General features: G+C 71.3%; 106 protein-coding genes, 1 other RNA gene, 1 pseudogene and 1 riboswitch (1 of these 109 running past the window's edge). Of the genes and pseudogenes, 47 read left to right on the top strand and 61 right to left on the bottom strand.

Going from position 1 to position 110,492, the window contains the following annotated elements; all coding sequences use genetic code 11:
• From ACFUPX_RS12865 to ACFUPX_RS12850, 4 genes are all read right to left on the bottom strand, one after another.
• A protein-coding gene (locus ACFUPX_RS12865; protein WP_383320323.1) for a replication initiator crosses the window boundary here: on the bottom strand, nucleotides 1–471 show its beginning. The gene continues 897 nt to the left of window position 1, outside the view; the window shows 471 of its 1,368 coding nt (coding positions 1–471); the start codon lies at nucleotides 469–471; its stop codon lies off the left edge, out of view.
• 294 nt (nucleotides 472–765) lie between these two features.
• Nucleotides 766–963, bottom strand: coding sequence for a hypothetical protein (locus ACFUPX_RS12860; RefSeq protein WP_383320232.1), 198 nt, complete (start codon nucleotides 961–963; stop codon nucleotides 766–768).
• Entirely contained in the window at nucleotides 960–2,261 is a 1,302-nt protein-coding gene (locus tag ACFUPX_RS12855; RefSeq protein ID WP_383320230.1) for an FtsK/SpoIIIE domain-containing protein, read from the bottom strand. Before ACFUPX_RS12855 ends, ACFUPX_RS12860 begins: the two co-directional genes overlap by 4 nt.
• Nucleotides 2,261–2,626 (bottom strand): hypothetical protein, encoded by a 366-nt coding sequence (locus tag ACFUPX_RS12850; RefSeq protein WP_383320228.1) that lies wholly within the window; start codon nucleotides 2,624–2,626, stop codon nucleotides 2,261–2,263. The genes ACFUPX_RS12855 and ACFUPX_RS12850 overlap by 1 nt, the downstream gene beginning before the upstream one ends.
• 163 nt (nucleotides 2,627–2,789) lie before the next feature.
• Here ACFUPX_RS12850 and ACFUPX_RS12845 point away from each other — a divergent pair, with 163 nt between their 5' ends.
• Nucleotides 2,790–3,572 (top strand): GntR family transcriptional regulator, encoded by a 783-nt coding sequence (locus tag ACFUPX_RS12845; protein WP_383320226.1) that lies wholly within the window; start codon nucleotides 2,790–2,792, stop codon nucleotides 3,570–3,572.
• Between the two features lie 407 nt (nucleotides 3,573–3,979).
• On the opposite strand, the gene ACFUPX_RS12840 is transcribed toward ACFUPX_RS12845, so the two are convergent.
• Nucleotides 3,980–4,276: a hypothetical protein gene (locus ACFUPX_RS12840; RefSeq protein ID WP_383320224.1), complete on the bottom strand. Its 297-nt coding sequence runs from the start codon at nucleotides 4,274–4,276 to the stop codon at nucleotides 3,980–3,982.
• 172 nt (nucleotides 4,277–4,448) lie between these two features.
• Complete coding sequence (locus tag ACFUPX_RS12835; RefSeq protein ID WP_383320222.1) at nucleotides 4,449–5,030, bottom strand: ATP-binding protein; 582 nt, start codon at nucleotides 5,028–5,030, stop codon at nucleotides 4,449–4,451.
• A 216-nt stretch (nucleotides 5,031–5,246) separates the two neighbouring features.
• On the opposite strand from ACFUPX_RS12835, the gene ACFUPX_RS12830 reads away from it, so the two are divergent.
• A complete protein-coding gene (locus ACFUPX_RS12830) occupies nucleotides 5,247–6,554 on the top strand; it encodes a tetratricopeptide repeat protein (RefSeq protein ID WP_383320220.1) in 1,308 nt (435 codons plus the stop codon).
• A 317-nt stretch (nucleotides 6,555–6,871) separates the two neighbouring features.
• On the opposite strand, the gene ACFUPX_RS12825 is transcribed toward ACFUPX_RS12830, so the two are convergent.
• From ACFUPX_RS12825 to ACFUPX_RS12810, 4 genes are all read right to left on the bottom strand, one after another.
• A complete protein-coding gene (locus ACFUPX_RS12825; protein ID WP_383320218.1) occupies nucleotides 6,872–7,000 on the bottom strand; it encodes a hypothetical protein in 129 nt (42 codons plus the stop codon).
• 309 nt (nucleotides 7,001–7,309) lie between these two features.
• Entirely contained in the window at nucleotides 7,310–7,477 is a 168-nt protein-coding gene (locus ACFUPX_RS12820; RefSeq protein ID WP_383320216.1) for a hypothetical protein, read from the bottom strand.
• 43 nt (nucleotides 7,478–7,520) lie between these two features.
• Nucleotides 7,521–7,838 carry an antibiotic biosynthesis monooxygenase family protein gene (locus tag ACFUPX_RS12815; RefSeq protein WP_383320214.1) on the bottom strand — a complete coding sequence of 106 codons (318 nt, stop codon included), beginning with the start codon at nucleotides 7,836–7,838 and terminating at the stop codon, nucleotides 7,521–7,523.
• Nucleotides 7,839–7,892: 54 nt separating this feature from the next.
• A complete protein-coding gene (locus ACFUPX_RS12810) occupies nucleotides 7,893–8,039 on the bottom strand; it encodes an antibiotic biosynthesis monooxygenase family protein (protein ID WP_383320212.1) in 147 nt (48 codons plus the stop codon).
• 183 nt (nucleotides 8,040–8,222) lie between these two features.
• Between ACFUPX_RS12810 and ACFUPX_RS12805 the strand changes: the two genes are divergently transcribed.
• The gene (locus tag ACFUPX_RS12805) at nucleotides 8,223–8,615 is read left to right on the top strand and encodes a hypothetical protein (protein ID WP_383320210.1); all 393 of its coding nucleotides are present in this window, start codon (nucleotides 8,223–8,225) and stop codon (nucleotides 8,613–8,615) included.
• Nucleotides 8,616–8,651: 36 nt separating this feature from the next.
• On the opposite strand, the gene ACFUPX_RS12800 is transcribed toward ACFUPX_RS12805, so the two are convergent.
• Nucleotides 8,652–9,320 carry an O-methyltransferase gene (locus tag ACFUPX_RS12800; RefSeq protein ID WP_383320208.1) on the bottom strand — a complete coding sequence of 223 codons (669 nt, stop codon included), beginning with the start codon at nucleotides 9,318–9,320 and terminating at the stop codon, nucleotides 8,652–8,654.
• Nucleotides 9,321–9,453: 133 nt separating this feature from the next.
• Between ACFUPX_RS12800 and ACFUPX_RS12795 the strand changes: the two genes are divergently transcribed.
• Nucleotides 9,454–10,584, top strand: a complete 1,131-nt coding sequence (locus tag ACFUPX_RS12795; protein ID WP_383320206.1) for a serpin family protein — start codon at nucleotides 9,454–9,456, stop codon at nucleotides 10,582–10,584.
• 236 nt (nucleotides 10,585–10,820) lie between these two features.
• Here ACFUPX_RS12795 and proP read toward each other — a convergent pair whose 3' ends face one another.
• Nucleotides 10,821–12,293, bottom strand: a complete 1,473-nt coding sequence (gene proP / locus ACFUPX_RS12790; protein ID WP_383320204.1) for a glycine betaine/L-proline transporter ProP — start codon at nucleotides 12,291–12,293, stop codon at nucleotides 10,821–10,823.
• A 418-nt stretch (nucleotides 12,294–12,711) separates the two neighbouring features.
• On the opposite strand from proP, the gene ACFUPX_RS12785 reads away from it, so the two are divergent.
• Nucleotides 12,712–14,772 (top strand): bifunctional glycosyltransferase 87/phosphatase PAP2 family protein, encoded by a 2,061-nt coding sequence (locus ACFUPX_RS12785; protein ID WP_383320202.1) that lies wholly within the window; start codon nucleotides 12,712–12,714, stop codon nucleotides 14,770–14,772.
• On the opposite strand, the gene ACFUPX_RS12780 is transcribed toward ACFUPX_RS12785, so the two are convergent.
• Together ACFUPX_RS12780 and ACFUPX_RS12775 are read right to left on the bottom strand one after the other, a co-directional pair.
• Nucleotides 14,726–16,348 (bottom strand): hypothetical protein, encoded by a 1,623-nt coding sequence (locus ACFUPX_RS12780; RefSeq protein ID WP_383320200.1) that lies wholly within the window; start codon nucleotides 16,346–16,348, stop codon nucleotides 14,726–14,728. The two genes, ACFUPX_RS12785 and ACFUPX_RS12780, sit on opposite strands and share 47 nt — an antisense overlap.
• Nucleotides 16,349–16,509: 161 nt before the next feature.
• The gene (locus ACFUPX_RS12775; protein WP_383320198.1) at nucleotides 16,510–17,754 is read right to left on the bottom strand and encodes a cytochrome P450; all 1,245 of its coding nucleotides are present in this window, start codon (nucleotides 17,752–17,754) and stop codon (nucleotides 16,510–16,512) included.
• 295 nt (nucleotides 17,755–18,049) lie between these two features.
• Between ACFUPX_RS12775 and ACFUPX_RS12770 the strand changes: the two genes are divergently transcribed.
• Nucleotides 18,050–19,219: a steroid 3-ketoacyl-CoA thiolase gene (locus ACFUPX_RS12770; RefSeq protein ID WP_383320196.1), complete on the top strand. Its 1,170-nt coding sequence runs from the start codon at nucleotides 18,050–18,052 to the stop codon at nucleotides 19,217–19,219.
• A 106-nt stretch (nucleotides 19,220–19,325) separates the two neighbouring features.
• On the opposite strand, the gene ACFUPX_RS12765 is transcribed toward ACFUPX_RS12770, so the two are convergent.
• From ACFUPX_RS12765 to ACFUPX_RS12735, 7 genes are all read right to left on the bottom strand, one after another.
• Entirely contained in the window at nucleotides 19,326–19,781 is a 456-nt protein-coding gene (locus tag ACFUPX_RS12765; protein WP_383320195.1) for a transglycosylase SLT domain-containing protein, read from the bottom strand.
• 346 nt (nucleotides 19,782–20,127) lie between these two features.
• A complete protein-coding gene (locus tag ACFUPX_RS12760) occupies nucleotides 20,128–20,976 on the bottom strand; it encodes an ECF transporter S component (protein WP_383320193.1) in 849 nt (282 codons plus the stop codon).
• Nucleotides 20,973–22,652 (bottom strand): ABC transporter ATP-binding protein, encoded by a 1,680-nt coding sequence (locus tag ACFUPX_RS12755; RefSeq protein WP_383320191.1) that lies wholly within the window; start codon nucleotides 22,650–22,652, stop codon nucleotides 20,973–20,975. Before ACFUPX_RS12755 ends, ACFUPX_RS12760 begins: the two co-directional genes overlap by 4 nt.
• Nucleotides 22,649–23,830: an energy-coupling factor transporter transmembrane component T gene (locus ACFUPX_RS12750; protein ID WP_383320189.1), complete on the bottom strand. Its 1,182-nt coding sequence runs from the start codon at nucleotides 23,828–23,830 to the stop codon at nucleotides 22,649–22,651. The genes ACFUPX_RS12755 and ACFUPX_RS12750 overlap by 4 nt, the downstream gene beginning before the upstream one ends.
• 8 nt (nucleotides 23,831–23,838) lie before the next feature.
• Nucleotides 23,839–24,519: an SCO2322 family protein gene (locus tag ACFUPX_RS12745; protein WP_383320187.1), complete on the bottom strand. Its 681-nt coding sequence runs from the start codon at nucleotides 24,517–24,519 to the stop codon at nucleotides 23,839–23,841.
• On the bottom strand, nucleotides 24,516–25,733 hold the full coding sequence (locus tag ACFUPX_RS12740; protein WP_383320185.1) for a prenyltransferase/squalene oxidase repeat-containing protein: 1,218 nt from the start codon (nucleotides 25,731–25,733) through the stop codon (nucleotides 24,516–24,518). The genes ACFUPX_RS12745 and ACFUPX_RS12740 overlap by 4 nt, the downstream gene beginning before the upstream one ends.
• Before the next feature lie 148 nt (nucleotides 25,734–25,881).
• Nucleotides 25,882–25,954: riboswitch (cobalamin riboswitch) on the bottom strand.
• Between the two features lie 76 nt (nucleotides 25,955–26,030).
• On the bottom strand, nucleotides 26,031–27,080 hold the full coding sequence (locus tag ACFUPX_RS12735) for an MBL fold metallo-hydrolase (protein ID WP_383320183.1): 1,050 nt from the start codon (nucleotides 27,078–27,080) through the stop codon (nucleotides 26,031–26,033).
• 184 nt (nucleotides 27,081–27,264) lie between these two features.
• Between ACFUPX_RS12735 and ACFUPX_RS12730 the strand changes: the two genes are divergently transcribed.
• The 6 genes from ACFUPX_RS12730 (at nucleotide 27,265) to ACFUPX_RS12705 (ending at nucleotide 35,744) form a co-directional block, all read left to right on the top strand.
• Complete coding sequence (locus ACFUPX_RS12730) at nucleotides 27,265–28,731, top strand: aldehyde dehydrogenase (RefSeq protein ID WP_383320181.1); 1,467 nt, start codon at nucleotides 27,265–27,267, stop codon at nucleotides 28,729–28,731.
• Complete coding sequence (locus ACFUPX_RS12725) at nucleotides 28,731–28,964, top strand: ferredoxin (protein ID WP_383320179.1); 234 nt, start codon at nucleotides 28,731–28,733, stop codon at nucleotides 28,962–28,964. Before ACFUPX_RS12730 ends, ACFUPX_RS12725 begins: the two co-directional genes overlap by 1 nt.
• A gap of 205 nt (nucleotides 28,965–29,169) precedes the next feature.
• On the top strand, nucleotides 29,170–31,800 hold the full coding sequence (gene lanKC / locus ACFUPX_RS12720) for a class III lanthionine synthetase LanKC (RefSeq protein WP_383320177.1): 2,631 nt from the start codon (nucleotides 29,170–29,172) through the stop codon (nucleotides 31,798–31,800).
• Between the two features lie 44 nt (nucleotides 31,801–31,844).
• The gene (locus ACFUPX_RS12715) at nucleotides 31,845–31,973 is read left to right on the top strand and encodes a SapB/AmfS family lanthipeptide (protein WP_383320175.1); all 129 of its coding nucleotides are present in this window, start codon (nucleotides 31,845–31,847) and stop codon (nucleotides 31,971–31,973) included.
• 172 nt (nucleotides 31,974–32,145) lie between these two features.
• The gene (locus tag ACFUPX_RS12710) at nucleotides 32,146–33,873 is read left to right on the top strand and encodes an ABC transporter ATP-binding protein (RefSeq protein ID WP_383320173.1); all 1,728 of its coding nucleotides are present in this window, start codon (nucleotides 32,146–32,148) and stop codon (nucleotides 33,871–33,873) included.
• A gap of 131 nt (nucleotides 33,874–34,004) precedes the next feature.
• Nucleotides 34,005–35,744 carry an ATP-binding cassette domain-containing protein gene (locus ACFUPX_RS12705; protein ID WP_383320321.1) on the top strand — a complete coding sequence of 580 codons (1,740 nt, stop codon included), beginning with the start codon at nucleotides 34,005–34,007 and terminating at the stop codon, nucleotides 35,742–35,744.
• Here the strand turns inward: ACFUPX_RS12705 and ACFUPX_RS12700 are convergent.
• The gene (locus ACFUPX_RS12700) at nucleotides 35,721–36,329 is read right to left on the bottom strand and encodes a LuxR C-terminal-related transcriptional regulator (RefSeq protein ID WP_383320170.1); all 609 of its coding nucleotides are present in this window, start codon (nucleotides 36,327–36,329) and stop codon (nucleotides 35,721–35,723) included. The genes ACFUPX_RS12705 and ACFUPX_RS12700 overlap by 24 nt on opposite strands.
• A 210-nt stretch (nucleotides 36,330–36,539) precedes the next feature.
• Nucleotides 36,540–37,175: a TetR family transcriptional regulator gene (locus tag ACFUPX_RS12695; protein ID WP_383320168.1), complete on the bottom strand. Its 636-nt coding sequence runs from the start codon at nucleotides 37,173–37,175 to the stop codon at nucleotides 36,540–36,542.
• 261 nt (nucleotides 37,176–37,436) lie between these two features.
• Here ACFUPX_RS12695 and ACFUPX_RS12690 point away from each other — a divergent pair, with 261 nt between their 5' ends.
• Genes ACFUPX_RS12690 through ACFUPX_RS12680 form a run of 3 tightly spaced genes read left to right on the top strand, consistent with a single transcriptional unit; the run spans nucleotide 37,437 to nucleotide 40,638 of the window.
• Complete coding sequence (locus tag ACFUPX_RS12690; RefSeq protein WP_383320166.1) at nucleotides 37,437–38,807, top strand: glycosyltransferase family 4 protein; 1,371 nt, start codon at nucleotides 37,437–37,439, stop codon at nucleotides 38,805–38,807.
• Complete coding sequence (locus tag ACFUPX_RS12685) at nucleotides 38,807–39,550, top strand: class I SAM-dependent methyltransferase (protein ID WP_361827547.1); 744 nt, start codon at nucleotides 38,807–38,809, stop codon at nucleotides 39,548–39,550. Before ACFUPX_RS12690 ends, ACFUPX_RS12685 begins: the two co-directional genes overlap by 1 nt.
• Nucleotides 39,547–40,638 (top strand): prenyltransferase/squalene oxidase repeat-containing protein, encoded by a 1,092-nt coding sequence (locus ACFUPX_RS12680; protein ID WP_383320164.1) that lies wholly within the window; start codon nucleotides 39,547–39,549, stop codon nucleotides 40,636–40,638. The genes ACFUPX_RS12685 and ACFUPX_RS12680 overlap by 4 nt, the downstream gene beginning before the upstream one ends.
• Here the strand turns inward: ACFUPX_RS12680 and ACFUPX_RS12675 are convergent.
• Nucleotides 40,632–40,922, bottom strand: coding sequence for a hypothetical protein (locus tag ACFUPX_RS12675; RefSeq protein ID WP_361046070.1), 291 nt, complete (start codon nucleotides 40,920–40,922; stop codon nucleotides 40,632–40,634). The two genes, ACFUPX_RS12680 and ACFUPX_RS12675, sit on opposite strands and share 7 nt — an antisense overlap.
• A 114-nt stretch (nucleotides 40,923–41,036) precedes the next feature.
• Here ACFUPX_RS12675 and ACFUPX_RS12670 point away from each other — a divergent pair, with 114 nt between their 5' ends.
• Complete coding sequence (locus tag ACFUPX_RS12670) at nucleotides 41,037–41,582, top strand: hypothetical protein (protein ID WP_383320162.1); 546 nt, start codon at nucleotides 41,037–41,039, stop codon at nucleotides 41,580–41,582.
• A gap of 111 nt (nucleotides 41,583–41,693) precedes the next feature.
• On the opposite strand, the gene ACFUPX_RS12665 is transcribed toward ACFUPX_RS12670, so the two are convergent.
• The 8 genes from ACFUPX_RS12665 to ACFUPX_RS12630 all read right to left on the bottom strand — a co-directional run bounded on the left by ACFUPX_RS12665 (nucleotide 41,694) and on the right by ACFUPX_RS12630 (nucleotide 48,478).
• Nucleotides 41,694–42,704, bottom strand: a complete 1,011-nt coding sequence (locus tag ACFUPX_RS12665) for an LLM class F420-dependent oxidoreductase (protein ID WP_383320160.1) — start codon at nucleotides 42,702–42,704, stop codon at nucleotides 41,694–41,696.
• A gap of 118 nt (nucleotides 42,705–42,822) precedes the next feature.
• On the bottom strand, nucleotides 42,823–43,695 hold the full coding sequence (locus ACFUPX_RS12660) for a hypothetical protein (protein ID WP_383320158.1): 873 nt from the start codon (nucleotides 43,693–43,695) through the stop codon (nucleotides 42,823–42,825).
• Between the two features lie 635 nt (nucleotides 43,696–44,330).
• Nucleotides 44,331–44,873, bottom strand: coding sequence for a hypothetical protein (locus ACFUPX_RS12655; RefSeq protein WP_383320156.1), 543 nt, complete (start codon nucleotides 44,871–44,873; stop codon nucleotides 44,331–44,333).
• Between the two features lie 183 nt (nucleotides 44,874–45,056).
• A complete protein-coding gene (locus tag ACFUPX_RS12650; RefSeq protein ID WP_383320154.1) occupies nucleotides 45,057–45,683 on the bottom strand; it encodes a transposase family protein in 627 nt (208 codons plus the stop codon).
• A complete protein-coding gene (locus ACFUPX_RS12645) occupies nucleotides 45,656–45,898 on the bottom strand; it encodes a transposase family protein (RefSeq protein ID WP_383320319.1) in 243 nt (80 codons plus the stop codon). Before ACFUPX_RS12645 ends, ACFUPX_RS12650 begins: the two co-directional genes overlap by 28 nt.
• 192 nt (nucleotides 45,899–46,090) lie before the next feature.
• Nucleotides 46,091–46,582 (bottom strand): MarR family winged helix-turn-helix transcriptional regulator, encoded by a 492-nt coding sequence (locus ACFUPX_RS12640; protein WP_383320152.1) that lies wholly within the window; start codon nucleotides 46,580–46,582, stop codon nucleotides 46,091–46,093.
• A gap of 188 nt (nucleotides 46,583–46,770) precedes the next feature.
• A complete protein-coding gene (locus ACFUPX_RS12635) occupies nucleotides 46,771–47,784 on the bottom strand; it encodes an N-acetylmuramoyl-L-alanine amidase (RefSeq protein ID WP_383320150.1) in 1,014 nt (337 codons plus the stop codon).
• Nucleotides 47,785–47,806: 22 nt separating this feature from the next.
• Entirely contained in the window at nucleotides 47,807–48,478 is a 672-nt protein-coding gene (locus ACFUPX_RS12630) for a class I SAM-dependent methyltransferase (RefSeq protein ID WP_383320148.1), read from the bottom strand.
• Nucleotides 48,479–48,595: 117 nt separating this feature from the next.
• Between ACFUPX_RS12630 and ACFUPX_RS12625 the strand changes: the two genes are divergently transcribed.
• On the top strand, nucleotides 48,596–49,240 hold the full coding sequence (locus ACFUPX_RS12625) for a CatB-related O-acetyltransferase (protein ID WP_383320147.1): 645 nt from the start codon (nucleotides 48,596–48,598) through the stop codon (nucleotides 49,238–49,240).
• Nucleotides 49,241–49,313: 73 nt separating this feature from the next.
• Here ACFUPX_RS12625 and ACFUPX_RS12620 read toward each other — a convergent pair whose 3' ends face one another.
• Nucleotides 49,314–51,041, bottom strand: a complete 1,728-nt coding sequence (locus ACFUPX_RS12620; RefSeq protein ID WP_383320145.1) for an MFS transporter — start codon at nucleotides 51,039–51,041, stop codon at nucleotides 49,314–49,316.
• 273 nt (nucleotides 51,042–51,314) lie between these two features.
• Between ACFUPX_RS12620 and ACFUPX_RS12615 the strand changes: the two genes are divergently transcribed.
• The 3 genes from ACFUPX_RS12615 to ACFUPX_RS12605 all read left to right on the top strand — a co-directional run bounded on the left by ACFUPX_RS12615 (nucleotide 51,315) and on the right by ACFUPX_RS12605 (nucleotide 56,263).
• Nucleotides 51,315–53,498, top strand: coding sequence for an acyl-CoA dehydrogenase (locus ACFUPX_RS12615; protein WP_383320143.1), 2,184 nt, complete (start codon nucleotides 51,315–51,317; stop codon nucleotides 53,496–53,498).
• A 30-nt stretch (nucleotides 53,499–53,528) separates the two neighbouring features.
• Nucleotides 53,529–54,719 carry a lipid-transfer protein gene (locus ACFUPX_RS12610; protein ID WP_383320141.1) on the top strand — a complete coding sequence of 397 codons (1,191 nt, stop codon included), beginning with the start codon at nucleotides 53,529–53,531 and terminating at the stop codon, nucleotides 54,717–54,719.
• Nucleotides 54,720–54,826: 107 nt separating this feature from the next.
• Nucleotides 54,827–56,263 carry an MFS transporter gene (locus tag ACFUPX_RS12605; protein WP_383320139.1) on the top strand — a complete coding sequence of 479 codons (1,437 nt, stop codon included), beginning with the start codon at nucleotides 54,827–54,829 and terminating at the stop codon, nucleotides 56,261–56,263.
• A 61-nt stretch (nucleotides 56,264–56,324) separates the two neighbouring features.
• Here the strand turns inward: ACFUPX_RS12605 and ACFUPX_RS12600 are convergent, their stop codons facing one another.
• Both ACFUPX_RS12600 and ACFUPX_RS12595 read right to left on the bottom strand, forming a co-directional pair.
• Nucleotides 56,325–56,930 (bottom strand): response regulator, encoded by a 606-nt coding sequence (locus ACFUPX_RS12600; protein WP_383320137.1) that lies wholly within the window; start codon nucleotides 56,928–56,930, stop codon nucleotides 56,325–56,327.
• Complete coding sequence (locus ACFUPX_RS12595; protein ID WP_383320135.1) at nucleotides 56,927–58,273, bottom strand: sensor histidine kinase; 1,347 nt, start codon at nucleotides 58,271–58,273, stop codon at nucleotides 56,927–56,929. The genes ACFUPX_RS12600 and ACFUPX_RS12595 overlap by 4 nt, the downstream gene beginning before the upstream one ends.
• Nucleotides 58,274–58,540: 267 nt before the next feature.
• On the opposite strand from ACFUPX_RS12595, the gene ACFUPX_RS12590 reads away from it, so the two are divergent.
• The 3 genes from ACFUPX_RS12590 to ACFUPX_RS12580 are packed head-to-tail and all read left to right on the top strand — an operon-like array spanning nucleotide 58,541 to nucleotide 61,486.
• Complete coding sequence (locus tag ACFUPX_RS12590; protein WP_383320133.1) at nucleotides 58,541–59,395, top strand: MaoC/PaaZ C-terminal domain-containing protein; 855 nt, start codon at nucleotides 58,541–58,543, stop codon at nucleotides 59,393–59,395.
• 25 nt (nucleotides 59,396–59,420) lie between these two features.
• Nucleotides 59,421–60,497 (top strand): Zn-dependent alcohol dehydrogenase, encoded by a 1,077-nt coding sequence (locus ACFUPX_RS12585; protein ID WP_383320131.1) that lies wholly within the window; start codon nucleotides 59,421–59,423, stop codon nucleotides 60,495–60,497.
• A gap of 41 nt (nucleotides 60,498–60,538) precedes the next feature.
• The gene (locus ACFUPX_RS12580) at nucleotides 60,539–61,486 is read left to right on the top strand and encodes a 3-oxoacyl-ACP reductase (RefSeq protein ID WP_383320317.1); all 948 of its coding nucleotides are present in this window, start codon (nucleotides 60,539–60,541) and stop codon (nucleotides 61,484–61,486) included.
• A gap of 398 nt (nucleotides 61,487–61,884) precedes the next feature.
• On the opposite strand, the gene ACFUPX_RS12575 is transcribed toward ACFUPX_RS12580, so the two are convergent.
• Nucleotides 61,885–63,009 (bottom strand): hypothetical protein, encoded by a 1,125-nt coding sequence (locus ACFUPX_RS12575; protein WP_383320129.1) that lies wholly within the window; start codon nucleotides 63,007–63,009, stop codon nucleotides 61,885–61,887.
• Nucleotides 63,010–63,230: 221 nt separating this feature from the next.
• Between ACFUPX_RS12575 and ACFUPX_RS12570 the strand changes: the two genes are divergently transcribed.
• The 4 genes from ACFUPX_RS12570 (at nucleotide 63,231) to ACFUPX_RS12555 (ending at nucleotide 67,253) form a co-directional block, all read left to right on the top strand.
• Nucleotides 63,231–64,292 (top strand): ABC transporter substrate-binding protein, encoded by a 1,062-nt coding sequence (locus tag ACFUPX_RS12570; RefSeq protein ID WP_383320127.1) that lies wholly within the window; start codon nucleotides 63,231–63,233, stop codon nucleotides 64,290–64,292.
• A 94-nt stretch (nucleotides 64,293–64,386) separates the two neighbouring features.
• The gene (locus ACFUPX_RS12565; RefSeq protein WP_383320125.1) at nucleotides 64,387–65,238 is read left to right on the top strand and encodes a Nif3-like dinuclear metal center hexameric protein; all 852 of its coding nucleotides are present in this window, start codon (nucleotides 64,387–64,389) and stop codon (nucleotides 65,236–65,238) included.
• Nucleotides 65,235–65,978: a zinc ribbon domain-containing protein gene (locus ACFUPX_RS12560; RefSeq protein ID WP_383320315.1), complete on the top strand. Its 744-nt coding sequence runs from the start codon at nucleotides 65,235–65,237 to the stop codon at nucleotides 65,976–65,978. The genes ACFUPX_RS12565 and ACFUPX_RS12560 overlap by 4 nt, the downstream gene beginning before the upstream one ends.
• Nucleotides 65,979–65,990: 12 nt before the next feature.
• Nucleotides 65,991–67,253, top strand: coding sequence for a bifunctional RNase H/acid phosphatase (locus tag ACFUPX_RS12555; protein WP_383320123.1), 1,263 nt, complete (start codon nucleotides 65,991–65,993; stop codon nucleotides 67,251–67,253).
• Between the two features lie 152 nt (nucleotides 67,254–67,405).
• Here ACFUPX_RS12555 and eda read toward each other — a convergent pair whose 3' ends face one another.
• Together eda and yaaA are read right to left on the bottom strand one after the other, a co-directional pair.
• The gene (gene eda / locus ACFUPX_RS12550) at nucleotides 67,406–68,044 is read right to left on the bottom strand and encodes a bifunctional 4-hydroxy-2-oxoglutarate aldolase/2-dehydro-3-deoxy-phosphogluconate aldolase (RefSeq protein ID WP_383320121.1); all 639 of its coding nucleotides are present in this window, start codon (nucleotides 68,042–68,044) and stop codon (nucleotides 67,406–67,408) included.
• Nucleotides 68,045–68,117: 73 nt separating this feature from the next.
• On the bottom strand, nucleotides 68,118–68,924 hold the full coding sequence (yaaA, locus tag ACFUPX_RS12545) for a peroxide stress protein YaaA (protein WP_383320119.1): 807 nt from the start codon (nucleotides 68,922–68,924) through the stop codon (nucleotides 68,118–68,120).
• A gap of 561 nt (nucleotides 68,925–69,485) precedes the next feature.
• Here yaaA and ACFUPX_RS12540 point away from each other — a divergent pair.
• The gene (locus ACFUPX_RS12540; protein ID WP_383320117.1) at nucleotides 69,486–70,928 is read left to right on the top strand and encodes an RNB domain-containing ribonuclease; all 1,443 of its coding nucleotides are present in this window, start codon (nucleotides 69,486–69,488) and stop codon (nucleotides 70,926–70,928) included.
• On the opposite strand, the gene ACFUPX_RS12535 is transcribed toward ACFUPX_RS12540, so the two are convergent.
• Nucleotides 70,879–71,706 (bottom strand): hypothetical protein, encoded by an 828-nt coding sequence (locus ACFUPX_RS12535; protein ID WP_383320116.1) that lies wholly within the window; start codon nucleotides 71,704–71,706, stop codon nucleotides 70,879–70,881. The genes ACFUPX_RS12540 and ACFUPX_RS12535 overlap by 50 nt on opposite strands.
• Nucleotides 71,703–72,581 (bottom strand): MerR family transcriptional regulator, encoded by an 879-nt coding sequence (locus tag ACFUPX_RS12530; protein WP_383320314.1) that lies wholly within the window; start codon nucleotides 72,579–72,581, stop codon nucleotides 71,703–71,705. Before ACFUPX_RS12530 ends, ACFUPX_RS12535 begins: the two co-directional genes overlap by 4 nt.
• Before the next feature lie 216 nt (nucleotides 72,582–72,797).
• On the opposite strand from ACFUPX_RS12530, the gene ACFUPX_RS12525 reads away from it, so the two are divergent.
• The 5 genes and pseudogenes from ACFUPX_RS12525 to rnpB all read left to right on the top strand — a co-directional run bounded on the left by ACFUPX_RS12525 (nucleotide 72,798) and on the right by rnpB (nucleotide 76,143).
• The gene (locus tag ACFUPX_RS12525; protein ID WP_383320114.1) at nucleotides 72,798–73,265 is read left to right on the top strand and encodes a DUF4260 family protein; all 468 of its coding nucleotides are present in this window, start codon (nucleotides 72,798–72,800) and stop codon (nucleotides 73,263–73,265) included.
• A 22-nt stretch (nucleotides 73,266–73,287) separates the two neighbouring features.
• Nucleotides 73,288–73,848 carry a TetR/AcrR family transcriptional regulator gene (locus ACFUPX_RS12520; protein ID WP_383320312.1) on the top strand — a complete coding sequence of 187 codons (561 nt, stop codon included), beginning with the start codon at nucleotides 73,288–73,290 and terminating at the stop codon, nucleotides 73,846–73,848.
• 23 nt (nucleotides 73,849–73,871) lie between these two features.
• Nucleotides 73,872–74,822 carry an AraC family transcriptional regulator gene (locus tag ACFUPX_RS12515; RefSeq protein ID WP_383320112.1) on the top strand — a complete coding sequence of 317 codons (951 nt, stop codon included), beginning with the start codon at nucleotides 73,872–73,874 and terminating at the stop codon, nucleotides 74,820–74,822.
• Between the two features lie 10 nt (nucleotides 74,823–74,832).
• Nucleotides 74,833–75,612, top strand: a pseudogene (locus ACFUPX_RS12510) (DMT family transporter); the annotation flags it as partial.
• Between the two features lie 121 nt (nucleotides 75,613–75,733).
• Nucleotides 75,734–76,143, top strand: an RNA gene (gene rnpB / locus ACFUPX_RS12505) — RNase P RNA component class A.
• A gap of 28 nt (nucleotides 76,144–76,171) precedes the next feature.
• Here the strand turns inward: rnpB and ACFUPX_RS12500 are convergent.
• On the bottom strand, nucleotides 76,172–77,128 hold the full coding sequence (locus tag ACFUPX_RS12500; RefSeq protein WP_383320110.1) for a glutaminase: 957 nt from the start codon (nucleotides 77,126–77,128) through the stop codon (nucleotides 76,172–76,174).
• 336 nt (nucleotides 77,129–77,464) lie between these two features.
• Here ACFUPX_RS12500 and ACFUPX_RS12495 point away from each other — a divergent pair, with 336 nt between their 5' ends.
• Nucleotides 77,465–77,869 carry a hypothetical protein gene (locus tag ACFUPX_RS12495; protein WP_383320310.1) on the top strand — a complete coding sequence of 135 codons (405 nt, stop codon included), beginning with the start codon at nucleotides 77,465–77,467 and terminating at the stop codon, nucleotides 77,867–77,869.
• 105 nt (nucleotides 77,870–77,974) lie between these two features.
• Here ACFUPX_RS12495 and ACFUPX_RS12490 read toward each other — a convergent pair whose 3' ends face one another.
• Entirely contained in the window at nucleotides 77,975–78,760 is a 786-nt protein-coding gene (locus tag ACFUPX_RS12490) for a hypothetical protein (RefSeq protein ID WP_383320108.1), read from the bottom strand.
• Nucleotides 78,761–78,945: 185 nt separating this feature from the next.
• Between ACFUPX_RS12490 and ACFUPX_RS12485 the strand changes: the two genes are divergently transcribed.
• Nucleotides 78,946–79,893, top strand: coding sequence for a phosphotransferase family protein (locus ACFUPX_RS12485; protein ID WP_383320106.1), 948 nt, complete (start codon nucleotides 78,946–78,948; stop codon nucleotides 79,891–79,893).
• Here ACFUPX_RS12485 and ACFUPX_RS12480 read toward each other — a convergent pair.
• Nucleotides 79,886–80,437: a DoxX family protein gene (locus tag ACFUPX_RS12480; RefSeq protein WP_383320105.1), complete on the bottom strand. Its 552-nt coding sequence runs from the start codon at nucleotides 80,435–80,437 to the stop codon at nucleotides 79,886–79,888. The genes ACFUPX_RS12485 and ACFUPX_RS12480 overlap by 8 nt on opposite strands.
• Before the next feature lie 153 nt (nucleotides 80,438–80,590).
• On the opposite strand from ACFUPX_RS12480, the gene ACFUPX_RS12475 reads away from it, so the two are divergent.
• On the top strand, nucleotides 80,591–80,914 hold the full coding sequence (locus ACFUPX_RS12475; RefSeq protein ID WP_383320103.1) for a nuclear transport factor 2 family protein: 324 nt from the start codon (nucleotides 80,591–80,593) through the stop codon (nucleotides 80,912–80,914).
• 74 nt (nucleotides 80,915–80,988) lie between these two features.
• Nucleotides 80,989–82,020, top strand: coding sequence for an aldo/keto reductase (locus ACFUPX_RS12470; protein WP_383320101.1), 1,032 nt, complete (start codon nucleotides 80,989–80,991; stop codon nucleotides 82,018–82,020).
• Nucleotides 82,021–82,032: 12 nt separating this feature from the next.
• Here ACFUPX_RS12470 and ACFUPX_RS12465 read toward each other — a convergent pair whose 3' ends face one another.
• The 3 genes from ACFUPX_RS12465 to ACFUPX_RS12455 form a co-directional block, all read right to left on the bottom strand.
• Nucleotides 82,033–82,929 carry a PhzF family phenazine biosynthesis protein gene (locus ACFUPX_RS12465; RefSeq protein ID WP_383320100.1) on the bottom strand — a complete coding sequence of 299 codons (897 nt, stop codon included), beginning with the start codon at nucleotides 82,927–82,929 and terminating at the stop codon, nucleotides 82,033–82,035.
• Between the two features lie 118 nt (nucleotides 82,930–83,047).
• Nucleotides 83,048–83,521 carry a lamin tail domain-containing protein gene (locus ACFUPX_RS12460; protein ID WP_383320098.1) on the bottom strand — a complete coding sequence of 158 codons (474 nt, stop codon included), beginning with the start codon at nucleotides 83,519–83,521 and terminating at the stop codon, nucleotides 83,048–83,050.
• A 162-nt stretch (nucleotides 83,522–83,683) separates the two neighbouring features.
• Nucleotides 83,684–84,535: an SDR family oxidoreductase gene (locus tag ACFUPX_RS12455; protein WP_383320096.1), complete on the bottom strand. Its 852-nt coding sequence runs from the start codon at nucleotides 84,533–84,535 to the stop codon at nucleotides 83,684–83,686.
• A gap of 133 nt (nucleotides 84,536–84,668) precedes the next feature.
• Between ACFUPX_RS12455 and ACFUPX_RS12450 the strand changes: the two genes are divergently transcribed.
• Nucleotides 84,669–86,303: an alkaline phosphatase D family protein gene (locus ACFUPX_RS12450; protein WP_383320094.1), complete on the top strand. Its 1,635-nt coding sequence runs from the start codon at nucleotides 84,669–84,671 to the stop codon at nucleotides 86,301–86,303.
• 33 nt (nucleotides 86,304–86,336) lie between these two features.
• Here ACFUPX_RS12450 and ACFUPX_RS12445 read toward each other — a convergent pair whose 3' ends face one another.
• Complete coding sequence (locus tag ACFUPX_RS12445; RefSeq protein WP_383320093.1) at nucleotides 86,337–87,341, bottom strand: Gfo/Idh/MocA family protein; 1,005 nt, start codon at nucleotides 87,339–87,341, stop codon at nucleotides 86,337–86,339.
• Between the two features lie 104 nt (nucleotides 87,342–87,445).
• Here ACFUPX_RS12445 and ACFUPX_RS12440 point away from each other — a divergent pair, with 104 nt between their 5' ends.
• The 3 genes from ACFUPX_RS12440 (at nucleotide 87,446) to ACFUPX_RS12430 (ending at nucleotide 91,128) form a co-directional block, all read left to right on the top strand.
• On the top strand, nucleotides 87,446–88,774 hold the full coding sequence (locus ACFUPX_RS12440) for a Bcr/CflA family multidrug efflux MFS transporter (RefSeq protein ID WP_383320091.1): 1,329 nt from the start codon (nucleotides 87,446–87,448) through the stop codon (nucleotides 88,772–88,774).
• On the top strand, nucleotides 88,729–89,898 hold the full coding sequence (locus ACFUPX_RS12435) for a serine hydrolase domain-containing protein (protein ID WP_383320308.1): 1,170 nt from the start codon (nucleotides 88,729–88,731) through the stop codon (nucleotides 89,896–89,898). The genes ACFUPX_RS12440 and ACFUPX_RS12435 overlap by 46 nt, the downstream gene beginning before the upstream one ends.
• Before the next feature lie 225 nt (nucleotides 89,899–90,123).
• Nucleotides 90,124–91,128 (top strand): small ribosomal subunit Rsm22 family protein, encoded by a 1,005-nt coding sequence (locus ACFUPX_RS12430; protein WP_383320089.1) that lies wholly within the window; start codon nucleotides 90,124–90,126, stop codon nucleotides 91,126–91,128.
• Nucleotides 91,129–91,134: 6 nt separating this feature from the next.
• Here ACFUPX_RS12430 and ddaH read toward each other — a convergent pair whose 3' ends face one another.
• Together ddaH and ACFUPX_RS12420 are read right to left on the bottom strand one after the other, a co-directional pair.
• Nucleotides 91,135–91,977: a dimethylargininase gene (gene ddaH / locus ACFUPX_RS12425; RefSeq protein WP_383320087.1), complete on the bottom strand. Its 843-nt coding sequence runs from the start codon at nucleotides 91,975–91,977 to the stop codon at nucleotides 91,135–91,137.
• Nucleotides 91,978–92,140: 163 nt separating this feature from the next.
• The gene (locus tag ACFUPX_RS12420) at nucleotides 92,141–92,323 is read right to left on the bottom strand and encodes a DUF6243 family protein (protein WP_383320085.1); all 183 of its coding nucleotides are present in this window, start codon (nucleotides 92,321–92,323) and stop codon (nucleotides 92,141–92,143) included.
• Nucleotides 92,324–92,470: 147 nt separating this feature from the next.
• On the opposite strand from ACFUPX_RS12420, the gene ACFUPX_RS12415 reads away from it, so the two are divergent.
• Nucleotides 92,471–93,100 carry a TetR/AcrR family transcriptional regulator gene (locus ACFUPX_RS12415; protein WP_383320083.1) on the top strand — a complete coding sequence of 210 codons (630 nt, stop codon included), beginning with the start codon at nucleotides 92,471–92,473 and terminating at the stop codon, nucleotides 93,098–93,100.
• Here the strand turns inward: ACFUPX_RS12415 and ACFUPX_RS12410 are convergent.
• A complete protein-coding gene (locus ACFUPX_RS12410) occupies nucleotides 93,079–93,993 on the bottom strand; it encodes a glycerophosphodiester phosphodiesterase (protein ID WP_383320081.1) in 915 nt (304 codons plus the stop codon). The two genes, ACFUPX_RS12415 and ACFUPX_RS12410, sit on opposite strands and share 22 nt — an antisense overlap.
• Nucleotides 93,994–94,163: 170 nt before the next feature.
• On the opposite strand from ACFUPX_RS12410, the gene ACFUPX_RS12405 reads away from it, so the two are divergent.
• A complete protein-coding gene (locus ACFUPX_RS12405; protein ID WP_383320079.1) occupies nucleotides 94,164–94,907 on the top strand; it encodes a bifunctional DNA primase/polymerase in 744 nt (247 codons plus the stop codon).
• Nucleotides 94,908–94,946: 39 nt separating this feature from the next.
• Here ACFUPX_RS12405 and ACFUPX_RS12400 read toward each other — a convergent pair whose 3' ends face one another.
• The 8 genes from ACFUPX_RS12400 to ACFUPX_RS12365 all read right to left on the bottom strand — a co-directional run bounded on the left by ACFUPX_RS12400 (nucleotide 94,947) and on the right by ACFUPX_RS12365 (nucleotide 102,986).
• Entirely contained in the window at nucleotides 94,947–95,918 is a 972-nt protein-coding gene (locus ACFUPX_RS12400; protein WP_383320077.1) for a hypothetical protein, read from the bottom strand.
• Nucleotides 95,919–95,986: 68 nt separating this feature from the next.
• Complete coding sequence (locus ACFUPX_RS12395) at nucleotides 95,987–96,340, bottom strand: hypothetical protein (RefSeq protein ID WP_383320075.1); 354 nt, start codon at nucleotides 96,338–96,340, stop codon at nucleotides 95,987–95,989.
• Nucleotides 96,341–96,424: 84 nt separating this feature from the next.
• Nucleotides 96,425–97,300, bottom strand: a complete 876-nt coding sequence (gene efeU, locus ACFUPX_RS12390) for an iron uptake transporter permease EfeU (protein WP_383320073.1) — start codon at nucleotides 97,298–97,300, stop codon at nucleotides 96,425–96,427.
• A gap of 17 nt (nucleotides 97,301–97,317) precedes the next feature.
• On the bottom strand, nucleotides 97,318–98,586 hold the full coding sequence (gene efeB, locus ACFUPX_RS12385; protein ID WP_383320306.1) for an iron uptake transporter deferrochelatase/peroxidase subunit: 1,269 nt from the start codon (nucleotides 98,584–98,586) through the stop codon (nucleotides 97,318–97,320).
• A gap of 71 nt (nucleotides 98,587–98,657) precedes the next feature.
• Nucleotides 98,658–99,821, bottom strand: a complete 1,164-nt coding sequence (efeO, locus tag ACFUPX_RS12380) for an iron uptake system protein EfeO (RefSeq protein WP_383320071.1) — start codon at nucleotides 99,819–99,821, stop codon at nucleotides 98,658–98,660.
• A gap of 212 nt (nucleotides 99,822–100,033) precedes the next feature.
• Nucleotides 100,034–100,879 carry a heme ABC transporter ATP-binding protein gene (locus ACFUPX_RS12375; protein WP_383320069.1) on the bottom strand — a complete coding sequence of 282 codons (846 nt, stop codon included), beginning with the start codon at nucleotides 100,877–100,879 and terminating at the stop codon, nucleotides 100,034–100,036.
• Complete coding sequence (locus ACFUPX_RS12370) at nucleotides 100,876–101,967, bottom strand: FecCD family ABC transporter permease (RefSeq protein ID WP_383320304.1); 1,092 nt, start codon at nucleotides 101,965–101,967, stop codon at nucleotides 100,876–100,878. Before ACFUPX_RS12370 ends, ACFUPX_RS12375 begins: the two co-directional genes overlap by 4 nt.
• A gap of 5 nt (nucleotides 101,968–101,972) precedes the next feature.
• A complete protein-coding gene (locus ACFUPX_RS12365) occupies nucleotides 101,973–102,986 on the bottom strand; it encodes a hemin ABC transporter substrate-binding protein (RefSeq protein ID WP_383320067.1) in 1,014 nt (337 codons plus the stop codon).
• 133 nt (nucleotides 102,987–103,119) lie between these two features.
• Between ACFUPX_RS12365 and ACFUPX_RS12360 the strand changes: the two genes are divergently transcribed.
• The 3 genes from ACFUPX_RS12360 (at nucleotide 103,120) to ACFUPX_RS12350 (ending at nucleotide 106,846) form a co-directional block, all read left to right on the top strand.
• Nucleotides 103,120–104,592 carry an HtaA domain-containing protein gene (locus tag ACFUPX_RS12360; RefSeq protein WP_383320065.1) on the top strand — a complete coding sequence of 491 codons (1,473 nt, stop codon included), beginning with the start codon at nucleotides 103,120–103,122 and terminating at the stop codon, nucleotides 104,590–104,592.
• A 70-nt stretch (nucleotides 104,593–104,662) separates the two neighbouring features.
• Nucleotides 104,663–106,168: an HtaA domain-containing protein gene (locus ACFUPX_RS12355; protein ID WP_383320063.1), complete on the top strand. Its 1,506-nt coding sequence runs from the start codon at nucleotides 104,663–104,665 to the stop codon at nucleotides 106,166–106,168.
• Nucleotides 106,169–106,186: 18 nt separating this feature from the next.
• A complete protein-coding gene (locus tag ACFUPX_RS12350; protein ID WP_383320061.1) occupies nucleotides 106,187–106,846 on the top strand; it encodes a PhzF family phenazine biosynthesis protein in 660 nt (219 codons plus the stop codon).
• Between the two features lie 129 nt (nucleotides 106,847–106,975).
• Here the strand turns inward: ACFUPX_RS12350 and ACFUPX_RS12345 are convergent, their stop codons facing one another.
• Nucleotides 106,976–107,632 (bottom strand): heme oxygenase (biliverdin-producing), encoded by a 657-nt coding sequence (locus ACFUPX_RS12345; RefSeq protein ID WP_383320059.1) that lies wholly within the window; start codon nucleotides 107,630–107,632, stop codon nucleotides 106,976–106,978.
• Between the two features lie 188 nt (nucleotides 107,633–107,820).
• Nucleotides 107,821–108,678 (bottom strand): type I methionyl aminopeptidase, encoded by an 858-nt coding sequence (gene map / locus ACFUPX_RS12340; RefSeq protein ID WP_383320057.1) that lies wholly within the window; start codon nucleotides 108,676–108,678, stop codon nucleotides 107,821–107,823.
• 82 nt (nucleotides 108,679–108,760) lie between these two features.
• Between map and ACFUPX_RS12335 the strand changes: the two genes are divergently transcribed.
• Entirely contained in the window at nucleotides 108,761–108,994 is a 234-nt protein-coding gene (locus ACFUPX_RS12335; RefSeq protein ID WP_383320055.1) for a hypothetical protein, read from the top strand.
• 28 nt (nucleotides 108,995–109,022) lie between these two features.
• Here the strand turns inward: ACFUPX_RS12335 and ACFUPX_RS12330 are convergent, their stop codons facing one another.
• Entirely contained in the window at nucleotides 109,023–110,297 is a 1,275-nt protein-coding gene (locus tag ACFUPX_RS12330) for an MFS transporter (protein WP_383320302.1), read from the bottom strand.
• Nucleotides 110,298–110,492: the final 195 nt, after the last annotated feature.

Here is a 110,492-nt window from a genome sequence, read left to right as displayed (position 1 = left end):
CTCTGCGTCGTGCACGGCGCCGCAGCCGAGGGGCCGTCCGTGCTCGCACGCTCCGCCGTCGCGGCGGGGGCGGCAGCGCTCCCCGGTCCGGTGCACGGGCCCGAAAGAGGGGGCGGTGAGGGTGACGAAGAGTCGAGGCCGGTCGCGGACTGTGGCGGGGACGTTCTTGCCGCCGAGGAGGCCCGCGCGGACGAGGTGGAAGGTGTCTCCGGCGTGGAGTCTGGAGCAGGGTGCGCAGACGGTCGCCCTGCGGTTGCGGCAGCGTACGGAGAGCCGTTCGCCGGGTTCGTCGCGAGTGTCGTAGTGGTGCAGGATCTCGCCAGTCTCTGTGTCGTGCGTGGTGGTCGAGCCGGAGAGGTGGATCGGGTGGGTACAGCCACCCGTGGCAGTGATCTGTTCCAGCCAGCGGGGGAACTTGGGGTCTTGGGCGATGCGGATGGCGTCACGGTCTGCTTCGGAGAGCTGACGCAGGCGCGCCGCGCGGTCGAGGGCGGCGCGCCTGTTAGCCGGGGTGAAGTCCGGGGTGATGGTGGGGACCTTCCAGGGTGGGCCGCCGAAGCGGCACGGTTGATGGGTGGTGGCGCGTGGTCGTCCATGGGGTTCGCTCCTTGCTCGGTCAGGTGGTGCGGATCGTGCTCAGCGGATGGTTCCGGCGCCTCGGCAGAGGCGGCAGCGGTGGCGCATTCCGGTCCAGGTCCGACGGGCGCCTTCGCCCTTGCAGTTCGGGCACCTCACGCGGCTCATGGGCATGTCCTGTCCTTCCTGCTAGGGGTGGGAGAAGCCGTCGATCAGCCAGGTGACGACGCCGTGGATGGTGAAGATCACCGGGGTCTGTCCGAGGTAGATCCCGAAGAGGCCGATGCAGACCGCTTCCCAGGCCCGTACGTCGCGGGAGCGGACGAGGAGAACGGTGATGATCCCGAAGATCACCGAGAACGTGAACGCTGCGCTTTCGCTGATCACTTGCCGTCTCCTTCCAGAGCCGTGAGAGCGCGGTCTATGGCGGGCAGTTCGGGCGTCATGGCCGCGTACTTCATTGCCGTAGTGACCGCCTCTTCGGTCGCTGTGAGGTGGGAGCGAGCGCGGCCCCATCCGCCGTCCGGTCCGGTGCAGACCGCCACGCCCTGTTCCTGCGCAGTGATCGACTGGGCGACGGCCACGGCGTCCTTGTTGAGATCGCCGAGGGTCATCTCTGCCGTGCCGGGGTCGTTGACCCGGTGGCAGATACGGCCGCCGAGCTGGGCCCGCAGCGCGGTGACTCCGGGGCCGAGATCGGAGCCGACCCGCTGGCCCGCGACCACCAGGTGCATGCCAAGTGCGGCACCGAGTTGGGCCAGGCGCAGGAGCAGAGTCGAGCACTGGTCCGCTTCCGCCTTGCCCTCGCGGGTGCCGTCGGAGAGGTACAGCTCTGCCAGCTCATCGACGATCACCACGACCGGTACGGGCCGCAGCAGGTCCGGGAGCTCCCAGATGGAGCGGACCCCGGCCGACCGGCAGGCGGCCATTCGGTCCTGCATGTCGACGACGAGTGCCGACAGCACGGCGACTGCCTCACGTCGGCATGTGGTGAGCGCGCTCAACCGCCCGGAGAACAGGCCGAGTTCCATGCCGCCCTTGCAGTCGATGCCGACCAGCGCGACGGGTTGGGGGGCGAGCTGGGTGATCAGCCGTGCCAGCAGGGTGGACTTGCCTGAGCGGGTGGCCCCGGCGATGAGCCAGTGCGGGACCGTCCGTAGGTCCATCACCCAGGCCCCGCCGCTCTCCAGTGCGCCGATGAGCGCGGACAGCAGCGCGGCGGGAGCCGTCGCCAGGCCGGGCCGGGCCAGTGGGTCACTGGCGGTTGCCGTCAGCAGCACGAGGCCGCGTTCCGGCGAGGTGACGCGCACGGCGTGGACCTTCCACGCGTGAGTGAGTGCGTCGGCCGCCTTCATGTACGTCGCCGGAGTCTGCCCGGCGTGCAGGCGCACGATCACGGTCAGGCCCATGCGGGTAGCGCGCGGGAAGGAGAGGCGCGGTGCCGCCGGCCGCAGGGGATCGCCTTTCACGACCAGGTCCCCAACCAGCCCACGGGGCGGACGCCGGGACACGGCAAGGTCGTTGAGCATCGCGACCTTGCGCCAAGTCGCCAGCACCCGGAAAGCGGTGGCCGGGTAGCCAGTGACGTACCAGTGCCAGGCCGGACGGTGCCGCCGCAGCAGGTCCGCGACGACGAGCACCCACGCGAGCGTGGCGAGCCCGAGGGCCAGCAGGATCGCGCTCATCACGCCCCACCGGCCTTGGGCGAAGCCGCAGCGGGGGCCGGTGCCGGAGCACCGTGTACGGGGCTGATCGAGTCGGCCCGGAAGCTGATTCCGTGGCGGTCACCCATGGCCCAGGCGAATGCCATTAAGCCGGTGACTTTGAGGATCTGCCCTTCTTCGATGCCCTTGGGCTCGCCTGTGACGGCGATTTCGATCACGGAGATACGCCGCCGGTCTTGGCGCACGGTGACGGCCACGGTGTAGATCGTGTTGCCGTCGCGGTCCTTCTTGACCTCCATGGTCTCGGGGTTGCTGATCTTCGCTTCGGGCGCGATGGCGCACCGCAGTACGCCCAGTCGCGCCGTGTCCACAGGGATGGACTGCATTGCGTTGGCCTCCTTGGCCGTGAGGACGCCAGACATATTCTGACGTCACTTGTCCTTACGAGTGATGACTATGGAACGCTGTACGGCGAGGGGTCAAGTACTTATGCTGACGAGTGATGTCGCGCGTGCGACGTGCCTACGGCCTCAACGCGAAGGTGCTGAGATGACGGAGATCCAACGCCCCGGAGCGCTCTACCAGCAGGTCGCCGCCGCGATCCGCGAAGCGATCCTCGCGGGTGAGTTCGAGCCCGGCGCCCCGCTCCCGTCCGAGGCTCAGCTCATCGAGCGCTACCAGGTCTCCCGCCCGACCGTCCGCAACGCCGTCGCCGCCCTGCGGGCAGAGGGGTTGGTCGACGTCCGTCATGGCAAAGGCAGCTTCGTACGCTCCGATGGCCAGCCCGCCGTCACCATCGAGCGCCACATCAGTCGGGCCCGCGACGGGAAGTTCGTCATGCCCAGCGGCGCCGTCTGGGACGAGGTCGAGGAGCCGACCCCCTACCGCGCCTACTCGACTGAAGCCAACGGCCAGTTGCTCGGTATCGGCGCAGATCAAGATCTCTTCGTCTGTGACCGGCTGCTGATCGACCCGGCCAGCGGCACGCGGGCCATGCACCGCACGGTGACCCCGCTCGCAGTGGCCGCCGACATTCCGGCGCTCGGCGAGAAGCCGCCGGGTCCGCCTCCGGTCGCCGCGTACGAGATCATGACGCACGCCGGGCACAAGCTGTGGTGGTCCGAAACGGTCCGCGCCCGCATGCCGCACCCTGACGAGCGGACCACGCTGCGCCTGCCCGACGCGACACCGATCCTGCACGTCGCCCGCGTCACACACGGCACCGACGACCGCCCCTTGATCCTCGAAGAACTCCGCACCGGTGCGGACCGTGCCGAACTCGCCTACCGGATCACCGCCGACAAGGAGCCCGCGCGGCGCGCCCGCGCCTGAGAGCCGTAGATCGGTCGAATCTTTCTTCACTTCCTCAAGGGCGCGCCTGCGGCGCGCCGGGCAGCTCGGGCGCCCCGGCCGGGCGTGCGGCGTGGCCGCCGATCCCGGCCGGTCGCCCGGCGCCCTGAGCCGCAGCGCGCCTAAGGCCGAGAGACATCGGCCGGTCACCCCAGGAAGACACCCGCGGGGCTGGGGGTCGACGGCCCCCGAGACTTTAGGCAGCTCCCATGGGGCGAGCCTCGAAGAACAGGGGGCCCATCGGGCACACCAGCGGGCAGGTCCAGTACCTGCCCGATTCGCCGGGCGAGCGTAAGGCCCCCTGTTCTCTCGCCCCATGGCAGCTACCGCCCAAAGTCTCTGCGGCCGGCGACGTGCCCACGCGCGGCGCTCACCAGGGGAAGCGCCCTTCACGCCGCACCGCCGCCGCCATTCACGGCCATCTCCAGGAACGAGGCGAGCCGTTCCACGGCGTCAGGTGAACCCGCCATTCGCACGAGCCCGCGCCCGTCCTCATTCGTCGAGGCGACCGCCCGCACCTGCGAGAGCTCCAATCCCGCCCCGAGAAACGCCCGGTTCAGCCGGTCCGCAGCCTCCCGCGCCTCGCGCCAGCCCGCCAGGTAGTCGACTCCGGGCACCCACAGACCGAAGTCCTCACCCGCGACACCGAGACCATCGCTCAGCCAGTCCTCACCCGCGCCAGTCACCCTGCCCACCTCTACCCTGATCTAGGTAACGGATCGTCAACTTCCTTTGCCCAGGGCATAAACGCAGCGCAGCGGCCCCGGTAGCATCAAGCACCGGGGACCGCTGAGTTCCCTCCCGGACCACCCCAGTTGCTGCCAGGCGCGGGGGTGGTCCGGTCTCGGTATGGGGTTGTTAAGCGCGGATCGCCGACGGAGGACCGTCGACGCGTTCCGGATCAACGTCGAAGCGACACCAGACGATCTTGCCGCCGCCCTCCTTGGGCGAACACCAAAGGGCGTCCGCGAGACGCTGGACGATGAACAGCCCACGCCCACTGTCCGGCAACACCGCTTCGACGAAGGCCCCTGCCAGATCCGCGAAGACAAAGTCAGCAACCGGCAGTTCAGGAGTAGTTGAGTCCTCATCTGCTACACCGATGAACAGCCAGCCCGGCCACGCCTTCAGAAGCACGTCGACCCGTCGAGCGGCCCCCGGTTGCGACAGACAAGCGTCCGGCACGGCGTGATGGACCACGTTGCCCACCAACTCCGAGACGACGAGCCGGGCATCCTCTGCCAGAGAGCCAAGCCCCCAGCTCTGAAGTGCGGCCCGCGTCATATCGCGTGCGGCGCGCACGCTGTCCGGCGCCTCCGCGAAGAGAGTCAGCGCGCGGAAATGCCCACCGGAAGGGGGACACGGCGCCACGTACCGGTGAGCCAAACCGTCTAAGTCTTCCGCTACATGCTCGTGTTGCTTGATCTGTCTCGCATCCACGGCACAAGTCACCACCCGTAGTCACGTCTGCTGAGGCGATCCCAGCTGGGTGGACCGAAGGATGCACGCCCTGTAACCCCTGTCGCTCCCCCCTCTTGGGGACCCCCCTCGTGGGTACACTCGCGAGACGGCACAGAGGAAATGTCAGGTCAATCACGATGGGATAGTGAGATGACCGAGAGTGCTCCGACACCGGCAGCTCTACCGCCGCATGTATTGGAACGCGCAGACGTCCGGTCGGCGATCACCAATCACGACTTCGGCGAGGTCTTCAGGCTCGCCAGGCTCCACGGGAAGATCAGCTACGCCAAGATCGCCGAGGCAGTCGGCTACAAGCGGGAACACATCGGCAAGATGGCCCGTCCGGAGACCGACGGCAAGGGCGCTCGCCCCCGGATCACGCAGCACCACAAGATCCTCGAAGTGGTAGACGGACTGCGCATCCCCGGCCACCTGGCAGGCCTCACACCGCGCCCCTGGGAACTGGAGCGCCAGGCGCAGACCTCCCAGCCGGACGACCCCAGCACCTTGCTGACGCAGGGCGGCGCGGGACTGTGGGACATCGCGGAACTGCTACGGCGAGCCGAGATGACCAACATCAACAGCACGGCCCTGGAGTCGATCGAGCAGGGTATCGATCAATTGGCGCGCGCGTACCCGTACGCCGATGCCGATTACCTGCACCAGCGAACCCGCAACGGTCTGCAATTCGTCACCAAGCAGCTTGAAAGCCGGATGACCCTGCGCCAGCACAGGGAACTTCTCGTCGACACCGGGTGGCTGTTCCTGCTGAACGCCTGTGTCCAGTACGACCGGGGCCAGCGTGAGGCAGCCAACCTCAGCAAGGCCGCAGCGCTCCGGATCGGCGACGAGGCCGGGCACGGTGAGATAAAGGCGTGGGCGTGGGAGATCGAGGCGTGGTTCGCCCTGACCCAATGCCGCTGGCAAGACATGGTCGACGCCGTGGAGGCCGGGCACGTCGCCGACCAGACGCATTCCGTCGGCGTGCAGTTGTACGCGCACAAGGCACGCGCCGCAGCACGCATGGGAGACGCACGCCTAGTCCGCGACTCCCTCGATGCCGGACGCGCGAGGCTGGATCGACTCCCCCGGCCGGACCACCCGGAACACCACTTCATCATCGACCCGGACAAGTGGGATTTCTACGAGATGGACGCCTACCGCCTACTCGGAGACGACGAGCGCGCCGCCGCCCACGCCCGGTCGGTGATCCAGATCAGTACCGGCCCCGACGGAACCGAGATCTCCCCCATGCGTGCCGCCGAGGCCCGCCTCACGCTCGGAGTCGCCGCCGCCCGAACCGGGGACGTCGAACAGGCCGTAGGCATGGGCACCACGGCCCTGGAAGCCGACCGCAAGTCCCTGCCCTCTCTGCTCTTGGTCGCCAACGAGCTGGACAAGGAACTCCGGTCTCGGTATCCGCGCGAGGCCGCTTCCCGCGACTTCCACGAACGGATCTTGACCATCACGCGAGGGGTGGCCAGAACAGAGCTTCCGTTCTGAACGCTCGCGACCCAACGTGAAGAAGAGCTGACACGGGGGGCCACCCACGAGTACATCACTCGCCGGGGCGGGTCCTCATAAGGTACTGAGAAGGTCCTCACAAGGTAGTGAGAACGTTCGCAGATGACGTGAGCTGCTGTAAAGTTGTTGATGTGTAGTGGGTAGGCACTATAGGTGCTGAACCACGAAGGGCCCGTCTGGCTCCTAACCAGAACAGGCCCTCCGCGCAGTTCACGAGCCCGGTCGAGCAGAAGACGATCGGGCTCGCTGCATATGCAGAGCTGCCTGACCGGTCCGGCCGGGTACTCGGGCGGCACTCAGACGAGCTGAGCGAACTGTCCCGCCAGGGCGATGACCGCCACCAACAGAGTCACCACCGCCAAGCCAACCTGCCACTTTTCAGGGCCGGTCCACTTCCTGCGGCGCTTCTCCACGTCGGAGCTCATCGCACCACCTCCCCTCTTCCTCCATCCGGCACCCGGGAATCAGGCTCCGGTGGCATGCGAACTGGCGTCCCCCAACGCCGAGTTCAAGCGAGGATCAGATGAGGCTTGCTAAGCATACCGGCACTGCACTGACAGGCCGTGCTTTCACCCTCAGCTAGCAGGCGGGGGCGAAAATCGTGCTACCCCGCCCCGCTTGGATCATTGAGACGGTCCAACATCCACGCGCAATAGCCCCACCAACACAACAAACGTGCCCCGCCCCCAGAACGAATCCAGGTGCGGGGCACGCTCACTACGAGCGGGGGGACGTCAGACGGCGACAGGCACCGGCTGCCGCTCGTCGGCAGGCTCCTCGTCGTACCCGTCGAGCGGGGACGACGTGGCCTTCGCGTACTTGTCGCGGTCGAGGATGTTCTCCCTCGCCGCCACAATCAACGGCGTTGCAACTTGACCGGCGACGTTCGTGGCGGTGTGCATGCTCTGCCAGTGCCGCTTGGTGGTGAGCTACCCGTTGCGAGCACTATTTGCCCTTGGGCGCGGCCTGCTGCACGACCTCGAAGGACCACACCGCGGCGCTGCTCGATGCGGGCTTGGGGCGGTCGCCCCCGCCTTGGTGGGCAGACTTCATCGGGCCCTCCATCCACGCCTGGAACGACTCCTCGTCACGCCACCGCGTGTACACCAGGTAGTCATCAGTGCCCTCGATGGGGCGGAGAAGCTCAAACCACTCGAAGCCGTCCGAGTTTTCGACGGCTCCGGCGCGGGACGCGAAGCGCTTCTCCAGGGTTTCCCGCTGTTCGGCGGGAACGGTCAGTACGTTGATCTTGACTACGCTCATGTGTCCCATCCTGCCGGATGCGCGGGAAGTCTCGGCGGGCGACCTAGTGGTACATCAACGCACCTGTTGCGGGCGCAGAAGCTCGAACCATTCGAAGCCGTCCGAGTTCTCGACGGCTCCGGCGCGGGAGGCGAAGCGCTTCTCCAGGACCTCTCGCTGCTCGGCGGGCACGGTCAGGACGTTGATTTTCACGATGCTCATGCGCCCATCCTCGCCCATGCCCCCGGCGGGTTCGGTCCGGGTGGCGTGCGCTCGGTCATGCGTCCATTGTTCCGGGGGCCCGTGCTTTCGCGCGAGGGGCGTCTTAGGATGCGGCGGCGCGGTGCGGAGCGGGTCGAGTGTGCTTCGGGGTGCGCGGCCGGTCGTCGAGAGTGGGGGGCGTACGTGCTGGAGCTGACCATGGCCTTGTTGTCCGGGGCGGACGAGGGGGCGACGGCGGGCATGCTCATGGCCGACGCGCCCAGTGCGCCGGGGTCCGTGCTGCGGGTGGGGCGCGACGGCAGCGTATGCCGGCTCGTGCCGCCCGAGGACTGGCTTTTCGTGTCGCGTACGCATCTGGAGTTCCGCTGCGGGACCGACGGGGCCTGGACCGTCACCTGGCTGCGCGGGTCGCATCCCGAGCCCGCGTCGGAGGTGCGGCTGACGGTGAGCGGCGTGGCGGCGCCCCTTGGGTACGGGCAGACGGCTCCGCTGGCCCGGGGCGGGTCCGGTGATGTCGTCGTCCTGGACCGGGCCGGACCGCGCAGCGTCAACGTCGGGTTCTATGTAGAGGGTTGAGGGGGTGGGCTGGCGGTAGGGGGAAGGGCTGTCCTGCTAGTCCAGTACGCGGGCCAGTGCCAGGCCGTCATAGCCCTTCGTGCCCACCGTCTGCAGCGCCGTGCCGCTCAACTTCGGGTGCTGGGCGATGAGTTCCAGGGCCTCGCGCGTGCCCCGTACGCCAGGGTCGGTGCTGTCGGCGTCGGCGACCTCGCCGCTCCGTACGACGTTGTCGATGATGATGAGGCTGCCGGGGCGGGTGAGCTTGAGCGACCACTCCACGTAGCGCGGGTTGTTGGCCTTGTCCGCGTCGATGAAGACCAGGTCGAAGGCGGCGGTGTCCTCGGCCACCAGCGCGGCGAGCGAGTCGACGGCCGGGCCCACCCGGACCTCGGTGAGCTTGTCGAGGCCGGCGCGGGCGAGGTTGCCGCGGGCCACGTCGGCGTGGACCGGGGAGTACTCCAGGGTGATCAGGTGGCCGTCCGCCGGGAGGGCGCGGGCCAGCCAGATCGTGCTGTAGCCGCCGAGGGTGCCGATCTCCAGGATGCGGTGCGCGCCCTGGATCTGGGCCAGGAGCTGGAGCAGCTTGCCCTGGTTCGGCGCAACGCTGATCTGGGGGAGACCGGCGGCGTCGCTGTCGCGCAGGGCGGCGGTCAGGGCCTCGTCGGCGGGGGTGAGCAGGTCGGTGAAGTAGGTGTCCACCGCGGTCCATTGCTGCTGGGTCATGAGGGCCTTCCCGGGCGTTCGTTAGGTTCTCTAACGATGTTAGTGGGGTGGGGGTCGATTGTCAGTGGGGACTCGCATACTGGGGGCGTCGGGATGGACCGGCGGACGCGGGCCGTGGGCTGCGGGGGTTGAGATGACGTACGGGACCGAGCAGATGTTGCCCGCGGCGGCGATCCGGGGGCTCGCCGATCGATGGCTGCCGCTGATGGCTTCGCCGGGGGAGGGGGGCGACGCGAGTGCGGGGGACTTCGTGTGTTCGCCCGCCGGGCTGTGGCTCGCGCTGGCCGCCGTGGCGGTGGGCGCGCGGGAGGAGACCGCCGGGGAGCTGCGGAAGTTGCTCGGTGTCGCCGGGGATGAGGCCGCCGGGGTGGTCGCGGGGGCCGCGCGGGCGCTGGCGGGGACGGACGCGCTGGCCGTCGCCACCCGGGTGTGGAGCCGGGTTCCGGTGTACCGCGCCTACCGGGAGGCGCTGCCCGGCGTGGGGTTCGGGCCGATGGAGCCGGACGGCATCGACGCGTGGGTGCGGGAGGCGACGGGCGGGCTCATCGAGCGGCTGCCGGTGGTGATCACTCCGGATGTGCTGCTGCTTCTCGTCAACGCGCTGGCTCTCAAGGCGCGTTGGGAGATCCCCTTCGAGGGGGCGGGCACGCGTGAGCAGGACTTCACGGACGCGCTCGGCGTGCGGCACCGGGTGCCCACCATGCATCGGCCCGTTCCGCTGAACTGCGCCTGGACGGTGGGCGGCGCGAGTGTCGTCGAGCTGAAGTGCCGGGCGGAGGGCGGGCGGGCGCGGGGCGGGCGGGCGCCTGCCCGGGTGCGGTTCGTGCTCGGCGAGGTGGGCGCCGGGGCCGCGGAGGTGCTGCCGCTCGCCTGGGCGCCGGAGGGGCGGTGGACCGGGATCGACGCCGAGCAGATCAACATGGCGCTGCCTCGGATGTCCTTGCGGACGCGGACCGACGCTACCGCGCAGTTGGCCGCGATGGGGGTGCGGTGGGCCATGGGCGAGGGGGCCGACTTCTCCGGGATGTCGCCGGAGCGGCTCGCTGTGTCTCAGGTGGTGCAGGAGGCGGTGGTGAAGGTTGCGGAGGAGGGGGTTGAGGCGGCTGCGGTGAGTGTTGTGCCGGTTGCTGCGGGCAGTGCGTACGTGCCTCGGCGGATTGAGTGGATTGCCTTTAACCGGCCCTTTGGGGTTGTGGTGCTTGATGGGGTGGGGGAGGTGCCGCTGTTTGTGGGGTGGCAGGCGGGGGTGCCGGCGGCGGGGTAGGGGGATTCTCTCCCCAACCCCGCCCCTTCCCGAAAACCCGCTCTGGCGCGGGGGCCTTGGCGGACGCCATCACCGGCTTCGCCAAGTTCGTCCTCAAGCGCCGGACGGGCTGGGTGCGGAAACCTGCTGGCGCGGGGGGTCTTGGGTGCCGTCATCACCGGCTTCGCCGAGTTCGTCCTCAAACGCCGGACGGGCTGAAGGTGTCGCCGGACGGGCTGAAGGTGTCGGCGGACGGGCTACCTCTCCACCGCCGGTGGTGAGCCCGGCAGTGGCTTTCCCGCGCTTTCGGTCATGAACCAGACCGCGATGCCGCCCACCACGGCCGCCGCCATCATGTAGTACGCGGGCATCATCATGTTTCCCGTTGCCCCGATCAGCGCCGTCACTACCAGCGGTGTCGTGCCTCCGAAGACTGATACGGAGATGTTGAAGCCGATCGACAGGGAGCCGTAGCGGACCTTCGTCGGGAAGAGGGCCGGGAGCGTCGAGGGCATCGACGCCGTGAAGCAGACCAGGAGCAGGCCCAGGGCCGCCATGCCGAGGGCGATCGCCCAGAGCGAGCCCTGGCGGATCAGGAGCAGGGCGGGGACGGAGAGGAGCAGGAAGCCCGCGCAGCCCGCCGCGATCACCGGGCGGCGGCCCACCCGGTCGGTCAGCGCGCCCGCGAACGGCTGGACGCACATCATCAGCGCCATCACGGCGAGCACGACCAGGAGCCCGTGCGTCTCGTCGTACTTCAGCTCGCTCGTCAGATAGCTCGGCATGTACGACAGCAGCATGTAGTCCGTGACGTTGAAGACCAGGACCAGGCCCATGCACAGGAGCAGGGCCTTCCACTGGCCCGTCACCATCTCGCGCAGGCGCACCTTCGGGCGCGACCGCTCGTCCTTCTGCGCCTTGGCGAGCTCCGCCGCGAACGCCGGGGTCTCCTCCAGCTTCATCCGCAGATACAGGCCGATCAGGCCCATCGGGCCCGCGATCAGGAACGGGATGCGCCAGCCCCAGGAGAGCAGGTCGTCGGAGGAGAGGAGCGCCGTCATCAGGGTGACGAGGCCCGCGCCGCCGATGTAGCCGGCGAGCGTGCCGAACTCCAGCCAGCTGCCGAGGAAGCCCCGCTTCTTGTCGGGGGCGTACTCGGCGATGAACGTCGAGGCGCCCGCATACTCCCCGCCCGTCGAGAAGCCCTGCACCAGGCGGGCCAGCAGGAGCAGCACGGGAGCGCCCACGCCGATCGACGCGTAGGAAGGGATCAGGCCGATCGCGAACGTGCCCGCCGCCATCATGATCATGGTGAGCGCGAGGATCTTCTGGCGGCCGATGCGGTCGCCGAGCGGGCCGAAGACCATGCCGCCGAGCGGGCGGATCAGGAACGCCGCCGCGAAGGCGCCGAAGGTGGAGAGCAGCTGGGCCGTGGGGTTGCCCGAGGGAAAGAAGACCTTGCCCAGCGTCACGGCGATGTAGCTGTAGACGCCGAAGTCGAACCACTCCATCGCGTTGCCGAGTGCGGCCGCCTTCACCGCCCGCTTGACCAGCGCGGGGTCGACGACGGTGACGTCCGCCGACGGGTGCGCGGACGGAGGGGCCTGGGTCCGCGGGGCTACGGGTGCGACGGGTGTGGCTGCCGGCAAGGGTTCGCTCGCCTGCCTCTCGGTGGACGACAAGGACAGAGCCGCCCGGCAAGGAGCAGGGGGCGGCCCGCAAGCGACCATAGGTGTAGGTAGCACCATTACGGTCGGTGTCCGGTCAACCGCACGTTGTTCCGAATGTGCCGCTATCCAGGGCAAATGGTTCCGCTTGTGACGGTGGCGAGAAGACGCCCTTGTGATCTATGTCGCGCCACGCCCCGGGAACCGCGGTACGGGGTCCCGGCAGTTGTCTCATGGACAGGTGGTGGACGGTTTGTGGAGACCGGGCGGCGGCACGGACGAATCCGACGGTTGGGAACTCTGCGCAAAAGCCGGTAGAAAGCGGTATGGCTGACAGGTGAAATGGGGGCTGTGCGCGTCTCACCACAGGGCGCGAGCTTCCAGGAGCCGGGCAGCGACGACGACCGGGCAGCGACGACGGGCCGGGCAGGGACGACGGGCCGGACAGGGATGACGAGCGGGGCGGGAGGGCCGACGACGCGTGGCGAATGTTGAGCACGGAGGACCGGGAAATGCCTTTGGGGCCGGGGCGCCAGGCACACCGACAGCGCGGATCGGGGCGGTCCGCGTCGCCCTCTGGCTGATCGCCGCCGTACTGGCCGTACGGCAGCTGGTCGTCGTCCTGCGTACGCCGGAAGGGGAGCGGCTCACCGATCTGGAGACCTGGATCGGCCCGGACGGCGTCCTGCACGTGAACGGATCCTTCTACGACGCGGACAAGTTCACCGGTACCCCGTTCGCCGGACTCGTGCTCAAGCCGTTCTCCCGCGCGGCCGAGCAGGCGCTCGGCTGGGGCTGGACGTTCGGCACGCTGACCCTGGTCGTGATCCTGGGGCTGGTCGCCGCCCGCGCCCTGCCGCAGCCCGTGTCCCGGCGCACCTCACTGCTCGCCGCGCCCGTGGCGATCTGCCTCCTGATGCTGTCGCTCCCGGTGCGCAACACGCTGTATCTCGGCCAGACCAGCGTCATTCCCGTCCTGCTCGTCCTGCTCGGCTGTTTCGCGGTCCGCGGGGAGCGGGCCAGCGGCATCCTCATCGGGATCGCCGCCGCGCTGCAGCCCACCATCCTGCTCTTCGCCGCCCTCTTCTGGTTCACCGGCCGCAGGCGCGCGTCGGCCGCCACCGGCGCCACCTTCCTCGCCGTCACCGCGCTGGCCTGGGCCGCGATGCCCCACGACTCGTGGGCGTACTGGGTGCACCACCTGGCGGGCGCCGGCCTGGGCGCGAGCCCGGAGGGGGTCGCCAACCAGTCGCTGCACGGCGCGCTGCTCCGGTTCGGCCTCGAAGGCCCGCTCGAAATCGGCCTCTTCATCGCCTTGAGCGCCGTCGTCGGCTGGTTCGGCCTGCGCCGCGCCGTCCGCTATGCCAAGGACGGACAGCTGCTCCTCGCCGTCGCGATCACCGGCTGTGTCGCGGTCGCCGTGTCGCCGACGACCTGGCAGCACCAGCTCCTGTGGGTACTGCTCGCGGTGGCGGGACGGGCGGGCAAGAAGCAGTCCGACCGGTACATGTGGCCGGTGGCCGTCCTCCTGGTGTCGACGCTGCCCGCGAAGATGATGCTGCCGAACATGCCGGTCGTGGAGCCCATCCGCGACAACGTCGTGCTGATCGCCGCGCTCGCCGCGGCCACCGTCGTGCCCTTCCTGTCCCGCACGGACCCGCGATACCAGGAACCCATCCCCACCGACTACGCCAAACCGGCTCCCGCGCGCTGGAGCTGGGTGCCGTTGCTCCCGTTCTGGCGCCGCGTCACCACCCGGCCGAACCTCCTCCTCGAACTGCTCCTGATCCGCGTCGGCTACTCCGCCTACCAGCAGGCGCGGCTCGCCGCGACGGGCGGCACCAACTCGGGCGGGCGGGCCACCGCCGAGCAGCACGGCGACCAGATCTACTCGATCGAGCAGTTCCTGCACATCGACATCGAGCACTGGGTCAACCACGCGGTGGTGAAGGTCAGTTGGCTGGAGGAGTTCTTCAACTTCTACTACACGTCGTTCCACTTCGTGGTGCCGCTGACCGTCCTCGGCGTGCTCTACGCCCGGCGCCCCGCCGACTACCGCTGGGCACGCTCCGCGCTCGGCTTCGCGACGGTCCTCGCGCTCGTCGGCTTCTGGCTCTACCCGCTGGCCCCGCCGCGCCTGATGCCCGGCCTCGGCTTCATCGACACGGTGCACGGCGTGCAGGACTTCACCCAGCCCGACTACGGCACCCTGACCGCGCTCACCAACCAGTACGCGGCGATGCCCTCGCTGCACTTCGGCTGGTCGCTGTGGTGCGGTGTGGTGATCCTGGTCCTCGCGCCGAAGTGGTGGATGAAGGCGCTCGGCCTGCTGCATCCGCTGTTCACGGTCTCCGCGATCGTCGCCACCGGAAACCACTGGGTCCTGGACGCGGTGGGCGGCGCGACCGTCGTCGGCGCGGGCTTCGGCCTCGGCTACCTCCTCGCCGGGCCCCGGGTGGGCAGGACCCTGAAGGTGGCGACGGGCTCGGAGCCGGTCATCGACATGACGAAGGACCCGGCGAAGGACCGTACCCCGAGCTGATCTCGTACGTGCCCGGCGCGGACACCGTGAGCCGGGTGAAATCACCCTCCCGCTTCAGGCAGGCGCCCTCCGCCCGGAGCCACGGCGAGTACACCAGGCGCAGCGTCACCGGCCCGGTCGTGGGGACGCGGACCACCATGGCCGACCCGGTGGAGCGGACGACGGACGCGGGCTTCGACACCATCGGCACCGCGTCCTTCACCCGGAACACCCGCCAGTTCGCGTCCCGCCACACCGGCTCCAGCCACCGGGGGCCGCTCGCCACGAGCTCCGCCTCGTCCTCGGCGAATCCGTCCGGCTTGCCCGAGGGCAGCACCACGTAGCCGACCGCCCACTTGTCGAGCCACGCCCGGTAGGTGGCGGCCGAGAAGGACCCGTCGTAGAAGAGCCTGCCGCGCTCGATGTCGAGCTGCCTGTTCCAGCCGCGCGCCATGTTCACGTACGGGGCGAGGGCCGTGGCCTCGCGGTGGTTGCGCGCCGGGACCACCTCCACGCGCCCCCGGTCGGCGCCGAGCCGCTCCAGTTCGCGCACCACGCCCCGGGTGTCGGCGGCCCACTTCGGCACGGCCGTCGACACCGTCAGATCGTCCGCCGTCTTCTGCGTCACCCAGGCCGTGGACAGCACGAGCGCGACGACGAGCACGGCCTTGCGTACGCGGGACAGCGCGGGCATCAGCAGTGCGCCGAGCAGCGCGGCGGGCGCCAGCAGCTCGGCGAGGCGCTCCACGTTCGTGCCGATGGGGGACGGGATGAGATACGTCAGGACCGTCCCCGCCGCGTACACGGCGGCACCCCACCGCAGCACCCGCCACGCGCGCGGAGCCGCCACGATGAGCGCCAGGCTGAACACCACGGGCGGGAAGATCCGGTCGAACGGCATCAACTGCTCGCCGCTGAACGGGAAGAGCACGGTCGTCGCCCCCACGACCACCACCGGCGGCGCGATCAGGGCCGCGGCCCGCCCCCAGTCACGTACGAGGAAATAGCCGGCGCCCGCCACCACGAGGAAGAGCCCCGCCACCGGACTGGACATGGCGGCGAGCGCACCGCACACCGCGGCGGCCCCCACCCGCCGCTCCCGCACGAGCAGCAGGCACGCGGCGAACCCGAAGGCGATGCCGAGCGCGAACGTCGTGCGGCCCGACGCCACGTTGCACCACACCGCGAGCGAGGCGAGCACCGCGGGCCACGTCGGGCGCCGCATCCCGGTGCGTTCGATCAGCGCGGCGACCAGCCAGGCACCGGCGACGCCCGACACCACCGTCACCGTCTTCACGCCCACGGCGGCCATCAAGTAGGGCGAGATCAGGGAGTAGTTGGCGGTGTGCATGCCGCCGTACCAGAACAGGCCGTACGCGGACGCCCCGTGCTCGGAGGCGAAGCGCGCCCAGGCCTCCTGCGCCGCCAGGTCGCCGCCGCCGGTGGCCAGGAACGCCGCCCACACCGCGTACAGCGGAAGCGTGGGCAGCGTGGCGATGAGCGGGATCCGGTGGCGTCGGCGGAACTCCCGGAAGGCGGTCTTCCGCTCCGAGGGTGTGCTGCCCGACGGCGCGAGAGGGAGACCAGCGGAGACCACGGCACCGTTTCCGTTCGACGTCTTGGAGAGGCATCGTCTGCTTCTCAAGACGCGTAACGCAACAGAAACGTTGGCTCCGCACGGCGCATGGCCGGATCTGCGCCCAGGAGAGGCAGGGGCAGGGCGTAGGAGGGATCCGCCCCTGCCTCCCTGGCAGCAGGTCAGCCCGTGCTGACCTGCAGTTCCTTGACCCCGTTCAGCCAGGCCGAGCGGAGCCTGCGGGGGGCGGAGACCAGACGCAGATCGGGCAGCGCGTCCGCGATGGCGTTGAAGATGAGGTTGATCTCCAGGACCGCGAGCGACTTGCCGAGGCAGAAGTGCGGGCCTCCGCCGCCGAATCCCAGGTGCGGGTTCGGGTCGCGGGAGATGTCGAACTTCTCCGGCTCGTCGAAGACGTCGGGGTCGTTGTTGGCCGAGGAGTAGAAGATCCCTACGCGGTCGCCCTTCTTGATCGTCACGTCCCCGAGCTCGGTGTCCTGGGTCGCCGTGCGCTGGAAGGAGACGACGGGGGTCGCCCAGCGCACGATCTCCTCGGCGGTGGTCTGCGGGCGCTCGCGCTTGAAGAGCTCCCACTGCTCGGGGTGGGTGAGGAAGGCGTGCATGCCGTGGGTGATGGCGTTGCGGGTCGTCTCGTTGCCGGCCACCGCGAGCAGGATGACGAAGAAGCCGAACTCGTCGGAGGAGAGGTTGCCTTCGTCCTCGGCCGCCACCAGCTGGCTGACGATGTCCTTGGCCGGGCACTCCTTGCGGGCCGCGGCGAGGTTCATCGCGTACGAGACGATCTCCATGGCCGCCTCGGCGCCGACCTCCTCGGTGATCGCGTACTCCGGATCGTCGTAGGCCGCCATCTTGTTGGACCAGTCGAAGATCTTCGTCCGGTCGTCCTGGGGCACGCCGATGAGCTCGGCGATGGCCTGGAGGGGGAGTTCCACGGCGACGTTCGTGACGAAGTCGAAGGAACCGTCGGCCGCCGCGTTCGCCAGGGCCGTCTGGACGATGGAGCCCGCGCGCTCGCGCAGGGCGTCCTCCAGGGAGCGGATCGCGCGGGGTGTGAAGCCGCGCTGCACGATCTGGCGGACCCGGGTGTGCTCGGGCGGGTCCATGTTCAACATGATCATCTTCTGGACCTCGATCTGGTCCCGGCTGATCGTCTCGTTGAAGCGGATGACCGCGGTGTTGAGGTTGGAGGAGAACAACTCCGGGTGGGTGGAGACGTATTTGACGTCCGCGTGCCGCGTGACGGCCCAGTAACCCGAGTCGTCGAAGCCGGAGATGCGTGGCGGCTGGGTGATCCAGCGCACCGGTTCCGTCTGCCGCAGCTGGGCGAACTCCGGGAGGGGTACGCGCTCTTGGAGCAGGTCGGGGTCGGTGAAGTCGAACCCGTCGGGCAGCGCTGGACAGGGCATCGGCAACTCCAGGAGTTCAGTTCCGGTGGTGAGTCGTGGTGCTGAGTCGTGGGTCTGGGTATCGGCACTGTGTTCTGACGGTCCATCAGGAGATGCCCCGCAAGGTAGTAACGGGTTCTACAAGTGGCAAGGCCCGTGACGGGTCCGCTTTCGTGCAGGTAGTGCGCAAGGTGCGTGCAAGCCCCTTGCGGTGCCGGGCTCCGGCTCAGCAGACTGCATACAGAACTAGAACGCGTACTAGTTCTCCGTGTGGGTGCCGGGACACTCCCGCGGGATGTGGATGGAGAGGACGCCCATGGCCGCGGAACCTGTCATCGTCGAAGCCGTACGCACCCCCATAGGCAAGCGCGGTGGCGCGCTCGCCAATCTCCACCCCGCCTATCTGCTCGGCGAGACCTACCGGGAGCTCCTCGGCCGCACGGGCATCCACGCCGACTGCGTCGAGCAGATCGTGGGCGGCACGGTGACCCACGCCGGAGAGCAGTCCATGAATCCGGCCCGCACGGCGTGGCTCACGATGGGCCTTCCGTACGAGACCGCGGCGACGACGGTGGACTGTCAGTGCGGCTCCTCGCAGCAGGCGAGCCACATGGTCGCGAACATGGTGGCGGCCGGTGTCATCGACGTGGGCATCAGCTGCGGCGTCGAGGCCATGTCGCGGGTGCCGCTGGGGTCGGGCTCCAAGCACGGGCCGGGCAAGCCGTTCCCCGAGGAGTGGAACGTCGATCTGCCCAACCAGTTCGAGGCGGCCGAGCGCATCGCCCGCAACCGCGGGCTCACGCGGGAGAACGTGGACTCGCTCGGCCTCATCTCGCAGGAGCGCGCCGCCACCGCCTGGGCCGAGGAGCGCTTCAAACGCGAGACGTTCGCCGTCCAGGTCCCCACGACCGAGGAGGAGCAGGCCGCGGGGCAGGGCATGTGGCGGCTGGTCGACCGGGACGAGGGGCTGCGGGACACCACGATGGAGGGCCTCGGGCGGCTCAAGCCGGTCATGCCGACCGCCGTGCACACCGCGGGCAACTCCTCGCAGATCTCGGACGGCGCGGCGGCGATCATGTGGGCGTCGAAGCGGATGGCGCGGGCGCTGAAGCTGAAGCCGCGGGCGCGGATCGTGGCGCAGGCGCTCGTGGGGGCCGATCCGCACTTCCATCTGGACGGGCCGGTCGACGCGACGCGGGCGGTCCTGGGCAAGGCGGGGATGTCCCTGAAGGACATCGACATCGTGGAGATCAACGAAGCCTTCGCCTCGGTGGTGCTGAGCTGGGCGCAGGTCTTCGAGCAGGACCTGGAGAAGGTGAACGTGAACGGGGGCGCGATCGCCCTCGGGCACCCGGTCGGGGCGACCGGGGCGCGGCTGATCGCCACCGCCCTGCACGAGCTGGAGCGCCGCGACAAGGAGTTCGCGCTGATCACGATGTGCGCGGGCGGGGCGGTGGCCACGGGGACGATCATTCAGCGGCTCTGAGCTCTCTGGGCCGCCGGTCGCTGCGCGTACGACGAAGGCGGCCATCCCTGGAGAGGGGTGGCCGCCTTCGTGCGGTTCTACGGGTGACTCAGGGAGTCCTCGCGGCTCAGTACGAGCCGTTGGCCTGCCAGTGGTTCCAGGCGTCGACCGGGCTGCCGTAGCGGTCGTTCATGTAGTCGAGGCCCCACTTGATCTGGGTCTCGGGGTTGGTCTTCCAGTCCGAGCCGGCCGAAGCCATCTTCGAGGCGGGCAGGGCCTGGACCAGGCCGTAGGCGCCGGACGAGGAGTTCGTGGCCTTGGGGTTCCAGCCGCTCTCGTGCTCCACGATCTTGCTGAACGCCTTGTACTGAGCGGGGTCCTTGATCATCTTCTTCGCGATCGCCTGCGAGGAGGAAGGCGCCGCGGCGGGAGCGGCGGCCGGAGCCGCGGCCTTCGCCTCGGTCGGGGCGGCGGCCTGGGCCGCACCGGCGCTGAACACCATGCCGGTCGTGGCGACGGCCACGGCGGCACCGGCGAGGGCCTTCTTCGGGGTGGCGATACGGCGGAAAAGCGTGGCGGACAAAGCGTGACCTTCCGTGGGGGACAGAGTGTCGCGGGCACGCCGTGGGCCACGGTGTGTGGCGGGTGGAATGCGTCGGTGTCCTGGGCCTTGAGGCCGTCGGCGCCGTGCGACTCGATCCAGAGAAACAGGGCAGGCGCGTCTCCGCAATGACCCCTTTTACTAGTGGATGTCGCATCCAGGAGGAAAGTCCCCCGTGTGACGTGGCTCTCAATCCCCAGGTCAGCCCGCCTTTTGATGGGTGCGCGTCAAAACGGATGATCTACGGGCCTGCTTAGTAGAGGACCAAAGACCTGTGGGCCGCCTCACCGCGAAGGGACCCTTTCTGTGACGGAGAGCCGATGGCCGCCTACACCTTCGGGTCCTCGAATGTGACCTGGGCCTCGAAGGCGGCCCGGCGCGTGGCCCGGCGCAGCGCCTTCAGGACGGCGGGGCCGAGGGCGAGGCTCAGCAGGACGGTGACGACGGCGCGGGGGAGGTCCCAGCCGAGCGAGGTCGCCAGGCAGTACGCGATGAAGCGGCCGAGGTTCTCGCCGACGGGATCGCCGGGCACGAAGGAGACGCCGGTCGCGAGGCCGCCGAGGTAGGGCCAGCCCTGCAGATTCATGACGGTGCCGTACAGGACGGACGAGAGCGCCCCATAGGCGGCCAGCAGCCACAGCTCGCCCTGCCCGCGCAGGCCGTGGGCGCCCGGCAGCAGCCCCGCGCCCATGCAGACCCACCCCATGGACAGCATCTGGAAGGGCATCCACGGGCCGACGCCGCCGGTGAGGAGCGCCGAGGCGAACATGGACACGGCGCCGAGCACGAACCCGAACCCGGGGCCGAGCACGCGCCCGCTGAGCACCACGAGGAAGAACATCGGCTCGATCCCGGCCGTCCCCGCCCCCAGCGGTCGCAGCGCGGCACCGGCCGCGGCGAGCACCCCGAGCATCGCGATCGCCTTCGCGTCCAGCCCTACGTCGGCGATGGTCGCCACGACCACGGCGAGCAGCAGCGGCAGCAGGGCGGCGAACAGCCAGGGCGCGTCATCGGCGTGCGCGCTGAGCCCCGAATCGCCGCCCGCGATGAGCGGCCACCCGAAGGCCACGACGCCGACGGCGCTGACGAGCGCGAGGGCGCCGATGGAGCGCGGGCCGAGCCTGATGGGCCGGGCCTGGCGGGTGGCGGCCTTGCTGACGGCAGGGGAGGGGCTCACGCGGTACCGCCCTCCCCGCGCAACGCGTCCCGTACCTCCGTGACCGTCAGCCACTGCTGCGGGGCCAGGATCTTGGTGGTCTGCGGGGCGAAGGAGGGGGAGGAGACCACGATCTGCGCGGTCGGCCCGTCCGCGACGATCTCTCCGTCGGCGAGGATCGCCACCCGGTGGGCCAGTTCCGCCGCCAGTTCCACGTCGTGCGTGGCCAGGACGATCGCGTGGCCCTCGGCGGCGAGGCCGCGCAGGTGCGTGACCAGGCGGGCCTTGGCCGCGTAGTCGAGGCCGCGGGTCGGCTCGTCCAGGAGGAGCAGGGGCGGGCGGGCCGTCAGGACGATCGCCAGGGCCAGCGTGAGGCGCTGGCCCTCCGAGAGGTCGCGCGGGTGGGTGTCGTCCGCGATGCCGGGGAGCAGCTCCGTGACCAGGGCGCGGCAGGTGCCGGGCGCCGCCGCCGCGTCATGGTCGGCCGCCGTGCACTCGGCGGCCACGGTGTCCGCGTAGAGGAGGTCGCGCGGCTCCTGGGGGACCAGGCCCACGTGGCGGATCAGCTCGCGGGGGCCCGTGCGGTGCGGGACGGCGCCGCCGACGCGGACCGAGCCCGCCGACGGTTCGAGCAGGCCCACCAGGGTCGTCAGGAGCGTGGACTTCCCTGCGCCGTTGCGGCCCATCAGGGCCACGGTCTCGCCCGCGCGGACGGTGAGATCCACGCGGCGCAGGGCTTCCACCCGGCCCCGGCGGACGGCGAGCGCGGTGACGCTCGCGGCGGCTTCCTCCGGGACGCCCGACTTCGTCCGCCGTCGCAGGCTGGGGCGGCGCGTCGCGGGGGCCTCCACGGGAGGCGCCGGAGACACGGGAGGAGTCTCCGCGGCCAGGCGCTCCCGCAGCGGGCCCGCCTTGCGCCGCGCGTCGCGCACCGTCAGCGGCAGCGGCGACCATCCGGCGAGGCGGCCCAGGCCCACCACCGGCGGGAAGACGGGCGAGAGAGCCATCAGCTGCGCGGGGTCCCCGAGCACGGGCGCCTGGCCGGGGGCCGCGAGCAGCAGCACCTGGTCGGCGTACTGCACGACCCTCTCCAGGCGGTGCTCGGCCATCAGGACCGTCGTGCCCAGGTCGTGGACGAGGCGCTGCAGTACGGCAAGGACCTCCTCGGCGGCGGCCGGGTCGAGGGCGGAGGTCGGTTCGTCGAGGACGAGGACCTGGGGGTGCGGCGTGAGCACCGAGCCGATGGCCACGCGCTGCTGCTGGCCGCCGGAGAGCGTGGCGATGGGCCGGTCGCGCAGATCGGCGAGGCCGAGCAGATCGAGGGTCTCCTCGACCCGGCGGCGCATCACGTCGGGGGCGAGCCCGAGCGACTCCATGCCGTACGCGAGCTCGTCCTCGACCGTGTCCGTCACGAAGTGCGAGAGCGGATCCTGGCCCACCGTGCCGACGACGTCGGCGAGTTCACGCGGCTTGTGCGTACGGGTGTCGCGCCCCGCCACCGTCACCCGACCCCGCAGCGTCCCCCCGGTGAAGTGCGGCACGAGCCCGCTGACCGTGCCGAGCAACGTCGACTTGCCGACCCCGGAGGGGCCGACGAGGAGCACCAACTCGCCCTCGGGAATGGCGAGATCGACCCCGCGCACGGTGGGCTCGGCCACCCCTTCGTACGTCACGGAGACATCCTCGAAGCGGATCATGAGGACTCCTTGGAGCGGGCGGGGGCGGGGGCGGGGGCGGAAGCGGGGGCGGCGGAATCGGCGGGCACCGGCGCCACGAAGGCGGGCAGCAGCCCGATGAGGGTCGCCGCCGCTGGCCACAGCGGCAGTGTCGGCGCCGTCAGGGGGACGACTCCGGGGTGCAGGGCGGCAGCGTCGTACGAGGCGGCCCAGATCATCAGGCCCGCCACCGCTATCCCCGACCCGGCGACGAGCCAGGCGCGAAGCCCCCAGGGGTCGGGGCGGTAGCGGGTGCGCACGGAGCGCCGGCCGCCCAGCCGCAGCCCGGCGAGGGCGGCGACGAGCCCGGCGGCGAGGACCGGCAGGCCGTAGCCCGTGCCTCCCGCGGTGAGCAGGCCGTACGTTCCCGTGCAGACGCCCATCAGGCCGCCCAGGGTCAGCACCGCCGTGGCCCTGCGCACCCCGGCGGGCACCGGCGCGCTGCGGCCGAAGCCGCGCGCGTCCATCGCGGCGGCCAGGGCCACCGACCGCTCAAGGGCGCCCTCCAGGACCGGCAGGCCCACCTGGAGCAGCCCGCGGATGCCCTTGTCCGCGCGCCCGCGAAGCCGCCGCGCGGCACGAAGACGCTGCACGTCCATGATCAGGTTCGGTGCGAACGTCATCGCGACGACGATCGCCACCCCCACCTCGTACAGCGCGCCCGGCAGCGATTTGAGCAGCCGGGCCGGGCTGGCCAGGGCGTTGGCGGCGCCGACGCAGATGAGGAGACCGGCCAGGCGCACCCCGTCGTAGAACGCGAAGAGCAGCCCCTCGGCCGTCACCCGGCCCCCGATCCGCACGCCCTTCGCCCAGTCGGGCAGCGGTACTTCGGGGAGCGTCACGATGACGTGCGAACCGGGGATGGGGGAGCCGAGCACGACGGCGAAGACCAGCCGGATCGCGATCACGACGAGGCCGAGCTTCACGAACGCGCCGTACGACCGCGCCCAAGGGGCCGACGTCCTGCGGGCCGCGACGACATAGCCCGCGACGCCGATCAGCATCCCGAGCAGCAGCGGGTTGGTGGTGCGGGACGCCGCGACGCCGAGGCCGAGCGCCCACACCCACCAGGCGCCCGGGTGCAGCGCGTTGCTCCGGTGCGCTTCGGGGGCCAGGCGCCGCCGCAGCGCACCGGGAGCGGTGCTCGGGTGATCGTTCATCGCGCGGTTCAGCCGCGTCGGCGGCGTGCCTGCCAGAAGGCGGCCCCGCCGAGCAGGGCGATGGCGGCGACGCCCGCGATCAGGCCGACGGAGGGACCACCGGAGTCGTCCTTCTTCGCGCCGGACTCGCTCGCGGACGGCTCCTTCTCCGTGCCGTCGGACTCGCCGTTGCCCGCGACCTGCTCGCCGCAGCCCGACTTCGGGTAGTCGGCGATGGCGCACAGCAGGGCGTTGCTGTCGTAGCGCAAGGGCCTGGCGACCGCGGCGAGGGCGTCCGCGCTCGTCGCGTCGTCCGTGACCTGCGCGCAGGCGGTACGTGGCTTCGGCGGGCTCTCGCCGCCGGGCGCGTCACCCGGCGTACCGAAGTCGATGAGCAGGGCGATCCGCTTGCGGTCGTCCTTGGCCGGGGTCTTGGCGCAGATCGTGTCGAAGTCGGCGGCGCCGCGCGGCTTCGCGGAGTCCTGCGAGTCCTCGGACACGGAGAACCGGAAGCCCTGGACGGCGCCGTCGTCGGGGCGGGCCGTGCTCGGCCCCTGACTCGCGTACGCCCACTTCGCGCCGTCCCGGTCCCAGAAGGACCAGTAGCGGTAGCCGGCGGCCTGGGCGGGGGCGGCGGCGAGGACGCCGAACAGGGCGGCGAGGAGCGCCCCGATCACCAGGCGTCCGCACCGCACGCGACCCCGCGTCACAGCTGCTGCTTCTTCTTGTTGCCGCTGTACAGGAAGCCGATGCCGATACCGGCGACCATGCCGACGCCGATGATCCACCAGATGTTCACGCCACCGCCGTCGTCGCTGTCCTTCTTCTCGTCGGCCTTCTCGGTCGCCTGCGGGGCGGGACCCGTCGCGTTCAGCTGCTTGACCAGGTCCGCGCCGCCGAAGTCGCGCGCGTCCATGCCCGCGGCGTGGGCGGCGAAGATCAGCTGGGCGTAGGCGGCGGGCCCGGACTTCTTGGCCCAGTCCGCCGAGTTCTTCGCCAGCCACTGGGCGGACTTCTTCGCCTGCTCCTGCTGGCCGGCCGCGGCGAGCGCGAGCACGGAGTCGGCGGTGTTGCCCAGGTCGGGCATGTTCTTGGCGCCGGGCATCGACGACATGAGGTGGTCGTCGCCCTTGGCGAGGGTCTTCAGGAGGTAGCCCGTGCCGTTCGACGCGGCCTGCTCGGCGGTGTCCGCCTTCGCGCACTTCGGGGCGGCAGCCGCCTTCTTCGCCGGTTCGACGACCAGGCCCTTGCCGTGGGCGCCCAGGACACCGGCCGCCGTGGCGTCCGCGTTCGGCGAGAGCTTGCCGGTCTTCATGTCGGCGAGGCCGAAGGCGCCGCCGTCCTTGTCACAGCTCATCGACAGGGCGGGCAGCGCGTCGTAAGGCGACTTGCCGTCCTGGTTCTTCACCGACTGCGGCTTCTCGCCCGCCGCGGTGAGCGCGCCGATCACGATGCCGGTGGAGTTGGCGTCGGAGTCCATGCCGGGGCTGTAGCTCCAGCCGCCGTCCTTGTTCTGCACCGACTTCAGCCAGCCGACGCTCTTGTCGACGGTCTTCTGCTGACCGCCGAGCGCGGCGAGCGCCTGCACGGCGGACGCGGTCGCGTTGCTGTCGAACACCGTCTTGGAGTCGCACGGCTCGCCCGCGTCGGCGCGGTAGGCGGCGAAACCGCCGCTCGCGCAGCTCTGCCCGGCGAGCCAGTCGACGGCCTTCGCGGCGGGCTCCACCCCGGCCGAGTCCTGCGCGAGCAGGGCGTACGACTGCCGGAACACCCCGTCGAACTTCGGGTCCGATTCGCCGTAGAGACCGGAGGGGGGCGCCGCGGAGGGCGACGGGGACGCGGTGTCCGCGAAGGCGGCCGGGGCGGCGGCCGAACCGAACACGGCGACGGCGGCCAGGACCGCTGCGCTGCGGCGAACGTTCATGATGCGGCGGGTGCCTCTCCCTGCGGGGAGCGGGGCAGCACGGGCACGTAGCGGGCACGGGCACCGGGCGGCTCCGGCTCCGTATACCTCGACGGTGCCGTTCACCGGAGGGTCCGATGAAGCGAGCCGGTCATGCTCCGGGCAGGGCGATCCGGCTTCCGCGGGCCTTCAAGGGCTGCGGTCACGGCTGCGGGTCAGCGCCGGATTCGCACCGGCTTCTCCCCGTACGGGCATGATGACGACGGGGGCCACTCTACCGGCCCGTAGGGGCGCCGGCCCGGGGCGCTCGTCCGGAGGTCACACCGCGCGGTACCGCACCGGATCGTCGCCCACCGCTTCCGCGCGCCCCAGCTTCACCAGGCGCCGCACATGCGCCTCGGCCTCGGAGACCGCGATGTTCCGTGAGCCGTAGCGGATCTCGGCCCAGGGGCGGTTCCACTCCATCTGCACGGCGAGCTGCCACGGGGTCAGGGGCTCGGCGAGGAGGGCGAGCAGGTCGGTCAGGCGCTCCTCGTGGTGGGCCAGGATCTCCCGCACGCGGGCCGGGGCGTCGGTGAACGCGTACTGGTGGGCGGGCAGCACCTCGGCGGTGCCCAGCCGGCCGATGCGCTCCAGGGAGTCGATGTAGTCGCCCAGGGGATCGGTGACGGTCTCGTCGTCCGGGTCCTCGTACAGGCCGATGTGCGGGGTGATCCCGGGGAGCAGATGGTCGCCGGAGAACAGCCGCCCGTGGCCCGGCAGCCCCGCCGGGTGCTCCTCCTCCAGGTGCAGGCAGACGTGGCCCGGGGTGTGGCCGGGGGTCCAGATCGCGCGGAGCCTGCGCCCCGGCAGTTCGAGCAGCTCGCCCGGGGTGATGTCCCGGTCGGGGAGCGCGGCGGCCATGCCGGGGAGGCGGGGCGTGCGGCCCGCGTCGCGCGCGGCGAGCAGCGGTGTCAGATGCTCGGCGGGGGCGCCCGCGGCCGTCAGCTTCTCCACCATGTAGTCGAACCAGCGCGCGGGTGGCCCGGTGCGCGTGCGGCGTACGACCGACGCGTCCGCCTCGTGCATCGCGATCCACGCGCCCGACGCCTCGCGGACCTTGGCCGACAGGCCGTGGTGGTCGGGGTGGTGGTGGGTGATGACGATGCCGTGCACCGCGTCGACGGACGTGCCGCAGGCGGTGAGGCCGGTGGCCAGGGCGTCCCAGGACGTGGGGTCGTCCCAGCCCGTGTCGATGAGGACAGGACCGGCGTCCGTGTCCAGGAGGTGGACGAGGGTGAAGCCCAGGGGGTTGTCGGGGATGGGGACCTTGATGCTCCATACGCCCCCGCCGTGCTCGGTCACCTGCGGATCGGTCACCTGCGTCATCGGGAGCCCTCTTCTTCTCTCGACCGTAACTAGAACTAGTTCCAATGATCGCCCAAGTCGACCCTTCGCTCAGGCTACTTGAGCCTTGTGCTCCGTGGACTACTGGAACTAGAACTGGTATCAGTTCTGAAACAGTGTCAGAAAGCGTGCCGCGCAGGCGGAATCCCGCAGGAGGCAGTCAGCCATGACCGAGCTCGTGGAACACGGACAGCTTTTCATCGGCGGGGAGCTGGTGGACCCCCTCGGCAAGGACGTCATCGAGGTGATCTCGCCGCACACCGGCCAGGTCTTCGCGCGGGTGCCGCACGCCGCGCCCGCCGACGTCGACCGGGCCGTCGCCACCGCGCGCAAGGCCTTCGACGAGGGGCCCTGGCCCCGGATGACGCTCGACGAGCGGATCGAGGTCATCACCAAGATCAAGGACGCGTTCGCCGTACGGCACGAGGAGATCGCCCGCGTCATCAGCTCCGAGAACGGCACCCCGTACACCTCGAGCGTCATGGTGCAGGCCCTCGCCGCGATGATGGTCTGGGACTCGGCGCTCACGGTCGCGCGGAACTTCACGTACGAGGAGGAGCGCGCCGGAGCCCTCGGCAAGATCCTCGTCCGGCGCGAGCCGGTCGGCGTCGTGGCGGCCGTCGTCCCGTGGAACGTCCCGCAGTTCACCGCCGCCGCCAAGCTCGCGCCCGCGCTGCTCGCCGGGTGTCCGGTGATCCTCAAGACCTCGCCCGAGGCGCCGCTCGACGCGTACATACTCGCCGACATCGCCACCGAGGCGGGACTGCCCAGGGGCGTGCTCTCGATCATCTCGGCGGACCGCGAGGTGAGCGAGTACCTCGTCGGGCACCCCGGCATCGACAAGGTGTCCTTCACCGGTTCCGTCGGCGCGGGCAAGCGCGTCATGGAGGTCGCGGCCCGCAACCTCACCCGCGTGACCCTGGAGTTGGGCGGCAAGTCGGCCGCGGTGATCCTGCCGGACGCGGACGCGTCGGCGGCGGTCGCCGGCATCGTCCCCTTCGCCTGGATGATCAACGGCCAGGCGTGCGTGGCCCAGACCCGCATCCTCGTGCCCCACTCGCGCTACGACGAGTTCGCCGAGGCCTTCGCCGCCGCGGCCTCCGCGCTCAAGATCGGCGACCCGCTCGACCCGGCGACCGAACTCGGCCCGCTGGTCGCCCAGCGCCAGCAGCAGCGCTCGCTCGACTACATCCGCATCGGCCAGGAGGAAGGCGCCAAGATCCTGACGGGCGGCGGCCGTCCGGCCGGGCTCGACGACGGCTGGTACGTCGAGCCGACGCTCCTCGGCGGCGTGGACAACTCGATGCGCGTCGCCCGCGAGGAGATCTTCGGCCCGGTCATCTGCCTTCTTCCGTACGGCGACGAGAGCGAGGCCGTGAAAATCGCCAACGACTCCGACTACGGGCTCAGCGGCAGCGTGTGGACGGCGGACGTGGAGCGCGGCATCGACATCGCCCGGCGGGTGCGCACCGGGACGTACTCGGTGAACACCTTCAGCCTCGACATGCTCGGCCCGTTCGGCGGCTACAAGAACTCCGGTCTCGGGCGGGAGTTCGGGCCCGAGGGGTACGGCGAGTACTTCGAGCACAAGATGATCCACCTCCCGGCCGGATACGAAGGGACGGGTGCCTGATGGGTGACCGCTGGCACGTCGAGGTGGACCGGTCGGTCTGCATCGGCTCCGGGATGTGCGTGATCACGGCGCCCGGCGGCTTCACGCTCGACTCCGCCCGCCAGTCGCACCCCGCGGATCCCGAGACCGACGCCAACGAGAAGGTGCTCGAAGCGGCCGAGGGGTGCCCGGTCGAGGCGATCACCATCACCCTGGCCGACAGCGGGGAGGTCGTCTTCCCGCCGGAGGACTGAGGAGGTCCGCTCCCGCGGTGGGATTTACTTCCGTGACGCCGCCCGAGCGGACTATGTAGGGCTTGTGTGCTTTATGTGCACTCGAACGGGTGGGAACAGGACTTTACCCATGCGTTCTGCATGCCCGATCGATGACATCCGTGACTGTCCGTCCCCTTTGCGGCCTGGAACTCTCTGACCCAGACGACATGGGGAGGGGACGTCCGTGGACAAGCGGTACGAGGTCTACTGTCTGGCTGACAGGCACTTCTACGAGACTCCGGACCGCTTGTCCGTGGGCGGCAGCGCCCCCGAGTTCGAGACGGCGGGGCGCCCGGTCCCGCAGGGATGGCGCTCGGCGCGCCAGGGCGACTGGCTGACCTTCGTCCCGCTCGCCGACGACGGCCACGCACGGCCGGCGCCCCAGCAGGGCTGGAAGATCCACGTGTCCGCCACGCTGGAGAACGCCGACCGCATAGCCGCGGCGGTCCTCGACCACTGCGTGCCGCGTGACGTGCCCTTCAAGTTCATCGCGGGACGGCGCCTGCTCCACCTGCGCAACAGCAAGTACGCGGGACGCGACGGCAGCGGCAAGTTCGCCACGATCTACCCGGCCGACGAGGCGCAACTGCACGTGATCCTGAGCGAGTTGGGTCAGATACTCGAAGGGTACGAGGGCCCCTACATCCTCACCGACCTGCGCTGGCAGGAAGGCCCCTTGTATGTCAGGTACGGCGCCTTCACCCGCCGCATGTGCGCCGACGACCGCGGAGGCCTCGTCCCCGCCGTCGAGAACGACCGGGGTGTCCTCGTCCCCGACTCGCGCGACCCGGCCTTCAAGGTCCCCGAGTGGGTGAAGCTGCCGCCGTTCCTCGAACCCCAGCTGGCGGCGCGGAACAACACGACGACCACCGATCTGCCGTACCGCATGGAGAAGGCACTGCACTTCTCCAACGGAGGCGGCGTCTACGCGGGCACCGACACCCGGGACGGCCGCAAGGTCGTCCTGAAGGAGGGCCGGCCGCACGCGGGCCTGGCATCGGACGGGGCCGACGCCGTGGCCCGCCTGGAGCGCGAGCGGGACGCGCTGGGGAAGCTGGCGGGCCTCGGCGTCGCGCCCGAGGTGCGCGACTGGTTCGAGCTCGGCGGCCACCGCTTCCTCGTCATGGACTTCCTGGAGGGCCGCACCCTCAACTCCTTCTTCGCGGACCGCCATCCACTGCTGGTCAGCGAGCCGGACCCGGACGCGATAGCCGGGTACACGGCCTGGGCCCTGCGGATGCACCGCGCCGTCGAGGAGGCCGTCGCCGCCGTGCACGAGCGGGGCGTCGTCTTCAACGACCTCCACATGTTCAACATCATGGTCGCGCCCGACGAACAGTCCGTCTTCCTCCTCGACTTCGAGGCGGCGGGACGGGTGGGCGAGGGCGGCAGGCAGGTCGTGGCCCACCCCGGCTTCATCGCACCCGCCGACCGCGAAGGCGTGGACGTCGACCGCTACGCACTGGCGTGTCTGCGGCTCGCCCTCTTCCTGCCGATCACCACACTGCTCGCCATCGACCGGAGCAAGGCCTCGCACCTCGCCACGGTGATCGCGACCCAATTCCCCGACGTTCCCGCGGAGTTCCTCGCCGAGGCCGTGGCGGAGATCGAGCGCGGCGGGCAGGACCGGGCCGGGGCGAAGAGCGCCGCCAGGACGGCAGCGGGCGCGAGCGCCACGCCGCTCGTCGACGTCGCCGACTGGCCGCGCAGCCGGGACGCGATGGTCAAGGCCATCCTCGCGTCGGCGACGCCCGAGCGTGACGACCGGCTCTTCCCCGGCGACATAGCGCAGTTCACCGACAGCGCCGGCCTCGGCCTCGCGCACGGCGCCGCCGGAGTGCTGCTCGCCCTCGCCGAGGGCGGCGGCGAACGCTACGAGGAGGGCGAGCGCTGGCTACTCAAGCACACCGAACAGGCCCCGCCCGGCACGCCGATGGGCCTCGACAACGGCCTCGCGGGCATCGCCCACGTCCTGGGCAGGCTCGGCCACCGCACCCGCGCGCTCGACCTGGTGGAGCTCATCCTCCAGGAGAACTGGCAGCGCCTCCCCTCCGACCTGCACGGCGGTCTCGCCGGGCTCGGCCTGGTCCTGGACACCCTCGCGCACAGCACGGGCGAGGAAGAGCTGGCCCAACACGCGCTGCGGGCCGCTGAGTTGCTCGGCGAGCGGCTGACCGAGGAGGACCCGCCGAAGGGGCGGCAACGAGCCGGTCTGCAGCACGGCGCCACCGGCCCCGCGCTCCTCTTCCTGAGGCTCTACGAGAGGAACGGCGACCCCGCGCTCCTCGACCTGGCGGCGCGGGCCCTGCGCGCGGACCTCGCCCGCTGCGTGGCGCGGCCCGACGGCAGCATCGGCGTCGACGAGGGGTGGCGCACGATGCCCTACCTCGGCGACGGCAGCGTAGGCATCGGGATGGTCGTCGACGACTACCTCGCCCACCGGGACGACGCCGGGTTCGAGGCGGCACGGCCGGGCTTCCTGGCCACCGCGCGCTCGCGCTTCTGCGTACAGCCGGGCCTCTTCCAGGGGCGGGCCGGGCTGCTGCTGCACCTCGACCGCACCACCGCACCCGGCGTCACGCCCGAGGACATCGCCGCGCAGATCGAGGGACTCGGCTGGTTCGCCATGCCGTACGGCGGCGGGCTCGCCTTCCCCGGTCACCAGATGCTGCGGCTCTCCATGGACCTGCACACCGGAACGGCGGGCTGTCTCCTCGCCCTCGCCGCCGCCCTGGGGGACGGCGGAGCACACGTCCCCTTCATGCCGCCGCCCAGGCGGCCCCAGAGCCGGTCCCGCCACGCGGCGGGGTCGTGACACCACCCATAAGGACAATACGTCCCCAAATGAGAGGGAAGACCATGGCGCTTCTCGACCTGCAGAGCATGGAGTCCGACGAGATGACCGGTGGCGGCGGCCACGGCGGCGGCGGCTCCAACGTGAGCCTGCTCCTGTGCTGGAGCGACGCGAGCGTGCTGCTCTGTCTGTGACGCAGGACCGTGCCTGAACGGCACGGTCCGTGAGGGACCGGGCGGCGCCTCTCTCGGGAGGCACCGCCCGGAACCATTCCCGCCACGGACGCACCGGCACGGGCACACCGCCACGGACGCGCCGCCACGGCCACCGCGCCACGGACACGAGGACTGCGAGGACCCGGACCGCATGGCGACCACGACCACCCGTCCTCATCGACCCGCCGACGACGCAGGCCTGCTGAAGGCCGCGACCCGGCACAGCGCCGCCCGCTGCGCGGTCCTCGCGCTGTGCAGCGTCGCGGGGGCGGGCGCGAGCCTCTTCCTGCCGTTCTCGATCGGCCGCGCACTCGACGCCGTCCTCACGGGACACGCGGCAGGACACGTCGGCGCCGACGCCACCCGCTGGATCCTCGTGTGCACGGCGCTCATCGGCGCGAGCGCACTCCTTGACGCCTTCGACGGCGTCCTCACCGGAACCACCAACGCCCGCACCACGGCCTGGCTGCGCGGCCGTGTCGGACGCCATGTGCTGGCCGTCGGGCCACGCGCCACCGCCCGCTTCGCCCCCGGCGACCTGGTGGCCCGCCTCATCGACAACGCGGCACACGCGGGCGTCGCGCCCGCCACCCTCGCCGCGCTGCTCGCCGCCCTGGTCGTGCCCGTCGGAGCCGTGGCGGCCCTCGCCCTGATCGACGGCTGGCTCGCCGTGGTGTTCGTCGTCGGCGCGCCCGTCCTCGTCCTGCTCCTGCGGACGTTCGTACGCGTCTCGTCCGACTGCGTGGCCCGCTACCAGCAGGTCCAGGGCGACATCGCGGGACGCCTCGGCGAGGCGATCGGCGGGGTGAGGACCATCAAGGCCGCGCACACCGAGGACAAGGAAGCCGGGCGGGTCCTCGATGCGCTGCCCGAACTCTCCCGCCAGGGACACCGGATGTGGCGGGTCCAGGGCCGCTCCCAGGCGCAGGCCGTCGCGGTCGCGCCCCTCCTGCAGATCGCGGTCGTCGCCGTGGCGGGCCACCTGGTGGTCCAACAGCGCATCAGCGTCGGCGAGTTGCTCGCCGCCTCCCGGTACGCGGTGCTCGCCACCGGCATCGGCATGCTCGTCGGACAGCTGGGAGCACTCGTCCGGGCCAGGGCCGCCGCGCGGCGCCTGGGGGAGGTGCTCCAGGAACCCGCCACCTCGTACGGGGGCGCGGAACTGCCCCCAGGTGACGGCCTGTTGGAGGTGCGCGGGGTCAAGATGACCCGCGGTGGACGCACCGTGCTCGACGGCGTCGATCTGACGGTGCCCGCGGGCGGCACGCTCGCCGTCGTCGGGCGCTCCGGCGCGGGCAAGTCGCTCCTCGCCTCCGTCGCGGGCAGGCTCGCCGACCCCGACGAAGGAGACGTACGCCTCGACGGCGTCCCCTTGCGTGCGCTCGGCCGCGAGGAGCTGCGCCGCGAGGTCGGCTACGCCTTCGAGCGGCCCGCGCTGCTCGGCACCACCCTGGAGGACACCATCGGCTTCGGCGCGCCGCGCCCGGAGCCCGCCCGCATCCGCGACGCGGCCCGCTCGGCCCACGCCGACCCCTTCATCACCCGCCTCCCCGACGGCTACACCACGCCCTGCGCGGACGCGCCGCTCTCCGGGGGAGAGGCCCAACGCCTCGGTCTGGCACGGGCGTTCGCGCGAGGCGGGCGGATCCTGATCCTGGACGACGCGATGTCGAGCCTGGACACGGTGACGGAACACCACATAGCCGAGGCCGTGCTCCACCACACCCCGCACCGCAGCCGCCTGATCATCGCCCACCGCGCGGCGACGGCGGCCCGCGCGGACGTGGTGGCGTGGCTGCACGACGGCCGGATCCGGGCGGTGGGGACGCATGCGGAGTTGTGGGAGCGGCCGGAGTACCGGGAGGTGTTCGGCGCGTGAGGCGCGGGGAGCGTGAGATGCGCGTGAGCGGCATGAGCCGTGAGAGCCGTGAGAGCCGCGTGAAGTCGTCGCCGGTCCCGCAGGGGCCCTACCGCCGGGGCGTCCGCTTCCTGTGGCGCAGGTGGCCGGTCATGCTGCGGCTCGCGCTCTGGTCCGTGCTCGAGACCGGGCAGACCTTCCTCACCGGGTACGCCCTCGCGCGCGCCCTGGACGACGGATTCCTGGCGGGGCGCGAGGCGGTCGGCCTCGGGTGGCTCGGCGCGGCCGGGCTCGGCGTGGTGGTCGCCGCGTACGGAACGGGCCGTGTGTACCGCGCGGTCGCCGACCTCGTGGAGCCGCTGCGGGACACCCTGGTGCGGCAGGTCGTCGGACGGGGGCTGCGGGACGCGGACGGCGCCTCGGTCTCCCGGCTCACCCAGCAGGTGGAGATCGCCAGGGACACGTTCGCCGGCCTGGTCCTCGTCTCGCGTTCCTTCCTCTTCACGGCGGCGGGCGCGCTGATCGGCTTGTTCTCGCTGGCCCCGCTCCTCCTCCTGGTGGTCGGGCCGCCGCTGCTCGCCGGTGTCGCCCTCTTCGCGGCGAGCCTGCGCCCGCTGGCCCGGCGCCAGGAGAGGTTCCTCGTCGCGGACGAAGGCATCGCCGCGCAACTGGGTTCGGTCGCACCGGGGCTGCGGGACGTCGCGGCCGCGGGCGCGGAACAGGACATGGCCGACGACCTGGACCGGGGTGTCGCCACGGAGTACGCGGCGGCCCGTTCCCTCGCCCGCTGGGGCGTCCTGCGCACGGCCGCCCTCACGACCGGCGGCCAGCTCCCGCTCGTCCTGCTCCTGGTGACGGCCCCCTGGCTCCTGAACCACGGGGTGACACCGGGCGCCCTGGTCGGCGCGATCGCCTACGTCACCCAGGCGCTGCTCCCGGCCCTGCACAACCTCATCCACGGCCTGGGCACCAGCGGCTCCCGCCTGGCCATCGTCCTGCGCCGACTGACATGGGATCCGAGGGCCTCGCTGCCCGCGCAGACCGAGGCGTACGCGCAGGAGACCACCCCCGACGAGGCACCCGCCCTCCAGCTCTCCCGCGTCACCTTCGCCTACGGCCCCCTCGCCGAGCCCGTCGTCCGGGATCTGACGCTCACCGTGGCCCGGGGCGGTCATCTGGCGGTCGTCGGACCCAGCGGGATCGGGAAGTCGACGCTCGCCGGGCTCGTGGCGGGGCTCCTGGAGCCCGGGGCGGGCGTCGTCCGCGTCGCCGGGCGGTCCGTGCGGGAGCAAGGCGCGGTCGGGCGGCGGGTGTTGATCCCGCAGGAGGCGTACGTATTCGGCGGGACCGTGCGGGAGAACCTGGAGTATCTGCGGGCGGACGCCGTCGGCGAGGCGGAGCTGCTGGCCGCCGCGGAGGCCGTCGGGCTCGGCGGGGTGATCGAGCGGCTCGGCGGGCTCGACGCCCCGGTGGACCCCGCCGCGCTCTCCGCGGGCGAGCGGCAGCTCGTCGCGCTGACCCGCGCCTATGTCTCGTATGCGCCCCTCGCCCTGCTCGACGAGGCCACCTGCCACCTCGACCCGGTGGCGGAGGCCCGCGCCGAGCGGGCCTTCGCGGCGCGGCCCGGCGGCACCCTCGTGGTGATCGCCCACCGCATCAGCTCGGCCCGCCGCGCCGACCGGATCCTGGTGATGGACGGGACGCACACCCTGTGCGGCAGCCACGAGGAGCTCCTGGAGAGCTCCTCGCTCTACCGTGAACTCTCCGGCAACTGGGGCCCGGTGAACGCGACGTCACATTCCGGGTCGCCACACCCCGGGACGTCACACCCCGGGACGTCACACCCCGGGACGTCACACCCCGGGACGTCACACCCAGCCCTCCCCGCGTGAGATCCGTATCGCGTCGATCCTGTTGCGGGCCCCGGTCTTACGGGTGATGGCGGCCATGTAGTTGCGCACCGTCCCGTTGGTCAGGTGCAGACGGTGCGCGATCTCGGCGACCGGGGCACCCCCGGCGGCGAGTGAGAGCACCAGTAACTCCCGGGTGGTGAGCGGCATCTGAGAGGCTTTCAGGAACCCGAACCCCAGGGATTCGTCCACGAACCGATGACCGGCCGCCACCTCTCTGATTCCGGCCAGGAGACGGTCCGGCGGGCTCGCCTTGTCCACGTAGCCGAGGGCGCCGGCCTCCATGCAGCGCCGGAGCAGCCCCGGCCGGTTACCGGAGACCAGGACGAGCAGCGGGCTGCCGAGGCCGCCGTTCACCGGATGGGACTGCTCCCCGAACTCGGCGGACGTGTAGGCGGTGTCGCCGTCCGGGTCCACCACACAGACGTCAGGGCGCATCGCGGCCGTACTGTCGCGGGCATTGCGCCACGCGGCATGGAACACCTCCAGATCCGGCTCACGGGCGAGGCGTTCCGCCAGAGCCGATCGCAGCAGACAGGCATCGTGCACGAGAAGAACCCGGATCACGTTCCGATCCTCCAGCTCTTCGCAATCAGTCCCGATGGCTTCGTACGGCACGTAGACCATTCATAGCGGCGCCGACGGCTGGTATGGACCCGGATAACTGGCCAAGCGGGACGAGGAGATGCTCAGGGGCGCAATTGCCACATGAGTGTGCGCCCCCCGTGCAACGATTCAGGGGTTGCGGGCAGGCCGTCCTGGTGGGCGTGGGGCGGGCTAAGCGGCTTCGGGAGACGTCAGGTCGATCAGCCGGCACACCATCTCGATGTCGATCTTGACCTGGGCGATCGAGGCCCGGCCCGACAGCCAGGTGATCAGCGCCGAGTGCCAGGTGTGCTCGATGACCCGGACCGCGGAGAGCTGTTCGGGGGTCGGCGCGTCCGCGAGACCCATCGCGTCCAGGATGATCGCCGTGGTCAGCCGCGAGACCGTGTCCACCTCGGGGCTCACCGAGCGGTCGGCGAAGGTCAGCGCCCTGACCATGGCGTCCGCCAGATGCGGCTCGCGCTGGAGGGCACGGAAGGCCCGCATCAGCGTCTCGGCGCACCGCTCGGCGGGCGTCTCGCCGGCGGGCGGGCGCTTACGGATCGTCGTGTGCATGTGCTGGAGCTGGTCCTGCATGGTGGCGACCAGGAGATGCACCTTGGAGGGGAAGTAGCGGTACAGCGTGCCGAGGGCGACACTCGACAACTCGGCGACCTCGCGCATCTGCACGGCGTCGAACCCGCCCCTGCTCGCGAGTTGGGCGCTGGCGTGCAGGATGCGGCGGCGGCGCGCCTCCTGCCGTTCGGTCAGGGGCGGCGACGCCGGATCAGCTGCTGCGACTTCCGCTGGCTTGGCTTCCGCTGTCATGTGTCCCGTTGTCCCGTTGTCCCGTTGTCCCGTTGTTCCGTTGTCCCGTTGTTCCGTCGTCCCGGTCCGGATATGTGGTGGGCCAGCATGGCAGGGTGCCTGCCGTGGCGCGAATCACCTGATCCGGGCCTTACAGCGCGGCTACCTGCCGGTAGATTCAAAGCTCGTTCAGCGATCATTCAACGATCAAGTCTGAAACTTGTTCTAGATTACCGTCCCGGCGTAACCTCGCGGACAACCGCAGGGAGAAGGGGGCCGAGAGTGACCGCTGAGGCCATGGAGGCGGGTCCCCGGACGGGGCCGGACGCCGATGGTGACCGTCCGTTGCGCATCGCTCTTCTCACGTACAAGGGAAACCCGTTCTGCGGGGGACAAGGCGTCTACGTACGTCACCTCTCACGCGAGCTGGCCCGCCTGGGCCACAGCGTCGAAGTGATCGGCGCGCAGCCCTACCCCGTCCTGGACGAGGGTGAGGATCTGGAAGGCCTCAAGCTCACCGAGCTCCCGAGCCTCGACCTCTACCGCTCGCCCGACCCCTTCCGTACGCCCAAACGGGGCGAGTACCGCGACTGGGTCGACGCGCTCGAAGTGGCCACGATGTGGACCGGCGGCTTCCCCGAGCCCGCCACGTTCAGCCTGCGCGCCCGCCGCCACCTGCGCGACCGGCTCGGCGAGTTCGACGTCATCCACGACAACCAGACCCTCGGCTACGGCCTGTTGGGCGACCTCGGGGCCCCGCTCGTCTCGACGATCCATCACCCCATCACCGTGGACCGCAGGCTGGACCTGGAGGCGGCGCCCAGCTGGCGGCGCCGCATGTCCGTGCGCCGCTGGTACGCGTTCACGCGCATGCAGAAGCGGGTGGCCCGCCGGCTGCCCTCCGTGCTCACCGTCTCCGGCACGTCGCGCCAGGAGATCGTCGACCACCTCGGCGTACGCGAGGACCGCATCCACGTCGTGCACATCGGCGCCGACACCGACCTCTTCTCGCCGGATCCCTCGGTCGCCGAGGTGCCGGGCCGGATCGTCACCACGTCCAGCGCCGACGTCCCGCTCAAGGGCCTCGTGTACCTCGTCGAGGCGCTGGCCAAGGTCCGCGCCGAGAACCCGGCCGCCCACCTCGTCGTCGTCGGCAAGCGCGCCGAGGACGGCCCGGTGGCGCAGGCCATCGAGAGGTACGGGCTCCGGGACGCCATCGAGTTCGTCAAGGGCATCACCGACGAGGAGCTCGTCGACCTGGTCCGCTCGGCCGAGGTCGCCTGCGTCCCTTCTCTCTACGAGGGCTTCTCGCTCCCCGCGGCCGAGGCGATGGCGACGGGAACGCCGCTGCTCGCGACGACCGGCGGCGCGATCCCCGAGGTCGCGGGCCCGGACGGCGAGACCTGCCTGGCCGTGCCGCCGGCCGACCCCGGCGCGCTCGCCGCGGGCCTGAACCGCCTCCTGGGCGACCGCGAGCTGCGGGTGCGCCTCGGCGCGGCCGGGCGTGAGCGGGTTCTCGCCAAATTCACCTGGGCCCGCGCCGCCCAGGGCACCGCAGAGCTGTACCGCGCGGCGATCGCCGGAAAAAACGCGGGTCCGCAAACCGGCCGCCCCGCGGCCACCAACCCGACGTACTCCGGGAGCCATCGCTGATGCTGACCGTCGACTTCACCCGCTTCCCGCTCGCCGCGGGCGATCGCGTCCTGGACCTGGGCTGCGGCGCGGGCCGGCACGCCTTCGAGTGCTACCGGCGGGGGGCTCAGGTGGTGGCCCTCGACCAGAACGGCGAGGAGATCCGCGAGGTCGCCAAGTGGTTCGCCGCGATGAAGGAGGCGGGCGAGGCGCCGGCGGGCGCGACCGCCACGGCGATGGAGGGCGACGCGCTCAACCTGCCCTTCCCCGACGCCTCGTTCGACGTCGTGATCATCTCCGAGGTGATGGAGCACATCCCCGACGACAAGGGCGTACTCGCGGAGATGGTCCGCGTGCTCAAGCCCGGCGGCCGAATCGCGGTCACCGTCCCTCGCTACGGCCCCGAGAAGATCTGCTGGGCGCTCAGCGACGCGTACCACGAGGTCGAGGGCGGCCACATCCGCATCTACAAGGCGGACGAACTGCTCGGCCGGATGCGCGAGGCGGGCCTGAAGCCGTACGGCACGCACCACGCGCACGCCCTGCACGCGCCGTACTGGTGGCTCAAGTGCGCGTTCGGCGTCGACAACGACAAGGCGCTGCCGGTGCGGGCGTACCACAAGCTCCTGGTCTGGGACATCATGAAGAAGCCGTTGGCGACGAAGGTGGCGGAACAGCTCCTGAACCCGGTCGTGGGCAAGAGTTTCGTGGCGTACGCGACGAAGCCGCATCTGCCGAAGACCGACGCTAAGACCGACGCGTGACGAGCCCGGAGCGGACGGAACACCTGGTCCTGCCGGGCGTCCTGACGGCGGATCAGGCCACCCGGACGGTCCGCGGGATCCTGGCCGTCCAGCGCGAGGACGGCGCCATCCCGTGGTTCCGCGGCCACCATCTCGACCCCTGGGACCACACCGAGGCCGCCATGGCCCTGGACGCGGCGGGCGAGCACGAGGCGGCGGCCCGCGCCTACAACTGGCTCGCGCGGCACCAGAATCCGGACGGTTCCTGGTACGCGGCGTACGCCGACGGGGATCCGCACGACGTGACGGACCGGAGCCGCGAGACGAACTTCTGCGCGTACATCGCCGTGGGCGTCTGGCACCACTACCTCTCGACCGGCGACGACACGTTCCTCGACCGGCTGTGGCCGACGGTGGCGGCGGCGGTGGAGTTCGTCCTCGCGCTCCAGCAGCCCGGCGGCCAGATCGGCTGGAAGCGGGAGCCGGACGGGGCGGCGGTCGACGACGCGCTCCTGACGGGCAGTTCATCGATCCACCACGCGCTGCGCTGCGCCCTGGCGATCGCCGAGCAGCGCGAGGAGCCGCAGCCGGACTGGGAACTGTCGACGGGCGCGCTCGCCCATGCGATACGGAGTCACCCCGAGCGTTTCCTGGACAAGGACCGCTACTCGATGGACTGGTACTACCCGATCCTCGGCGGCGCGCTGACGGGCGAGCAGGCCAAGTCCCGGGTGGAGGACGGCTGGGACCGCTTCGTGGTGCCGGACCTCGGCGTGCGCTGCGTCATCCCCAACAACTGGGTGACGGGCGGCGAGAGCGCCGAACTCGCCCTGGCCCTCTGGGTGTTGGGTGAGTCGGACCGCGCCTTGGAGATCCTCCAGTCGATCCAGCACCTGCGGGACCCGGAGTCCGGCCTCTACTGGACGGGCTACGTCTTCGACGACAAGGCGATCTGGCCCGAGGAACTGACGACATGGACGGCGGGTTCCCTGCTGCTCGCGGTAGCGGCACTCGGCGGCGACGAGGCCACCTGCGCGGTGTTCTCGGGAGAACGCCTGCCGGTGGGCCTCGCGCCGGAGTGCTGCGGTGCGGCCGCGGGGGGTCAGTAGCGGCGGAGGCGTCCCGCGATGGCGTGGCCGACGAGGACGTAGACCAAGGCGGCCAGGCCGTAGCCGCAGACGACTCGGGCCCATGCTTCGTCGAACGTGAACAAGTCATGGGACCAGCCGGCCAGCCAGCGGGCCACGTCGTGGATGAACTGGACGAGGTCGTTGGCGCGGTTCGCGTCCAACAGATACATGAGGATCCACAGGCCGAGGATGATGGCCATCACGTCCGCCACGATGACGATGACCCTCGCTGCTGTGCTGCCACGTGCTTGTCGGGTGGACATGACATCCGTGTACCTGGATCGGGCCCGTTGAAACCCGTACGGGCTCGCCCGAGTGGCGGGCCCCGCCGGGCGGGGTGAGGCTGCGGGGAGAGCTGTCCACTCCTGGAGGTCCCCGTGTCGCTCTCCGCCGCTGCCGTACGCCGGTCTCTCGTCGCGCCTGTCCTGTGCGGCGCCCTGCTAGCGGGGACGACCGCGTGCAACGAGAAGGCCGACGCGGCGTCCGCGCCCTCGGCCAGCAGCTCAGCCGAGAAGCAGAAGTTCGCCAAGACGCGCTTCGTGGCGAACGCGGGGATCGCCGCCGGGGCCACGTACCAGTGGATCGTGAAGCCGTTTCGCGCAGGGAAGTTCAAGAAGGGTTCCAACGGGCGGAAGTTCGCCCTCATCAAGGCCGGGCTCGCGGGAACGCTCGCCTACAACCGCCTGAAGGCCGCGTCGAAGAACGCCAAGGGCGACCCGGCACTGGCAAAGGCGGTGGCCCCCCTGACCGCGGGCATCGACGCCCTCAAGGACCTGCCCTCCAAGCTCCGCAAGGGCGACTCCACGGACTCGGTCGTGAACTCCTTCGACGACGTCATCAACAAGGTGAAGGACGCGGGCAAGGGCGCGGGCGCGGAGGTCAAGGACAAGGTGCCGTCGGCGGGGGACCTGGCGAAGGGGTAACTGGCCCCGGGGCCTCTCGCGCGCCGTCAGCACCGGCTCCGCCGGGTTCGTCCTCGAACGCCGGACGGGCTGAAGTGGCCGGCCCGTCCGCCGTCCGCCGTCCGCCGTCCGCTAACCGTTGAGCTCCGCCAGGACGCGCAGCGTATGCCGGTCGGGGGCAAGGACCAGCAGATCCGTCACGGGGCCCTTGCGCCACAACTCCAGTCGCTCCGCGATCCGTTCGCGCGGGCCCACCAGCGAGATCTCGTCGGCGAAAGCGTCGGGGACGGCCATGACAGCCTCCTCCCGGCGCCCCGCCAGAAACAGCTCCTGGATCCGCCGCGCCTCCTCCTCGAACCCCATCCGCGCCATCAGATCCGCATGAAAGTTTCGCGCGGAGTGCCCCATTCCGCCGATATAGAACCCCAGCATCGCCTTGACCGGAAGCAAGCCCTCCGCAACGTCGTCGCAGACCTTCGCCCGCGCCATGGGCGCGACCACGAAGCCCTCCCGCGCATCGGTCAGCGAAGCCTCGTACACGTCGGACCGCATCGGCGACCAGTAGAGCGGCAGCCACCCGTCCGCGATCCGTACCGTCTGCGCGATGTTCTTGGGCCCCTCCGCACCGAGAAGCACCGGCAGATCCGCCCGCAGCGGATGCGTGATCGGCTTCAGTGCTTTGCCGAGCCCGCTGCCGTCCTCACCCTGATAGGGATGGGAGTGGAAGCGCCCGTCGAGGGCGACAGGCCCCTCCCGCCGCAGCACCTGGCGGATGACATCCACGTACTCCCGCGTCGCGGTCAGCGGTGACTTCGGGAACGGACGCCCGTACCACCCCTCCACCACCTGTGGCCCGGACAGCCCGAGCCCGAGCATCATCCGCCCACCGGACAGGTGGTCCAGGGTCAGCGCGTGCATCGCGGTCGTCACGGGTGAACGCGCCGCCATCTGCACGACGGCCGTGCCCAGCTTGATCCGTGAGGTCTGCGCCGCGATCCAGGTCAGGGGGGTGAAGGCATCGGATCCCCACGCCTCCGCCGTCCACACGGAGTCGTATCCGAGCCGCTCGGCCTCCTGGGCGAGTGCCACGTGCCCGGGGTCGGGGCCGCGCCCCCAGTAGCCGAGTGCGAGTCCCAGACGCATAAGCGATCCCGATCCCTTCTCGCGTTTCTGACGGTTCGTCAGTTCATTGCGGGGTGGCGACTGTACGACAACGGCCCCCCACCCGGAAGGGCGAGGGGCCGCGAGGTGCGGGAGAAGATCAGCCGCGCTGGATCCCCGTGGTGTCCTGCAGCACGCCGCGACGGCCGTCCTGCGTCTGGGCCACCAGGCCGGGACCGCGCTGCTCGACCGCCAAGTACCAGGTGCCGGGCGCCAGTTCGGCGATCGGCGTCGGCGAACCGTCCTCCGCGTACAGCGGACGCGGCACCGGCACGGCGAACCAGAACGGCGAGAACTCACCGGTGGCCTGCGCCTGCCCGGGAGGCGGCGTCTGCTGCCCCGGCTGCGGCTGACCCGGCTGGGCGCCGTAGGGCTGCCCCTGCTGCGGCTGACCGGGCTGACCGGGCTGGGCACCGTAGGGCTGACCCTGCTGCGGCTGGCCCTGCGTACCGGGGTACCCGTACCCACCCTGCGGCTGACCGCCGTAGGGCTGGGGGGCGGCGGGGCGGGGGGCGCCCATGAGGGGAGCCTTGAAGGCGGGGACCGTCAGAGCGAGGATCGCCCCGGCGGCCAGGACCAGCGTGGCGATCAGGGAGAGGATGGTGCCGATACCGGCGTCGAAGCCGCTGTCGCTTCCCTGTCCCATGTTGTCGAAGCCGCTAGCCGGGTCGAAGACCTGACCCAGGGCGCTCCAGGCGGAGGCGATGGTGAAAGCGACGCCGAAGTGTCCGAGGTCGAGACCGAGGACCTTCGGAGGTGTCGGCAGCCCGCGGGAGACGACGATGCAGACGGCGCCGATGACCCCGGCCAGGGTGACCCCCAGCAGGAACGGCCCGCTGTTCCAGGCGTTCGGCATGTCGGCTGAGTCTGAGACACCATCGATGTCCCAGATGTCCAGGAACGAGGCGATGAACAGCAAAACCGCTGCTCCGATCACCACGCCGTCGCCTCGAGTGAGAGAGCGGATATTCACTTCAGGTCCTTCGTAAGTCGTCTCGTCGGCGGAGGCGTCGCTCGCCCCAGGTCGCGGCGCAAAGCGCGGGGATGGCCCCCCATCGTACGGAGGACATTATCGTTCACACCCGTGGGGTGTCTGCTCGGGATAAAGACCTTCACGAGATGAAGATCTGCCAGTTGTCGCACCGTGACGTGCTGTGTGAAGCTGCGCACACCCGTGCTGGGCTCGGAGAGCGACCAGACCGATGGCATCGATGACGACGTGACGGTTGTGTACGTCGTACGCGAGCCGTCCTTGAGCGCGGCTGGCCAATCTGTTGTCCCTGTTGCGCGCCGGAGGGTGTCCGCGTCGCGGTAGCCAGCCCTTCAGTGTCGCCTACCGCCAGGCGTTTGACGTCTGTCCCACCTCGCCCAGGGCAGCCAGGTTTGGCTCACGTGAAGGGGAACCAGTTGTCGGTACGCCGTCCAGTACCGCGTGATCGATGCTTACCGTGGCTCTGAGCCCAACGGTCACAGTGCCTGGCGCGATGGGCGGGCTTGCTCAACACGATCCGACAGACGCCCGTGGTCTTCGGTCGCCCGGGGCCACGGAAGAGGAGTGGCCCACCGAGACAATTTGGTGGGCCACTCTTGCTCAGGCGCAGTTAGCGTTTACGAGTTGCGCTGCTTGTACTTGAAGCAGGCGCCTACCGGCTTCCATGCCTTCTTGCCCTTCTGGAGCCGTACCAGGGTGGGGTTGCCGTTGTTCCAGCTCGGCGTGTATACGTCGAACTTCTTTCCCGCGTACTTGGTGTAGGCCTTGAGGGTCCCGTACTTGCCGCGAGGTACTTCCTTCGATCCGCTCACCGTGATGGTTCGGCTCTTCGTCACGTCCCAGCCCACTGCAACACTGATGGCCTTGTACGTGGCCTGTATGCTCTTGGACTTTGTAGTGCTCCGGGTCCGAGTCTCGTCGATTCGGAGGATCATCTTCCCCTTGCCGGATGCCATGGCAAGGGGCTTCTTGCCGCACTTCGTTCCTGCGGACTTGACGTGCTTGATCCGGTTGTACCGGTCGGCATAGTCCTTGGTGGTGATGGTGTCGGCGTTCTTCGACGGCTTCGACGCCTGGGCCTGCGACGGTGTCGCGGCACCAATCAGGCATGTCGCCAGCGCTGCTGCTACCGCGCCATGGCGAAATATCTGCTGCTTCACGGTCCCTCGTTTGCAAATCAGAGAAGGTCTTGTTCGCCTTCGGTCACAGGTAGTCAACCAAGTGATGGATGCGAAAGGGGTTCGCTTGAGGGAAACCTGAGCATGTGCTTACGGCCAAGGGGGAAATTGAGGTCGGGGTGTGCTGGCCTCGCGGTTCGGCTGGTGCGTGATCAGCGGGTGATGTCACGGACGAGGACGAGTTCGGTGCTCGTCTCGCGGCGGGTGGGCCGCTGGGCGGTACGGTCGGAGACGAGGCCGGCGATCGTGAGGTGGGTCTCGGCGTAGGTGTCGCGGCGTCCGGTAGAGCGCCGCAAGGGTGCCCACTGCCGTAGCTCGGCGTGGGTGCTCGACACAGACCCGGGCCGAGGACTGGCGTCGCCGTGCCTCGCGCCAGGCGTACTTGTCGCCGTCGCACACCTCGTCCTTGGGCTTCTTGGGCGGGGCGGTGACCTGGCCCGGGAACTCCTTGGCCAGTGCGGCGTACCCGGAGTCGGCCTTGGCCTCCACTCTCGGTCTCAGGCGGAACTGCTCGGCGATGCCCTCGGTCCGCATGGCGGTCTGGTCGTGCATGCGACCAGGTCGGACGACCCCGGCCAGCAGCATCCGGCCCTGTCCGTCGCTGAACGTGGTGGTCTTGATGGTGTTCTGCCTGCGCTTGCCGGACACGAAGACCCGACGTCCCGGGTGTCCCGCCTGCGGGCGCCGCACCTGAGTCTCGGCTCCGTCGAGCCTCAGCTCGACACCCTCAGCCTCGGCGTAGGCGAACACGTCCTCCAGCGCCTTCAGTCGAACGCCGGGCCGGTCGGGCACGGCGAAGCCACGGGTTGCGAGCAGCGGGCGGACCTGCCGGATGGCCTCGGAGACGGTGAACGGTCCACGTCGAAGAGCTCGGCCAGGACCGCTTGCGGCAACTGGTGACGCAGATGAACCAAGGTGAGAAGCAGCCGGTCGAAGAAGACCAGTTTCGGCTTGCGTCCGGCTCCGGCCGCCCTCCGGCGCGGACCACCCCGGGCCGCCTGGAGCACGGACTGCCGTGCTGCCTCCCACGCGCCAGCGAGTTCGGCAAACAACTCGCCGGAGTGTGCGCGGCAGACCCCGGACAGGGCAGGATGGGAGCAGGCCGCACGGGCCCAGGCCAGCTTCACAACTCACCCAACCCGTGCGGCCCTTCTCATGTCACGGCTTGACCAGGACCACTCGTACTTCCCTCGCCCCCGTCAGGAGTCCCCGGCGCCCTCGACATTGGCGATCATCCTGCGCAGTACCTTGAGTGTGGCCACGTACTCCTCGTCGCTGATGCCCTCGTGGACCACGGCGCGCAGCTCGGTCACCAGCTCGCGCAGCCGCACCCTGGCAGCCTCCCCGGCATCAGTGAGGTGCAGGCGGTGCCCGGCGTCGATCCGCAGCCAGCCGCGGTGGACCAGTTGGTCCACGACCCGCCCAATCTCGTGCTTCCCGTCCGCGAGGGGCGTTAGCTGGATGACGACCTCCTCGCGGCTCGGCGCCAAGGACCCGCCGTTCAGGCGGTTCAAAACCCAGTACTGCGGCTGTGTGACGTCGATCCTGGCCATAGCGTCACGCAGATGCCGGGTGACGACTGCATGGGCGAGGCCGCTCCAGTACCCGACGGGCTGGGTGGCCAGCATGTCGTCAGTGGCGGCCGGATCGGCCGGCGCCTGATCGGTGGTGGTATCAATCGGCGGTTTCATGATCGCGACGCTATATCCCCCGAGCACGTTAGCCGAGAGGGCATGCGCCCGCGGCGGAGGTAGGGGCTGCTTACGCGTTGGCGGGCGCCTCGGCCTGCGGATCCTGGGAGTTGGCGTGTGTTGCAGCCGCTCCATGATTGAACTCATTGGCCTCAGGGGTCAGTCTCGCCGGTCATCGACGGAGTGGTTCAAGACTCCAGAAAGCTCTTGATTCCGTCGGAGATTCCCTGCGCCGCCTTCTGCCGCCAGGCACCGCTGGTGACCAACGCCTCGTCCTTCGCGTCCCGCATGTTGCCGCACTCGATGAAGACCTTGGGGACGGTCGACAGGTTGAGGCCGCCGAGATCCTTGCGTACGTCCAGTCCGGTGCCGTCACCGATGTAGTTGGAGGGGGCGCTGCCCGTCGCGCGCAGGAACCTGCCCGCGATGCGCGTGCCCAGGTCGCGTGACGGTACGACGATCCTGGAGGTGTCCGCGGCGCCGGACTTCACCGACGCGGGCAGGATCACGTGGAAGCCGCGGTTGCCCGCCGCCGAGCCGTCGGCGTGCACGGAGACGACGGCGTCCGCGTGGGCGTTGTTGCCGATGCGGGCGCGCTCGTCGACGCAGGGGCCCCAGGGGCGGTCGCCGTCCTGGGTGAACTTGACCGTGGCGCCCTGCTTCTCGAGCAGCGTGCGCAGGCGGCGCGAGACGTCGAGGGTGAACTGGGCCTCGCTGTAACCGTTGTTCGTGGAGGTGCCCGTGGTGTCGCACTCCTTGCGGTGCGTGCCGACGTTCACCAGGCGGTTGATCTCCGCCGTGTGCCTGCCGTTGCCCGTGTTGTGGCCGGGGTCGATGACGACGACCTTGCCCTTGAGCGGCCCGGAGGCGGCGGGACGGCCGGACGATTTCGGCGGCTTCGTCGTGCTCGGCTCGTCGCTCGCCTTGCCGTCGGCCTCGTCACCCTTGTCCCCCTTGCCGTCCGCGTCGTCCTTCCCGGACTTCGACGGGGACGGGCCGGCGGACGAGGAGCCCTGCGCGGACTGGCTCGACGCGGGGAGCGTTCTCGGGGGCTCGCTGCCCCCGGGACCGCTCGTCGCCTCGTAGATGAGCCACCCCGCCAGGCACGTCGGCACCAGCGCGGCGAGCGTCACGGTGAGAGGGCCGCCGCTGAAACGGCGGGGCGGGCGGGGGGGCTGGCTGTCCGGGCCTACGTACGACACGACTGCGACTCTAACCGTGAGGTCAGATCCCCGCTCCCGTTCGCCGCAGGACGCGCAGCGAGTCGGTTGCCGAGACCTCGGTGAACGCGCCGGACTCCAGGGCCCTGAGGTAGACGCGGTACGGGGCCTGGCCCGTCATGATGTCCGCCGGGTTCGGGAAGACGTCGTGGATCAGCAGCAGGCCGCCCCGCGCGATGTGCGGGGCCCAGCCCTCGTAGTCGCCCGTGGCGTGCTCGTCCGTGTGGCCGCCGTCGATGAAGACGAGACCGAGCGGTCCGCCCCACGCCTTCGCCACCTGCGGCGAGCGGCCGACGATCGCGATCACGTGGTCCTCCAGGCCCGCGCGGTGCAGCGTGCGGCGGAAGGTCGGGAGGGTGTCCATCCGGCCGATCTCCGGGTCGACCGTCGCCGGGTCGTGGTACTCCCAGCCCGGCTGCTGCTCCTCGCTGCCGCGGTGGTGGTCCACCGTGATGGCCGTGACGCCGGCCTCGCGGGCGGCGGCGGCGAGCAGGATCGTGGAGCGGCCGCAGTACGTTCCGACTTCCAGGAGCGGCAGGCCGAGGGCCGCGGCTTCCGCTGCCGCGGCGTACAGGGCGAGGCCTTCGCCGGTGGGCATGAACCCCTTCGCCGCTTCGAAGGCGGCCAGGACCTCCGGCGCGGGAGGCGCGGGGGGCGCGGAAGGCGCGGGAGCCATGGGGTTCCTCCGGTCGTTCAATGCGGTGGGGTTCGTCCGCGGGCCGCCCTATGCTGCCGCATGGCCTGGCCATTCACGGAGGCGGGGCCTTACAGAGGAGTGGAAGGCGGCATATCCATGCAAGGCGTACCGGCCGATCCGACGGTGCTGCATCCCTTTCCCGACCAGCCTCGTGTCGTGCTTCTGAAGCCGCTGGTGAAGTCTCCGTTGATCGAGGTGGGGGAGTACTCGTACTACGACGATCCGGATGACGCGACTGCCTTCGAGACGCGCAATGTCCTTTACCACTACGGGCCCGAGAAGCTTCGTATCGGGAAGTTCTGTGCGTTCGGGACGGGGGTGCGGTTCATCATGAACGGCGCGAATCACCGGATGGACGGGCCCTCGACCTTCCCCTTCCCCATCATGGGGGGCTCGTGGAGCGACCACTTCGATCTGATCAGTGGGCTGCCGGGGCGGGGGGACACCGTTGTCGGCAACGACGTCTGGTTCGGGTACGGGGTGATGGTGATGCCGGGGGTGCGGATCGGGCACGGGGCCGTCATCGCCTCCGGGTCCGTGGTCGTGGACGACGTGCCCGACTACGGGGTGGTCGGGGGCAATCCGGCCAAGCTGATTCGTACGCGGTACAGCGAGGACGAGGTGGCGCGGCTGCTGGCCGTCGCCTGGTGGGACTGGCCCGCGGAGCAGCTCACCGAGCATGTCAGGACCGTCATGTCCGGGACCATTGATGAGCTGGAGAAGGTCGCTCCGCGGGTCTAGCGGTGGTCAACGCCGGACGGGCTGAAGGAGTTCGGCCCGTCCGGCGTTTGAGGGCAGCCCCCCAGGACTCGCCCTACGCCAGCACGTCACTCCCGCCCGGCAGCAGCAGGTCGACCTCCACCGCGGCCTCGCGGTACGCCGCCGCCGAAGCCAGCGGAGCGTGCCCCGCCGCCGTTGCCGCGAGGACGTACGAGCCGTCGCCCGGCACCGGCAGCGCGTAGCGGCCGCCCTCGTCCGTGAGCGCGGAGCCCGCCTGGCGTCCCCGGCGGTCGATCAGTGTCACCTTGGCCCGCGCGACCGGCGCCCCGGAAGGGCTCAGTACCCGGCCGTGGAAACCGGCCAGTGCCTCGGTGGCCGCGCGCAGGTTCGCGTCCTCCTCGCTGCTGGCCCGCAGCTGCGGCTTGGCCGAGCGGCGCGCGGAGGGGAGGAACAGGGCGAAGACCAGACCCAGGGCCACCGCGCCCGTGGCGATGAGGAACGACGTGCGGAAGCCCGTCATCGTGGGGACCGCGACGCCGCCCACGTGGTTCGCCGTGTTGGCGAGGACCATGCCGATGACGGCGCTAGAAACCGACGTACCGATGGACCGCATCAGGGTGTTGAGGCCGTTCGCCGCGCCCGTCTCCGAAGGCGGCACGGCCCCGATGATCAGCGCGGGGAGCGAGGAGTAGGCGAGGCCGATGCCCGCGCCGACGACGACCGCGATGATGATCGTCTGCCAGGCCGCGCTCATCAGGCCGAGGCCGGCGCCGTAGCCGATCGCGATGATCAGCATGCCGAGGATGAGGGTGACCTTCGGGCCGTACTTCGCCGAGAGGCGGGCGTAGACCGGGGCCGTGAACATCATCGTCAGGCCGAGCGGCGCCACGCACAGGCCCGCGACGACCATGGACTGGCCCAGGCCGTAACCGGTGGCGGTCGGCAGCTGGAGCAGCTGCGGGAGGACGAGCGAGATCGCGTAGAACGCGACGCCGACCATGATCGAGGCGAGGTTGGTGAAGAGGACCGCGGGGCGGGCCGTGGTGCGCAGGTCCACCAGCGGCGCCTTGAGGCGCAGCTCCATCACGCCCCAGAGGACCAGGACGAGCGCCGCCGCGCCGAACAGGCCAAGGGTCATGCCCGAGGTCCAGCCCCAGTCGCTGCCCTTGGTGATGGGCAGGAGGAAGAGGACGAGGCCCGCGGAGAGGCCGAGCGCGCCGAGGACGTCGAAGGTGCCCTGCGCCTTCACGGTGCTCTCGGGCACGAAGAGGACGGTCAGGAGCATCGATATGACGCCGAGGGCCGCCGCGCCGAAGAACAGCGCGTGCCAGTCGGCGTGCTGCGCGGTCAGCGCCGCGAGCGGCAGGGCGAGGCCGCCGCCGACGCCGATGGACGAGCTCATCAGGGCCATCGCGGAGCCGAGCTTCTCGCGGGGCAGCTCGTCGCGCATCAGGCCGATGCCGAGCGGGATGGCGCCCATCGCGAAGCCCTGGAGGGCGCGGCCGACGATCATCACGACGAGGTCGTCGGTGAAGCCGCAGACCAGGGAGCCGACGACCATCACGGCCAGGCTCGTCAGGAGCATCCGGCGCTTGCCGTAGAGGTCACCGAGGCGGCCCATGATCGGGGTCGAGACGGCGCCCGCGAGCAGGGTCGCCGTCATGACCCAGGTGGCGTTCGACGGCGTGGTGCTCAGCAGCGTCGGCAGGTCCTTGATGACCGGCACCAGGAGCGTCTGCATCACCGCGACGACGATGCCGGCGAAGGCGAGTACGGGGACGACTCCGCGGGTGCCGCGTTGGTGGGTCGTCGACTGCGTCATTACGTGGGGCCTCCGGGGGCGATGCAGGTGCGGGCAGGGGTACGTGCAGGGGGAACCTGTTTCCCGAGGCGACTATTCCGACGGATGTCGTACGAGGGGAAGTCTTGACCTGTTGTTAACCGGGCGCTTACGGGGAGCCCGCGACCCTTGCGGGGCGGCCCGCGATCACCGGCCGAGATCACCGGCCAAGCCGACCCGTATCTGACCTTCCGTCAGATTGGAACGTGTTCTAGTCTGTCGCCGTCCCGGAAGCTGCTACCGGCGAGGACGCGCATGAGCATCGGAATCACGCAGGAACAACGGGAGTTGGCGTCGGCGGTGCGCGGCTGGATCGCCCGCGCGGTGCCGCCCGAGGAGATACGCAAACTGCTCGATGCCCCGCCGGGCTCCGGCGGCAGGCCCGCGTACTGGGACGGGCTCGCCGAGCAGGGGCTGCTCGCGGTGCACCTGCCCGAGGAGTGCGGCGGCGGTGGCGGCGACCTCGTGGACCTCGCCGTCGCCCTGGAGGAGGCCGGGCGGGCCGCGCTCCCGGGGCCGTACCTGGCCAGCTCCCTCGCCTCGCTCGTACTGCACCGGGCCGGCGCCCCTGACCTCGCCGCCGACCTCGCGTCCGGCGCGCGGATCGGCGCCGTCGCGCTCGGTGCGGGCACGCTCACCGCGGTCTCCGTGGCGGACGGCTGCGTCCTGGACGGTGTTGCGCCGCCCGTCCTCTCCGGGGCCGACGCCGACCTGCTGATCCTGGCCGCGGAGTCCGCGGGCGGAACGGTGTGGCTCGCTGTCGACGCGGCCGAGCTGACCGTCCGTACGCAGGAGAGCGCCGATCCGACGCGGCCCACCGCCGAGGTGACCGCCGCCGGGGTGGAGGTCCCCGCGGGGCGGGTGCTCGACGTCGACGCGGCGCTCGTGCGGGACCTCGCCCGCGTCGTGTACGCCGCCGACGCGTGCGGCAGCGCGGCCTGGGCCCTGGAGACCGCCACCGGGTACGCCAAGGTGCGGGAGCAGTTCGGGCGGCCGATCGGGCAGTTCCAGGCGGTCAAGCACAGTTGCGCGGACATGCTGGTGCGGCTCGAACAGGCGCGGGCGCTGGCGTGGGACGCGGCGCGGGCGGCCGATGAGCCCCCCGAGGTGCGCGGACTCGTCGCCGCGCTCGCCGCGGGGGGCGCGCTCGACGCCGCGTACTCCTGCGCCAAGGACGCCATCCAGATCCTCGGCGGCATCGGCTTCACCTGGGAGCACGACGCGCATCTGTATCTGCGCAGGTCACTGACTGCCCGGCAGCTCCTCGGCACCGGTGACGCGCACCGGCTGCGGGCGGTACGGCTCGCGGAGGGCGGGGCCAGGCGCGAGCTGCGGATGGAGCTGCCGCAGGAGGCGGAGGCCTACCGGGAGCGGGCCCGCGCGGCCATCGCACCCGCCCGGGGGCTCGACCCCGCCGCCGCCCGCAAGGCACTCGCGCCGACCGGCCACGCGGCGCCCCATCTGCCCGAGCCGTACGGCCTGGGCGCGGGGCCCGTCCAACAGCTTGCCGTGCAGCAGGAGTTGGCGGCTGCCGGGGTGCGCGTCAGCGAGCTGGGGATCGCCACCTGGGTGGTGCCCTCGCTCATCGCGTACGGGACGAGCGAGCAGCAGGAGCGGTTCCTGGCGCCGACGCTCAGGGGCGAGGTGCTGTGGTGCCAGCTGTTCAGCGAGCCCGGGGCCGGTTCCGATCTGGCAGCGCTGCGGACGCGGGCCGAGCGGGTCGACGGCGGCTGGCGGATCAACGGCCAGAAGGTGTGGACGAGCGCGGCGCAGTGGGCCGACCACGGGATTCTGCTGGCCCGCACGGACCCGGACGCCCCCAAGCACAAGGGGCTGACGTACTTCCTCATCGACATGAAGCGGGCCGAGGGCATCGACATCCGCCCGCTGAAGGAGATCACCGGGGACTCCCTCTTCAACGAGGTCTACTTCGACGACGTCCTGCTGCCCGCGGACGCGGTCGTCGGCGAGGTGAACGACGGCTGGCGGGTCGCGCGCCACACGCTCGGCAACGAACGCGTCCACATGGCCGACCAGCTGACCTTCGACACCGGCCTGGAAGCGCTCATCGCAGGCGCCGCCGACCTCGACGGCGCCTGCCGGGCGCGGATCGGCGCGCTCGCCGCCGAGGCGCACGCCCTCGCCTGCATCGGCCTGCGTACGACCATGCGGCAGGTGGCGGGCGCGGAACCGGGCGCCGGGGCCTCCGTACGCAAGCTCGTACAGACCCCGCATCAGCAGAAGGTCGCCGAGCTGGCCCTCGAACTGCTCGGCCCGGCGGGCGCGGTCCGCGAGGGCGCCGGGGAGCGGGCGCTGCACGGCTTCCTCATGTCGCGCTGCCTGACCATCGCGGGCGGCACCACGCAGGTGCAGCTGAACGTCGTCGCGGAGCGGCTCCTCGGCCTGCCGAGGGACCCCGAGCCGCGCCCCGTCATCTAGCCCGTCCCATCATCCAGAAGGAGCTGGCCCGTGAAGGCGTACATAGTCGGCGTCGGAATGACGAAGTTCGAGAAGCCCGAGACGCGGGACTGGCAGTACTGGGACATGGCGAAGGAGGCCGGGACCAGAGCGCTCGACGACGCCGGAATCCCGTACGAGAAGGTCGAGCAGGTCCCGGTCGGCTACTGCTTCCAGGCGTCGACGGCCGGACAGCGGGCCGTGTACGAGCTCGGCCTGACCGGCGTCCCCGTCTACAACGTGAACAACAACTGCGCGACGGCGTCGACCGCCCTGATGATGGCGCGGCAGTTCGTCGAGGGCGGCATCAACGACTGCGTGCTCGCGCTCGGCTTCGAGAAGATGGCGCGCGGCGCGCTCGGGGGCGGCTCCGACGGAGGCGACTTCAAGACGTCCCCCGTCGCCCGCCACTACGGCGTGATGGCCGCACGCCACGGCTTCGAGATGACCCCGCCCACCGCCCAGATCTTCGGGAACGCGGCACGCGAGCACATGGAGAAGTACGGCACGACCGAGGCGCAGCTCGCCGCCGTGGGCGCCAAGAACCACCGGCACTCGGTGCACAACCCGTACGCCCAGTTCCAGGACGAGTACACGGTCGACGAGATCCTCGCCGCCAAGACCATCCACCGCCCGCTCACCAAGCTCCAGTGCTCGCCGACGTCGGACGGCTCTGCGGCGGCGGTGGTGGTCTCGGAGCGCTTCGTGGAGCGGCACGGCCTTCAGGACCGGGCCGTGGAGATCGCGGCGCAGGCGATGACGACGGACACGGGGGAGTCCTTCGACTCGGGCTCGTGCATCGACGTCGTGGGGCAGCCGATGTCGAGGGCGGCGGCGCGGGAGGTGTACGAGAGGTCGGGCCTCGGCATCGAGGACGTCGACGTGATCGAGCTGCACGACTGCTTCTCCGTCAACGAGCTCCTCACCTACGAGGCCCTGGGCATGTGCGCGGCGGGGGAGTCCGGCAAGCTCGTCGAGAGCGGGGCGACGACGTACGGCGGGCGCTGGGTGGTCAACCCCTCGGGCGGCCTGATCTCCAAGGGGCACCCGCTCGGGGCGACCGGGATCGCCCAAGTGACGGAACTCACCTGGCAGTTGAGGGGCGAGGCGGACGCACGTCAGGTGGCCGGGGCGCGGGTGGGGCTCGCGCACAACATCGGGCTGGGGGGAGCGGCGGTGGTCACGCTGCTGCGCAAGGGGTGAGACGGGGGCCGCGGGTGCCGGCCCCGAAGTCCTAGGACCCGCGGCCGAGGACACCTGCGCCGAAACCCCGATGCACGGGGCACGCAATCCCTGAGAGCATGCTCGTCATGGTCCAAACGCCCCCTGACACTTACATACCCGCGACCTCCCGGAAGTCCGTACCGGTGTGGGCGGTGCTGCTCGCCGCCTGCGCCGGACAGTTCCTCGTCGTCCTGGACGTGTCGGTGGTGAACACCGCCCTGCCCTCCATGCGGTCCGACCTGGGCATGAGCGCCGTCGGCCTGCAGTGGGTCGTCAACGCGTACTCGATCGCCTTCGCGGGGTTCATGCTGCTCGGCGGGCGGGCCGGGGACCTCTTCGGACGCAAGCGGATGTTCCTGGTCGGGCTCGGGCTCTTCACGGTGGCCTCGCTCGCGGGCGGCCTCGCGCAGGCCGAGTGGCAACTGCTCGCCGCGCGGGCCGTGCAGGGGCTCGGCGCGGCGGTCCTTGCCCCCTCCACCCTCACCATCCTCACCTCTGCGGTGCCCGCGGGGCCCGCCCGGATACGGGCGATCGCGACCTGGTCGGCGGTGGGCGCGGGCGGTGGCGCCGCGGGCGGACTCGTCGGCGGGGTCCTCACCGACCTGCTCTCCTGGCGCTGGGTGCTCCTGATCAACGTGCCGATCGGCGCGCTCGTCGTCGTCGCGGGCGTGGCCTGGCTCACCGAGAGCAGGGCCGGCGAGGCACGCCGCCTCGACGTGCCGGGCGCGGTGCTCGTCACGGCCGGGCTCGCCACGCTCGCGTACGGGATCGTACAGACGGAGGAGAAGGGCTGGACCGCCTCGGCGACCCTGGTCCCACTGGCCGCGGGGCTCCTGCTGCTCGCCCTCTTCCTCCTGGTCGAGGCGCGGACGAAGGTTCCGCTGATGCCGCTGAAGCTGTTCCGGGTGCGGTCCGTGTCGGCGGCGAACGCGGCGATGTTCGTGTGCGGCGGCGGCATGTTCGCCATGTGGTTCTTCATGACGCTGTACGCGCAGAACGTCCTTGGCTACTCGGCGTTGAAGGCGGGCCTCGCGCTGATCCCCTCCTCGCTGACGATCGTCATCGGCTCGAAGCTGGCGCCGCGGCTGATGCGGGTCCTGGGGGCGAAGAACGTCTCCGTGCTCGGGATCGTGGTGGCGGCGGCCGGGTTCGGCTGGCAGTCCCTGATGACCGCCGACGGCGGCTACCTCACTTCGATCATGCTGCCCGGCATCGTGATGATGTTCGGCGCGGGACTCGCCACGACGCCGCTCGCGTCGCTCGGCACCTCGGGGGCGGACCCGCAGGACGCCGGGCTCGTCTCCGGGCTCATCAACACCTCGCGCACGATGGGCGGCGCGCTGGGCCTCGCGGTGCTCTCCACGGTCTCCGCCTCGCGGATGGGGGGCTCGACCACTCCGGAGGCGCTGACCGCGGGGTACGCGATGGCGTTCCGGACCAGTGGGTGCATTCTGCTGGTGGGGGTGCTCGTGCTGCTGCTGTGGATGCCGCGGGACGGGCGTGTCAGCCCGTCCGGCGTCTGAGGGCGGACTCGGCGGAGCCGGTGATCGCGGTGATCGGCGGCGCTCAAGGCCAGGGGGCCCGCTAGAGCCAGCCCCGCTGCCGCGCCTCCCGCACCGCCTCCATGCGGTTGCGCGTCCCCGTCTTTCCGATCGCCGCCGAGAGGTAGTTCCGCACCGTCGACTCCGACAGGTGCAGCTTGCCCGCGATGTCGGCGACCGTCGCTCCGTCCACCGAAGCCCGCAGGGCATCCGCCTCGCGTGTCGTCAGGGGACTGGGACCCGCGCTCAAGGCCGCCGCCGCGAGCGCGGGGTCGATCACCGTCTCGCCCCGCAGCGCCTGACGGATCGCCTCCGCCAGGTCCTCCACCGGGCCGTCCTTGACCAGGAAGCCCACCGCGCCCGCCTCCATCGCCCGGCGCAGATAGCCGGGCCTGCCGAAGGTCGTGAGGATGAGCACGCGGCACTCGGGGCACTCGTCGCGCAGGTCGGCCGCCGCGTCGAGCCCGCTGCGGCCCGGCAGTTCGATGTCCAGGAGCGCCACGTCGGGACGGGAGTTCAGCGCCGCGTCCACGATCTCGTCGCCCGCGCCGACCTGCGCGACGACCTCGATGTCCCGCTCCATGCCGAGCAGCAGCGCGAGGGCGCTGCGCATCATGCCCTGATCCTCGGCGAGCAGAACTCTGATCATGGGGTGCGCTCCTCCACAACGGGTCCGGTGCTGAGCTCGGTGACCGGCAGCTCCGCGCAGACCCGGAAGCCGCCGCGCGGTGCGGGTCCCGACTCCAGGGAGCCGCCCACCGCCGCGAGGCGTTCGGCCAGGCCTTTCAGCCCGCTGCCGGGCGTGGTCGAGCCTACGCCGCGGCCGTCGTCGGTGATCAGCAGCCGGGTCCGTTCGGCGGTGCCCGCCACCTCGATCTCGCAGCGGGTCGCTTCGGAGTGGCGTACGACGTTCGTGGCGGACTCCCGGACCACCCAGCCGAGCAGCGCCGCGCTCTGCGGGGCCAGCGGCGGCCCCGACTGGCGTACGACCGCCCCGATGCCCGCCGCGTCCAGGAGATCGCGGGCCCGGTCCAGCTCCGTGGCGAGGCTGCCCTCGCGGTAGCCGGTGACCGCCTCGCGGATCTCGGTCAGGGCCTGGCGGCCGACGGACTCGATGTCGGAGACCTGGCCGAGCGCCGCGTCCAGGTCGCGGGGGGCGAGCCGGCGCGTCGCCTCCGCCTTGACCACGATCACCGAGAGCGTGTGACCGAGCAGGTCGTGCAGGTCCCGGGAGAAGCGCAGACGTTCCTTCTCGACGGCGCTGCGGGCCAACTCCTCGCGGGTGGTGCGCAGTTCCTTGACCGTCTCGGAGAGGGCCAGGATCGCCGCCGTCACCATGACGGAGAGGAACGTGCCGTACGCGATGCCCGCCGCGTCCCAGCCCTCCTGCAATCCGCCCACCACCGCCGCCGAGATGCTCAGGGCGAACCCCGCGGGAGCCAGCTGCTTGCCCCGCAGGACCGAGCCGGTGGCCAGGCCGAGCAGCGGGAAGAACATCAGCCAGCTGCCGCCGTAGCCGATGGCGAGCGCGAAGGTGACCGCGGTGAGCCCGAGCAGCGAGTACCGGGTGGCGCGCGCCTCCCGCGCCTGCCGGGTGAAGGCGCGGAACACCACGCTGATGTAGAGGGAGTTGAAGGCGAGCAGCCCGATGCCCGCGAGCCAGGGGTTGCCCGTCTTGCCCTGGAGGAGGTGGGAGAAGGAGCCCATGCCCATCAGGAGCCAGGGCAGCATCGCGAAGCCGTTGGGCGGGCCCAGGTCCTGCGGCTTGCTCCGGCCCGACCCCTCCTGCGCCCGCGTCTCGGCGCACTGCGCCCTGCCGCCGTGTTTCCATCCCGCGAGACGCGTGCGCCTCCGCCAGAAGCTCTTCACCGGCACCGCCTCTCCCACATTGCTTCTCTGTACGAGGTCACAGCGTACGAACCGAACACCAGCGGCCACGGCCGGCTCGGAGGCGTGCTCGGCGGGACGCTCGGAGGGAACTGTCTTCGTCATGGCTATGACGCTACGAATCCGGGGCGGGGCAGCGGCAGATGTGGTTGTACCGACTCGGCCGGTACAAATGTCACACGCTTGATCGGTGGCCTATCTGACGTGACGTCAGGAGTCTTCACAACTACCGGACGCTCGGCTATACATGGGATCGCCGGACTGGAACGCGTTCTAGAACGGGCTCCTTCCGGCCCTGTTGCGACCTCGGTGCGACCGACGGTGCGGACGGCCGCACCGAGGTCTTCAGACCGGCCAAGGAGCTGCCACCACATGCCCATCGATGCCGCGAAAGCACTGGCCGCGGAGCCCAGGTCGGCCGAGATCACCTGGGATCACAAGGACATCCAGCTCTACCACCTGGGCCTGGGCGCGGGCGTCCCCGCCACCGACCCGGACGAACTGCGCTACACCCTGGAGTCAAAGCTGCACGTCCTGCCCAGCTTCGCCACCGTCGCGGGCGCCGGCATGGGCGTCGTCGGCGGGCTCTCGTCGCCCGGCATCGAGGTGAACCTGGCCGCGGTCCTGCACGGCGGCCAGAGCGTCACGCTGCACCGCCCGATCCCGGTCAAGGGCAAGGCCGTCACCACCTCCAAGGTGGCCGCCGTGTACGACAAGGGCAAGGCGGCGATCCTGGTCCTGCGCACCGAAGTGGCCGACGCCGAGGGCCCGTTGTGGACCAGCGACGCCCAGATCTTCGTACGCGGCGAAGGCGGATTCGGCGGCGACCGCGGCCCCTCCACCCGCGTCCCGGCCCCCGAGGGCGAGCCCGACAAGACCGTCGAGCGCCCCGTCCGCGAGGAGCAGGCGCTGCTCTACCGCCTCTCCGGGGACTGGAACCCCCTGCACGCCGACCCCGAGTTCGCCAAGCTCGCGGGCTTCGACCGGCCGATCCTGCACGGCCTGTGCACCTACGGGATGACGCTCAAGGCGGTCGTCGACACGCTGCTCGGCGGCGACGTGTCACGGGTGCGGAGCTACAGCACGCGCTTCACCGGAATCGTCTTCCCCGGCGAGACCCTGCGGATCCGGATGTGGCGCTCCGAGGGCCGGGTCCACGTGACGGTGACAGCGGTCGAACGGGACGACGCCCCGGTCCTCGCCGACACGATCGTCGAGCACGCCTGAATCTTCGTACGAGAGGAGCCGCACCATGCGCGCAGCCGTACTGCACGAGATAGGCCAGGACAAACTCGAGGTCCTCGACGACGTCGAGACGGTGGGCTTCGGCCCCGGCAAGGTCAAGATCCGGGTGCGGGCCACCGGTCTGTGCCACTCCGACGTCTCCGCGATGAACGGCGTGCTGCCGCAGCCCGCGCCCTTCATCCCGGGCCACGAGGGCGCGGGCGAGATCATCGACGTGGGCGACGGCGTGAGCGGGCTCAGCCAGGGCGACCGGGTCCTGGTGTGCTGGCTGCCCGCCTGCGGCCAGTGTCCGGCGTGCAAGCGCGGCCAGAGCCAGCTGTGCCTGGCCGGGTTCATGAACGCGGGCACCCCCAACTTCAAGCGCCCCGGCGGCGAGGTCTTCGGCTTCGCGGGCACGGGAACCTTCACCGAGGAGGTCGTGGTCGACGCGGGCTGCGCCGTGCCGATCCCGGACGACGTGCCCTTCGACATCGCGGCGCTGATCGGCTGCGGAGTGACGACGGGGCTCGGCGCGGCCATCAACACCGCCGACGTGAAGGCCGGTTCGTCGGTCGCCGTCATCGGCTGCGGCGGCGTCGGCATCTCCGCGATCCAGGGCGCGCGGCTCAAGGGCGCGGCGCAGATCATCGCCGTCGACCCGGTGGCGTCGCGGCGCGAGGCCGCGCTGCGGTTCGGCGCGACGGAGGCGGTCGCACCGGACGCCCTTGAGGACGCCAAGCAGCGGATCACCGGGGGCGAGGGCTTCGACTACGTCTTCGAGGTCGTCGGCAAGTCCGCCACCGCCCGCACCGCGTACGAGACGACGCGGCGCGGCGGCACGCTCGTCATCGTCGGCGCGGGCGCCATGGACGACAACCTCCAGCTGAACATGTTCGAGCTGTTCTTCGACGAGAAGAAGATCCTGCCGTCCATGTACGGCGGCGGCGACGTCCTGCAGTCCTACGAGCGGGCCATCGCGCTGTGGCGCGCAGGCCGGATCGACCTGGAGAGCCTGATCACCCACCGGGTGCCGCTCTCCGAGATCAACGAAGCGCTTGACCAGATGCGTACGGGCGTCGCGCTGCGTACGTGCATCGAGATCTGAGAGGACCTTGATCCCAGATGTCACAGCCATTGCCATCGCCACTGGCACAGCCACAGCCACTCGAAGGTCTGGCCGCGATCGTGACGGGAGCGGGCCGGGGCCTGGGGCGTGCCGAAGCCCTGGAACTCGCCCGGCTCGGCGCGAGCGTCGTCGTCAACGACTTCGGACAGCCGGGCCGCGACGGTTCGGGTGAGGCGTCGGCGACGCCGGCCGAGGAGGTCGCGGCCGAGATCCGGGCGGCGGGCGGGCAGGCGGTCGCGCACCTGGGCGATGTCGCGGACCACGAACAGGCGCGCGGGCTCGTCCAGTTGGCGATCGACACGTACGGCAAGCTCGACATCCTGGTCAACAACGCGGGGATCCTGCGGGACCGGATGATCTTCTCGATGAGCGAGGGCGAGTGGGACTCGGTCATCCACGTCCACCTCAAGGGCCACTTCAACACCTCGCACTTCGCGTCCGTGCACTGGCGTGAGCGGTCCAAGGCGGCCGGAGCGCCGGTCTACGGCCGGATCGTCAACACGTCGTCGGAGGCGTTCCTCGCGGGGTCGGCGGGCCAGCCGAACTACGCGGCGGCCAAGGGCGGCATCGTCGGTCTGACGACGTCGAGCGCGCTGGCGCTGGGCAAGTACGGGGTGACGGCGAACGTCATCTGCCCCCGCGCGCGGACGCGGATGACGGAGGACGTCTTCGCCGGGTTCCAGGAGCCGGGCGCGGGCGAGCTGGACGCGCTCGCTCCCGAGCATGTCGCCCCACTGGTCGGCTACTTGGCGTCGCCTGCGGCTGCCGGGGTCAACGGGCAGCTGCTGGTGGTCCACGGCGGGATGGTGGCGGTGGTCGAGCGGCCCAAGGTGGCGGCGAAGTTCGACACGGCGAAGGGGGTCTTCACCTTCGAGGAGCTGGACGGGGTGCTTTCGCCGTATTACGCGGGGCGGCCGGCGGCTGAGACGTTCGCGGCGTCCGAGGTGCTCGGGCTTAAGAGGGGATGATTTTCCCCCCACCCCGCCCCTTCCCGGCTGTGACATGTGCAGCTCCGCCGCGGGCCGCTCGGCGCGGGCGCCAGAATCCAGCCTCTCCGGCGTTCGAGGAGCGGGGTCTGGGGCGGAGCCCCAGGTAGGTCCGGGGCGCAGGCACGGTTTTCGGGAAGGGGCGGGGTTGGGGAGTAAGTCAGTTCTCCTCGCCCTGTCGGCGGTGCCGGCCTCGCGGCGTCTCACCCTCGTCATGCTCGGCCACAGGCCCCCGATGCCTACCGGCGCCGGAACTGCCCGCCGCCTCCCGCGGCTCGGGATTCCGCTCGGATTCCGTGCTGATCTCGGCTCTCATCAACATACTCACCCCGTAAACCAGTAACTCTGTAAAGAAGATCGTTCGGTACGGCCGGGCGAGTCTAACCAACGCCCCCGCGCCCGGTGAGAGGCGCCTGCTGCAACGGAACCGGCCGCGCGGCCACCGCCACGGGCGCCGCCTCCGGAGCGGGGAGTTCCGCCTCCGCGACCCCGCACGGCACCGCCCCCGTCACATACGGAAGGCGCAGTCCGCCCTCCCGCGTCCACCATCCCGCGCCCGCCAACCACCCCTCGGGCGCCGCCAGTTGATGCAGTCGCCGGTCGGTGGGGCGCCACAGGCCGAGCCAGCTCCCCGCCGCCCCGTCGATCCGCATGGCCACCGCGCAGCTCTCCGGCATCAGCGTCTGCTCGGGCTGGATGGCGAACGGCGTCACCGCGAGGCCGGGCAGGTGCAGGCACTCGGGGAAGCGCACCGGGCGCGTACCGCCGAGGACCCCCCAGCCGAGCCGCTCGTGGCCCGGCGCGTCCGAGCGGATCAGGAGCAGCCCGCTGTCCGCGTCCGCGAGCAGCAGCCGGTCGTTGCTCTCCTCGGCGATCTGGAGGAGGGGCGACACCTCGCCGCCCCGCTCCAGGTCCACCGCCACCGCCTTGACCCGGCCGCCCAACTCCCGGTCCAGGGCCAGCATCCGGCCCTCCCCGTCCAGCCAGACCCCGCCCGAGCAGCGGCCGGGGATCTCGGCGACGTGCTCGGGCCCGAAGGCGCCGCCCGCCACCATCCACAGGGCCGTGGACCCCGTGCCCACCGCGAGGGCGTACGCGTGGCTGCCTACGGGTGACGGCGGCAGCAGCGTCAGCCGCGCCTGCCCGCACTCCACGGCGCCCAGCGGCACCTCGCCGGTGTCGGGGCCCGTCGGGTACAGGAGAGCGAACATGTGCCGCCCGTCGGCGACGCGGTGGATCAGGACCCGCCCGTCGGCCATCGGGAGCACCTCCGTTCCCGGCTCCTCCGGCTGGTTGCCGGGCAGTGGCACCGCGTACGGCTCCGGGGAGTCGAGGGTCCAGCGCTCGGGGAACCAGGAACCGCCGTCGTGGGCGAGTCGAGCGGCGTACGCACCGTTGGCGGTGATCACTGGGGGCGTCGCGGGCACCGGGCGGGACGTCGGCGGGGACACCGGCGGGGACGTCGGCGCGGTCATGGGCTCGGGCTCAAGCGTGGGCGCTGTCATGGGGGGTACCTCCGGGCCCCGAAGCTAGTTTTCGCACGCGCTGCCGTGGCACCCGTGGCCGCCCGCTTCACACAGAAGGGTGGCGAAGTACCGATTCGCCTGAGGGGGCGGGGGTGGTTGTGCTGGGCGGGGAAGGCGCGCTTAAGGTAAGGCGAACCTAAGTGGTTGCGGGGCCCGCGGAAGCGGCAGCCGCGGCACACCCCCTGGAGCATGGAGCACCGATGGCACCGTCGTCCCCGTCCCCGCGGTCCATACGGCCCCGCCGTCTCCGTGCCACCGCGGCGGTCGCCCTCGCCGTGGCCGGCGCACTGTCCCTCGCGGCCTGCGGCTCCGGCGACGGCTCCGGCTCGTCCGACGACGGCAGCGGCAGCAAGGCCGTCGCCCAGGGCGGCGACGACTTCGCCAAGGCCGCCGAGCAGACCGCGAAGATGGGCACCACGGCCAAGCCCGGCGAGTTCCCGCGCACCATCACGCACGCCCGCGGCAAGACGGAGCTCAAGGCGCGGCCGAAGCGGGTCGTGGTCCTGGACGTCGGCGAGCTCGACAACGTCGTGTCGCTCGGCATCAAGCCCGTCGGGTACGCCCCCACCGAGGGCGACGACGGCATCCCCGGCTACCTGAAGAAGGACGCGGGCAGCCCGAAGGACATCGGCACGATCAACGCCCTCAACCTGGAAGCGATCGCGGGTCTGAAGCCGGACCTGATCATCGGCAGCGAACTGCGCGCCGCCAAGCTCTACCCGCAGCTCGCGAAGATCGCCCCGACCGTCTTCTCCATCCGCCCCGGCTTCACGTGGAAGGAGAACTACCTCCTGAACGCGGCCGCGCTCGACAAGACCGCCACGGCCAAGAAGAAGCTCGCCGCGTACGAGGAGAAGGCGAGGTCCCTGGGCCGCGACCTCGGCGACGACAAGCCGACGATCACGATGCTCCGCTACATGCCCGACCGCGTACGCCTCTACGCCAAGGCCTCCTTCATCGGCACGATCCTCGACGACGCCGGCCTGCCCCGCCCCAAGAACCAGCAGGTCAACGACCTCGCCACGGAGATCAGCACCGAGAAGATCGACGACGCCGACGCGGACTGGATCTTCACGGGGGTCTACGGCGACGCGGAGAAGACCGGCCGCTCCGCCGCCGAGAAGAACCCGCTCTGGAAGAAGCTCGACGCGGTCAAGGGCGGCCGGGCCAAGGACGTTCCGGACGAGACCTGGTACCTGGGTCTTGGTGTGACCGCGGCGAATTCGGTCCTTGACGACCTCAGGACCACCCTGGCCCCGTAAGGGGCTCGCGCCCTCTACGGGGGCGCTCAGTAGCAGCCCGTGGCGGTGCGTGACGGACGACATGCCGAGCGCAGCGGGAAGGTAGCCTTTCCTCGTGCCCCGTCTGTCTGAAGTCATCGCCGCGCTCGACGCCCTGTGGCCCGCCGAACTGGCCGAGAGCTGGGACGCGGTCGGCACGGTCTGCGGCGACCCCGACGCGGAGGTCTCCCGGGTCCTCTTCGCCGTCGACCCCGTCCAGGACATCGTCGACGAAGCGGTGAAGCTCGGCGCCCAGCTCCTGGTCACGCACCACCCGCTCTACCTGCGCGGCACGACCACGGTCGCGGCGGACACCTTCAAGGGCCGCGTCGTCCACGACCTCATCAAGAGCGACGTCGCGCTGCACGTCGCGCACACCAACGCGGACCGCGCCGACCCCGGTGTCTCCGACGCCCTCGCGGGCGCGCTCGACGTGCGGATCGTCCGTCCCCTCGTACCGGACCCGGCCGACGCGCACGGCCGCCGCGGCCTCGGCCGGATCTGCGAGCTCGAACACCCCCTGACACTGCGCGAACTCGCCGCCCGCGCGGCCGAGCGGCTGCCCGCCACCGCGCAGGGCATCCGCGTCGCGGGCGACCCGGAGCAGCTGATCCGCACCCTCGCCGTCAGCGGCGGCTCGGGCGACAGTCTCTTCGACGACGTACGCGCGTCGGGCGTGGACGCCTTCCTCACCGCCGACCTGCGCCACCACCCGGTGTCGGAGGCCCGCGCACAGACGCCGCTCGCGCTCCTGGACGCCGCGCACTGGGCCACCGAGTGGCCCTGGTGCGAGCTGGCCGCGGCGCAGCTCGATCAGATCTCCGACCGTCACGGATGGGGACTTCGCGTCCACGTCTCCAAGACGGTCACCGACCCCTGGACCGCCCACGCGGCCTCCAATACCGACACCACAGGAGCCCCCAACTGAACGCCGCGCCCGCCGACCAGATCCGACTCCTCGACATCCAGGCATTCGACGTACGCCTCCAGCAGCTCGCGCACCGCAAGAGGTCCCTGCCCGAGCACGCCGAGATCGAGTCCCTGAACAAGGACCTCACGCAGCTGCGCGACCTGCTCGTCGCCTCGACCACCGAGGAGAGCGACTGCTCCCGCGAGCAGACCAAGGCGGAGCAGGACGTCGACCAGGTGCGCCAGCGGGCCAACCGCGACCAGCAGCGCCTCGACTCGGGCGCCGTGACCTCCCCCAAGGACCTGGAGAACCTCCAGCGCGAGATCGCCTCGCTCGCCAAGCGCCAGGGCGACCTGGAGGACGTGGTCCTGGAGGTCATGGAGCGCCGCGAGGCCGCCCAGGAGCGGGTCTCCGAGCTGACGGAACGTGTCTCCTCGGTCCAGTCGAAGATCGACGACGCGACGGCCCGCCGTGACGCGGCCTCCGAGGAGATCGACGGCGAGGCCGCCACCGCCTCCAAGGAGCGCGAGGTCGTGGCGGGTTCGATCCCGGCCGACCTGCTCAAGCTCTACGACAAGCTTCGCGTCAAGGAGGGCGGCGTCGGCGCGGCCAGGCTCTACCAGCGGCGCTGCGAGGGCTGCCGCATCGAGCTGGACATCACCGGGGTCAACGAGGTGAAGGCGGCCTCCCCCGACACGGTCGTGCGGTGCGAGAACTGCAGCCGCATCCTGGTCCGTACGTCCGAGTCGGGTCTGTAAGGGACTGTGGCCGTGCGGGAGTTCATCGTCGAGGCCGACGGCGGGTCGCGGGGCAACCCGGGGCCCGCGGGCTACGGCTCGGTCGTCATCGACGCGACCACGGGGGAGACCCTGCGGGAAGCCGCCGAGTACATCGGCGTCGCGACGAACAACGTGGCCGAGTACAAGGGGCTCGTGGCCGGTCTGAAGGCGGCACACGAACTCGACCCGGCCGCCTCGGTGCACGTCCGCATGGACTCCAAGCTCGTCGTCGAGCAGATGTCGGGCCGCTGGAAGATCAAGCACCCGGACATGAAGCCGCTGGCCGCCGAGGCGGCGCGGGTCTTCCCGCCCGCCCAGGTGACGTACGAGTGGATCCCGCGCGCGCAGAACAAGCACGCGGACCGGCTCGCCAACGAGGCGATGGACGCGGGCAAGCGGGGCGAGCGGTGGGAGCCGTCGGATTCGACGGCGGAGCTCGACGCGCGGGCCGCGCGGTCGGCGGCGCAGGCTCCGACGGGTCCTCCTGGTGACGCGGTCGCCGGTGCGGCGAAGGCGAGGGCTGCGCTGGCAGGCACGGTTCCGGTCGGCACAGCGGCCGACGTACGCGCCGCGAGCAGCGCGGCGCGGATCGCGCGGATCCCGCAGGTCGGTTGGGCGGCGCCGGCGGATCTCGGCGCCCCCGCGACCTTCGTGCTGCTGCGGCACGGCGAGACCGCGCTGACGCCCCAGAAGCGCTTCTCCGGCAGCGGCGGGACCGATCCCTCCCTCTCGGACGTGGGCCGGGAGCAGGCCGAGCGCGCGGCGGCGGCGTTCGCGGCGCGGGGCACGATCCAGGCGATCGTCACCTCGCCGCTCAAGCGCTGCCAGGAGACCGCGCAGGCCGTCGCCGCGCGCGTCGGCCTCGACGTACGCATCGAGGAAGGGCTGCGCGAGACTGACTTCGGGGCCTGGGAGGGCCTCACGTTCGGAGAGGTGCGGTCGCGCCGGCCGCAGGAGCTGAACGCGTGGCTGGCCTCGCCGGATGCGGCGCCGCCGGGCGGCGAGTCCTTCGCCGAGGTGGCCCGCCGGGTGTCGGAGACGCGGGACCGCCTCACCGCCGAGTACGCGGGCCGCACGGTCCTGCTTGTCACGCACGTGACGCCGATCAAGACGCTGGTGCGGCTCGCGCTGGGAGCGCCGCCGGAGTCGCTGTTCCGCATGGAGCTCTCGGCGGCGTCGGTGTCGACGGTGGCGTATTACGGCGACGGGAACGCGTCGGTGCGGCTACTGAACGATACGTCGCACCTGCGGTAGGGGATTGCCCTCAGGCCGGTGGGGGCTGAGCGCGCAGTTCCCCGCGCCCCTTCGGGCGCTCCGGCTTCGGCCCCGTAGGGGGCGCGGGGAACTGCGTGACCAGCCCCCACCGGCCCGCGGTCGTGCACGCGCGGCAGGCCCCCGGCGCGGGATCAGCGAAGGGCAGCGGCCTCGCGGGCCAGGGACTCGATCCGGGTCCAGTCCTTCGCCGAGACCGCGTCAGCCGGAAGCATCCAACTGCCGCCCACGCAACCGACGTTCTTCAGGGCGAGGTACGACGGCGCGGACGCGAGGCCGATGCCGCCCGTCGGGCAGAAGCGGGCCTGCGGCAGCGGTCCGCCGAGCGACTTGAGGTAGGCGGTACCGCCCGCGGCCTCCGCCGGGAAGAACTTCATCTCGTGCACGCCGCGCTCGATCAGCGCCACGACCTCGGACGTCGTCGAGACACCCGGCAGGAACGGCACCCCGGACGCCTTCATCGCGGCGAGCAGCGTGTCGGTCCACCCCGGGCTGACCAGGAAGCGGGCCCCGGCGTCCACGGAGTCCGCGACGTTGCGGGGCGAGATGACGGTGCCCGCGCCGACCACCGCGTCCGGCACCTCCGCCGCGATGGCCCGGATCGCGTCGAGCGCGGCGGGCGTCCGCAGCGTCACCTCGATCGCGGGCAGCCCGCCCGCGACGAGCGCACGCGCCAGCGGCACGGCGTCGGCGACGTCCTCCACGACGACTACGGGGACGACGGGGGCGAGATCGAGCACGGAGGTGGAGGCCTCGGCGGAGGGGGAAGTCATGGGAGCATCCTGCCTCGGCGTACGCAGCATGCGCAAAGGGCGTTGCGCATGCTGCAACCAGGGTCCGGAGGGGTCAGTGGATTTCCCGGACCACCACGTCGAGCGCCCACGCCTTGCCCGCCTTCGCGGGCGCCTGGGCCTCCACCACGTGTCCGAGGTCCCGCAGCGCCTCGACCAGTTCGGCCGGGTCCTTCGGCTGGGTGCCGGTCTCCAGGAGAGAGCGGACGATGCGGCCCTTCGTCGCCTTGTTGAAGTGCGAGACGACGGAGCGCTTCTCGACGCCGGTCGCCGGGTCGAGCTGCGCGTGCAGCACCCGCACCGTCGCCGTCCGGTCCGCGACCTCGCCCTTCGGCTTCCACGCGGCCGTGTACGCCGATGAACGCAGGTCCAGTACGAGTCCGTCGCCCGCCGCTTCGGGCATCGCCGAGGCCATCGGCGTACGCCAGTAGGCGCCCAGTGCGCCGAGGCCCGGCAGTTTCACGCCCATCGAGCAGCGGTAGGAGGGGATGCGGTCGGTGACGGCGACGGCGCCCCACAGTCCGGAGAAGACGAGGAGCGAGCGGGCCGCGCGGCGCTTGGCGGCGGCGTCCAGGGTGGCGAGGTCGAGGGCGTCGTACAGGACGCCGGTGTAGATCTCGCCCGCCGGGCGCGCGCCCGCCGTGCGCAGCTCGGTGTTCTTCGCGATCTCGCCGCGCAGGCCCTCGCTCAGTCCGAGTACGTCACGGGCCTTCTCCTCGTCCGCCACGCAGAGGTCGACCAGCTCGTCGAGCACTGCCTGCCGGGCGTCCGCGAGCGCCGGCAGCGAGAGCGACTCCGGCTTCAGGGGGGCGCCGCGGCCGGAGGGCGCCTTGCCTTCGGAGGGCGGCAGGAGGACGAGCATGGGTCTCCTTCGGAGGTGAGGGCGGTGGGGGTGCGGGCCCTGGGCCAGGGTATTCGCTTCCGGGGGTGGGGTCCGCAGGTGCCTGATGCGGTGGCTGGGGCGTGGTCGCCCGTTCACCCGGGGGTGAGGCTCCAGCAGTGCTTCCCCGCCCGCCCACCGGCCCGATTGCCCCGGGGCGTGGCCCGTGACGTAGGGCGTGGGGGTGTCCGGCCGCGTGCGGGTGGCTCGCGGCGCGGGGGGTCGGCGGGCGCGGGTGGCTCGTGCGTTCGCCCTGGGGAGGGCCGTGTGCGGGTGGCTTGTCCAGCGGCTCGTGCGTTGGCCGTGGGGTCGGGCGTGTGCGAGTCGCCCGCCGCGCGGCTCGTGCGTTTGCCATGGGGTTGGCCGTGTACGGGTGGCCTGCGGCACGGCGGGTGGGCGGGCGCGGGTGGCCCGCCCCGCTTCGGGGTGCCCGAGGCGCGGGGGGTTGGGGCGGGCCCGCCCCGCGGCTCGTGTGTTTGCCCAGGGGTGGGCCGCCCCCTCTCCCGCCGTGCCGCGACCGCCCTCCCCGCCTACGCTCGACCCATGCCCCGTCGCCATCTCCGTGTGACCGGCGCAGCCGAAGCTCCGTTGCGGGGCGCGCTGCGTGAGCTGCGTGCGAAGTTGGAGGTTCCCGAGGGCTTTCCCGGGGACGTCGTCGCCGATGCCGAGCGGGCCCTCGCCGCTCCACGGCTTCCCGTGCACGACGCGACCGACATCCCCCTCTTCACCATCGACCCGCCCACCTCCGTCGACCTCGACCAGGCGATGCACCTGTCCCGGCGGCAGGGCGGCGGCTTCCGGGTGCGGTACGCCATCGCGGACGTCGCCGCGTACGTCACGCCCGGCGCGCCGCTCGACACGGAGGCCCACCGGCGCGTCACCACCCTCTACTTCCCCGACGGCAAGGTGCCGCTGCACCCCACCGCGCTGAGCGAGGGCGCCGCGAGCCTCCTGCCGGGCCAGGACTGTCCCGCCGTCCTGTGGACCATCGACCTCGACGCGGAGGGCCGCGCCGTCTCCACCGAGGTGCGCCGCGCCCTCGTACGCAGCCGCGCGAAGCTCGACTACGACGGCGTGCAGCGGGCCATCGACGGTGGCACCGCCGATGAGGCCCTCGCGCTGCTGGCCGACATCGGGCGGCTGCGCGAGCAGTTGGAGGTCGAGCGGGGCGGCATCTCCCTCAACGTGCCCGAGCAGCAGATCGTCGAGCGCGACGGCGCGTACGAACTCGACTTCCGCGCCCCGCTGCCCGCCGACGGATGGAACGCCCAGATCTCCCTCCTCACCGGCATGGCAGCCGCCGAGCTCATGATCCAGTCGGGCGCGGGGATTCTGCGTACCCTGCCCACCGCCCCGGACGGTGCCGTCGGCCGGCTCCGGCGCACCGCGAAGGCCCTGAAGGTCGACTGGCCGCACCACGTCCCGTACGCCGAGCTGGTCCGCTCCCTCGATCCGCGCCGGCCCCACCACGCCGCGTTCCTCCAGGAGTGCACCACGCTCCTGCGCGGCGCCGGCTACACCGCGTTCAGCGGCGGCGACGTCCCCGACCTCACCACGCACGCCGCCGTCGCCGCCCCCTACGCCCACTGCACGGCCCCGCTCCGCCGCCTCGTCGACCGCTATGCCGCCGAGCTGTGCCTGGCGGCGGCGGCCGGGGAGGAGCCGCCCCAGTGGGTGCTCGCCGCGCTGCCCGACCTGCCCAAGGAGATGGCGGACGGCACACGGCGCGGCAACACCGTGGAGCGGGAGTGCGTGGACCTCGTCGAGGCCGCGGTGCTCAAGGACCGCATCGGCGAGCTCTTCGACGCGGTGGTGGTGGACGTCCAGGAGCGTGAACCGGCCGTCGGTACCGTCCAGTTGACCGATCCCGCGATCGTCGCCCGCATCGAGGGCGGCACCGGCGCCCTTCCGCTGGGGGAGCGGCTGCGGGTACGGCTCACGCAGGCCGACCCCGGGGCGGCGAAGGTGCAGTTCGCGCCTGCGTGAGGTCCAGGGCCTGCTTGAGCGCGGCCCGCAGCTTCTCCGGTTCGTCGGAGTGCAGCCGCACCGTCGTCACCTGCCGACGCCTGCCGAGGAAGGCGACCGCGGTGACGGGCTCCGCAAGCTCCAGCGTGAGGGAGGTCTGCGCGGCGACGGGAATGTTGAGCACCCCGTCGGCGGCCTCGTGCGTGAAGCGCCGTTCGCCCCGCACGGCGGCGATCCGGTCCAGAGGTATCCGCAGGTCACGGTGGGCGCCGTGGCGTACGCGAAGTGCGTCGGCGGACAGCACGTGGGGCCGGGTCACGGAGGCCGCGTGCACGCCGAGCATCAGGACCACGGTGTAGACGTCCACGACGAGCATCACCGCGTGGAGCGTGGGCCAGTTCCGCAGCAGCAGGGCAAAGCCGACGGTCTCCACGACGCAGACGAAGACGAAGCCGTAGAGCATCGCCGCCTGATCGCGGGCGTGCCCGAACGCCAGATCCCCCTCGCGCACACCGTGCCGCCGCCGGGTCACCCACAGGGCGAGACTGCCGAGCACCCGCAGCTCGTGCCCGACGATCCTGCGCACCGGCTCCGGCACGACGTCCCTGACCGCCGCGCGCCCGCCCCGCCGGTGGACGACCGCGAGCGCCACACCTTCGACGGCGAGCAGCGTCAGGGCGACGGCCTCCACGCCCATCAGTACGCCGGTGGGGAGCGAGGCCCCGGCCAACAGGCAGACGACGAGGGTGAGTTCGAGGGGTACGACCACCCAGGCGAGCCCCCGCACGAGGCGCCTCATCGCGCACCCCGCTCCATGAGCAGCCGCATCCCGCGGCGCACGGCCTCCGCCTGCGCGGGGGCGAAGTCGGCGAACAAGGCCCCGAGGAATCCGTCGGCGCCGCCGCCGACCCCGCCGACCCCGTCGGCCACCGCCCGCACGCCCTCCGTGCCCAGCTCCTCCAGGAGCGAGTCGGGCAGCGCGTCGGCGAGCGCCCGCGCGGCCTTGTCCACGGCTGCTTCCGTACGCGGGTCGGCAAGGTTGGCCGGGTCGGCAGGGTCAGCCGGGTCGGCAGGGTCGGCCGGGCCGGAGTCCGCGAGCGCGTCGAGCAGCGCGTACACCTCGTGCGCGCGCTCCACCGCCTCCGGCGTGGTCAGCGCGGGGCGCATCGCGGCGAGGAGCCTGTCCCGGTCCTCCGAGGGCGCGGTCGTGTCGATCAGGGCGAGCAGCTCACGGTCCTTGGCGGCCATCGCGGACTCGGGCCCTGCGCGGTCGGCGGTGGAACGGGCCAACTCGGCGAAGAAGGCGCCCAGTTCGGGCGAGACGGGCCCCTCGGGGGAGAGCGTGCCGCGCTCCGCGTCGTCCAGCAGGACCCGCAGCCGCTCACGCCGCCCACGGATCGCGTCCTCCTGCCGGGCCAGATCCGCGTCCAGCTCGGCGAGTACCTCGGCGAGCTCGCGCCCCGCGTCATCCGCGAGCACGTCCCGCACCTCGGCGAGGCCAAGACCCAGCTCGGTGAGCCGCCGGATCCGGGCGAGCGCGACGGCGTGCCGCAGCCCGTACTCCCGATAGCCGTTGGGCCGCCGCTCGGGCTCGGGGAGCAGCCCGAGGTGGTGGTAGTGCCTGATGGCCCGCGTGGTGACGCCGACGATGGCGGCGAGCTCACCGATCCGCATCCCGTTGCCCTGGCCGCGCCGCCCGCTCGACCCACTCGACCCGCTCATCCCGTTCATGAGGCCAGTAGAAACGTTGACGCTGCGGCAAGGTCAAGCGGCGCTGGGCCTTCCGGGGCCTCCCGGGGCCTTTCCCGGTGGCGTACCTCTTGACGGCTAATGTCGTTAGCCTTAGATTCTAGCTAACAAGGTTAGCCAACCGCTTCCGAGGGGGACCCCATGAGCGCCACGGCAACACACCCGCAGAGCAACACCACCGCGAAGGCCGTCACCGCGAACACCACCGCCCCGGCCGCGCCCCTCGGCGGGCTCACCGTCGCGCGCCGCGTGGCCTGGCTGGCGAACGCGCTCTTCTGGTCCGCCTTCGCCGTGCTCGAAGCCGTCAACCACGGCTGGCTCGCGGGCCTCCTGGCCTTCGCCTTCTTCATCGCCCCCGACCTGACCTTCCTGGTGGGGATCGGCGACGCGCCCCGCATGGCGAAGGGTCAACTCCCGCCCCGCGCCGTCCCGTTCTACAACGCGGCCCACCGCGCCCTGATCCCCGTCGCCCTCATGGCCCTCTACACCTTCACGCCGATCGAATGGGCGCCCGCCTTCGCCGCCCTGTGCGGCTGGCTCGCCCACATCTCGTACGATCGCGCCTTCGGCTATGGACTGCGTACGAAGGAAGGGTTCCAGCGTGGCTGACCAGCAACAGGAGCGGCGGGCCGTGCAGGAGCAGCAACAGGAGCGGCGGGCCGAGACCGAAGGCCGGCCGCGCCTCACCCCCCGCGCTCGGGAGATCGTCGCGGCGGCCCGCGATCTCCTGGAGGAGTCGGGCGCCGAGAAGCTCACGATGCGCTCCCTGGCCGACCGGCTCGGCATCAAGGCCCCGTCCCTCTACAAGCACTTCCCCGACAAGACGGCGGTGGAGGTCGAGCTGATCGCGCACATGCTCGCCGAATCGGCGGAGGTCTGCGAGGCGGCCGAGGCCGAGCACCCAGGCTCCCTCCAGGCCCTGACCGACGCCTATCGCGCCTACGCCCTCGCCCACCCCCACCTCTACCGCCTCGCCACCGAACGCCCCCTCCCGCGCCACGCCCTCCCGCAAGGCCTGGAGGACCGGGCCGCGGGCCCCCTCATGCGCGCCTGCGACAACGACCTGGACCTGGCCCGCGCCGCCTGGGCCTTCGCGCACGGCATGGCCATCCTGGAGATCCACGGCAGGTTTCCCGAAGACGCCGATCTGGCGACGGCATGGAAGAGGGGCGTACGGGCGTTGCACCCCTGAGGACGGCGACGAGGGGGAGCGGCATGAACGGTGGACCGGGGCCAAGAGCCCAGGGATTGCAGGGAGCCCATGGAGCCCAGGCAGCCCATGGAACCCACGGAGCGCGGACAGCTGACCCCGGCGGTCGTGAGCACGCGATCTGGACCCGCGCCCGACTCGAACCGTGCGCGCCGCCCCTGGACCTCCTCACCGCCCGCTTCGACCAGCACCGCTACGCCCCGCACTACCACGAGGAGTTCACCGTCGGCGTCTGCGTCGGCGGCTCCGAGGTCATCGACTACCGGGGCGGACGCCTCGACGTGGGGCCGGGAACGATCGTCGTACTCGCGCCGGGCGAAGTGCACACCGGTGGCCCGGGGAGCCAGGGCGGATACGCCTACCGCGCGATGTACCCGGCGCCGCACCTCCTCGCCGAAGGCACCCTGACCGTCCCGAACTTCCGCGACCCGGTCCTGAACGACCCCGAGCTGGCCGCGGCCCTGCGCGCGGCGCACACCGAACTCAGCGGCGGACCCGGCCCGGAGTTCGGCGCCGCCCCCGACCTCCTGGAGGCCGAGTCGCGCCTGCCCTGGCTGCTGGCCGCCCTCGCCCGCAGACACGGCACCGCCCGGCTCCTGTGCGACACCGTGCCCGGCGCCGACCGCATCGCCCGCGCCGTACGCGACCGCCTCGCCGACGAACTCCTGGCCCCGCCCTCCCTCGCCGAACTGGCCGCGCCGCTCGGCCTCTCCCGCTACCAGCTCCTGCGCGCCTTCCGTACGTCAACGGGGATGCCGCCCTACGCCTGGCTCGCCCAGCACCGCGTGACCCGGGCCCGCGCGCTCCTCGACGCGGGCCTTCGACCGGCACAGACGGCGTCCCTGGTGGGCTTCGCCGACCAGGCGCACCTGACCCGGTGGTTCCGCCGGATCCTGGGGGTGACCCCGGCGGCGTACCGCAACAGCGTTCAAGACGGCGGGCGCCGAACGGCCTGAAACTGCCCGTATGACTGCACGCGGCTGGTTCCTCTTCTCCCTGATGGGCGTCCTCTGGGGCATCCCGTACCTGATGATCAAAGTGGCGGTCGAAGACCTCTCCCCGTCGATGGTGGTCTTCACCCGCTGTGCGCTCGGCGCCGCCCTGCTGCTGCCGTTCGCCCTACGGCAAGGGGGCCTGACCCGCGTCCTGCGCAGCCACTGGAAGCCGATGCTCGCCTTCGCCTGCATCGAGATCCTGGGCCCCTGGTGGACCCTGACGGACGCCGAACGCCACCTCTCCAGCTCCACGGCGGGTCTGCTGATCGCCGCCGTACCGATCATCGGCGCCGTACTGGCCCGCTTCTTCGGCGACACGGAGCGGCTCGGCGCGCGCCGCCTGACGGGGCTCGGGCTCGGCCTCGGGGGAGTGGCCGTCCTCACGGTCCCGCACCTCACGGGCGGCGACGCCTGGTCCCTGACGGAGGTCCTGATCACGGCGCTCGGCTACGCGACGGCCCCCCTGATCGTGGCCCGTCACCTCAAGACGGTCCCCACGCTCCAACTCATCGCCCCCTGCCTGACGTTGGCGGCGCTGGTCTACGCCCTGCCCGCGGCGGCGACCTGGCCGGCGGAGCTGCCGGGCGCCGCCACTCTCGCCTCCCTGGCGGGCCTGGGCGTCATCTGCACGGCCCTGGCCTTCGTCGTCTTCCTCGAACTCATCCACGAGGCGGGCCCGACCCGCGCGGTCGTCTTCACCTACGTGAACCCGGCGATCGCGGTCGCGGCAGGCGTCGCGTTCCTCTCCGAACCCTTCACGGCGGGCATCGCGGCGGCCTTCACGCTCATCCTGGCGGGCTCGTTCCTGGCGACGGGGGCCTCCGCGGGCCGGAGCCCCGGCACGCGCCGGGTAGCATGGTCGACACGGCAGACGAGCCGGGCGGACGGCCGCGTGAAGCTCCCCTCAACGGGGGCTCTTCCCGAGGAACGTCCGGGCTCCACAGGGCAAGGTGGTGGCTAACGGCCACCCGGGGTGACCCGCGGGACAGTGCCACAGAAAACAGACCGCCGGAGACTTCGGTCTCCGGTAAGGGTGAAACGGTGGTGTAAGAGACCACCAGCGCCTGAGGTGACTCAGGCGGCTAGGTAAACCCCACCTGGAGCAAGGTCAAGAGGGGCCCTGGAAACAGGACCCTGCGCGGATGATCGAGGGCTGCCCGCCCGAGTCCGCGGGTAGACCGCACGAGGTCCGCAGCAATGCGGACCCTAGATGGATGGCCGTCTCCCCGGCCGCCGCGAGGCGACCGGGCGACAGAACCCGGCGTACAGCCCGACTCGTCTGCCGCTCCAACCGGGCCATGGGGTGCCCCTCAGAACACCGAAAGCCCCGTCAGCGTCGTGAAGCGGTCCAGCGCTGCCACCCCCGACACCGAGTTGCCCCGCTCGTCCAGGCCGGGGCTCCAGACGCAGAGGGTGCAGTGGCCGGGGATCACCGCGATGATGCCGCCGCCGACGCCGCTCTTGCCGGGCAGGCCCACGCGGTAGGCGAAGTCGCCCGCCGCGTCGTACGTCCCGCAGGTCAGCATGATCGCGTTGACCTGCTTGGCCTGGCTGCTGCTGAGCAGGCGGGTGCCGTCGGCGCGGACGCCGTGGCGGGCCAGGAAGCCGGTGGCCAGGGCCAGGTCGGCGCAGGACGCCTCGACGGAGCACTGGCGGAAGTACTGGTTCAGGAGAACCGGGACCGGGTTGCCGATGTTCCCGTACGACGCCATGAAGTGGCCGAGCGCGGCATTGCGGTCCCCGTTGGCCGACTCGGACGCGGCGATGGCCTCGTTGATCGCGAGCCCGTCGTTGCCGCTCTCGGCGCGCAGCAGGTCGAGGAGGGTGCCCGCCGCGTCCCCGGTCTGGGTCTGGAGGCGGTCGGTGACGACGAGCGCGCCCGCGTTGATGAAGGGATTGCGCGGGATGCCGTTCTCGTACTCCAGCTGCACGAGCGAGTTGAAGGGGTTGCCGGAGGGCTCGCGGCCCACGTGCTCCCACAGTTCGTCGCCCTCGCGCGCCAGGTCGAGGGCGAGGGTGAACACCTTGGTGATGGACTGCGCGGAGAACGGATGCCGCCAGTCGCCCACCCCGTACACCGTGCCGTCAGGCTCCGCGACCGCCATCCCGAACCGGCGCGGGTCGCACGCCGCGAGCGCCGGAATGTAGTCGGCGGGCCTGCCGCGCACCGGCGTGTTCTCGATCTCGGCGGCGATGCGGTCGAGGACCGACTGGTAGGTCCGGGGCGAGGGGGAGGGTGAGGGGGAGGGCGAGGTCATGATCGCCATTTTGCACCCCCTGGAGGAGGGGGAGCGGGGCGAACGCGGGGGCGCCGCTGCCGGGAGGTCGGGGCGCGGCTGAAATTGGCCGTAGCATGTCAAGAATCATGGAAGTGTGCCTTGCCGCCTCAAGGGCCCCATGCCTCAATGGGAGCGGTTCGGGATGTTGACTGGTCGTCAGGTCCCGTTGGCCGTCCCCCCCCGCAATCCCCCCACTTGAAGGCAGGACTCCCCATGAGGCATGGCAGTTGTGCAATCGGCAGACAGGGCAGATTCGGCACCGGCAGGATCCGCGGGCTCGGCGCCGGGTCGGCGTTGGGCGTCGGTCTGGTCGCCGTGGGCGCCATGGTGATGGCGCCCGCCGCCACCGCGGTGACGCCGGACACCGCGACCATCTCGTTCGACTGCGGTACGTGGGGCTCGGGCTCCGCGACGCTGAAGGCAACCCAGGACGGGACCGCCGCCACCATCAGCGTCTCCACCTCGGCGATCACCGCCCCCATCGACATCGCCGCGGGCTCGGTCGACTCGACGCTCACGCTCACCAAGAACGGCTCGGACACCGCGACCTTCACCGGCAGCTCCAACCCGGCGATCCCCGCCGGCGGCGAGGTGTCCACCGGTCCGCTCGACGGGACCGTCGCCACCGGCGACAGCCTGGAGGGCAAGTCGCTGCAGGTCGTGGTCTTCGGGATCAGCGTGACCTGCAACGCGACGTCGGCGCAGGCGCCCGGCCCGTTCGTCTTCTGAGGCTCCCGGGGCTACCAGGACTCTTGGGGCTCTTGAAGCTCCTGTGATTTCTGGGGTCTCTCGGCGTCCGGGTGACTCCCCTCGCGGGGCGGTGGTGCTCAGGCCTCAGGCAGTCTGGGCGGCGCCGCCCCTTTCGCCCTCCGCCAGCGGACGCCAGTACTGATCCGCGTTCTTGTCCTTGCCCTCGTCCCGTACGACGTAGCCCAGACCCTGCATCGTCTCGGCGAGGTCCCGGACGTCCCGTCCCGCCTTGTTCTTCAGCGCGGCCTTCCGCGCCCCGAGGACCGCGTGCGCCTCGGCGGGCAGGCCGGGAGCGCCGGGGATCCAGCGGTGGAACAGGGCCGCGTGCGGGTCGGTCTCCCGCCACGGGTAGCCGTGCGCGCCGAACGCCCCGGCCAGGGCCGGCGCCGCCGCCTTGTGGACGCCGCGCGTGAACTCGCGTGACGTCTCGTCGAGTACCACCAGTTCCTTGCCGTCCAGGAACACCGCCGACACGCGGGCGCGTTCGATGGTCCGCGTCCGGTCGTGCTGCTCGGCCGCCAGCTCCTGGTCGGTCAGCGTCAGCTTCAGGGTCTCCTCGATCTCCGTGAGGGCGAGGAGAAGACCGGCGACCAGGCCCGCGCCCATCGCGATCGCCGCCTGCCACGGCTTGTCCAGGGTTCCGACGAACGTGATGCCGTCCCGCCAGGGCAGCACCGGCGACCGGCTCAGCCACCGGGCCAGCGGCGGCAGGGCGATGCCGAGCAGGAGGCCGAGGAGCGGCATGCCGATGAGTACGGTCAGCAGGTCACCGCGCGGGTAACCGAGCACCGTGGTGCGGTCGTTGCCATCGTTGCGGTCCTTGCGATCCTTGCGGAGCGAGACGGGGCCGAGGCTCTCTTCGCTGGTCATGTCCTCGACGCTAGGCGGCCGGGGGCCGCGGGGGAGCGGCCGAAAGTCGATGGGCGGCAGACTTCGGTCGCTATCGCTATCGCCGTCCCTGGGCAGCCGTTCCCGGACAGTCGTCCCCGCTAGCCCACGGCCGGGGCCCTCAAATCACGTTGCCGCGGCCCCGACCACCCCCTACCGTGCCGATCATGCTGCCTGTGGTGGACACCGACGAGCAATGGGACGTCGTCGTTCCCGACGAGGCCCTCATGCGGCCCGGGGTCGAGGACCTCTGCGCCAGGCTCGGCGTCGCCGGGGCGCCGCTCGTCCGGTTCACGGAGGGGACACAGCCCGTCTACGGCGTCGGCGACGACCTCGTACTGAAGCTCTTCCCCGGCGTCACCGCCGACGACGGCCTCGTCGAGGAGCGGGTGTTGAGCCATCTTGAGGGGCGGCTGCCCGTCCCCACACCGCGCGTGCACGCGGCCGGGACGTACGAGAACGGCTGGCGCTACGTGTTGATGTCCCGGCTGCCCGGCGAAGACCTCGCCGTCGCCTGGCCGCGCATCCCGCGCGCCGACCGGGAGCGCCTCGTCACCGAGGCCGGCGAGGCGCTCGCCGCGCTGCACGCCCTGGATCCCGCGCCGCTCGCCGATGTGCTCGGGCCCGGTGACTGGGGGGCCTTCCTCGGCAGACAGCGCGCCGGGGCCGTGCGGCGGCAGCGGGAGCGCGGGCTGCCGGAGAGCTGGGCGGAGCAGATCCCCGGCTTCCTGGACGCGGTGCCGCTGCGTGCCGATGCGCCGCCCGTACTCCTGCACACCGAGTTCATGCGCCAGCACCTGCTGGTCGGCCCCCTGGGCGGGCAAGTGGCTCTCACCGGACTCTTCGACTTCGAGCCCGCCATGATCGGTGACAGGGCGTACGACTTCGTGGGCATCGGCGTTTTCGTCACGCGCGCGGAACCGGGCCTGCTCGGGCGCTTCCTGCGGGCTTACGGCCGCACCTTCGAGCCACGTGAACTCCTCGCCCACACCCTGCTCCACGTCTACAGCAACCTGCCCTGGTACCTGCGGGAGCTGCCCGCCCCGCCGGAGCCGACGCTCGACGCGCTGGCCCAGGCGTGGTTCGACACCGGGAGCCGGGATCTGGCTACGTGACCGGGTCTCCCGGCGTCGCGGGGCTCTGCTGCTCGCGTACGTTCTTCGCCCGCGAGCCCACCGAGACGAGCGCCCCGACGGCCGTGCCCGCCAGGGCCGCGGGCACCATCCAGTTGCGGTTGAAGGAGTGGCCGAGTGCGCTGTCGACCGAGTAGGCGCCGGGGCCGGTGACGGCGAGGGCCGCGGAGACCATGCCGAGGAAGGCCGGGTACTCGTAGCCGCCGCCCTGGCTGAAGAAGCCGTTGGGGGCGTGCACCGCCGTCGCCCCGGCCATGGCGCCCGCCGCCGCCGAACCGGCCGCGGGCGTCGCGAGGCCCAGGGCGAGCAGGGTGCCGCCGCCCGCCTCGGCCAGCCCTGCGATGACGGCGTTCGCCTTGCCGGGCTGGAAGCCGATGGACTCCATGAAGGCGCCGGTCCCTTCGATGCCGTGCCCGCCGAACCAGCCGAAGAGCTTCTGGGCGCCGTGCGCCGCAAGGACCCCGCCGGTCGTGACCCGGAGCAGGAGCAGGCCGAAGTCGCGTCGGTCGAAGCAGGAACGGGTCATGGCGCTGTCTCCTGAGGTAGGCGGGCATCTTCTGAGGTTGGCGGGCGTCTTCCCCCACCGTCCGCCAGAGCCCCGCCGCGTACCCGGCTCAATCGGCCGTACGGGTGACCCCGCCCGGTGGCGGGGCGGGACGGCCGATGTGACCGTGGGTGCATGAGCATTCAGGTAAACCGGCTGACCGACCCGACGGTCCGGGACTTCGTCACCGCCGTGAACTCCCACGACCGGGCCGCCTTCCAGGCGCTCCTCACCGCCGACGCGACCATGTCGGACGACGGCAACGGCCAGGACATCTCCGAGTGGGCGGAGCGCGAGGTCTTCTCCTCGCACGGTCACATGGACGTGGAGAACGAGTCGGACGGCGGGCGCATGATGATCGTCACGTACCGCAACGACACGTGGGGCGAGATGCGGACGAAGTGGCGGTTCACCGTCGACGGCGGGAAGATCTCCCGGTTCGAGACGGGCCAGGCCTGAAGCAGGGGCGGGGAGGATGATTCGTGTGCGAGGGCTTGCCTTCGTATGCACTTCAACTCCTAGCGTCCCTGGGCATGGAGACGACAGGTACTGCAGGTACGGCAGGGACGACGGGTACGGCCCGTAGGACGTTGGGACGCAGCGGCATCGAGGTCAGTGCGCTCGGGCTCGGCTGCTGGGCCATCGGCGGCGAGTGGTCGGGGCCCGGCGGGGAACCGCTCGGCTGGGGCGCGGTCGACGACGAGGAGTCGGTGCGGGCGATCCGGCGGGCGGTCGACCTCGGCGTGAACTTCTTCGACACCGCCGACAACTACGGGACCGGGCACAGCGAGCGGATCCTGGGCCGTGCGCTGGGCGCGCGGCGGGACGACGTAGTGATCGCCACGAAGTGGGGCAACCTCTTCGACGAGGAGAAGCGGACCGCGCTCGGGATCGCGGACGACTCGGTCGCGTACGCACGCCGTGCGCTGACCGCCTCGCTGAAGCGGCTCGGTACGGATCACGTCGACCTCTACCAGCTGCACATCGCCGACGGTGACCTGGAGCGGGCCGCTCAACTCCGGGACGCCTGCGAGGAGTTCGTGCGGGAGGGGCTCATCAGGGCGTACGGGTGGAGTACGGACGACACGCAGCGGGCCGCGGTCTTCGCCGAGGGGCCGCACTGTGCGGCGGTGCAGTACCGCTGCAATGTGCTTCAGGACGCGCCGGAGATGGTGGCGCTCTGCGCGGAGCTCGGGCTCGCGAGCGTGCTGCGGAGCCCGTTGGCGATGGGGCTCCTGACGGGGAAGTACGTGGCCGGGCGTGCGCCGGTGGCCGGGGACATCCGCAGCGCGCCGCCCGCCTGGCTGCCGGGCTTCGGGACGGGCGGTGGCGCGGACCCCGAGTGGCTGGGGCGGGTGGACGCGGTGCGGTCGGTGCTGACCGGCGGTGGCCGGAGCCTCGCGCAGGGAGCCCTCGCCTGGCTGTGGGCGCGGAGTCCGCAGGCCGTGCCCGTCCCGGGGTTCCGGACCGTGGCGCAGGTCGAGGAGAACGTGGGCGCGCTGGAGCACGGGGCGCTGACGGAAGGGGAGTTGGCGGAGGTCGAGCGGATCCTGCGGGGGGCGTAGGCCCCGAAGGGGCTAGCCCTCGATCCGCACCGCCGCCCCGCTCACCCGCACCCGGGCGTCGCCTTCGCGCAGGTTGACCGTGAGCACTCCGGGGCGCCCCATGTCCGCCCCCTGGTACAGGGTGAGCTCCGACTCCTGCGGGATCAGGCCCAGTTCACGTGCGTACGCGCCGAAGGCGGCCGCCGCCGCACCCGTGGCGGGGTCCTCCACGACCCCGCCCACCGGGAACGGATCGCGCGCGTGGAAGGTCAAGTCCGACTCCCGCCAGACCAGTTGGACCGTGGTCAGATCCAGGCGCCGCATCAGGGCCGCGAGGCGTTCGAAGTCGTACGACAGGTCGGCGAGCCGTTCGCGGGTCGCGGCGGCCAGGATCAGGTGGCGGGCGCCCGCGTAGGCGAGACGGGGCGGGAGCGCCGGGTCGAGGTCGGCCGCGGGCCAGTCCAGCGCGGCCAAGGCCTCGGTCAGGTCGGCCGCCGTGACCTCCTCGACGTGCGGCTCGACGCTGGTGAGCGTCGCCCGCAGGGTGCCGTCCACGTCGGTCACGGTCACCGGCACCGTGCCCGCCTGCGTGGAGAAGACGAAGTCGCCGGGCCCGTGACCCCGTTCGGCGAGCGCGACCGCCGCCGCCACCGTCGCGTGACCGCAGAAGGAGACCTCCGCCCGCGGGCTGAAGTAGCGCACGTCGAAGGGCCGGGCCGCACCGGCGGCGGGGGAATGGGGGCCCGGAGTCAGGAACGCCGACTCGCTGTACCCCACCTCCGCCGCGATCCCCAGCATCACCGCATCGTCGAGACCCGCGGCGTCGAGCACGATCCCGGCCGGGTTGCCGCCCGCCGGGTCGGTCGAGAACGCGGTGTAGCGCAGCACGTCGCAGGAGGCGGAGGCGGTGTCAGGCGTCTTCGTCGTCATGTCGCAGGGCAACCGTTCCGCGGCCCCGGTCATTCCCGCGGCTCCCCGGCGCGGGCTTTCATCGGCCGTCACGGAGCGGCTGCCCTGCCCCCTCCCCTTCGCGGTGGCATGTGAGCCGTCAGTGGCAGCTCTTGTAACCGGGGTTGCTGTTCGTCCAGGAGCAGGAGTCCTTGAGCGAACCGCTGGGCTTGATGAGGCGGGCCTTGTCGCTGGTGTTGTTCCAGACGTACGAGCCGCGGCCCCAGTAGCGCACGCCGGACGCGTTGGTGCCCTTGCCCGTGCGGACCTTGACCGTCTTGCCGGAGCCGATCTTGTAGCTGCCGAAGGTGTACGTGTAGCCGGTGTTGTCCTTCAGCTTGTAGCCCTTGAGCTGGACCGCCGAGCCGGAGCTGTTGTGGATGTTCACCCACTCCGCGTTCATCGAGGAGTTGGAACGGGAGTCCCGGCCCGGACTGTCGAACTGGATGTACCCGAGGTGCAGTCCGCCCTGATGGCGAGCGGCGGTGGCCGCGGTCGCGGGGGACGTGGCGAGCAGCGAGACCGACAGGGCGGAGACCGCGAGGACGGCCGGGACCGCGGAACGTATGCGCAAGGTGTGCTCCGAGTGTGCTCTGAATGTGGAGTTCTCGTGGAGGGTACGTTGAGCATACGGGGCTTGATGCGCGTAATTGACGCGGCATTTCCTATTCCGCTTGTGAAGATGTGGGCCGACCGTGAGGGCGGGGTCACGGTCGGCCACGAGAGGCGCTGGTGACTAACCCCGCCCGACGAACGGCATGTTGGTCGCGAGCACCGTCGCGAACTGCACGTTCGCATCGAGGGGGAGCTCCGCCATGTGGCGTACGGTCCGCGCCACGTCCGACACGTCCATCACCGGCTCGGGTGCCAGTTCGCCGTTGGCCTGGAGGATTCCGGTCCGCATCCGCTCCGTCATGTCGGTGGCCGCGTTGCCGATGTCGATCTGGCCGCAGGCGATCCGGTAGGGGCGGCCGTCCAGGGAGAGGGACTTCGTCAGGCCGGTCAGCGCGTGCTTGGTCGCCGTGTACGCGACGGAGTGCGGGCGCGGGACGTGCGCGGAGATGGAGCCGTTGTTGATGATCCTGCCGCCCTGCGGATCCTGCTCCTTCATCTGCCGGAAGGCCGCCTGCGCGCACAGGAAGGCGCCGTTGAGGTTCGTGTCGACGACGTGCCGCCACGCGTCGTACTCCAGCTCCTCGACGGGCACACCGCCGGGGCCGAACGTGCCGGCGTTGTTGAAGAGGAGGTCCAGACGGCCGAAGCGCTCGCGCACGGCCGAGAAGAGCCCGGCCACGTCATCGGGTTGCGAGACGTCGGTGCGCACGCACAGGGCGTCGGTCCGGGCGGGGGCCTTCACCTCGGTGGATTCCTCGGCGTGCGGCACGGGCCGCACCGCGGCGCCCTCCGAGACTCCCGCGGCGATCGCCGCCGTCTCCTCCAGGGTCTCCTTCCGGCGCCCCGCGAGCGCCACGGACCAGCCGGCCCGTAGCAGCTCCACCGCCACGGCCCTGCCGATCCCGGAGCCCGCGCCGGTCACGACGGCGGTCCTCGTCTGCTCGTTCGGTTGCCCAGTTGGCTCAGCGTTCATGGCCCCGCAGCGTACGGGAGGCCCGTCCACGCGGACATCATCGTCCCGCCATGCGGGTGTTGTGTACGCGACAGTCGCGCGTCGTCCCCCACCACTTGCATGCCCAGGACACCAATCGTCAGGGGAGGGCCACATGACATCAGCAGGCCGACAGGGCACAGCCGAACTTCACGCCGCGGCGAGCCACTTGGGTCGCCGTCGTTTCCTCACCGTCACGGGCGCCGCAGCCGCGCTCGCCTTCGCCACCAACCTGCCGACGGCGGGCGTGGCGAGCGCCGCCGAGCTGGACGCCGCGCGGATCGCCGACGACCCGTTCACGCTGGGCGTCGCATCCGGCGACCCGCTGCCCGGCTCGGTCCTGCTCTGGACCCGCCTCGCCCCCGCGCCGTACGAACCGGGCAACGGACTACCGAACAAACGTGTCACCGTCCTGTGGGAGATCGCCCACGACGCCCGATTCCGGCGCGTCGCCAGACGCGGCTACGCCATCGCCCACCCCGAGTTCAACCACACCGTGCACGTCGAGGCGGACCACCTGGGCGCCGGGCGGACCTACTACTTCCGCTTCAGGACGGGGAAGTGGATCAGCGAGACGGGCCGCACCCGCACCGCCCCCGCGGCCGGCAGCAGGGTGAGCTCCCTGACGTTCGCCGCGGTCTCCTGCCAGGCGTACCACGACGGCTACTTCACCGCGTACAAGCACCTGGCCCAGGACGACGTGGACGTCGTCTTCCACCTCGGCGACTACCTCTACGAGTACGCGGTGAACGCGGTCGGCGGAAACCGCAAATACACCGACCGCACCCTGCCCGCCCTCTACAACCGCGAGACACAGACCCTGGAGGACTACCGCCTGCGGTACGCCCTCTACAAGTCCGACCCCGATCTGCGCGCCGCGCACGCCGCGCACCCCTTCGTCGTCACCTGGGACGACCACGAGGCCGAGAACAACTACGCGGGCGACCTCGACGAGAACGGCAACCCGCCCGCCGAGTTCCTGGTGCGCCGCGCCGCCGCCTACCGCGCGTACTGGGAGAACCAGCCGCTGCGCAGCCCCCAGCGCCCCAGCGGCCCCGACCTCCAGCTCTACCGCCGCGTGCAGTGGGGCAAGCTCGCGCAGTTCGACGTCCTGGACACCCGGCAGTACCGCTCCGACCAGGCCTACGGCGACGGCTCGCACGTCCCCGGTCCGGAGTCCACGGACCCGAACCGCACCCTCACCGGCGCCACCCAGGAGCGCTGGCTCGTGGACGGCTGGCGCAGCTCGCGGGCGCTGTGGAACGTCGTGCCCCAGCAGGTCAACTTCTCCGAGCGCAAGCTCGACCTCAACGCGGTGGCGAAGGTCAGCATGGACGCCTGGGACGGCTACACCGCTTCCCGCGACCGCGTCCTGGCGGGAGCGAAGTCGGCCGGGATCGAGAACCTGATGGTGCTCACGGGCGACGTGCACGTCGCGTACGCCTACGACATCAAGGCCGACTTCGCCGACCAGGCGTCCAAGACGGTCGGCACGGAGATCGTCGCCACGTCGATCGCGAGCGGCAAGGACGGCGCCGACAAGCCCGCGAACTGGGAGACCTACACCAAGGCCAACCCGCACATGAAGTTCTACAACGGGCGCCGCGGGTACGTGACCGTCGGTCTGGGGCAGGAATCCGCGCGCGCCGATTTCAAGACTGTCTCCGCGGTGTCGACGCCCGGGGCGCCGATCACCACAGCCGCGTCCTTCGTGACGGAGGCAGGGAACCCGGGCCTCGAGCCCGCGTAACCCAGCGGGCCCGGCGGCTTCGACGGGGTGCGCTCACTCGCCCGGGTAGCGCACCCCGATCCGCTCCCGCACCGCGTCCAGGGTCCGCATCACCGCGAGGGTGCCGTCGAGGGGTACGAGGGGGGACTCGGTGTCGCCCGCGCGCAGGCGGTGCATGACCTCGGCGGCCTCGTGCTTGAGGCTGTCGCGGGGGCCGTCCTCGGGGGCGGCGGTGAACTCCTCGGGGTCGCGGCCGTCGCGGTGCAGCACGAAGCGCTCCGGGAAGAAGAAGCCGTCCGGGACGTCGATGCGGCCCCGCGAGCCGGTGACCGACGCGGTGACGGGGGTGCCCGCGTTGATGGAGCAGTGCAACAAAGCGTGAGCACCGCTCTCCCACGAGAGCAGCATTCCCGTCTGGAGATCAACGCCCTCGTCCGAGAGCATTGCTCTCGCCGTCACCCCCGAGGGCTCCCCGAGCAGCAGTTGGGCGAACGACACCGGGTACACCCCGAGATCCAGCAGCGAGCCACCGCCCTGCGCCGGGTCCCGCAGACGGTGCGAAGGAGGGAAGGGACCCGCGAGCCCGAAGTCGGCCTGCACGGTCCGCACCTCACCGATCGCCCCGTCGTCGACCAGCGCCTTCATCCGCCGGATCAGCGGATGGCAGTACATCCACATGGCCTCCATCAGGAAGAGGCCGCGCCGCCGGGCGAGCGTCACAAGCTCCCGCGCCTCGCGCGCGTTCAGCGCGAACGCCTTCTCGCAGAGCACCGCGCGGCCCGCGTCCAGACACAGCCCCGCCGCCGCCCGATGCGAGGCGTGCGGCGTCGCCACGTACACGACGTCCACGTCCTTGTCCTCGGCGAGCGCGGCCCACTCGCCGTACGCGCGAGGTATCCCGAACCGCTCGGCGAACGCCTTCGCCGACGCGTCGGTCCGCGACGCCACCGCGACGACCTCCGCGTCCGGCATGTCGAGGAGGTTCGCCGTGAACGATGCGGCGATCCCGCCCGTCGCGAGGATGCCCCAGCGCACGGGCTCACGGTCGTCTTCCACCACGGGGGCCCCTGTTCCGTACCGCGGAGTACCGCGGAAATGGTCTCAACCAGCACAGCTGAGCTGAGAGCATAGGTAATCGCACGCCTAATCGGGAGGGAATCCGCATGCCGGAACACGGCAGCCGCACCACGAGTGGGTCCCAAGCCCCGCTCATACGGCAGTCCCGGACGCCGGAACCGGGCCCCGCCGCCGCGGCGCTCACCGCCCGGCGCCGCACCGGCCTCCTCGTCACCCTCGTACTCGGCGGCCTCACCGCGGTCCCGCCGCTCTCCATGGACATGTACCTCCCGGCGCTCCCGGAGGTCACCCGCTCGCTGCACACGTCCGCCGCGACCGCGCAGCTGACCCTCACCGCCTGCCTCACCGGCATGGCGCTCGGGCAGCTCGTCGTGGGGCCGATGAGCGACAAGTGGGGGCGGCGCAGGCCGCTGCTCATCGGGCTCCTCGTCTACATCCTCGCCACCGCGATCTGCGCGTTCGCGCCCACCGCCGAACTCCTCATCGCCTTCCGCCTGTTGCAGGGCCTCGCGGGAGCGGCGGGCATAGTCATCGCCCGCGCCGTCGTCCGCGATCTCTACGACGGCGTGGAGATGGCCCGCTTCTTCTCCACCCTCATGCTGATCTCCGGGGTCGCCCCGATCGTCGCGCCCCTCATCGGCGGCCAGGTCCTGCGCTTCACCGACTGGCACGGCATCTTCGCCGTGCTCACGCTCGTCGGCATCGCCCTGACGGTGGTGGTCTGGCGGGGCCTGCCCGAGACGCTCGCCCCCGAGAACCGGCACAGCGGCGGCACCGTCGAGGCGCTGCGGACCATGAAGTCGCTCCTCGCCGACCGCGTCTTCACCGGGTACATGATCGCGGGCGGCTTCGCCTTCGCCGCCCTGTTCGCGTACGTCTCCGCGTCGCCGTTCGTCATCCAGGAGATCTACGGGGCGTCCCCGCAGACCTTCAGCCTGCTCTTCGGCGTGAACTCCATCGGCCTGATCGCCGTCGGCCAGATCAACGGCAAGATCCTCGTCGGCCGGGTCAGCCTCGACAAGGCGCTCACCTTCGGCCTCAGCGCCATCGTCGTCGCGGCCGCCGCGCTGCTCCTCATGACGTCGGGCGTCTTCGGGGACGTCGGCCTCTTCCCCGTGGCGGCCGGGCTCTTCGTCCTGATGTCGGCCATGGGCCTCGCGATGCCCAACACGAACGCCCTCGCCCTGATGCGCACCCCGCACGCCGCGGGCTCCGCGTCCGCGCTGCTCGGCACGTCCTCCTTCCTCATCGGCGCGATCGCCTCCCCGCTGGTGGGCATCGCGGGCGAGGCCACCGCCGTGCCGATGGCCGTCGTCCAGCTCGTCTGCGGACTGGCGGCCATCGGCTGCTTCGTGGGACTGTGCCGCCCCTGGCAGCGCTCGGCCAGGCCGAACCGGGAGGGGACGGACCACTGACCGCGCCACGCCTGCTGCGCGCCGGGACGCCGGATCGCGCGGGGCTCGACACGGACGAGATGACCCACCTCGTACGCGAGGTGCGCGCACTGACGCGCGGCGAGCGGCCCTGGTGCGCGGGCGCCGTCGTGCTGGCGGGGCGCGGCCCCGTGATCGCCGTCCACGAGGCGGTGGGCCGTGCGGTGCGCTACGCGGCGTACGACGCGGAGAAGGACGCGGGCGTGGAACTGCCGCCCGCGCAGCAGGTGTTGACCCGCACCGGCACGCCCTTCGACCTGGCCTCGCTGACCAAGCTGTTCACCACGGTCGCCGCGATGCAGCAGCTGGAGCGGGGGACGCTGGGCATCGACGCCCGGGTCTCGGCGTACGTCCCCGAGTTCAGGGCGGCGGCCGAGCACGGCATCACGGTGCGCCAGCTGCTCACGCACACCTCGGGCCTGCGGCCCGAACTCCCGCTGTACGACTGCCCGGACGGGGCGGCGCGGCTCGCCGCCCTGCGCGCGGAGGCCCCGTCGAGCGAGCCCGGGGAGTATCTCTACTCCGACCTGAACATGCTGCTCCTCCAGCACGTCCTGGAGCGCCTCACGCGCCGTCCGCTCGACGTGCTCGTCCGGGAGGGCATCACCCGGCCGCTCGGCATGGCCGCGACCGGCTTCGGGCCGCGTCCCGACGCCGCCGCCACCGAGGACCAGCGCGGGCCCTGGGCGAAGGCCGAGCGGGGGATGCTGCGGGGCGAGGTGCACGACGAGAACGCCTGGGCGCTGGGTGGCGTCGCCGGCCACGCCGGACTCTTCTCCACCGCGCGCGACCTCGCGATCTTCTGCCGTGCGCTGCTCTGCGGGGGCTCCTACGGGACGGCGCGCATCCTGGGCCCCGACTTCGTCGAGCTGATGCTGACGCCTCCGGGGCTCGGGTTCGGCCTTGACCAGGCGTGGTTCATGGGGGAGCTGGCGGGGCGGGGTGCGGCGGGGCACACGGGGTTCACGGGGACGTCGCTGGTCATGGACCCCGCCACGGACACGTTCCTGATCCTGCTGGCCAACACGGTCCATCCGCGTCGACAGCGGGCCGACAGCGGGCCGCGCGCCCGAGCGGCTACGCGGCTGGCCCGCGGGGCGCGCTGAGGTCCCTGGGGCGGTGTTCTGCCTGCGGGCCCGGTGGGGGCTGGCCGCGCAGTTCCCCGCGCCCCTGACGGGCGTAACACCGCGCCGGGCTTCGGAGCCTTCGCCCCCTGGGGGTGAGGTGATTCACCTGCGGGCCCGGTGGGGGCTGGGCGCGCAGTTCCCCGTGCCCCTTACGGGGCCCGGTTGTGTCGCAGTCCGCGCCCCCGTGCCCCGTAGAATCACGGGGTGAACGCCCCGATTTCCTCGGCGCCCCCGGCCGAGTCCCTGCGTGCCGCCCTTGCCGGGCTTCTTGGTGGGCTGCCGGCCAAGCAGGCCGCGCAAGCCGTTGAGCGGCTGATCGCCAGCTACCGGGGGACCACCCCGACCGACGCCCCGATCCTGCGTGACCGCGCGGACGTCGCCGCGTACGCCGCGTACCGCATGCCCGCCACCTTCGAGGCCGTGCGGTCCGCGCTCGGAGCCCTCGCGGACGCCGCGCCCGCGGACTGGGCGCCCGGCAGCCACGTGGACGTCGGTGGCGGGACCGGAGCGGCGACCTGGGCGGTGAGCGACGTCTGGGGCGGTGAGCGGCCCGTCACGGTGCTCGACTGGGCCGAGCCCGCCCTTGCCCTGGGGCGTGAACTGGCCGCCGCCAACCCGTGGTTGAAGGCGGCGAAGTGGCAGCGCTCTCGTATCGGAGCGGCGCTCAGCATCGAGAGCACTGATCTCGTCACGGTGTCCTACGTCCTCAAGGAGCTGACCGAGGACGACCGGCGCTCGGTCGTGGACGCGGCCGCCGAGGCCGCGCAGGCCGTCGTCATCGTCGAGCCCGGCACCCCCGACGGATACGCCCGCGTCATCGAGGCCCGCGACCGGCTGATCGCCGCCGGCTTCCGGATCGCCGCGCCCTGCCCGCACAGCTCCGCCTGCCCCATCGTGCCCGGCGACGACTGGTGCCACTTCTCCGCCCGCGTCAGCCGCTCGTCCCTGCACCGGCAGGTCAAGGGCGGCTCATTGGCGTACGAGGACGAGAAGTTCAGCTACGTGGCCGCGGTCCGCTTCGACGCCGACCCGGCGGACCAGCGCGTCGTACGCAAGCCGCAGATCCGCAAGGGCCAGGTCCTGCTCGACCTGTGCGACGCGGACGAGACGCTGCACCGCGAGACGGTGACCAAGCGCCACGGCCCGCTGTACCGCGCGGCCCGCGACGCGGAGTGGGGCGACGCCTGGCCGCCCCACCAGGAGAGCTAGCCGGCGCTAGCCGCGCAGCTCCTGCGTGCAGCACTTCACGCTGCCGCCGCCCTTGAGCAGCTCGCCCAGATCCATGCCGACGGGTTCGTAGCCACGCTCCCGCAGCGGTGCGAAGAGGCCGACCGCGGCCTGCGGGAGCAGCACGTGCAGGCCGTCCGAGACCGCGTTGAGCCCGAGCGCCACCGCGTCCGGCTCGTCGGCGATCAGCGCGTCCGGGAAGAGGCGCCGCAGGACCGCCTGGCTGCCCGGCGAGAACGCGGGCGGGTAGTACATGATGTCGTCCGGCGCGTCGCCCGCGTCCCCCGTGTCGCTGAGCACGGCGAGCGCCGTGTCCAGGTGGTAGTAGCGGGGATCGACGAGATCGAGCCCGAGCACCGGGCGGCCGAAGAACTCCTGCGCCTCCCCGTGCGACAGCGGGCTGGCCCGGAAACCGCGTCCGGCCAGGACGTAGGAGGACGTGACGGCGAAGTCGCCCTCGCCCTCGTTGACGTGCGTGGGTTCGTGGAGGTCCGCGTAGCCGTGCTCCCGGAACCAGTCCAGGTGGGCCAGGGCCTCGGGGCCGCGCTCGGGATAGGCGAACCGCGCGCCGAGCACACGGCCCCCGATGACGGTCGCGCCGTTCGCGGCGAAGACCATGTCCGGCAGGCCCGGACGCGGGGTGAGCTCCTCGACGGTGTGGCCGAGCGAGCGGTAGCGGTCGCGCAGGTCCTCCCACTGGGCGATGGCCAGCGGGACGTCGACCGGTTTCGAAGGGTCCATCCAGGGGTTGATGGAGTACGTGACCTTGAAGTGTGCCGGTGAGCACATCAGATAGCGCCGGGGTGTGGCGCGACGAGGAAAACGACTCAACGAGGGCTCCTCACGTACCGCGGTGGTCAGTTACTGCCCATAGTGGGGCAGTTGCTGCCCATGGTGCGGTCTGAGGAGCCCTCGCGCTGTGATCCGAACGGGTGGTTCAGCGAGTGGTCCACCCGGGTCGGCGGATGGTCAGGACGCCATCCACGTCCCCGTCTCATGACCCACCGTGTGCCGAGCGCCCTTCCTGGAGCTTGCGCAGCAGCTCACGCTTCTGCGCCTGCGGGCTGAGCCCGCCGCCGACCTGGCCCCCGCGGCCCCCGCCGCGCAGCGCCTTGCGGGAGAGGTTGGTGCGGGTACCGCCCACGCCCAGCATGTTTCCTGCTCCGCCTCGTGACATCCGCGTACCTCCGTATCGAGAACTTCCCACTCACTCCACGAGACGTCTCGTCTCGCTTCGATGTGCCTACTTTGAACGAGACGATTCGTCTTGTCAAGGGTGAGTGAGACGGTACGTCTCGGCTCGTTCGCTGCTACATTCGACGGCATGGCCACGAAATCCGCCCCTGACTCCACGCGCCGCAGCGAGCGTTCGCGCCACGCGATCTATGACGCCGCCCTCGAACTCGTCTCCGAGGTCGGCTACGCCAAGCTCACGATCGAGGCGATCGCCTCCCGGGCGGGCGTGGGCAAGCAGACGATCTACCGCTGGTGGCCCTCCAAGGGCGCCGTCCTGCTCGACGCCTTCCTCGACCTCGGCAAGCAGGCGAGCGTGGAGGCGAGCACCGGGGCGGGCCACGCGCTGGAGTACGAGATCCCGGACTCCGGGGACCTGGAGGCCGACCTCAAGTACGTCGTGCGGGCCACCATCGACGAGCTCAAGAACCCCAAGTACGACGCTCCCTACCGGGCGCTGGCCGCCGAGGGCATGCTCAACGACGAGATCGGCGCCGAGTACGTCGAGAAGCTCCTCGAACCCTCGCTCCAGCTGTACGTGAAGCGCCTGCGCATCGCCCAGGAGGCCGGCCAGGTCGCCGCCGACGTGGAACCCCGCATCGCCCTGGAGCTGTGGACGGGCCCGCTCGCCCAGCGCTGGCTCCAGCGGACCGGCCCGCTCACGCACGAGTACGGCGACAAGCTCGTCGAGTACGCCCTCTACGGCATCGCGCCGCGCTGAGCCCACCCCGACAGCGCCCCGCCGCTCACGCCGTTCACACCGTTCACGCCCTTCACCGGTGTCCGCGCGAGCAGCCCCGGCGCGTCGGTGATCACACCGTTGACGCCGAGCGTCAGGGCCCGGTCGCGCTGACCGGGGGTGGTCACCGTGTGCGCCCACACCCGGGGGATCCCGGAGTGGACCGCCCGCAGGAGGTCCACGTCCCGCGCCTTGTGGTCCACGTCAAGGACGTCCACGAACCCGGCCCAGCGCGCGGGCCGGTCGGTGCGCATCTGGGCCTTGGAACGCCACAGCTGCGCGAGCAGGCCCAGGCGGTGGGCGCGCGAGGCGACGCCGGGGTCGTTGGAGTTCACGAACACCGAGCGGGTCAGGCCCCGGGCGCGGATCAGCGAGCCGAGCGCGCGCAGGCTGCGCGGGTCCTTCGCCTCCAGCATCAGCACGATCCGCCCGCCGAAGCGGTCGAGGACCTCGGAGACCGTCGGGGGCCGCTCGGAGCGCCAGCTGCCGGGCAGGCCCGCGCTCGGCCGCAGCCTGACCCGGCGCCACTGGCGCAGGGTGAGCGAGCGGACCGGGCCCGTGGACGTCGTCGTGCGGTCCAGGGTCGCGTCGTGCATGGCCACCAGCGTGCCGTCGCGCAGCATCCGGGTGTCGACGTCGATGACCTGGGCCGTGCCGCGCTCATAGGCCGCCACCAGGCCGGACATGCTGTTCTCCGGCACTTCCAGGGCGCCGCCGCGGTGTGCGGTGTACGTGATGCGGGGGAGGGCCTCCACCGTCAGGGGGCCGCCGCGGCCCCATTCGAGCGGGGTGAGAGGTCCGGTGGGCGGGGTGAGGGTCAGTGTGGCGAGGCTCATGAGCGCCGAGAGTCCCGTGAGCGCAGTCCTGGTGACCATGGCGAACACCGTAGGGGGGTATATCCCTTGTTAGTACGCAATGACGCGCGTTGTGACCCTGCGCCTTGCATCACCCCAGCTACCCCGGATGTGGGCTCTGGCCCCCCGAGGAGCAGGATGGTGCGACCATGGGAGATGCTTCTCGGCACAAATGCGAGGTGAGGGGATAGATGGGCGCGGAGTTCGGCCGCCGGTCCGGCGGACAGAGCAGGATTTCCCAGTGGCTTCGCCGACGTCCCCGACCGGAGGACACGGCAGGTGAAGAGGCGAGCCGCGAGGCCCTCCTCGTCGCCGCGGCGGCGGCGGGTCTGCCGCTCTCACCGGCCGCGCACCCCTCCGCGTACCGATGTTCCTGCGACCGCATCGGCTGTCCCACCCCCGCCAGGCACCCCATCTCCTTCGCCTGGCAGACGCAGTCCACGACCGACCGCGGGCAGATCGAGCGCTGGGCCAGGCATCAGCCGCAGGCCAACTTCATCACCGCGACGGGCATGGTGCACGACGTCCTGGACGTGCCGCTGGCCGCGGGGCGCGAGGCGCTCGCCAGGCTCCTCGCCGACGGCATCGACGTGGGGCCCGTCGCCGAGTCCGAGGGCGTCATGGACGAGGGGCGGATGCTCTTCTTCACGCTCACGCGCGGCACCCCCGAGGACGAGGACGAGTGGTGGCCCTGCGAGCTGGACTGCCACCCCGAGACGACGAACGAACACCCGGGCTTCCGCTGGCACTGCCGCGGTTCGTACGTCCTGGTGCCGCCCGCCCGGCTGCCCGGTGATCTGGCGGTCAGCTGGATCCGCGGCCCCGAGCACGCGCTCCCGGACCCGCTGACCCTCCTGGAGATCCTCACCGACGAATGCGCCCGCGTCGCGGGCGAGCCCCAGCACGACGTCGCCGCCTGGCCGTTGAGGGGCTGACGCCCGCGCGCGAAGACCGCGGCTGCTCGGCCCTCCCGGCTACTCGCCCTTCGCGCCCGTCAGGCCCTGGATGCGGCTCAGGAACGTCACCTTGCCCGACCCCGTCGGGTCCAGGACGAGCTGGTTGGAGACGCGCTCAAGGAGCACCGACTGCTTGACCTCGCCCGTCAGGAGAGGCTTCACCTCGGGGTCGACGGTGAGGTTCACGCCCTTCGCGGCGGTCTGCTTCTCGTAGTGGTGCGTCGAGAAGAAGACCATCGCCCCGCCGTCCTGGGTACGCAGCCCCACCGGCGCGAACGTTCCGTCGTTCTTCGGCTCGTCGATGTACTGCACGGCGATGCCGCGCCGCTTGGTGTTCTTGTCGCGGAAGGCCTTCCACGTCGACGTGTGGTCACCGGGCGCGAACGTGTCGCCGCCCGACTTCAGATACGACGTGTACTGCTTGCCGAGGTTCTTCGGCGCCACCGCGAGAGACGAGGACCCGGCCGCGACGGGCTCGGCCCAACCGTCCTTGTCCTTCTTCAACTCGGGCATCTTGTCGGGCGCCACCAGATTCAGGTAGGACGCCTCCCACAGCTGGTCGGCGCTGCCCTTGGTGAAGACGAACAGCCAGCGCATGTCCTCGCGCCGATTGGCGTGCGTGTCGGCGACGAACCACCGCGGCCAGCCGGCCTTCTTGGGGATCGAGAACTTCGCGTCCGTCAGTTCCAGCGGCACCTGGTCGGGATTGCCCCCCGGGTGCTGCCCCTTGTTCGACTTCAGCCCCGCCTGATTGATGGCACCCAGCGGACCGGTGACCCGGGCCGCGTCCAGGGCAGGGTCGTACGCCTTGTCCGCCTTGTTGTACGCGGTGAGGAAATCCTTCAGCGCCCGCCCGGCCTCAGCCTTCGTCGCCGCCGGAACGACCTCCCGCTCCCCGTGCACCGTCACGCACCCGCTCGCCGTCATCGACAAGGCGGTCACCGCTGCCGCCGCCGTGGCCGGTCGGCTGAGACTGCGAAGCCTGCTCATTGGTTTCCTTCACCTACCCCTTCCCGGGCTCGAACCCTATCGGGGCCGGGAAGGGGGCCGGAGGCGGGTCAGAGCTCCTGGAGATTGAAGTCGTAGACCCAGCCGCGGGCGCTCGTGCGGGGCAGGTCGCCGTAGTACCAGCGGTTGCCGTGGCTGTTCACGGCATAGCAGCGGACATAGACGGTGTCGTAGGGCTGGAGGGTCATCCTCTTCGCATAGTTGTTGCTCGGGCCCTTGCGGGCGGTGGCGCCTAGATTGCCCACGAGCATGTCGTGGTTCCTGACGTTCTTCTCGCAGGCCGACCCGCCGACCGCGGAGGCGGTGGGGGCGGTCACCAGCGAGCCGCCGAGTATGACGGCGGTCGCGGCGGTCAGCGTGGCAAGGCTCTTCCCGAGACGGGAGATGCGCATGGGGGGTCGCATGGGGGATCCTCAACATAGATCGACTGGTGAACGTCGATCATAGGCACGGCAGTTCGAGCGGGGCCGCCGCTTCCCGCCCCCGAGTCAGCTCTTCTCCCCGACGGGGGCGTCGGCCGGCTGCGACCGCTCGGCCGCGGCCTTCGTCTTCCTGGAGCCGAGCAGGCCCGAGGGGGCGAAGAAGAGCGCGAGAGTCGGGATCAGGTACAGCAGCCACACCGTGACCTGGACAACCGTCGGATCCGGCTGGAAGTTGAAGACTCCCTTGAGGAGCGTGCCGTACCAGCTGTCCGGGGGGATCGTCGCGCTGATGTCGAACGCCTTGTTCTGGAGGCCGCCGAGGAACTCCGCCTCCTGCAAGTCGTGGACGCCGTACGCGAGGACGCCCGCCGCCACGACCACCAGCATGGCGCCGGTCCAGGTGAAGAACTTCGCCAGGTTGATGCGGACCGTGCCCTTGTAGAACAGCCAGCCGAGCGCGATCGCGGTGAGCAGGCCCAGGAGCACGCCGATCAGCGGTCCCGGCGTGCCGTCGCCCGATGCCCGCACCGACGCCCAGACGAACAGCGCGGTCTCCAGGCCCTCCCGGCCCACGGCGAGGAACGCCGTGGCGACCAGCGCGGCCGTGCCCATCTGCAGCGCCGCGTCCAGCTTGCCGTGCAGCTCCGCCTTGAGATGACGGGCCGTACGCCGCATCCAGAAGACCATCCACGTCACCAGCGCGACGGCCACGATGGACAGCGAACCGCCCAGCGCCTCCTGCGCCTTGAACGTCAGCTCCTGCGAACCGAAGGTGAGCGCGCAGCCGAAGCCCAGCGCGAGCGCACACGCGACGGCGATGCCGAGCCAGATGGGCTTGAGGGCATCGCGTCGCTCCGTCTTCACCAGATAGGCGATGAGGATGCAGACGACCAGGCTGGCCTCGAGACCCTCGCGCAGGCCGATCAGGTAGTTGCCGAACATGTCTGTCTCAGATCCCCTCAGCCGAACAGTGCCCGGCCCCACCAGTCGTCCGCGCCGCGGACGCCCGGCGGGATCGCGAAGACCGCTGAACCCACGTGCTGGATGTACTCGTTGAGCGCGTCGGAGCGCGCCAGCGTGCGCTGCACCGGAATGAACCCCGTGCGCACGTCCCGCTGGTACGCGAGGAAGAAGAGCCCCGCGTCCAGCCGCCCCAGGCCGTCGGTGCCGTCCGTGAAGGAGTAGCCGCGGCGCAGGATCTTCGCACCGTCGTTGGTGTCCGGGTGCGCGAGCCGGACGTGCGAGTCCGGCTTCATCGCCTTCAGAAACGGCTCGTCGTGCTCGTCGGCCTTGCCGACCGGCGCGCCCTTGCCCTTGTCGCGCCCGAAGATGTCCTCCTGCTCCCCGAGCGACGTACGGTCCCAGGTCTCGACGTTCATACGGATGCGGCGCGCGACGAGGTAGGAGCCCCCGGCCATCCAGCCGGGCCCGTCCTTCTCGCCGACCCACACATGCCGGGCGAGCGCCGAGTCGTCGTCGCCCGACACGTTGCGCGTGCCGTCCTTGAAGCCGAACAGGTTACGAGGCGTCTGCGCCCCCGGCGTCGTGGAGGACGTCTTGCCGAAGCCGAGCTGCGACCAGCGCACCGCGACCTTGCCGAAGCCGATGCGGGCGAGATTGCGGATGGCGTGCACGGCGACCTGCGGGTCGTCCGCGCAGGCTTGCACGCAGAGATCGCCGCCGCCACGGGACCTGTCCAGATTGTCGCCGGGGAACTTCGGCAGGTCGACCAGGGCCTCGGGCCGCTGGTCCGCGAGCCCGAACTTCTCGAAGAGGCCCGGACCGAAGCCGATGGTCAGGGTCAGCCGCGAAGGCTTGAGGCCGAGCGCCTCGCCGGTGTCGTCCGGCGGCGCCTCCGCGAGCCCGCCGAAGGCACCCTCACCGACCTCGTGCCCCGAGGTCATCCGCGCGGCGGCCTTCGTCCAGTCCTTCAGGAGCTGCACGAACTGCTCGCGGTCGTCCGTCTTCACGTCGAACGCGGCGAAGTGCAGCCGGTCCTGGACGGCGGTCGCGATGCCCGCCTGGTGCGTGCCGTGGAAGGCGACCGCGCCGCCCGCCGAAGCGGCGGGCACGGCCTCGTCCCCGGACCGGGCCACCGCCACCGCGCCCCCGGTCACGGCGGCGCCGAGCGCGAGCCCCGCACCGCCCCAGCCGAGGAGCGAACGCCGTGAGGGGGTGCCGGATTCGGCCTGCTGGTCGGACACGGGCACGGGCACGGACGCGGACATGGACGCGCTGTCGCTGTCGCCGCCGCCGGTATCGCTCGTGGTCTCGCTCATCGTTCCGGTACCCCCTGCCGCTACTTGCTCTTGGCGACGGCGGCGGCCAGCTTCGACAGCGGCTCCGCGAGCGCGTCGACGCCCACCTGGAGCTCCTTCTGGTCCGCCTTGCCGACCTTGTCGTACGACGTGAACGTGTACGAGTCCTTGCCGCCGCCCTGGCGGTACTTGCCGAGCAGCTTGTCCAGGGCCGCGAACTGCTTGTCGAGTTCCTTGGTCAGCGCCGGGTCGTTCTCCGAAGCGACGTCCTTGAGCAGGTCGTACGCCTTCTCCGCGCCCTCGACGTTCGCCTTGAAGTCGACGAGGTCGGTGTGCGAGTAGCGCTCCTCCTCGCCGGTGACCTTGCCGGTGGCGACCTCGTCGAGCAGCTCCTTGGCGCCGTTGGCCATGGAGGTCGGGGTGATCTCCGCCTTGCCGACGCGGTTCTGCCAGTCCTTCAAGTCCTTGTCCAGCAGGGTGGCGAGCTCCTTCTCGCGCTCACCGATCTTCTTGTCCTTCCACAGGGCCCGCTCCAGACGGTGCCAGCCCGTCCAGTCCTTCTCCAGGTCCTGGCCCTCCTCCAGACCGTCCTCGCGGACGTCGACCTTCGGGTCGATGTCACCGAAGGACTCGGCGACCGGCTCGGTGCGCTCCCAGCCGATGCGGGAGTTGGAGTACGCCTTCTTCGCGGCCTCGATGTCGCCCTCGCGGACGGCGTCGGTGAAGAGCTTCACCTTGGGCAGCGTCGCGTCGGCCTGCTCCTGGGCGTAGGCGCGGTAGTCGGCGACGGCCTTGTCCAGACGCGGGTCGCGCTTGACGGTCTTGCCGCCGCTGACGGTGACCTTCTGGCGGATGCCGTCGCCCTTCATGCCGGGCTTGCAGGCGATCTCGTACGAGCCGGACTTCACCTCGGCGGTGAGCTTCTGCTTCGTGCCGGGGCCGATGTTCTCGCGCTCGCTGACGATGCGGTCGTCGGGGAAGAGGAGGTAGACCTCGGTGACCTTGGAGCCCTTGTTCTCGATGGCGAGCTCGACGTGCCCGGCGGAGAGCTTCGTCTTGGAGACCTCGCACTTGTCGTCGGTGGCGGTCACCTGGACGGTGTTGCCACCGCCTTTTGCGTCGCTCTTCTCGGTGCAGCCCGTGACGGCGGTGAGCGCTGCCACTGCGGCGACGGCAGTGGCGACGGGGAGACGGGCGGGGCGCATAAGGGCTCCAAGACGGTTCACGGAACGTTCCGACATGCCAGTGAGGCGGACCTAACTTAACTGAGCCTTACCTGGTCGATACCCAGCCGTTCCGTGATTCACCTCTCACCGTTCGAAGCCGCTCACGGGGGTGTCACGGTGGGGTGATGGGGGCTTCATGGAGTGGTAAAGGGCGGGTCAAACGGGGTTGGTCGCCCGGGCCGAGAGCGGCCTCACCCCCGCACCGGCGCCACCACCGGAGCACCCGTACGCGGATGCGGGAAGACCTCGACGGGCTGCCGGTAGACCTCGGTGAGGAGCTCGCCGGTGAAGACCCCGGCCGGCGCCCCCTCCGCGGCGACGACCCCGCCCCGCAACACCGCCACCCGGTCCGCGTACGCCCCCGCGAGCCCGAGATCGTGCAGCACCACCACCACCGCGTCCCCCGCGGCGGCCCGCTCCCGGCACACCCGCAGCACCAGCTCCTGGTGGCGCAGATCGAGCGCGGCGGTCGGCTCGTCGAGGAGAAGCAGCGGCGCCCGCTGGGCAAGGACCCGCGCCAGCGCCACCCGCGCCCGCTCACCCCCGCTGAGCGCGGAGAAGGGACGGGCGGCGAACTCGCCGACCTCCGTCGAGGCCATCGCCTCCCGCACGATCCGGTCGTCGTCGTCCTCCAGTGCCGTACCCGCCCAGGGCGCACGCCCCATCCGTACGACGTCCTCGACCGCGAAGGGAAAGGAGAGCGCGGCGGACTGCGGCAGCATGGCCCGCCGCAGGGCCAGTTCGCGCGCGGGCCACGCCGTGGTGGGCCGCCCGCAGACGCGTACGACCCCCTCGTCGGCCGGAAGGTCGGCGGCGAGCGCGGCCAACAGGGTTGATTTACCGGCCCCGTTGGGCCCGACCAGGGCAAGCACCTCGCCCGCCCGCGCGGTGAGCGACACCCCGGCAAGGACCTCGCGCCCCCCGAGCCGCACCACCAGCTCCGACGCCTCGGCGAGCGGATCGCCGGGGGCGACGGCCCCCGGCAGCGCACGCCCGCGCCCGGACGGGAACAGCCGCTCCGCAATCCGCGTGATCATGCCCAACCCCCTTGCTTACGACGGGTCCTGCGCAGCAGCCAGAAGAAGAACGGGCTCCCGAAGAGCGCGGTGAGCACCCCCAGCGGCAGCTCCGCGGGCGCCGCCACCGTCCGCGCCGCGAGATCCGCGCCGACCAGGACGACCGCCCCGCCCAGCGCACTGCCCGGCACGAGGAAGCGGTGGCCGGGCCCCGCCGCCATCCGCAGCAGATGCGGGACGAGGAGCCCGACGAACGTGATGATCCCGGCCACGGCCACGGCGGCTGCGGTCAGCAGCGCCACCACCAGGACCAGGACGAGCCGCAGCCGCTCGACGTCGACGCCGAGATGCCGCGCGGGCCGCTCGCCGAGCGCGAGGAGGTCCAGCTTCCGCGAGTACAGCGGCGCCACGGCGAGACCGGCCACCGCGCACGGCAGCACCGCGAGCACCTTCGGCCAGGTCGCACCGGAGAGCGAGCCGAGCTGCCAGAAGGTGATCTGGGTGATCTGCGCGTTGTCGGCGAAGAAGATGCAGAGCCCGATCAGCGCTCCCGCGAACGCGTTCACCGCGATCCCGGTGAGGATGAGCGTGACGACCTCCGTGCGCCCGCCGTCGCGCGAAAGGGCGTACACGAGAAGCACGGTCGCGAGCCCGGCCACGAACGCGCAGACCGTCACGGTCCAGTTCCCGAAGAAGCTGAGGCCGAGCGCGATCGACGCCACCGCGCCGACGGCCGCGCCCGCCGAGATCCCGATGACACCGGGCTCGGCGAGCGGATTGCCGAACACGCCCTGCATGAGCGCCCCCGCGCAGCCGAGGCACGCCCCGACGAGCAGCGCGAGCGTCACGCGCGGCAGCCGCACGTTCCACAGGACGCTCTCACCGACCCGGTCGAGCGCGCTCCCGCCGAGACCGATCCGGTGCTGTACGGAGCTGAGGACGTCCCCGAGCGGAATGTCGTACGCGCCGATGCCCGCGGACAGGAGACAGAGGACGACGAGGACGGCGACGAGGCCGACGGTCAGCGCGGCGGTCGCGCTCCGGCGGCGGCCACCGCCCGGCTTGCGCGGCTCTTGCGACGCTGCCTGCCCGTCCGCCGGCTTGGTCAGGACGGTCACTTCGCGCTCCCGTACAACTGCTCCACCAGAGACTTCAGGACCTGGTCCGTCCGCGGCCCGTAGTTCAGAAGCACCCCGTCGTCGATCGAGACGACGCGGCGGTCGAGCCCGGCGGGGGTCTCGGCGACACCCGGGATCTTGAGCAGGCCGTCCACGCCGTCCACGGATTCGAGCCCCTTGGACATGACCAGGATCGCGTCGGGCGCCGCCTTGGCCAGCGCCTCGCTGGTGATCGCCGTGAAGTCCCTCCGCAGCCCTGACTCCTTGCCCGCGTCGACCGCTCCCGCCGCCTCCAGGAGCGAACTCGCGCCGGAATCGCGGCCGCCGAGCAGATAGACGGAGGCGGAGCCGCGCAGGTAGAGGAAGGCGACGCGGGGCTTCTCGGTGCGGGCGGCGGCCGGGATGGCCCCCCGCACCTTCGCGATGCGCGCCTGCGTACGGGACCTGAGCTCGTCGCCCGACTTCCGCACCCCGAGCGTCTTGGCCACCGCGTCGATCCGGGGGCCCACGTCGTCGAGGCCCTTCGCCGGGTCGAACACGACCAGCGGGATGCCCGCGTCACGTATCTGGCCGATGGCCTCGGCAGGCCCCGTCGAGGTGTCCGCGAGGACGACCGTCGGCTTCAGGGACAGGACGCTCTCCGCCGAGACGTCGTGCGCACGTGTCACCACCGGCAGCTTCTTCGCCTGCTCGAAGGTCGCGGTGATGTCGCGGGCCACGACGTGCTCGCCGAGCCCGAGCGTGAAGACGATCTCGCTGAGGCTGCCGGTCAGCGGCACGATGCGGCTCGTGTCCTCGACGGTGACCTTCTTGCCGTCGGCCGATGTGACGGTGGCGGGGAGCGCCGGGTCGGGGCGGGTCTTCAGCGGCTCGATCCGGTCGGGCGCGGAAGCCGCCGCCTTCGCCTTCGGGGAGGTCGCGTCACCCCCGTCCGCCGATGATCCACAGCCCGTGAGGGCCAGGGCGAGAACGGCGGTCCACGCGCCGGCGATACGGAGTGAGCGCGGCATACGCACCGAAGTCCACCGTCCTGTCGTGCTGTTGAGGGTCTGCTGGGGCCCGGGTGGCCGGGATGGGGGTTCCGGCCGGAGTGATCGTAGTTTAGGTTAGCCTTACCTCATTAGCCACACCTGGAGGGGTCCCATGTCGTCGTCAAGACAGGCGCGAGCCATCGCCCGCGCCGGAGCCGTGGCCGTGCTCACCGCACTCGTCGGAGCACTGCTGCCGGCGGCCACCGCACACGCGCAGGACCGTACGGTCCAGGGCGGACGGCTCGACTGGGGCATCAAATCCTCCTTCCAGAGCTACGTCACCGGTCCGATAGCCCAGGGGAGTTCGACGCTGCGGGGCGGGGCCGCCACGGTCGGCGGCAGCCAGTTCCGCTTCCACTCGGCGAAGGGCTCGTACGACCCGGACAGCGGGGCGTTCAGCGCCGGGTTCTCGGGCGGGGTGCGTTTCCTCGGGCACAAGAAGGGCGGCTCGTACGAGCTGGACCTCACCATCAGCCGCCCCACCGTCAAGATCTCCGGCGGCTCCGGCACGCTCTACGCCGACATGGTCAGCAAGGAGAAGGGCACGGGCAAGGTCACGACCAGCGCCCAGGTGCCGCTCGCGAGCCTCGGCATGTCCGGCATCGACATGACGGGCGGCGCGGGCCCGATCGCCCTCAACAACCTCCCCGCGACGCTCACTTCCCAGGGCGCCAAGGCGTTCGCCGGGTACTACACGGCGGGCACCGAGCTGGACCGGGTGAGCCTGTCGACGGACCTCGCGGCGAAGCCCGGCTCCGACAAGGCGTCGAAGAAGCCCGCGCCGAAGCCGTCCAAGTCCCCGGAGTCCGAGAAGGGGAAAGCGAAAGCGGGGCGGATCGAGGACGCCGCCGTCGACTGGGGCGTGCGCCGCACCTTCCGGGAGTACGTCACCGGCTCCATCGCCAAGGGTGAGTGGAAGCTGTCCGCCGGGGCCCAGGACGGGGGCGCGCTCTTCCGCTTCCCCCAGGGCGAGGGGACGTACGACAAGAAGAAGCAGACCCTGGACGCGGACTTCGCGGGCGCGGTGCGCTTCACCGGTGAGCACGGCCTGGACCTCGCGCTGAGCAAGGTCGCCGTCGAGGTGAAGGACGGCAAGGGCACGCTGTCGGCGGACGTCCGCAGCAAGGGCTCGGAGAGTAAGGGCAGCAAGGACGGCAAGGGCGTCACGCTCAAGAACGCCCCGCTGATCACCTTCGCGGCCGAGGAGCTGAAGCCTAAGGACGGGCTCGTCTCCCTCACCGAAGTGCCCTCCAAGCTCACCGCCGACGGCGCCAAGGCGTTCGGCGGCATGTACAAGGCGGGCTCCGCCATGGACCCGCTCTCGCTCGCCGTCGGCCTCGACGCCGACGCGGAACTGCCCGCGCTGCCGGACCTCGGCTCCTCCGCGAGTCCGACACCGCAGGCGAAGAAGGCCACCGGGCTGCAGACCGAGAACACCGCTTCGGACGCCTCCGACTCCTCCTCGCCCGCTCTGCCGATCGGCATCGGCGCGGGCGTGGCGGTGCTGCTCGCCGCGGCGGTCACGTTCGGGGTCGTACGCAAGAAGCGTGCGGCGACGGGCGACGCGCCCGGCTCGGACTCCTGACCCTCACGGCTCGCACACCCCTGTGCTCACCACTTGCTTTCCTACCCATCTCTCAAGGAGAAGCCTGACCATGGCCGCCAACCGTCGTCCCATAACCCTCGCGGCAGCCGTCGCGACCGCGGTCACGCTCGGCGCGACCGCCCTGACCCTTCCGGCGCTCGCCGCGGACAGCGAAGGCGCCGCGGCGCCGAAGATGGAACTGAAGGACGGCACGCTGGACTGGGGCTTCAAGGAGTCGTTCCGCAAGTACGTCACGGGCATGGCCGCGGGCAAGATCGAGGCCACGGACGGCGCCAAGCAGGCCGCCGGCAACGGTGTGTTCACCTTCACCGACGGCAAGGGGACGTACGACACCGGGACGCACGCCACGGATGTCGCCTTCAAGGGCAGCGTCCGTTTCTCCTCGACGGCCCACGCCTTCGACATCAAGGTCGCCGACGTGAAGGTCAGCACCAAGGGCACGACCGGCGCCATCAAGGCCGACGTCAGCCTCAACGGCACCGCCCAGAACGACATCGACCTCGCCAAGCTCGACCTGACCGGCATCAGGCCCGGCACGGGGGAGGGCGGCGCGATGACCTACAAGGACATCCCGGCCACGCTGACGGCGGACGGCGCCAAGGCGTTCAACGGCATGTACAAGGAGGGCGACAAGCTCGACCCGGCCACCCTCTCGGTGAAGCCGGGCGGCGCCCCGACGGACAAGCCGACCGACAAGCCGACCGAGACGCCCAAGCCGACGGACAAGCCCACCCAGACGCCCAAGCCGACCGAGAAGCCCACCCGGACCCCGAAGCCGACGGGCACGGCCACCGGGACCCCGAAGCCGACGTCCGGCACCGGGCAGCCCGCGGGCGAGGTCCACGACGGCTCGCTCGGCTGGGGCGTGAAGGAGACCTTCCGCCGGTACATCGAGTCCGGCGGCGGCGCCACGCTCTCCGGCGGCGCCAAGAAGAGCGGCAGCGGCTACGACTTCCCGTACGCCAAGGGCGACGTGGACAGCGACGCGAAGAAGCTGAACGCGTCCTTCGGCGGCGCCGTCCGCTTCCAGTACAAGGCGCACGGCATCGACATGAAGTTCAGCGACATCAAGGTGGCCGCGAACGGCACCAAGGGCACGCTGACCGTGGACGTGACCACCCCCAAGGGCACCAACAACGACGTGAAGTTCGCGACGCTCGACCTCTCCAAGGCGTCGTACACGGCGAAGAACGACGTCGTCGTGCTCGACAAGGTCCCGGCGGCGTTCACCGCGGCGGGCGCGAAGCAGTTCGAGAGCGAGGACGCGCCGTCCGGCTACAAGGCGGGCGACGCGATCGACCCGGTGACGGTGGCTCTGGCGGTCGCCGACGGGGCTGCTCTGCCGGGCGGCAGCGGCGGCTCCGCCGGTGGCTCCACCGGCGGTTCCACCGGCGGCGGTTCGTCCGACCTCGGCGGCACGGTCGGCGGCGGTACGGGCGGCTCCATGGCGTCCACCGGTGCGTCGGTGCCGACGGGCGCGCTGCTCGGAACGGCGGGCGCGATCGTCGTGGCGGGCGCGGGAGCGGTCTTCGTGGCCCGGCGCCGTACTTCCTGAGGATGTTTGAATGCCCGGGTGACAGAACTACTTGACGGACTCGACGTCCTGCGAGTCTTCTGCGGGCCCGACGGTCGGCACGGCAATGAGCTGGGTGTCGTGCGCGACGGGGCCCGCGTTCCCGGGCGGGACGAGCGGCAGGAACTCGCGGGGAAGCTCGGCTTCAGCGAGACGGTGTTCGTCGACGACCCCGAGCGCGGGGTCATCGACATCTACACCCCCACGCTGCGACTCCCCTTCGCCGGGCACCCCTGCGTCGGTACGTCCTGGCTGCTCGACGTCCCTGAACTCGTCACGCCCGCGGGCGTGGTGGAGGCCCGCCAGGACGGGGAGTTCAGCTGGATCGCGGCGCGCGCGGAGTGGGCGCCGGGCCGGACCCTGCGCGCGTACGCCAGCCCGGCCGAGGTGGACGCGTTGGCGGTGCCTCCGCCGGGGGAGTGGGTCTACGCGTGGGCCTGGGAGGACGAGGCGGGCGGGCGGGTGCGGGCCCGGGGCTTTCCCGGGCGTGATGACGGCATCCGGGAGGATGAGGCCACGGGGGCGGCGGCGCTGCTGTTGTGCGCGGAGCTGGGCCGGGCGTTGAACATCACGCAGGGGCGCGGGTCGCAGATCCTCGCGGCGCCGGCGCCGGGTGGGTTGATCGAGGTGGGGGGACGGGTGCGGTGGGGTGGGGGCTGAGGTTCTGCCTCCGGCGGTTCATTTCCCCAACCCCGCCCCTTCCCGAAGACTCGCTCGGCGCGAGGGCCTCGTGCGTACCGTCATCACCGGCTCCGCCGAGCTCGTCCTCAACCGCCGGACGGGCGGATTTCAAGCCGACAGCGGGAACTCCTCGCCCAGCTCACGGAACACCCCGGTATTCAAAGCGAAAGCGCGCTTGCACTCGTCCACGATCCGCTGCCGCTCCAACTCGTCGGACACGACCTCGCCGAGCCCGTCCAGCAGCTCCCGATAGCCCCGCTTGAACGCGGCCGGGTTGGAGATCGACTCGAAGACGTAGAAGCGGACCCCGTCGCCCTTGCGGGCGAACCCCCACGTCTGCTCCGCCTTGCCGCGGATGATCTGGCCGCCGGAGAGATCGCCGAGGTAGCGGGTGTAGTGGTGGGCCACGTAACCCCCCGGCCACTCCTGGGCGCACTCCGCGACCCGCGCCGCGTACGCCGCCGTGGCGGGCAGCGGTGCGGCCGAGGCCTGCCAGCCCGCGCCCCGCAGGTGCGCGAGGTCCCGCTCCAGCTCCGCGACGCGCAACAGCTCGGGCTGTATGAACGGTCCGGCGACCGGATCGTCCTTCAGCGCCGCCGCGCCCTCCTCGAGGGCGCGGTACACGAACCACAGCTGTTCCGTGTAGCGCGCGTACGCGTCGACACCCAGCCTGCCGCCGAGGAGGTCGCTCATGAACGTCGAGGTCTCGGCCTCCGTGTGCTGCTCGTGCGACGCGGTGCGGATGACCGTGGAGAACGGATCCATGAGGGACCTCCGAAGCCGAAGAAAGCCGAAGAAAGACGGGAACCGGCCGGAACCGGCGTCGCCTGCACCGATCATCCAAGTTAGGCTTACCTAAGTCAACTGGTTCCCGACGTCCTGTCGGTAAAAAAGCTACCCGCTTCGGCACCCACTGATGCGTGAAGATCAAGCGCGAAGGCGAAGCCCCGGGCTCAGGGGAGCGTGAGGACCTCTGCCCCGGTGTCCGTCACCACGAGCGTGTGCTCGAACTGCGCGGTCCGCTTGCGGTCCTTCGTCACCACCGTCCAGCCGTCTTCCCACATGTCGTACTCGTACGTGCCGAGCGTCAGCATCGGCTCGATGGTGAACGTCATGCCGGGCTTGATCACGGTCGTCGCGTGCGGGCTGTCGTAGTGCGGGACGATCAGGCCGGAGTGGAAGGACGTGTTGATGCCGTGGCCGGTGAAGTCGCGGACGACGCCGTAGCCGAACCGCTTGGCGTACGACTCGATGACGCGGCCGATGATGTTGATCTGGCGGCCGGGCTTGACCGCCTTGATGGCGCGGTCGAGGGACTCGCGGGTCCGCTCCACGAGGAGCGTGGACTCCTCGTCGACGTCCCCGACCAGGTACGTCGCGTTGTTGTCGCCGTGCACCCCGCCGATGTACGCGGTCACGTCGAGGTTGATGATGTCGCCGTCGTTCAGGACGGTGGAGTCCGGGATGCCGTGGCAGATGACCTCGTTGACCGAGGTGCACAGCGACTTCTGGAAGCCGCGGTAGCCGAGCGTGGAGGGGTAGGCGCCGTGGTCGCACATGTACGCGTGGGCGACGCGGTCCAGCTCATCGGTGGTCACCCCCGGCGCGATGTGCTTGGCGGCCTCGGCCATCGCGCGCGCGGCGATACGGCTCGCGGTGCGCATCAGCTCGATGGTCTCGGGGGTCTGCACCTCTGGCCCCGTGTACGGGGTGGGCGCGGGTTTCCCCACGTACTCCGGGCGCCTGATGTTTCCCGGAACGGGGCGGATGGGGGAGAGCTCCCCTGGGACGAGCAGTGACTGGCCAGACATGCCAGCGAGTCTAACCAGCGGTCGTGGGGCAGCATGGCGAAGAGAGAGCGGGATCCAGCGGTACTGAGAAGAGGAGCGGGCCATGGCGCTGTTCAAGAAGCGGACGGTCGGAAAGCCGGGCGAGTGGTACTACTGCCTGGAGCACCAGACGGTGGAGGAAGGCCCCGACTGCCCCGGCAAGGACCGCTTCGGGCCCTACGCGTCGCGCGAGGAGGCCCAGCGCGCGATGGAGACCGCCGCCGAGCGGAACCTGGAGTGGGAGACCGACCCGAAGTGGCACGACAAGGACGCCCGGGGCGAGGGGGGCGGCGCCTGATCCGCCGCCGGGCACGCCGCCACCGGCGTCAGCCGGTCGGCGTGGACATCTCCCGGCGCCGGAGCGCGTCCTCGTCGGTGCTCGCGTCGTACGAGAGCAGCTTCGGCAGCACCGCCGTCAGCGCGGCGACCGAGGCGACACAGGCGAGGCCGCCCGACCAGATCGCGCTGCGGGTGCCGGTCCAGCCGGCGGCCGCCCCCGCGCGGACCTGGCCGAGCTGCGGGCCGACGCTGTAGGAGAGCACCTCGATGCCGGCGAGCCTGCCCCGCAGCTCGTCCGGGATCGTCTGGTTCCAGATCGTGGAGCGGCCGAGCCCGCTGAGCATGTCGCCCGCGCCGGCCAGGGCCAGGCACACGAGCACCAGCCATACGTTGCCGAACCACCCGGCGGCGGTGATCGCCAGGCCCCACCCCGCCGCCCCGAACACGACGAGCAGCCCGTGCCGTCGCACCCGCGAGGTCCACCCGCTGGTCAGGCTGAGCAGCAGCGAGCCGACCGCCCCGGCCGCGTACATCAGGCCGAGCGACCACTGGGCGTCGAGGTCCTCCGCGAGGAACGGGAAGATCGTGTTCGGGAACGCGAAGAACATCGCCGCCATGTCGATCGCGTACGTGCCCAGCAGCACCGGCCGCGACCACGCGTACCGCGCGCCTTCCGCGAGGCCCCGCAGGGACGGCTTCTCCGCGTCGTGCGCGGCGGGCGCCGGTGCGATGCGGGCGCACAGGGCCACGGAGACGGCGAAGGAGACCACCGTCACCGCGTACGCGGGTGCGTGCCCGGCGTAGGCGACGACGACGCCCGCCAGCGAGGGGGCGGCGATCGCGCCGACGTTCCAGCGCAGTGAGTTGAGCGCGGTGGCGGCGATGAGCTGGTCGTGCGGCACGATGCGGGCCATCAGGGAGTCGAGCGCGGGGCGCTGGAGCCCCGCGAGCGCGGAGACTCCGGCGGCCACGACGTAGAGCGGCCACAGCAGCGGCTCGGGGAGCAGCGCGTTCACGAGCAGCACGGCCGCCAGCAGGCCGAGCCCCGCCTCGGTCAGGAGGATCACCTTGCGCCGGTCGACCGCGTCGGCCAGCGCGCCTCCGTAGAGGCCGAAGACGATCAGCGGCACCAGCTCGACCGCGCCCATCGCCCCGACCGCCAGCGGCGAGTCGGTGAGGTCCTTGATCTGCAACGGCAGCGCGACCAGGGCCATGAAGCTGCCGAAGGTGGTGACGAGCCCCTGGACCCAGAGCAGTCGGAAGTCACGCGTGGAGCGCCAGGGGGAGAGGTCGGGCAGAACGGAGGAGAGGGCCACGAGCAGCCATGGTCGGCGGAGCGGGGCCCGCGGAGCAACCGGATTTCCCCTGGCGAGGCGCCTCATGCCCCCCTCGCACCGGCCTGGCCCAGCGGACCCGAGCCGCCGCTTCGCGGCGGGGGTGGGCCCCCCCCCCCCCCCCTTGGCCCGCGGGGGCGGGGGGGGGGAGGGGCCCACCCAAAGGGGGAAAACGGTGGGTGG

Source organism: Streptomyces sp. NPDC057302 (assembly GCF_042667685.1).
Classification (GTDB): domain Bacteria; phylum Actinomycetota; class Actinomycetes; order Streptomycetales; family Streptomycetaceae; genus Streptomyces.
This window is presented reverse-complemented; position numbering and strand designations above follow the sequence as displayed.

Excerpts from the sequence above, each read along its gene's own strand:
- ACFUPX_RS12360 (WP_383320065.1), top strand. The coding sequence starts at position 103,120 with ATGTCGTCGTCAAGACAGGCGCGAGCCATCGCCCGCGCCGGAGCCGTG.
- ACFUPX_RS12345 (WP_383320059.1), bottom strand. The coding sequence starts at position 107,632 with ATGGATCCGTTCTCCACGGTCATCCGCACCGCGTCGCACGAGCAGCAC.
- ACFUPX_RS12705 (WP_383320321.1), top strand. The coding sequence starts at position 34,005 with ATGCTGCGGCTCGCGCTCTGGTCCGTGCTCGAGACCGGGCAGACCTTC.
- ACFUPX_RS12770 (WP_383320196.1), top strand. The coding sequence starts at position 18,050 with ATGGCCGCGGAACCTGTCATCGTCGAAGCCGTACGCACCCCCATAGGC.
- ACFUPX_RS12410 (WP_383320081.1), bottom strand. The coding sequence starts at position 93,993 with ATGGTCACCAGGACTGCGCTCACGGGACTCTCGGCGCTCATGAGCCTC.
- ACFUPX_RS12470 (WP_383320101.1), top strand. The coding sequence starts at position 80,989 with ATGGAGACGACAGGTACTGCAGGTACGGCAGGGACGACGGGTACGGCC.
- ACFUPX_RS12820 (WP_383320216.1), bottom strand. The coding sequence starts at position 7,477 with ATGCACACCGCCACGAACGTCGCCGGTCAAGTTGCAACGCCGTTGATT.
- map (WP_383320057.1), bottom strand. The coding sequence starts at position 108,678 with ATGTCTGGCCAGTCACTGCTCGTCCCAGGGGAGCTCTCCCCCATCCGC.
- ACFUPX_RS12400 (WP_383320077.1), bottom strand. The coding sequence starts at position 95,918 with ATGAGCAGGCTTCGCAGTCTCAGCCGACCGGCCACGGCGGCGGCAGCG.
- ACFUPX_RS12810 (WP_383320212.1), bottom strand. The coding sequence starts at position 8,039 with ATGAGCATCGTGAAAATCAACGTCCTGACCGTGCCCGCCGAGCAGCGA.
- eda (WP_383320121.1), bottom strand. The coding sequence starts at position 68,044 with ATGACTTCCCCCTCCGCCGAGGCCTCCACCTCCGTGCTCGATCTCGCC.
- ACFUPX_RS12685 (WP_361827547.1), top strand. The coding sequence starts at position 38,807 with ATGCTGACCGTCGACTTCACCCGCTTCCCGCTCGCCGCGGGCGATCGC.
- ACFUPX_RS12710 (WP_383320173.1), top strand. The coding sequence starts at position 32,146 with ATGGCGACCACGACCACCCGTCCTCATCGACCCGCCGACGACGCAGGC.
- ACFUPX_RS12845 (WP_383320226.1), top strand. The coding sequence starts at position 2,790 with ATGACGGAGATCCAACGCCCCGGAGCGCTCTACCAGCAGGTCGCCGCC.
- ACFUPX_RS12695 (WP_383320168.1), bottom strand. The coding sequence starts at position 37,175 with ATGACAGCGGAAGCCAAGCCAGCGGAAGTCGCAGCAGCTGATCCGGCG.
- ACFUPX_RS12730 (WP_383320181.1), top strand. The coding sequence starts at position 27,265 with ATGACCGAGCTCGTGGAACACGGACAGCTTTTCATCGGCGGGGAGCTG.
- yaaA (WP_383320119.1), bottom strand. The coding sequence starts at position 68,924 with ATGCTCGTCCTCCTGCCGCCCTCCGAAGGCAAGGCGCCCTCCGGCCGC.
- ACFUPX_RS12855 (WP_383320230.1), bottom strand. The coding sequence starts at position 2,261 with ATGAGCGCGATCCTGCTGGCCCTCGGGCTCGCCACGCTCGCGTGGGTG.
- ACFUPX_RS12405 (WP_383320079.1), top strand. The coding sequence starts at position 94,164 with ATGGGCGCGGAGTTCGGCCGCCGGTCCGGCGGACAGAGCAGGATTTCC.
- ACFUPX_RS12620 (WP_383320145.1), bottom strand. The coding sequence starts at position 51,041 with ATGACGCAGTCGACGACCCACCAACGCGGCACCCGCGGAGTCGTCCCC.
- ACFUPX_RS12725 (WP_383320179.1), top strand. The coding sequence starts at position 28,731 with ATGGGTGACCGCTGGCACGTCGAGGTGGACCGGTCGGTCTGCATCGGC.
- ACFUPX_RS12715 (WP_383320175.1), top strand. The coding sequence starts at position 31,845 with ATGGCGCTTCTCGACCTGCAGAGCATGGAGTCCGACGAGATGACCGGT.
- ACFUPX_RS12735 (WP_383320183.1), bottom strand. The coding sequence starts at position 27,080 with ATGACGCAGGTGACCGATCCGCAGGTGACCGAGCACGGCGGGGGCGTA.
- ACFUPX_RS12500 (WP_383320110.1), bottom strand. The coding sequence starts at position 77,128 with ATGGCGATCATGACCTCGCCCTCCCCCTCACCCTCCCCCTCGCCCCGG.
- ACFUPX_RS12475 (WP_383320103.1), top strand. The coding sequence starts at position 80,591 with ATGAGCATTCAGGTAAACCGGCTGACCGACCCGACGGTCCGGGACTTC.
- ACFUPX_RS12495 (WP_383320310.1), top strand. The coding sequence starts at position 77,465 with ATGGTGATGGCGCCCGCCGCCACCGCGGTGACGCCGGACACCGCGACC.
- ACFUPX_RS12600 (WP_383320137.1), bottom strand. The coding sequence starts at position 56,930 with ATGATCAGAGTTCTGCTCGCCGAGGATCAGGGCATGATGCGCAGCGCC.
- ACFUPX_RS12795 (WP_383320206.1), top strand. The coding sequence starts at position 9,454 with ATGACGTACGGGACCGAGCAGATGTTGCCCGCGGCGGCGATCCGGGGG.
- ACFUPX_RS12485 (WP_383320106.1), top strand. The coding sequence starts at position 78,946 with ATGCTGCCTGTGGTGGACACCGACGAGCAATGGGACGTCGTCGTTCCC.
- ACFUPX_RS12440 (WP_383320091.1), top strand. The coding sequence starts at position 87,446 with ATGCCGGAACACGGCAGCCGCACCACGAGTGGGTCCCAAGCCCCGCTC.
- ACFUPX_RS12570 (WP_383320127.1), top strand. The coding sequence starts at position 63,231 with ATGGCACCGTCGTCCCCGTCCCCGCGGTCCATACGGCCCCGCCGTCTC.
- ACFUPX_RS12355 (WP_383320063.1), top strand. The coding sequence starts at position 104,663 with ATGGCCGCCAACCGTCGTCCCATAACCCTCGCGGCAGCCGTCGCGACC.
- ACFUPX_RS12825 (WP_383320218.1), bottom strand. The coding sequence starts at position 7,000 with ATGAGCTCCGACGTGGAGAAGCGCCGCAGGAAGTGGACCGGCCCTGAA.
- ACFUPX_RS12480 (WP_383320105.1), bottom strand. The coding sequence starts at position 80,437 with ATGACCCGTTCCTGCTTCGACCGACGCGACTTCGGCCTGCTCCTGCTC.
- ACFUPX_RS12605 (WP_383320139.1), top strand. The coding sequence starts at position 54,827 with ATGGTCCAAACGCCCCCTGACACTTACATACCCGCGACCTCCCGGAAG.
- ACFUPX_RS12395 (WP_383320075.1), bottom strand. The coding sequence starts at position 96,340 with ATGCGACCCCCCATGCGCATCTCCCGTCTCGGGAAGAGCCTTGCCACG.
- ACFUPX_RS12750 (WP_383320189.1), bottom strand. The coding sequence starts at position 23,830 with ATGAACGATCACCCGAGCACCGCTCCCGGTGCGCTGCGGCGGCGCCTG.
- ACFUPX_RS12530 (WP_383320314.1), bottom strand. The coding sequence starts at position 72,581 with ATGCGGATCGGTGAGCTCGCCGCCATCGTCGGCGTCACCACGCGGGCC.
- ACFUPX_RS12525 (WP_383320114.1), top strand. The coding sequence starts at position 72,798 with ATGAGCGCCACGGCAACACACCCGCAGAGCAACACCACCGCGAAGGCC.
- ACFUPX_RS12755 (WP_383320191.1), bottom strand. The coding sequence starts at position 22,652 with ATGATCCGCTTCGAGGATGTCTCCGTGACGTACGAAGGGGTGGCCGAG.
- ACFUPX_RS12455 (WP_383320096.1), bottom strand. The coding sequence starts at position 84,535 with ATGAACGCTGAGCCAACTGGGCAACCGAACGAGCAGACGAGGACCGCC.
- ACFUPX_RS12415 (WP_383320083.1), top strand. The coding sequence starts at position 92,471 with ATGGCCACGAAATCCGCCCCTGACTCCACGCGCCGCAGCGAGCGTTCG.
- ACFUPX_RS12800 (WP_383320208.1), bottom strand. The coding sequence starts at position 9,320 with ATGACCCAGCAGCAATGGACCGCGGTGGACACCTACTTCACCGACCTG.
- ACFUPX_RS12515 (WP_383320112.1), top strand. The coding sequence starts at position 73,872 with ATGAACGGTGGACCGGGGCCAAGAGCCCAGGGATTGCAGGGAGCCCAT.
- ACFUPX_RS12575 (WP_383320129.1), bottom strand. The coding sequence starts at position 63,009 with ATGACAGCGCCCACGCTTGAGCCCGAGCCCATGACCGCGCCGACGTCC.
- ACFUPX_RS12420 (WP_383320085.1), bottom strand. The coding sequence starts at position 92,323 with ATGTCACGAGGCGGAGCAGGAAACATGCTGGGCGTGGGCGGTACCCGC.
- proP (WP_383320204.1), bottom strand. The coding sequence starts at position 12,293 with ATGGTCGCTTGCGGGCCGCCCCCTGCTCCTTGCCGGGCGGCTCTGTCC.
- ACFUPX_RS12615 (WP_383320143.1), top strand. The coding sequence starts at position 51,315 with ATGAGCATCGGAATCACGCAGGAACAACGGGAGTTGGCGTCGGCGGTG.
- ACFUPX_RS12335 (WP_383320055.1), top strand. The coding sequence starts at position 108,761 with ATGGCGCTGTTCAAGAAGCGGACGGTCGGAAAGCCGGGCGAGTGGTAC.
- ACFUPX_RS12675 (WP_361046070.1), bottom strand. The coding sequence starts at position 40,922 with ATGTCCACCCGACAAGCACGTGGCAGCACAGCAGCGAGGGTCATCGTC.
- ACFUPX_RS12590 (WP_383320133.1), top strand. The coding sequence starts at position 58,541 with ATGCCCATCGATGCCGCGAAAGCACTGGCCGCGGAGCCCAGGTCGGCC.
- ACFUPX_RS12585 (WP_383320131.1), top strand. The coding sequence starts at position 59,421 with ATGCGCGCAGCCGTACTGCACGAGATAGGCCAGGACAAACTCGAGGTC.
- ACFUPX_RS12630 (WP_383320148.1), bottom strand. The coding sequence starts at position 48,478 with ATGGCTCCCGCGCCTTCCGCGCCCCCCGCGCCTCCCGCGCCGGAGGTC.
- ACFUPX_RS12625 (WP_383320147.1), top strand. The coding sequence starts at position 48,596 with ATGCAAGGCGTACCGGCCGATCCGACGGTGCTGCATCCCTTTCCCGAC.
- ACFUPX_RS12365 (WP_383320067.1), bottom strand. The coding sequence starts at position 102,986 with ATGCCGCGCTCACTCCGTATCGCCGGCGCGTGGACCGCCGTTCTCGCC.
- efeB (WP_383320306.1), bottom strand. The coding sequence starts at position 98,586 with ATGTCCGCGTCCGTGCCCGTGCCCGTGTCCGACCAGCAGGCCGAATCC.
- efeO (WP_383320071.1), bottom strand. The coding sequence starts at position 99,821 with ATGCGCCCCGCCCGTCTCCCCGTCGCCACTGCCGTCGCCGCAGTGGCA.
- ACFUPX_RS12850 (WP_383320228.1), bottom strand. The coding sequence starts at position 2,626 with ATGCAGTCCATCCCTGTGGACACGGCGCGACTGGGCGTACTGCGGTGC.
- ACFUPX_RS12465 (WP_383320100.1), bottom strand. The coding sequence starts at position 82,929 with ATGACGACGAAGACGCCTGACACCGCCTCCGCCTCCTGCGACGTGCTG.
- ACFUPX_RS12775 (WP_383320198.1), bottom strand. The coding sequence starts at position 17,754 with ATGCCCTGTCCAGCGCTGCCCGACGGGTTCGACTTCACCGACCCCGAC.
- ACFUPX_RS12490 (WP_383320108.1), bottom strand. The coding sequence starts at position 78,760 with ATGACCAGCGAAGAGAGCCTCGGCCCCGTCTCGCTCCGCAAGGATCGC.
- ACFUPX_RS12815 (WP_383320214.1), bottom strand. The coding sequence starts at position 7,838 with ATGAGCGTAGTCAAGATCAACGTACTGACCGTTCCCGCCGAACAGCGG.
- ACFUPX_RS12595 (WP_383320135.1), bottom strand. The coding sequence starts at position 58,273 with ATGACGAAGACAGTTCCCTCCGAGCGTCCCGCCGAGCACGCCTCCGAG.
- ACFUPX_RS12535 (WP_383320116.1), bottom strand. The coding sequence starts at position 71,706 with ATGAGGCGCCTCGTGCGGGGGCTCGCCTGGGTGGTCGTACCCCTCGAA.
- ACFUPX_RS12540 (WP_383320117.1), top strand. The coding sequence starts at position 69,486 with ATGCCCCGTCGCCATCTCCGTGTGACCGGCGCAGCCGAAGCTCCGTTG.
- ACFUPX_RS12450 (WP_383320094.1), top strand. The coding sequence starts at position 84,669 with ATGACATCAGCAGGCCGACAGGGCACAGCCGAACTTCACGCCGCGGCG.
- ACFUPX_RS12375 (WP_383320069.1), bottom strand. The coding sequence starts at position 100,879 with ATGATCACGCGGATTGCGGAGCGGCTGTTCCCGTCCGGGCGCGGGCGT.
- ACFUPX_RS12640 (WP_383320152.1), bottom strand. The coding sequence starts at position 46,582 with ATGAAACCGCCGATTGATACCACCACCGATCAGGCGCCGGCCGATCCG.
- ACFUPX_RS12665 (WP_383320160.1), bottom strand. The coding sequence starts at position 42,704 with ATGCGTCTGGGACTCGCACTCGGCTACTGGGGGCGCGGCCCCGACCCC.
- ACFUPX_RS12740 (WP_383320185.1), bottom strand. The coding sequence starts at position 25,733 with ATGAACGTTCGCCGCAGCGCAGCGGTCCTGGCCGCCGTCGCCGTGTTC.
- efeU (WP_383320073.1), bottom strand. The coding sequence starts at position 97,300 with ATGTTCGGCAACTACCTGATCGGCCTGCGCGAGGGTCTCGAGGCCAGC.